The organism is Variovorax guangxiensis, assembly GCF_003952165.1.
Classification (GTDB): Bacteria; Pseudomonadota; Gammaproteobacteria; order Burkholderiales; family Burkholderiaceae_C; genus Variovorax; species Variovorax guangxiensis.
In genome coordinates, this window is record NZ_RXFT01000009.1 from 1 (window position 1) to 115,343 (window position 115,343).

94 protein-coding genes and 1 tRNA gene are annotated in these 115,343 nt (G+C 68.1%); 36 read left to right on the forward strand and 59 right to left on the reverse strand.

Translation table 11 applies throughout. From position 1 onward, the window contains the following. Positions 1-51: 51 nt before the first annotated feature. The 6 genes from EJP67_RS20435 to EJP67_RS20460 form a co-directional block, all read right to left on the reverse strand. Positions 52-771, reverse strand: coding sequence for an ABC transporter ATP-binding protein (locus EJP67_RS20435; protein WP_126023546.1), 720 nt, complete (start codon positions 769-771; stop codon positions 52-54). A 13-nt stretch (positions 772-784) separates the two neighbouring features. Next, on the reverse strand, positions 785-2,038 hold the full coding sequence (locus EJP67_RS20440; RefSeq protein WP_126023547.1) for an ABC transporter substrate-binding protein: 1,254 nt from the start codon (positions 2,036-2,038) through the stop codon (positions 785-787). Between the two features lie 50 nt (positions 2,039-2,088). Continuing rightward, complete coding sequence (locus tag EJP67_RS20445) at positions 2,089-3,552, reverse strand: aldehyde dehydrogenase family protein (protein WP_126023805.1); 1,464 nt, start codon at positions 3,550-3,552, stop codon at positions 2,089-2,091. A gap of 157 nt (positions 3,553-3,709) precedes the next feature. Next, positions 3,710-4,717 carry a hydroxyquinol 1,2-dioxygenase gene (locus EJP67_RS20450; RefSeq protein WP_126023548.1) on the reverse strand — a complete coding sequence of 336 codons (1,008 nt, stop codon included), beginning with the start codon at positions 4,715-4,717 and terminating at the stop codon, positions 3,710-3,712. Between the two features lie 139 nt (positions 4,718-4,856). After that, positions 4,857-5,381 carry a cupin domain-containing protein gene (locus EJP67_RS20455; RefSeq protein ID WP_126023549.1) on the reverse strand — a complete coding sequence of 175 codons (525 nt, stop codon included), beginning with the start codon at positions 5,379-5,381 and terminating at the stop codon, positions 4,857-4,859. Between the two features lie 254 nt (positions 5,382-5,635). Then, entirely contained in the window at positions 5,636-6,598 is a 963-nt protein-coding gene (locus tag EJP67_RS20460; protein WP_126023550.1) for a LysR family transcriptional regulator, read from the reverse strand. Positions 6,599-6,757: 159 nt separating this feature from the next. Between EJP67_RS20460 and EJP67_RS20465 the strand changes: the two genes are divergently transcribed. The 16 genes from EJP67_RS20465 to EJP67_RS20540 all read left to right on the forward strand — a co-directional run bounded on the left by EJP67_RS20465 (position 6,758) and on the right by EJP67_RS20540 (position 23,717). Continuing rightward, positions 6,758-7,852 carry a nuclear transport factor 2 family protein gene (locus EJP67_RS20465; protein ID WP_126023551.1) on the forward strand — a complete coding sequence of 365 codons (1,095 nt, stop codon included), beginning with the start codon at positions 6,758-6,760 and terminating at the stop codon, positions 7,850-7,852. Continuing rightward, a complete protein-coding gene (locus EJP67_RS20470) occupies positions 7,819-9,348 on the forward strand; it encodes a L,D-transpeptidase family protein (RefSeq protein ID WP_126023552.1) in 1,530 nt (509 codons plus the stop codon). Before EJP67_RS20465 ends, EJP67_RS20470 begins: the two co-directional genes overlap by 34 nt. Before the next feature lie 424 nt (positions 9,349-9,772). Continuing rightward, complete coding sequence (locus EJP67_RS20475) at positions 9,773-9,967, forward strand: Flp family type IVb pilin (protein WP_126023553.1); 195 nt, start codon at positions 9,773-9,775, stop codon at positions 9,965-9,967. Between the two features lie 41 nt (positions 9,968-10,008). Then, the gene (locus tag EJP67_RS20480) at positions 10,009-10,491 is read left to right on the forward strand and encodes an A24 family peptidase (RefSeq protein WP_240650728.1); all 483 of its coding nucleotides are present in this window, start codon (positions 10,009-10,011) and stop codon (positions 10,489-10,491) included. A gap of 81 nt (positions 10,492-10,572) precedes the next feature. After that, the gene (gene cpaB / locus EJP67_RS20485) at positions 10,573-11,571 is read left to right on the forward strand and encodes a Flp pilus assembly protein CpaB (protein WP_126023555.1); all 999 of its coding nucleotides are present in this window, start codon (positions 10,573-10,575) and stop codon (positions 11,569-11,571) included. Between the two features lie 41 nt (positions 11,572-11,612). Further along, positions 11,613-13,001 carry a type II and III secretion system protein family protein gene (locus EJP67_RS20490; RefSeq protein ID WP_126023556.1) on the forward strand — a complete coding sequence of 463 codons (1,389 nt, stop codon included), beginning with the start codon at positions 11,613-11,615 and terminating at the stop codon, positions 12,999-13,001. A 46-nt stretch (positions 13,002-13,047) separates the two neighbouring features. Beyond that, positions 13,048-14,331 carry a CpaE/TadZ family protein gene (locus EJP67_RS20495; RefSeq protein ID WP_126023557.1) on the forward strand — a complete coding sequence of 428 codons (1,284 nt, stop codon included), beginning with the start codon at positions 13,048-13,050 and terminating at the stop codon, positions 14,329-14,331. Positions 14,332-14,335: 4 nt separating this feature from the next. Further along, on the forward strand, positions 14,336-15,658 hold the full coding sequence (locus tag EJP67_RS20500; RefSeq protein WP_126023558.1) for a TadA family conjugal transfer-associated ATPase: 1,323 nt from the start codon (positions 14,336-14,338) through the stop codon (positions 15,656-15,658). Continuing rightward, complete coding sequence (locus tag EJP67_RS20505; protein WP_240650729.1) at positions 15,651-16,655, forward strand: type II secretion system F family protein; 1,005 nt, start codon at positions 15,651-15,653, stop codon at positions 16,653-16,655. Before EJP67_RS20500 ends, EJP67_RS20505 begins: the two co-directional genes overlap by 8 nt. After that, the gene (locus tag EJP67_RS20510; protein WP_126023560.1) at positions 16,652-17,623 is read left to right on the forward strand and encodes a type II secretion system F family protein; all 972 of its coding nucleotides are present in this window, start codon (positions 16,652-16,654) and stop codon (positions 17,621-17,623) included. The genes EJP67_RS20505 and EJP67_RS20510 overlap by 4 nt, the downstream gene beginning before the upstream one ends. Beyond that, positions 17,620-18,603 carry a tetratricopeptide repeat protein gene (locus tag EJP67_RS20515; RefSeq protein ID WP_126023561.1) on the forward strand — a complete coding sequence of 328 codons (984 nt, stop codon included), beginning with the start codon at positions 17,620-17,622 and terminating at the stop codon, positions 18,601-18,603. Before EJP67_RS20510 ends, EJP67_RS20515 begins: the two co-directional genes overlap by 4 nt. Then, a complete protein-coding gene (locus tag EJP67_RS20520; protein WP_126023562.1) occupies positions 18,600-19,064 on the forward strand; it encodes a DUF3613 domain-containing protein in 465 nt (154 codons plus the stop codon). The genes EJP67_RS20515 and EJP67_RS20520 overlap by 4 nt, the downstream gene beginning before the upstream one ends. Before the next feature lie 41 nt (positions 19,065-19,105). Next, positions 19,106-19,585, forward strand: a complete 480-nt coding sequence (locus tag EJP67_RS20525; protein WP_126023563.1) for a TadE/TadG family type IV pilus assembly protein — start codon at positions 19,106-19,108, stop codon at positions 19,583-19,585. 59 nt (positions 19,586-19,644) lie between these two features. Beyond that, the gene (locus EJP67_RS20530; protein WP_240650730.1) at positions 19,645-20,091 is read left to right on the forward strand and encodes a TadE/TadG family type IV pilus assembly protein; all 447 of its coding nucleotides are present in this window, start codon (positions 19,645-19,647) and stop codon (positions 20,089-20,091) included. A gap of 14 nt (positions 20,092-20,105) precedes the next feature. Then, positions 20,106-22,244: a TadG family pilus assembly protein gene (locus EJP67_RS20535; RefSeq protein WP_338067710.1), complete on the forward strand. Its 2,139-nt coding sequence runs from the start codon at positions 20,106-20,108 to the stop codon at positions 22,242-22,244. Positions 22,245-22,289: 45 nt separating this feature from the next. After that, positions 22,290-23,717 carry a sigma 54-interacting transcriptional regulator gene (locus EJP67_RS20540; RefSeq protein WP_126023566.1) on the forward strand — a complete coding sequence of 476 codons (1,428 nt, stop codon included), beginning with the start codon at positions 22,290-22,292 and terminating at the stop codon, positions 23,715-23,717. A gap of 140 nt (positions 23,718-23,857) precedes the next feature. Here the strand turns inward: EJP67_RS20540 and EJP67_RS20545 are convergent, their stop codons facing one another. From EJP67_RS20545 to EJP67_RS33830, 6 genes are all read right to left on the reverse strand, one after another. Beyond that, entirely contained in the window at positions 23,858-25,459 is a 1,602-nt protein-coding gene (locus tag EJP67_RS20545) for a TolC family protein (RefSeq protein WP_126023567.1), read from the reverse strand. Beyond that, entirely contained in the window at positions 25,456-26,772 is a 1,317-nt protein-coding gene (locus EJP67_RS20550) for an HlyD family type I secretion periplasmic adaptor subunit (RefSeq protein ID WP_126023568.1), read from the reverse strand. The genes EJP67_RS20545 and EJP67_RS20550 overlap by 4 nt, the downstream gene beginning before the upstream one ends. Positions 26,773-26,822: 50 nt before the next feature. Continuing rightward, positions 26,823-28,646 (reverse strand): peptidase domain-containing ABC transporter, encoded by a 1,824-nt coding sequence (locus EJP67_RS20555; RefSeq protein ID WP_126023569.1) that lies wholly within the window; start codon positions 28,644-28,646, stop codon positions 26,823-26,825. Positions 28,647-29,038: 392 nt separating this feature from the next. Next, positions 29,039-32,125: a glutamate ligase domain-containing protein gene (locus tag EJP67_RS20565; RefSeq protein ID WP_126023571.1), complete on the reverse strand. Its 3,087-nt coding sequence runs from the start codon at positions 32,123-32,125 to the stop codon at positions 29,039-29,041. A gap of 112 nt (positions 32,126-32,237) precedes the next feature. Then, the gene (gene pal, locus EJP67_RS20570; protein ID WP_126023572.1) at positions 32,238-32,741 is read right to left on the reverse strand and encodes a peptidoglycan-associated lipoprotein Pal; all 504 of its coding nucleotides are present in this window, start codon (positions 32,739-32,741) and stop codon (positions 32,238-32,240) included. A 104-nt stretch (positions 32,742-32,845) separates the two neighbouring features. Further along, positions 32,846-37,312 (reverse strand): hypothetical protein, encoded by a 4,467-nt coding sequence (locus EJP67_RS33830; RefSeq protein WP_240650731.1) that lies wholly within the window; start codon positions 37,310-37,312, stop codon positions 32,846-32,848. 304 nt (positions 37,313-37,616) lie between these two features. On the opposite strand from EJP67_RS33830, the gene EJP67_RS20585 reads away from it, so the two are divergent. Then, positions 37,617-38,051 (forward strand): DUF1841 family protein, encoded by a 435-nt coding sequence (locus EJP67_RS20585; protein WP_019656213.1) that lies wholly within the window; start codon positions 37,617-37,619, stop codon positions 38,049-38,051. On the opposite strand, the gene EJP67_RS20590 is transcribed toward EJP67_RS20585, so the two are convergent. Beyond that, complete coding sequence (locus EJP67_RS20590) at positions 38,048-39,040, reverse strand: LysR substrate-binding domain-containing protein (protein ID WP_126023573.1); 993 nt, start codon at positions 39,038-39,040, stop codon at positions 38,048-38,050. The genes EJP67_RS20585 and EJP67_RS20590 overlap by 4 nt on opposite strands. A gap of 124 nt (positions 39,041-39,164) precedes the next feature. Here EJP67_RS20590 and pcaH point away from each other — a divergent pair, with 124 nt between their 5' ends. Next, a complete protein-coding gene (gene pcaH, locus EJP67_RS20595; protein WP_126023806.1) occupies positions 39,165-39,878 on the forward strand; it encodes a protocatechuate 3,4-dioxygenase subunit beta in 714 nt (237 codons plus the stop codon). Between the two features lie 21 nt (positions 39,879-39,899). Further along, positions 39,900-40,502: a protocatechuate 3,4-dioxygenase subunit alpha gene (pcaG, locus tag EJP67_RS20600; protein ID WP_206169539.1), complete on the forward strand. Its 603-nt coding sequence runs from the start codon at positions 39,900-39,902 to the stop codon at positions 40,500-40,502. Positions 40,503-40,582: 80 nt separating this feature from the next. Here pcaG and EJP67_RS20605 read toward each other — a convergent pair whose 3' ends face one another. Further along, positions 40,583-41,275 carry a c-type cytochrome gene (locus EJP67_RS20605; protein WP_126023575.1) on the reverse strand — a complete coding sequence of 231 codons (693 nt, stop codon included), beginning with the start codon at positions 41,273-41,275 and terminating at the stop codon, positions 40,583-40,585. Between the two features lie 160 nt (positions 41,276-41,435). Between EJP67_RS20605 and EJP67_RS20610 the strand changes: the two genes are divergently transcribed. The 7 genes from EJP67_RS20610 (at position 41,436) to EJP67_RS20640 (ending at position 51,008) form a co-directional block, all read left to right on the forward strand. Continuing rightward, positions 41,436-42,290: an AAA family ATPase gene (locus EJP67_RS20610; protein WP_126023576.1), complete on the forward strand. Its 855-nt coding sequence runs from the start codon at positions 41,436-41,438 to the stop codon at positions 42,288-42,290. A 4-nt stretch (positions 42,291-42,294) separates the two neighbouring features. After that, positions 42,295-42,540, forward strand: coding sequence for a hypothetical protein (locus tag EJP67_RS20615; RefSeq protein WP_126023577.1), 246 nt, complete (start codon positions 42,295-42,297; stop codon positions 42,538-42,540). A 26-nt stretch (positions 42,541-42,566) separates the two neighbouring features. Continuing rightward, a complete protein-coding gene (locus EJP67_RS20620; protein WP_126023578.1) occupies positions 42,567-43,154 on the forward strand; it encodes a GNAT family N-acetyltransferase in 588 nt (195 codons plus the stop codon). 21 nt (positions 43,155-43,175) lie between these two features. Next, entirely contained in the window at positions 43,176-44,363 is a 1,188-nt protein-coding gene (locus EJP67_RS20625; protein ID WP_126023579.1) for a vWA domain-containing protein, read from the forward strand. A gap of 63 nt (positions 44,364-44,426) precedes the next feature. Further along, the gene (locus EJP67_RS20630) at positions 44,427-46,376 is read left to right on the forward strand and encodes an autotransporter assembly complex protein TamA (RefSeq protein ID WP_126023580.1); all 1,950 of its coding nucleotides are present in this window, start codon (positions 44,427-44,429) and stop codon (positions 46,374-46,376) included. Positions 46,377-46,390: 14 nt separating this feature from the next. Continuing rightward, the gene (locus EJP67_RS20635) at positions 46,391-50,458 is read left to right on the forward strand and encodes a translocation/assembly module TamB domain-containing protein (protein WP_126023581.1); all 4,068 of its coding nucleotides are present in this window, start codon (positions 46,391-46,393) and stop codon (positions 50,456-50,458) included. A 235-nt stretch (positions 50,459-50,693) separates the two neighbouring features. Continuing rightward, positions 50,694-51,008 carry a hypothetical protein gene (locus EJP67_RS20640; RefSeq protein ID WP_126023582.1) on the forward strand — a complete coding sequence of 105 codons (315 nt, stop codon included), beginning with the start codon at positions 50,694-50,696 and terminating at the stop codon, positions 51,006-51,008. Here EJP67_RS20640 and EJP67_RS20645 read toward each other — a convergent pair. The 7 genes from EJP67_RS20645 to oxlT all read right to left on the reverse strand — a co-directional run bounded on the left by EJP67_RS20645 (position 50,953) and on the right by oxlT (position 59,349). Continuing rightward, positions 50,953-51,201 (reverse strand): formate dehydrogenase subunit delta, encoded by a 249-nt coding sequence (locus EJP67_RS20645; protein ID WP_126023583.1) that lies wholly within the window; start codon positions 51,199-51,201, stop codon positions 50,953-50,955. The genes EJP67_RS20640 and EJP67_RS20645 overlap by 56 nt on opposite strands. 40 nt (positions 51,202-51,241) lie before the next feature. Further along, a complete protein-coding gene (gene fdhD / locus EJP67_RS20650) occupies positions 51,242-52,066 on the reverse strand; it encodes a formate dehydrogenase accessory sulfurtransferase FdhD (protein WP_165909673.1) in 825 nt (274 codons plus the stop codon). Between the two features lie 19 nt (positions 52,067-52,085). Further along, positions 52,086-54,956, reverse strand: coding sequence for a formate dehydrogenase subunit alpha (fdhF, locus tag EJP67_RS20655; RefSeq protein ID WP_126023585.1), 2,871 nt, complete (start codon positions 54,954-54,956; stop codon positions 52,086-52,088). Between the two features lie 180 nt (positions 54,957-55,136). Continuing rightward, positions 55,137-56,696: a formate dehydrogenase beta subunit gene (locus tag EJP67_RS20660; RefSeq protein WP_126023586.1), complete on the reverse strand. Its 1,560-nt coding sequence runs from the start codon at positions 56,694-56,696 to the stop codon at positions 55,137-55,139. Then, entirely contained in the window at positions 56,693-57,193 is a 501-nt protein-coding gene (locus EJP67_RS20665) for a formate dehydrogenase subunit gamma (protein WP_126023587.1), read from the reverse strand. Before EJP67_RS20665 ends, EJP67_RS20660 begins: the two co-directional genes overlap by 4 nt. Before the next feature lie 260 nt (positions 57,194-57,453). After that, positions 57,454-57,942, reverse strand: a complete 489-nt coding sequence (locus tag EJP67_RS20670) for a gamma carbonic anhydrase family protein (protein ID WP_126023588.1) — start codon at positions 57,940-57,942, stop codon at positions 57,454-57,456. A 126-nt stretch (positions 57,943-58,068) separates the two neighbouring features. Then, on the reverse strand, positions 58,069-59,349 hold the full coding sequence (oxlT, locus tag EJP67_RS20675; RefSeq protein ID WP_420824278.1) for an oxalate/formate MFS antiporter: 1,281 nt from the start codon (positions 59,347-59,349) through the stop codon (positions 58,069-58,071). Positions 59,350-60,038: 689 nt separating this feature from the next. Between oxlT and EJP67_RS33670 the strand changes: the two genes are divergently transcribed. Beyond that, positions 60,039-60,203 carry a hypothetical protein gene (locus EJP67_RS33670; protein ID WP_165909669.1) on the forward strand — a complete coding sequence of 55 codons (165 nt, stop codon included), beginning with the start codon at positions 60,039-60,041 and terminating at the stop codon, positions 60,201-60,203. A 49-nt stretch (positions 60,204-60,252) separates the two neighbouring features. On the opposite strand, the gene EJP67_RS20680 is transcribed toward EJP67_RS33670, so the two are convergent. The 11 genes from EJP67_RS20680 to oxc all read right to left on the reverse strand — a co-directional run bounded on the left by EJP67_RS20680 (position 60,253) and on the right by oxc (position 72,271). Then, positions 60,253-61,200, reverse strand: coding sequence for a LysR family transcriptional regulator (locus EJP67_RS20680; RefSeq protein ID WP_126023590.1), 948 nt, complete (start codon positions 61,198-61,200; stop codon positions 60,253-60,255). A gap of 26 nt (positions 61,201-61,226) precedes the next feature. Next, the gene (gene pyk, locus EJP67_RS20685; RefSeq protein ID WP_126023591.1) at positions 61,227-62,645 is read right to left on the reverse strand and encodes a pyruvate kinase; all 1,419 of its coding nucleotides are present in this window, start codon (positions 62,643-62,645) and stop codon (positions 61,227-61,229) included. Between the two features lie 4 nt (positions 62,646-62,649). Further along, the gene (locus EJP67_RS20690; protein ID WP_126023592.1) at positions 62,650-63,660 is read right to left on the reverse strand and encodes a 2-dehydropantoate 2-reductase; all 1,011 of its coding nucleotides are present in this window, start codon (positions 63,658-63,660) and stop codon (positions 62,650-62,652) included. A gap of 49 nt (positions 63,661-63,709) precedes the next feature. Next, entirely contained in the window at positions 63,710-64,489 is a 780-nt protein-coding gene (locus EJP67_RS20695) for a fumarylacetoacetate hydrolase family protein (RefSeq protein WP_126023593.1), read from the reverse strand. A 54-nt stretch (positions 64,490-64,543) separates the two neighbouring features. Then, positions 64,544-65,443, reverse strand: a complete 900-nt coding sequence (gene sucD / locus EJP67_RS20700; RefSeq protein ID WP_126023594.1) for a succinate--CoA ligase subunit alpha — start codon at positions 65,441-65,443, stop codon at positions 64,544-64,546. Between the two features lie 40 nt (positions 65,444-65,483). Then, entirely contained in the window at positions 65,484-66,662 is a 1,179-nt protein-coding gene (gene sucC, locus EJP67_RS20705) for an ADP-forming succinate--CoA ligase subunit beta (RefSeq protein WP_126023595.1), read from the reverse strand. Positions 66,663-66,694: 32 nt separating this feature from the next. Then, positions 66,695-67,012 carry an HAD family hydrolase gene (locus EJP67_RS20710; RefSeq protein WP_126023596.1) on the reverse strand — a complete coding sequence of 106 codons (318 nt, stop codon included), beginning with the start codon at positions 67,010-67,012 and terminating at the stop codon, positions 66,695-66,697. A gap of 275 nt (positions 67,013-67,287) precedes the next feature. Continuing rightward, complete coding sequence (frc, locus tag EJP67_RS20715; RefSeq protein ID WP_126023597.1) at positions 67,288-68,535, reverse strand: formyl-CoA transferase; 1,248 nt, start codon at positions 68,533-68,535, stop codon at positions 67,288-67,290. Next, a complete protein-coding gene (locus EJP67_RS20720; RefSeq protein WP_126023598.1) occupies positions 68,532-68,978 on the reverse strand; it encodes a PAS domain-containing protein in 447 nt (148 codons plus the stop codon). Before EJP67_RS20720 ends, frc (EJP67_RS20715) begins: the two co-directional genes overlap by 4 nt. Positions 68,979-69,136: 158 nt before the next feature. Then, on the reverse strand, positions 69,137-70,408 hold the full coding sequence (frc, locus tag EJP67_RS20725) for a formyl-CoA transferase (RefSeq protein WP_126023599.1): 1,272 nt from the start codon (positions 70,406-70,408) through the stop codon (positions 69,137-69,139). Positions 70,409-70,441: 33 nt separating this feature from the next. Next, the gene (gene oxc, locus EJP67_RS20730; protein WP_126023600.1) at positions 70,442-72,271 is read right to left on the reverse strand and encodes an oxalyl-CoA decarboxylase; all 1,830 of its coding nucleotides are present in this window, start codon (positions 72,269-72,271) and stop codon (positions 70,442-70,444) included. Between the two features lie 151 nt (positions 72,272-72,422). Here oxc and EJP67_RS20735 point away from each other — a divergent pair, with 151 nt between their 5' ends. Next, positions 72,423-73,031: a Crp/Fnr family transcriptional regulator gene (locus EJP67_RS20735; protein ID WP_126023601.1), complete on the forward strand. Its 609-nt coding sequence runs from the start codon at positions 72,423-72,425 to the stop codon at positions 73,029-73,031. A 129-nt stretch (positions 73,032-73,160) separates the two neighbouring features. Here the strand turns inward: EJP67_RS20735 and EJP67_RS20740 are convergent, their stop codons facing one another. From EJP67_RS20740 to EJP67_RS20755, 4 genes are all read right to left on the reverse strand, one after another. Then, positions 73,161-73,997 (reverse strand): cytidylate kinase family protein, encoded by an 837-nt coding sequence (locus EJP67_RS20740; protein WP_126023602.1) that lies wholly within the window; start codon positions 73,995-73,997, stop codon positions 73,161-73,163. Positions 73,998-74,013: 16 nt separating this feature from the next. After that, positions 74,014-75,546, reverse strand: coding sequence for a tripartite tricarboxylate transporter permease (locus tag EJP67_RS20745; RefSeq protein WP_126023603.1), 1,533 nt, complete (start codon positions 75,544-75,546; stop codon positions 74,014-74,016). A gap of 25 nt (positions 75,547-75,571) precedes the next feature. Continuing rightward, entirely contained in the window at positions 75,572-76,093 is a 522-nt protein-coding gene (locus EJP67_RS20750) for a tripartite tricarboxylate transporter TctB family protein (protein ID WP_126023604.1), read from the reverse strand. 108 nt (positions 76,094-76,201) lie between these two features. Continuing rightward, positions 76,202-77,233, reverse strand: a complete 1,032-nt coding sequence (locus EJP67_RS20755) for a Bug family tripartite tricarboxylate transporter substrate binding protein (protein WP_126023605.1) — start codon at positions 77,231-77,233, stop codon at positions 76,202-76,204. 253 nt (positions 77,234-77,486) lie between these two features. Between EJP67_RS20755 and EJP67_RS20760 the strand changes: the two genes are divergently transcribed. The 3 genes from EJP67_RS20760 to EJP67_RS20770 all read left to right on the forward strand — a co-directional run bounded on the left by EJP67_RS20760 (position 77,487) and on the right by EJP67_RS20770 (position 82,561). After that, positions 77,487-77,561: transfer RNA gene (locus EJP67_RS20760), tRNA-Arg, on the forward strand. 122 nt (positions 77,562-77,683) lie between these two features. Further along, positions 77,684-79,348, forward strand: a complete 1,665-nt coding sequence (locus EJP67_RS20765; protein ID WP_126023606.1) for a methyl-accepting chemotaxis protein — start codon at positions 77,684-77,686, stop codon at positions 79,346-79,348. Between the two features lie 234 nt (positions 79,349-79,582). Next, the gene (locus EJP67_RS20770; RefSeq protein WP_126023607.1) at positions 79,583-82,561 is read left to right on the forward strand and encodes a hypothetical protein; all 2,979 of its coding nucleotides are present in this window, start codon (positions 79,583-79,585) and stop codon (positions 82,559-82,561) included. Positions 82,562-82,777: 216 nt separating this feature from the next. On the opposite strand, the gene EJP67_RS20775 is transcribed toward EJP67_RS20770, so the two are convergent. The 11 genes from EJP67_RS20775 to EJP67_RS20825 all read right to left on the reverse strand — a co-directional run bounded on the left by EJP67_RS20775 (position 82,778) and on the right by EJP67_RS20825 (position 94,549). Beyond that, positions 82,778-83,101, reverse strand: a complete 324-nt coding sequence (locus EJP67_RS20775; protein ID WP_126023608.1) for a hypothetical protein — start codon at positions 83,099-83,101, stop codon at positions 82,778-82,780. Positions 83,102-83,190: 89 nt separating this feature from the next. Next, positions 83,191-83,892, reverse strand: coding sequence for an EthD domain-containing protein (locus EJP67_RS20780; protein WP_126023609.1), 702 nt, complete (start codon positions 83,890-83,892; stop codon positions 83,191-83,193). Continuing rightward, entirely contained in the window at positions 83,889-85,079 is a 1,191-nt protein-coding gene (locus EJP67_RS20785) for an NADH:flavin oxidoreductase/NADH oxidase (protein WP_126023610.1), read from the reverse strand. Before EJP67_RS20785 ends, EJP67_RS20780 begins: the two co-directional genes overlap by 4 nt. 12 nt (positions 85,080-85,091) lie before the next feature. Then, entirely contained in the window at positions 85,092-86,045 is a 954-nt protein-coding gene (locus tag EJP67_RS20790) for a DMT family transporter (protein WP_240650732.1), read from the reverse strand. Positions 86,046-86,212: 167 nt separating this feature from the next. After that, positions 86,213-87,163, reverse strand: a complete 951-nt coding sequence (locus EJP67_RS20795; protein WP_126023611.1) for an MBL fold metallo-hydrolase — start codon at positions 87,161-87,163, stop codon at positions 86,213-86,215. A 29-nt stretch (positions 87,164-87,192) separates the two neighbouring features. Further along, a complete protein-coding gene (locus EJP67_RS20800) occupies positions 87,193-87,903 on the reverse strand; it encodes an ABC transporter ATP-binding protein (RefSeq protein ID WP_126023612.1) in 711 nt (236 codons plus the stop codon). 20 nt (positions 87,904-87,923) lie between these two features. Continuing rightward, positions 87,924-89,714, reverse strand: coding sequence for a branched-chain amino acid ABC transporter ATP-binding protein/permease (locus EJP67_RS20805; protein WP_126023613.1), 1,791 nt, complete (start codon positions 89,712-89,714; stop codon positions 87,924-87,926). Continuing rightward, a complete protein-coding gene (locus tag EJP67_RS20810) occupies positions 89,711-90,634 on the reverse strand; it encodes a branched-chain amino acid ABC transporter permease (RefSeq protein WP_126023614.1) in 924 nt (307 codons plus the stop codon). The genes EJP67_RS20805 and EJP67_RS20810 overlap by 4 nt, the downstream gene beginning before the upstream one ends. A gap of 79 nt (positions 90,635-90,713) precedes the next feature. Continuing rightward, positions 90,714-91,922 carry an ABC transporter substrate-binding protein gene (locus tag EJP67_RS20815; RefSeq protein ID WP_126023615.1) on the reverse strand — a complete coding sequence of 403 codons (1,209 nt, stop codon included), beginning with the start codon at positions 91,920-91,922 and terminating at the stop codon, positions 90,714-90,716. Between the two features lie 52 nt (positions 91,923-91,974). Next, complete coding sequence (locus tag EJP67_RS20820) at positions 91,975-92,751, reverse strand: SDR family NAD(P)-dependent oxidoreductase (protein WP_126023616.1); 777 nt, start codon at positions 92,749-92,751, stop codon at positions 91,975-91,977. Positions 92,752-92,788: 37 nt separating this feature from the next. Then, positions 92,789-94,549, reverse strand: coding sequence for an FAD-dependent oxidoreductase (locus tag EJP67_RS20825; RefSeq protein WP_126023617.1), 1,761 nt, complete (start codon positions 94,547-94,549; stop codon positions 92,789-92,791). A 186-nt stretch (positions 94,550-94,735) separates the two neighbouring features. Between EJP67_RS20825 and EJP67_RS20830 the strand changes: the two genes are divergently transcribed. Continuing rightward, on the forward strand, positions 94,736-95,533 hold the full coding sequence (locus tag EJP67_RS20830; protein ID WP_126023618.1) for an IclR family transcriptional regulator: 798 nt from the start codon (positions 94,736-94,738) through the stop codon (positions 95,531-95,533). A 77-nt stretch (positions 95,534-95,610) separates the two neighbouring features. Here EJP67_RS20830 and EJP67_RS20835 read toward each other — a convergent pair whose 3' ends face one another. From EJP67_RS20835 to EJP67_RS20865, 6 genes are all read right to left on the reverse strand, one after another. Beyond that, on the reverse strand, positions 95,611-96,357 hold the full coding sequence (locus EJP67_RS20835; RefSeq protein WP_126023619.1) for a lysophospholipid acyltransferase family protein: 747 nt from the start codon (positions 96,355-96,357) through the stop codon (positions 95,611-95,613). Positions 96,358-96,374: 17 nt separating this feature from the next. Then, on the reverse strand, positions 96,375-97,661 hold the full coding sequence (locus tag EJP67_RS20840; RefSeq protein ID WP_126023620.1) for a dihydroorotase: 1,287 nt from the start codon (positions 97,659-97,661) through the stop codon (positions 96,375-96,377). A 139-nt stretch (positions 97,662-97,800) separates the two neighbouring features. Continuing rightward, positions 97,801-98,763 (reverse strand): aspartate carbamoyltransferase catalytic subunit, encoded by a 963-nt coding sequence (locus EJP67_RS20850; RefSeq protein ID WP_019656265.1) that lies wholly within the window; start codon positions 98,761-98,763, stop codon positions 97,801-97,803. After that, complete coding sequence (gene pyrR, locus EJP67_RS20855) at positions 98,764-99,264, reverse strand: bifunctional pyr operon transcriptional regulator/uracil phosphoribosyltransferase PyrR (protein WP_126023621.1); 501 nt, start codon at positions 99,262-99,264, stop codon at positions 98,764-98,766. 139 nt (positions 99,265-99,403) lie between these two features. Continuing rightward, a complete protein-coding gene (gene ruvX / locus EJP67_RS20860) occupies positions 99,404-99,862 on the reverse strand; it encodes a Holliday junction resolvase RuvX (RefSeq protein WP_375792102.1) in 459 nt (152 codons plus the stop codon). Next, complete coding sequence (locus tag EJP67_RS20865) at positions 99,859-100,458, reverse strand: YqgE/AlgH family protein (protein ID WP_126023622.1); 600 nt, start codon at positions 100,456-100,458, stop codon at positions 99,859-99,861. Before EJP67_RS20865 ends, ruvX begins: the two co-directional genes overlap by 4 nt. On the opposite strand from EJP67_RS20865, the gene EJP67_RS20870 reads away from it, so the two are divergent. Beyond that, a complete protein-coding gene (locus EJP67_RS20870) occupies positions 100,459-101,958 on the forward strand; it encodes a cryptochrome/photolyase family protein (RefSeq protein ID WP_126023623.1) in 1,500 nt (499 codons plus the stop codon). Between the two features lie 68 nt (positions 101,959-102,026). On the opposite strand, the gene EJP67_RS20875 is transcribed toward EJP67_RS20870, so the two are convergent. The 6 genes from EJP67_RS20875 to EJP67_RS20900 all read right to left on the reverse strand — a co-directional run bounded on the left by EJP67_RS20875 (position 102,027) and on the right by EJP67_RS20900 (position 112,380). Further along, positions 102,027-108,272 carry a hybrid sensor histidine kinase/response regulator gene (locus tag EJP67_RS20875; protein WP_126023624.1) on the reverse strand — a complete coding sequence of 2,082 codons (6,246 nt, stop codon included), beginning with the start codon at positions 108,270-108,272 and terminating at the stop codon, positions 102,027-102,029. Between the two features lie 184 nt (positions 108,273-108,456). After that, the gene (locus EJP67_RS20880) at positions 108,457-110,766 is read right to left on the reverse strand and encodes a methyl-accepting chemotaxis protein (RefSeq protein WP_126023625.1); all 2,310 of its coding nucleotides are present in this window, start codon (positions 110,764-110,766) and stop codon (positions 108,457-108,459) included. 42 nt (positions 110,767-110,808) lie between these two features. Continuing rightward, positions 110,809-111,342 (reverse strand): chemotaxis protein CheW, encoded by a 534-nt coding sequence (locus EJP67_RS20885; RefSeq protein WP_126023626.1) that lies wholly within the window; start codon positions 111,340-111,342, stop codon positions 110,809-110,811. 19 nt (positions 111,343-111,361) lie between these two features. Continuing rightward, positions 111,362-111,727: a response regulator gene (locus EJP67_RS20890; RefSeq protein ID WP_093304503.1), complete on the reverse strand. Its 366-nt coding sequence runs from the start codon at positions 111,725-111,727 to the stop codon at positions 111,362-111,364. Next, positions 111,727-112,125 carry a response regulator gene (locus EJP67_RS20895; RefSeq protein ID WP_093205631.1) on the reverse strand — a complete coding sequence of 133 codons (399 nt, stop codon included), beginning with the start codon at positions 112,123-112,125 and terminating at the stop codon, positions 111,727-111,729. The genes EJP67_RS20890 and EJP67_RS20895 overlap by 1 nt, the downstream gene beginning before the upstream one ends. Positions 112,126-112,209: 84 nt before the next feature. After that, complete coding sequence (locus tag EJP67_RS20900; protein WP_007838397.1) at positions 112,210-112,380, reverse strand: rubredoxin; 171 nt, start codon at positions 112,378-112,380, stop codon at positions 112,210-112,212. Positions 112,381-112,491: 111 nt separating this feature from the next. On the opposite strand from EJP67_RS20900, the gene thiD reads away from it, so the two are divergent. The 3 genes from thiD to EJP67_RS20915 all read left to right on the forward strand — a co-directional run bounded on the left by thiD (position 112,492) and on the right by EJP67_RS20915 (position 115,334). Continuing rightward, positions 112,492-113,454 carry a bifunctional hydroxymethylpyrimidine kinase/phosphomethylpyrimidine kinase gene (thiD, locus tag EJP67_RS20905; protein ID WP_126023627.1) on the forward strand — a complete coding sequence of 321 codons (963 nt, stop codon included), beginning with the start codon at positions 112,492-112,494 and terminating at the stop codon, positions 113,452-113,454. Positions 113,455-113,556: 102 nt separating this feature from the next. Next, on the forward strand, positions 113,557-114,843 hold the full coding sequence (hemL, locus tag EJP67_RS20910) for a glutamate-1-semialdehyde 2,1-aminomutase (RefSeq protein ID WP_126023628.1): 1,287 nt from the start codon (positions 113,557-113,559) through the stop codon (positions 114,841-114,843). A 5-nt stretch (positions 114,844-114,848) separates the two neighbouring features. After that, entirely contained in the window at positions 114,849-115,334 is a 486-nt protein-coding gene (locus EJP67_RS20915) for a hypothetical protein (RefSeq protein ID WP_126023629.1), read from the forward strand. The last annotated feature ends 9 nt before the right edge of the window (positions 115,335-115,343 follow it).

The following is a 115,343-nucleotide window of genomic DNA, read 5'->3' on the forward strand; positions in this document are numbered from 1 at the left end:
CCCTCTCCCGCATGCGGGAGAGGGAACAAGTCTGAAGACAGGCGATTGCGCTCATGCTTCCATCCCCATGTAGACCCGCCTCACCTCCGGATCGCCCATCACCGCTCGCGGCGCCCCCTCCGCCAGCTTCTGCCCGAAGTTGATGACGAACAACCGGTCCGCCAGCGACAGCAGCGCATGCACGACATGCTCGATCCAGATCATCGTCACGCCGCGCGCCTTGATGCGCTTGAGCTCGCCGACCAGCACCGCGGCCTCGGGCTCCGTGAGGCCGCCCGCGATCTCGTCGAGCAGCAGCAGCTTGGGCCGCGTCGCCAGCGCGCGCGCCAGCTCCAGCCGCTTGCGGTCGAGCAGGGTCAGGCCGCCCGCCGGCTTGTTCGCATGCGCCATCAGGCCCGTCTGCTCCAGCACCTCGTGCGCAGTGCCCCAGGCCTCGCGCTCCGTCTGCTGCCCGCCGAAGCAGGCGGCGGTCACGAGGTTCTCGAACACGCTCATGTTGCCGAAGGGCTGCGGCACCTGGTAGCTGCGGCCGATGCCGGCATGGCAGCGCTGGTGCGGCTTCAGCCGCGTCACGTCGCGGCCGGCATATTCCACGCGCCCGGCGTCGACGCGCACGTCGCCCGAGATCAGGTTGAACAGCGTGGTCTTGCCCGCGCCGTTGGGCCCGAGGATGCCCAGCGTCTCGCCCTCGGCCACCGCGAGCGTGATGTCGTCGGTGACCTTGAGCGCGCCGTAGGACTTGCTCACGGCATGCAGTGCCAGCAGCGTCATGGCGTTCCCGGGTTCACAGCGGCCGCAGCTTGCCGCCGGTGGGAATGTTCGTCGCCGCCTCGTTGTTCACGATGGTCAGCTCCACCTTGTACTTGCTGCCCTTGCCCCACTGGCCGAGCACCAGCGGCGTCTTGCTGACATTCTTGAACGGCCCCTGCCCGCCCCACTTCACCGGCCCGACCACCGAGTTGATCGCAGTCGATGCCACCGCGTCGCGCACGTCCGAAGCCTTCAGCGACTTCGCACGGCCCAGCGAATTCGCCGCCACCTCGAAGAGCGCATGCGCGAAGCCGATGGGCTGGGTCCACTGCTTCTTCGTGCCGGCCTCGTAAGCCTCGGCCAGCGCTTTCGCGCTCTGCTGCGTGAGGCTCGAGGTGAACGGGTGCGAAGGGCTCCACCACACCTCGGTCGAGAGGCCGTCGCCCAGGTCGCCCAGCGCCTCGATGGCGCCGGGGAACAGCAGCGCCTTGCCCAGCGTGATGACCTTGGGCTTGAAGCCCTGCTGCCGCGCCTGCGTGAGGAAGGTCTTGGCGTCGGGCGGAATCACCACGCCGGTGACGATCTCCACGCCCTCCTTCTTGAAGGCCGCGATCTGCGCGCTGAAGTCCTGCGTGCCGTTCTGGAAGCGGCCCGGGTCGGTGAGCGTGAAACCCATCTGCGAGAGCGGCTTGGGAAAGCCCAGCTCCTTGTCGCCCCAGGCGTTGCCGTCGCCGTCGTTCGGGAACAGGCCGCCCACCTTCTTGTTGGTGGCGAGCGTCTTCCAGCCGTTGGTGAAATTGGCGATGACGTCCTCCAGGCCCCAGAACATGTGGTACGTCCAGTTGAAGCCTTTCGCCGGGTCGCCCTTGCGGCCGAAGAACCACGGCTGCCACGGCACCACGCTGGAGATGCAGGGCACCTCGTTGAGTTCGCAGGCGTCGCTCACCGGATTGGCGGTCTCCGGCGTGCCGGCCGTGAGCACCAGCGCGACCTTGTCCTTCAGGATCAGGTCGTTCGCCACCTCGCCCGCGCGGTTGGGGTTCGACTGGCTGTCCTTCAGCACGATCTGCACCGCGTACTTCTTTCCGCCGACGCTGATGCCGTCCTTGAACGCCGCCTTCATCTGGTCGATGACCCACTTGTCGGCCTCGCCGAAGGGCGCGAGCGGCCCGGTCTGCGGCGACACGTAGCCGATCTTCAGCGTGTCGGCCGCGAACACCAGCGGTGCCGCGCCCGATGCCACCAGCGCGGCCGAGGCCTGCGTGAACTGTCTGCGGTTGAATGCCATGGTTGTCTCCGTTTCTTCTGTCGTTTTCTTCTTGCCGCCGCTTCAGGGGGTCAGCGCGCGAAGTGCGGCGGTATCTGCGCGTCGACGTTCACCCACACGCTCTTGACCTGCGTGTACTCGCGCATCGCGTCGAAGCCCATTTCGCGGCCGTAGCCGCTCTGGCCGACGCCGCCGAAGGGCGAGCCGGGGTTCACGCGCTTGTAGCTGTTGATCCAGACCATGCCGGCGTGCAGGTCGCGCGCCACCTTGTGGGCGCGCTGCAGGTCGCGGGTCCACAGGCCGCTGCCCAGGCCGTAGTCGGTGCCGTTGGCGATCTGCATCGCCTCCTCGTCCGACTTGAAAGTGAGCACGGTGACGAAGGGGCCGAAGACTTCTTCCTGCGCAACGCGGTCCTTGTACGACTTCGCTCGCATCACGGTGGGTTCCACGTAGCAGCCTTTGGCCAAGTCGCCTCCGGGCGACCTGCCGCCCGCCAGCAACTCACCGCCTTCGCCCAGCGCCACGTCGACATAGCTCAGCACGCGCTCGCGGTGCTGCGCGCTGGTGAGCGGGCCCATCTCGGTCGCGTCGTCCAGCGGGTTGCCCAGGCGGATCGACTTCGCGAGCGGAATGAACTGCGCGAGGAATTCGTCGGCGATCTTCTCGTGCAGCATCAGCCGCGAGCCCGCGATGCAGGCCTGCCCCTGGTTGTGGAAGATGGCCCATGCGCTGCCGTTGACCGCCGCCTGCAGGTTCGCGTCCTCGAAGACGATGTTCGGCCCCTTGCCGCCGAGCTCCAGCTGCACCTTCTTCAGGTTGCCGGCGCTGGCCTGCACGATGCGCCGGCCGGTGGCTGTGCTGCCCGTGAAGGCGATCTTGGCGATCTCCGGATGCTCGGCGATGTACTGGCCCGCCACGCTGCCCAGCCCCGGCAGCATGTTGACCACGCCGGGCGGCAGGCCGGCCTCGGCCATCAGCTCGGCGATGCGCAGCGAACTCAGCGGCGTGATCTCCGCCGGCTTCATCACGATGCAGTTGCCAGCCGCGAGCGCGGGCGCCATCTTCCAGCTGGTGAACATCAGCGGGAAGTTCCACGGCACCACCTGGCCGACGATGCCCACGGGCTCGCGCAGCGTGTAGTTGAGGAAGCCCTCTTCCACCGGGATGGTCTCGCCCTGGAACTTGTCGGCCATGCCACCGAAGTAACGGAAGCACGCCGCGGTGCGCGGCACGTCGAGGCGGCGCGAATCGCGGATCGGGTGGCCGGTGTCCAGCGATTCGAGGCGCGCGAGCTCCTCGGCATTGGCCTCGATGAGGTCGGCCAGCTTCAGCAGGATGCGGCCGCGATCGGCGGCGGCCATGCGGCTCCACTTCGGAAAGGCACGCTTCGCCGCGGCCACGGCCTTGTCGACGTCGGCCTTGCCGGCGAGCGCCACGTCGACGATGGGCGTGTTGTCGTGCGGGTTCAGCGTGGCGAGGGTCTCGCCGGACTCGGCGTCGACGAAGCGGCCGTCGATGAAGAGCTGGCGGCGGATGGGCGTGCGCAGGCCTGCCGAAGCGGCGATGTCATTGGGGTTCATGTCTTTGCATTCCTCCCTCTCCCCTTGTGGAGAGGGTCGGGGTGAGGGGGCGTTCAGGGCGCAGCGGCGACCCTCACCCCAGCCCTCTCCCGCTCGCGGGAGAGGGGGCCATTCAGAACTGGACCGGAATCTCGGGCGACTCGCCCTTCTGGATCTCGTAGACCAGGCTGGGCGAGCCGTTCTCCCACACCAGCAGCATCGAGCGCTTGGGACTGAAGCCCTGGTGGCGGCAGTAGGCGGGCATGGCGGCCATGTCGCCGGCCTTCATGATCACGCGGGCCATGGGCCTGCCGGTGTTCTTGTCGCCGCAGTCCCAGTGGATCTCGTCGGTCATCTGGAAGAACCACTCGACGCGGTCGTTGCCGTGGATGATCGGCAGGATGTGTTCCTCGGTGGTCGGGCACATGTAGCTGTGCTTCACCACCGAGGTGAAGCTCGGGTTCCAGGTGACCTGCGAGCGGCTCAGGAAGCCGAAGAGATTGAAGGCGTGCACCTCGTTCTCGAAGCCGGGCTCGGGGTGCAGTTCGGGCTGGCCCTGCGGCACGTCGGCAAAAGCGCGGTTGACCGGTGCGCCGCGCTCGTCGCTGCGCAGGTCGAGGTCGCCCTTCAGGCCCACGCAGCGCTTGGCCAGCTCGCGCGCCCTGGTGATCTTGGCGGTGTTGTTGCCGTTCTTGCGGCCGTAGGGCGAGCCGGTTTCCTGCGGCGCGGCGAAGGGGTCGAAGCTCTCGTTGGTCCAGTCGTCGAGCATGGCCTCGAAGGTGGCGCGGATCTGCGCGGTCGGGAAGTTCTCCAGCAGGTCGATGCCCGCTTCCTTCATGGTGCCGTTGAAGCTGCCGGCGTACAGGTCGACCGACTCGTAGTGGTTGACGGTGCCGAACACGTCGTCGAAGTTGACCCAGCCGTAGAAGAAGCCCCACGCCACGTCGCGCATCAGCGCGCGCAGGTAGCTGCCGGCGTCCATGGTGTGGCTCATGGGTCGGCCGTCGCGGGTCTTCCAGCCGATGTGCACGAAATACTCGTCGCGGCGGAAGCTGAAGCTGCCGAGCGAGAAGTCCTTGTAGCCGAGCGTGGCGTCGGGCTGCGACGCGATCACCTTGGCGAGTTCTGCGGGTGCGTTCATGGTGTTTTCCTTGTCTGGTCTGAACAGGTGGCCTGCATCCTTCGTGGAACACCGCGGAACCGGCTTTGCCGGGCCGCAGGTGTTGCCCCCGGTAGGGGGTTGGCGTAGCGACACGAAGTGCGCGAAGCCTGGGGGCGAGTCAATGTGCCTGGCAGATGTCGGCCCACTTCTCCACGGAGAGATCGCCCTTGCAGCTCTGCAGCACGATCACGCCCGGCTCGCCGGCATTGCGGAACTGGTAGGCGGTGTTCTTCGGCAGCAGCCCCTGGTGGCCGCGCGAGAGCTTCATCCAGCCCATCTTCTTTCCCCTGGGCTCGCCCTTCACTAGCACGGCGCCGTTCTTGTCCTTGTCGGCCACCGCCTGGCTCTCGTCGAGCTGCACCAGGTGCACCTCGACGTCGCCGTCCATCACCAGCGCGAACTCGTCGTGCGCGCAGGTGTACCAGGGCGAGGCGCCTTCGGCGCGCAGCGTCTCCAGCACGTAGATCTGGTTCTGGCCGAACACGACCTTCTCGTACGGCTTGCTGAGGCTCGCGATCTCGAAGCAGTTGGAAAAGGCGTAGTGGCGCACGTCGTCGTCGATGGGTTCGACGTGGCCCTTCTCGAAGTGCTTGAGGGATCCGAAGCGGGTCTTGTAGGTGGCGGTGGATTTGGCGGCTGTCATGGCTTGTCTCCTTGGGTGAGCGAACTCTAGGAGCCATGCGGCGGCACCGGTAGGGACCAGTTTGGAAGAGGATTATTCGGAGCTTCCGAATAATCGCTGGGGTTTACCCCGGTTCGGCCTGCTCACCAAGAGCGAGTCATAGGACTTGTTCGCGAGACGCCGCGGAACCGGCTCCGCCGGGCCGCAGGCGTCGCCCCCGGCGAGGGGGTTGGCGCAGCGACACGAAGTGCGCGGAGCCTGGGGGAGTACCTAGGTCATCCGCTGGTGCGGCTGAACTCGATGAGCTCCGACGGGATGAGGCCACGCTCGATCAACGTCGCATCCCACGGAGGAACGCGCGTGAACCGGGTGGCGATGTGCTCGATGAAAAGGCGCAGCTTCAGCGCATTGCGCGAGGTGCCGGCATACACCGCGCTCAGCGAGAACGACGACAGCTGGTGCTCGGCCAGCACCACGCTGAGTTCGCCGCGCGCGATGGCGTCACCCGCCACCAGCGTGGGCAGGCAGACGATGCCCGCATGCTCCAGCGCATATTCGCGCAGCAGGTGCACGCTGTTGGTCAGCAGTGCCGCCGCGAGGTAGATGGTGGTCTGCTCGCCGCCGTGGTGGAAGGTCCAGCGGTCGCGCGTGGGGTAGCCCGAATAGAGGCCCAGCTTGTGCCGGTGCAGTTCGCGCGGCGTGGCCGGCGTGCCGTGTGCCTTCAGGTACGCCGGCGTGGCGCACAGCACCCGCCGCACCGGAAAGAGCGGCCTGGCCACCAACTCCTGCGAGGCCGCGGGAAAGATCTGCAGCGCGCAGTCGACACCCGCCTTCACCGGGTCGGCCACGGCGTCGCTCACGATCAGTTCCAGGTGGATGTCGGGGTAGGTCGACTGGAACTCGCGCAGCAGCGAGGCGAAGCGTCCCAGCACCATGCCGGTTAGCGCATGCACGCGCAGCGTGCCAGAGGGCGTACCGCGCGCATCGCGCATCTGGTCGACGATGCTGTCGGCGCGGGCCACCAGCTCGGTGCAGTCGCGCAGGAAGGCCTGGCCCATGTCGCTGAGCCGCACCACGCGCGTGCTGCGATGGAAGAGCGGCGCGCCGAGGAACTCCTCGAGCTGCTTGACCCGCGTGGTGACGACCGAATTGGCCACCCGCAGCTGCCTTGCGGCTTCGGCGAAGCTCTGGGTCTGCGCGACACGAACGAAAGTTTCAATGCTTTGGAGGCGGTCCACGGCGGCACTGTACTGCGGGGCCGCCCGGCGCGGGGGCTTCGGGCGGCGTTGCGGGCAAGCCTAAAGGCCGCGAAAGCCCCGTCATCCCTGTATCGGGGGGTTACCCGCCCCACTTACAATCCCTGCCGCATCACCCACCCCTACGAGGTCTTGTCCGCAATGCCCAAGAGCCCCAGGCCACGCGCCCGTTTCAGCATCTCCCCCACCGTGCGCGCCCTGCTCCTGGCCGCGGCCACCTGTGGCGCCGCCCTTCCGGCGCTGGCCGCCATCGAGCACGAGGAAGTCGACAAGCTCATGCAGGCCGGCAAGCTCGACGAGGCCATGGCGAAGGCCGAGGCCTTCCTGAAGGACAAGCCGCGTGATCCGCAGATGCGCTTCCTCAAGGGCGTGATCCAGCTCGACACCGGCAAGCGCAACGAAGCCATCGCCGCCTTCACGCAACTCACGCTCGATGCGCCCGAACTGCCCGAGCCCTACAACAACCTCGCGGTGATCTACGCGAGCCAGAACCAGTTCGACAAGGCCCGCGCCGCGCTGGAAAGCGCGATCCGCACCAACCCCAGCTACGCCACCGCCCAGGAGAACCTCGGCGACGTGTACGCCCGGCTCGCGAGCCAGGCCTACAGCAAGGCGCTGCAGCTCGACCAGAACAACACGGCCGTGCAGCCCAAGCTGGCGGTGATCCGCACGCTCTTCACGCCGACGCCACCCGGCGCCAAGCCGACCGCGCTGATTGCCGCCGCGCCCGCGCCGGCCCCGGTTGCAAAGGCAGCGCCTGCGCCGGCTCCGGCACCTGTCGCTCCGCCGCCGCCCGCCAAGGTCGCGGCCGCTCCCGCACCGGTGGCCGCCGCACCCAAGGCACCGGAAGCTGCACCGGCTCCCGCGCCCGCCCCGGCACCGGCTGCCAGCGCGACCGCCAATGCCGAAGTCGAATCGGCCGTGCGCGCCTGGGCCTCGGCCTGGGCCAGCCAGGACATGGACCGCTACCTTGCGGCCTACGGCCCCGACTTCACGCCCGCCGGCGGCCAGAGCCGCAAGAACTGGGAAGAAGACCGCCGCGCGCGCATCGTCGGCAAGTCGAGCATCAGCGTGAACATCGAGAACCTCGCGATCAAGGTCGACGGCCAGAACGCGACGGCCAGGTTCCGCCAGATCTACCGCGCGGACAACCTCAACGTTTCGAGCCGCAAGACGCTGGAGATGCAGCGCTCGGGCAATCAATGGCACATTCGCAAGGAAAGCGTCGGCGGCTAGTGGCAGACATCGTCCGGCAGGGCCGGCTTCAGCATCCCCCTTTTCGTCTGCGCAGCGGGCAGCAACTGCTCGCGGCGCTTGCCGCCGTTTCCGCACTGATGTTCGCGGCGCCCGGTGCCGCGCTGGCTTCGAACGCCGCCGGCAAGACGGCCAAGACAAGCGGCAGCGTCCACAAGGAAAAAACCAGGGCGAAGGGCCCGGCTGCCAATGCACGGTCCACGGCGCGTGCCGGTGCGGCCGGACGCCCCTCTTCCGTCAAGGAAGCGAAGGAAGCCCGCAGCGCCAAAAGCAGGAAGGCCGGTACCGCCGTTGTTGCAGCGGCCGCGACTTCGGCGACCGCCGCCAGGGCCACGCGCAAGCCTGCGCCCGCAGGCACCATCCAGGAAGCCAGCAACGCCGAAGCCCGCCTGATCGCGGTCTACGAGATGTTCGGCCGCGGCCAGACCCGCCCCGCGCTGGCCAAGGCGCGCGACCTGGTGCGCGACTATCCGAACTTCCAGCTCGCGCAGCTCGTCTACGGCGACCTGCTCGCGGCGCAGCTGCCGCCGTCGAACTCGCTGCCCGACACCGCCAGCATCGCGAAGATGCGCGGCAACCCGGCCATGGCCGAACTGCACGAGGAATCGAAGCGCCGCCTGCAGGCCCTGCGCGACCGCCCGCCGGCCAACACCGTGCCCTCGCAGTTCCTGGCGCTGTCCACCCGCAGCCGCTACGCCATCGCCGTGGACGCATCGCGCTCGCGGCTGTACCTGTTCGAGAACTCGGACAAGGGCCTGAAGCTCACGGCCGACTACTACATCTCCGTCGGCAAGGCCGGCACCGACAAGGTCACCGAAGGCGATGCGCGCACGCCGCTGGGCGTGTACTACATCACCAGCAGCCTCGATCCGAAGTCGCTGAAGGACTTCTACGGCGCGGGTGCCCTGCCCATCAACTACCCCAACCCGTACGACGTGCGGCGCGGCAAGACCGGCGGCGGCATCTGGCTGCACGGCACGCCGCCGCAGCAGTTCGCCCGGGCGCCGCTGGCGAGCGACGGCTGCGTGGTCATGGCAAACCCCGACCTCAGGCAGCTATTGCGAAAAGTGCAAATCGGCGCCACCCCGGTAGTGACCGCACGCAGCCTGCAATGGATTTCGCAACCGCAGGCAGAAAAAGAATCCCAGTCAATTACAAGTGCTATCAACGGCTGGAAAGACGCCCGCGCCAGCGGAAATGAAGCGCAATTGAAGAAATTCTATTTGCCCGATTTCCAGCGCAGCAGCAAGAAATCCAATGAGGGAATTTCAGTCGTCGACGACGAAGTGAAATATGCGCAGGGCAAGCGCGTCCAGCTCAAGGACATGTCGTACCTCCACTGGAAGGACGGCGACGACACCATGGTCGTTACCTTCGGCGAGGTGTTCGAAGGCGAGAAGAGCGGACGTTCCCGTCGCCAGTACTGGTTACGCCAGGGTACCGACTGGAAGCTCTTCCACGAAGAAATCCTGGGCTGAAGCCCGGCCCGAAACCCTCCCGCCGAAGGGGCGACCCCCTCAAACTCGTGACTTTTTGCTCACGAGTTGGGCCTTTTTTGACCGTTACATTTGGGGCTTCGGACCCCATGCTACGTAACGCGTAACGGGTTTGTTCCCGTAACACCCCCGCTCCGAGCGTTCCCCGCGGCGTTACGCCACATCCCCCCTTCATGGGAGGCGCCATGTGGCCTACAGAGGGAAAAATTCGTTTCCTAATCGTTAACCAGCTGACCAGGCCACTCCTGGCTCGGGCTGGCAAGAGGCTGGCCGCTATCCTGCTTTACCCCTTTCGGCTAGCACACTCTGACGAAAGTCTTGCGGGTTTGCCTTGTTGATACACGGAGTTACGCTGTATAACATCCACCTCGCAAGCCTTTGTTAACACTTCCTGAAAGGGGAAATCATGCTTAGCTCTATTGCTCGTTTTTTGCGCGATGAAGAAGGCGCGACCGCAATTGAATATGGAATTATTGCGGGGCTTATTTCCGTTGCTATCGTCGCAGTTTTGGCTGGAGAAGACGGTCTGGGCAAGCGTCTGGCCAAAGTCTTCCAAGACATTACCGACAAGCTGACGTCCACCAAGTCGGGAACTACCTGACCATAGCCCAAAGACTTGAATAAGTGCCGGCATTAACCTGCTTGCTATGGCTGCTCTGTGTTGCCGTCTATGACTTCCGAAAGCGCCGTGTTCCCAACTGGCTGGTCCTGTCCGGAGTTGTCCTGGCTCTGGCAATCCTCGGCCTCGGGGCGCAGCCTTTCGGCATCGGCTGGACAGCAGCACTCGCAGGCGCCGCATCAGGCTTCGGTTTCCTCTTGCTCTTCTACGCAATGGGGCTCATGGGAGCAGGCGACGTGAAATTCGCTGGTGCTCTCGGACTTTGGGTCGGCATGTCCGCCTTGGTGCCGATCTGGATCATCGCCAGTCTGTTCGCAGGATTGCACGGAGCCCTCTGGCTCGCCCTGCAGCGCTGGCCCTTCTTCCCACGGCTTGCCCTGATCCTTTCGGGCCCGCCCTCCCCCTCCGCTGGCGGCAGATCGCCAAGCCGGGCTCGCTTCATCCCTTACGGGGCCTACCTCGCACTGGCCACGGTGGCCTGGATGTTCTGGGGACGACAGAGTTAGCAGCCATACGCCTCTGTCACCGCAGGCCATTCATTTCCCATTTTTCATGATCGCTTGCCCTCACCCTCCAGCCCGCCGCACATGATCAATTTCTCCAAAATCATCGCAGCCATCCTGGTACTCCTGGCCATCGCGCTGGGCGTCTATGCATGGATGCTGAGCCGGCAGGCGCCCGTGCCAGTGACGACAGCCGCCAACCCGGCGAACGTTCCCGCCAAGACCCAGCAGACGCTTACATACCCCGTCGTGGTGGCGTCCAAGCCCCTGCCTGCCGGCCTGGCCATTCCCGCGGATGCGCTGCGCGTGGAAAGGCTGACGATCAATCCCGTTGGCGCCTTCCAAGACGTGAACGTTGCGACGGGCCGAGTTCCGGTGCTCGACCTCGCCGAAGGCACGCCGCTGATGGAGAACCAGTTGGTCTCCGGTCTCGCGCTGCGCATCAACGAAGGCGAGCGTGCCGTGGCGGTCAAGGCCGACGAGGTCATGGGCGTAGGCAACAAGATCCAGCCCGGTGACTTCGTGGATGTTTTCATCACGCTCAAGTCGGACGGCAAGGACGTGGATCGCAGCCAGGCGCGACTGCTGCTCGCACGCAAGCGCGTGCTGGCTTTCGGCAGCGCCTCCGTCGACGGCCTGCAATCCAAGTCGCCGGACAAGGCAGCCGCACAGCAGGCCCAGCGCAACGAACAGGCCCGCACCGCCGTTCTCGCCGTGCCTGTCGACGAAGTGAACCGCCTGACCATCGGCGACGCCAGTGGCCGCCTGATGCTCGCCCTGCGCAACCCGACCGACATGTCGGAGCCCGATCCGAAGCTCTTCGCCGAGTTGCCCACCGCCCTGCAGCCGTCCGTTTCCAAGGCCGGCGAGCCGCGCCGCACACCTCTCGAAGGACTCGACCGCGCCCAGGCCGGCCTGACCGCCGCAGACCTCGTCACCGGCGGCAAGGGCCCGGGTGTCCGCCCGCAAGCCATCGAAGTGCGCGCCGCCACCAACGGTGCCCCGCGCGCGGCCGGTCCCGCGCGAAGCGGGCTTCAGGTCGAAGTCATTCGCGGCGAACGCAGCGAGACCGTGAGCTACTGAGCAGGCAGCCAGCCGGAATCCGCCATCCAGGAAAACAACACATGCACACCACGCCTCGCGAGCAGTCGACACGTGCCACTCGCAGCCTCATGAACACTTCCTCGCGGCTGCTGCGCCCGTCCCTGATTGCCCTGTGCGCGATGACACAAGCCGTCTGGTCCCCGGTAACGGTTGCCGCCGACGCGCAGCCGGCGCGCACACAACCGCAACGTCCCATCGTGCTGAGCGCGGGAACCCAGCAGGAGCTGGTGATCGACAAGGGCATCGACCGCATGGCCATCGGCGACGAGGCGGTGGCCGGCGTCACCATCACGCGCAAGACGCAGAGCTCGCCCGCGGCACGGCTGATCGTGACCGGCAAGGCCGCGGGCCGTACCTCGCTGATGGTCTGGGAAAAGGGCAGCGCGGCGGCAACCAGCTACGTCATCGAGGTGCGGCGACGCACGGCAACGTTGGCCGGATCGATGGACAGCATGACCGCCCACCAGCAAGCGCGCGACACCGCGTTGGCCAGCGCCGCCGACAAGGCCGATCTGATCGACCGCTCGGTCGTGAACGTGCGCAGCAGCACCGTTCAGGTCGAAGTGAAGGTCGTGGAGTTCAACCGGAGCGTACTCAAGCAGGCCGGCCTGAACATCTTCAGCACGCGTCCCAACTCGAGCGGGTTCAGCTTCGGCGTCTTCTCACCCTCATCGCTGGCGTCCGCGACCTTCGCCTCCAACGGACAGCTCAGCGGCGAATACAACAACCCGCTTTCGCAGGCCTTCAGTCTTCTCTTCAACTTCAGCAAGGCCGGCATCGGCCTGAACGTCGGCTTCCTCGAAGGCAACGGTATGGCGCGCGTTCTGGCCGAGCCCACGCTGGTGGCGCTGTCGGGACAGAGCGCGAGCTTCCTGGCCGGCGGCGAGCTGCCAATTCCGGTGCCGCAGGGCCTGGGCACCACCAGCATCGAATACAAGCCCTTCGGCATCGGCCTCACGCTCACGCCCACGGTGCTCTCGAACGAGCGCATCGTGCTGAAGGTGGCACCTGAAGCCAGCGACCTCGACTACACCAATTCCCTGAGCCTCAACGGCGTCGCCGTGCCCGCCATCACCACCCGCCGCGCCGATACCACGGTGGAGTTGGGCGACGGCGAGAGCTTCATCATCGGTGGCCTCGTAAGCCGCACCACCACCTCGAATGCGGACAAGGTCCCACTGCTGGGCGACCTGCCGATCCTCGGCACCTTCTTCAGCAAGAACAACTACAAGATGAACGAGAAGGAGTTGGTGATCCTGGTCACCCCGCACCTGGTCAAGCCCATCGCGCGCGGCACCGACCTCACGCCCTACCTGCCCGGCACCGCCGAGCAGCGCGACGGCGCGGTGTGGCGCTCGTACTTCCTGGGCGGCGCGATCGACACGCCCGTGCCCGGCTTCTCCCGCTGACCGACCCGACATCGATGACCCGGAACATGCATCGCAGGCTGGCACCATGAACGCACCACGCGACAGCATCCCAGAAACAGGCAGCGAGACCTATCTCTTCGCGTCGAGCAATGGCGGCCACATCACCTGGCTGACCGACGCGCTCGGCACCCTCGGCTCCGTGGTGGTCCTGCCGCCGGACACGAAGTCGATCGACGAACGCATCGCCCTGCTGGGGCCGGTGGCGGTCTTCATCGACTTCTCGCCCGACCAGGGCGCCACCGCGAGCCAGCTCCACCAGCGCCTGAAGCGCGACTGGCCCACTCTGCCGGTGCTGGCCACCGGCGTTTCGGCCGAGCCCGCCGCGATGCTCTCGGCGCTGCGCGCGGGCGTGGACGACTTCATCGACATGGCCGCGCCGCCTACCGACGCCGTGGTCACGCTGCGCACGCTGCTCGAGCGGCGCAGCACGCTTCAGGGCGGCACGCGCGGCAGCACGCTCGCACTGCTGGGCGCGCGCGCCGGCCTCGGCGTGACCACGCTGGCCACCAGCCTGTCTCTCGCGCTGAACGACCAGCTCACGCAGGCGCCGCAGCGCCCGCCGGGCCGCAGTTCGCGCCACGGCGTGGCCCTGCTCGACCTGGGCCTGCCCGCGCGCGACGGCCTGCTCTACCTCGACACGCAAAGCGGCTTCAGCTTCGTCGACGGCGTGCGCAACCTGCGCCGGCTCGACCAGACGCTGCTGCACACCGCGCTCGCGCACCACACCAGCGGGGTGGCCATCCTGCCGCTGCCCGCGAGCCTGGCGCAGGTGCGCGAGATCTCGCATGCCGACTCGGTCTCTCTGATCAAACGCCTGGCCGACTTCTTCGACTTCCAGATCGCCGACCTCGGCGGCTTCTCGACCATCGACTTCATGGCCCAGACCGTGCGCGAGGCGCAGCAGGCGTGGGTGGTGTGCGACCAGAGCATCGGCGGCATCGTTTCCACGGCCAACATGCTCAAGGAGCTGCGCGCGCGCGGCGTCGAAACCGAGCGCCTGTCGCTGGTGGTGAACAAGTTCGACAGCCACGTCGGCCTGTCGGCCAAGGACATCGCCGAGCGGCTCGAGCTGCCGCTGCGGCATGTGCTGCCCGCGCGCAGCGCCCAGCTGCTCGCTGCCGCCAGCCGCGGCGAGATGCTGGTGCGCACCGCGCGCAACGACCCCTATTCGCAGGCCGTGACGGGACTCGCCCGCAGCCTGCACCAGGAATACATGTCTGCCTCGGGCCAACCCCCGGCCAAGGATCCACGCTGGGTTGCGCTCATGTCGCAGGTCACCGGCCTCTGGAAGAGTTCACACGAAGGTTGAGCCCATGTCCACCGATATCGAATTCGCCGACGACGACCAGGCGTTCATCAACTCCCAGCAGTTCCAGGACATCAAGAGCTGGACGCACGACCACCTGCTCAGCCGCATCGAGGAACTGGGCGCGGAGTTCGGCCGCTGGTCGCGCGCATCGATCCAGCAGTTCGTCGAACTGGAGGTCGACAGCTTCGTGCGCCTGCGCCGCGTGCCGATCAACGACCGCGAGATGCAGCTCATCTCCGACGCGCTCACCAAGGAGCTCGCCGGCTTCGGGCCGCTGGAAGACCTGCTCAACGACCCGGCCGTGGAAGACATCCTGATCAACGGCTACCAGAACGTGTACGTGTCGCGCCACGGCGTGCTGGAACGCGAGACGGTGCGCTTCGCCGATTCCGAGCACGTGATGCGCATCGTGCGGCGCATCCTGGCGCCGCTGGGTCGCCGGCTCGACGAGTCGAACCCGATGGTCGACGCGCGCCTGCCCGACGGCGGGCGCATCAACGTCATCATCGAGCCGCTGGCCATCGACGGCCTGTCGGTGTCGATCCGCAAGTTCCGCAAGGAGCCGCTCACGCCAGCCGACCTGGTGAAGCTGGGCACCTTCGACGCGGGCATGGCGCAGCTGCTGGAGATCGCGGTGCGCGCGCGCTGCAACGTCCTCGTGAGCGGCGGCACCAGCTCGGGCAAGACATCGCTGCTCAACGCACTCGCCAGCTTCATTCCTGCGCGCGAACGCGTGATCACCATCGAGGACACGGCCGAACTTTCGCTGGGCACCAGCCACGTGGTGCGGCTCGAAAGCCGCCCCGGCGGCTTCGACGGCCAGGGCGTGGTGTCGATCCGCGACCTGCTGCGCAACAGCCTGCGCATGCGGCCCGACCGCATCATCGTGGGCGAGGTGCGCGGCGCCGAAGTCATCGAGATGATGCAGGCCATGAACACCGGCCACGAAGGCTCGATGGGCACCATCCACGCGAGCTCGCCGCGCGAATGCCTCTACCGCCTGGAGATGCTCGCGGGCTTCGCCGGCTACCAGGGCAGCGAGGTGAGCCTGCGCCGCCAGATCGCCAACGCCATCGACTTCATCGTGCAGATCGGACGGCTGTCGAACGGGCAGCGCCGCATCATCTCGCTGAGCGAGGTCACGGGCGTGAACGACAACGTGGTGGCAATGCAGGAGCTGTACCGCTACGAACCGATCGTCTCGCCCGACGGCGAGGAGCGCGACCGCTGGGTGTCGCTGGGCATCGCGCCGCATTCGCCCAAGATCACGCGCTTCCGCCAGTCGCTGCAGCGCGCGGCGCAGCATGGAGGAGACAACCGTGCGTGAAGGCCTGCTCGTCGCGTTCTGCATCGCGCTGCTGCTCGCGGCCGCGGGGCTGCTGCTGTGGCAGTGGGCGAAGAACCGGCAGGAGCGGCAGGCGACGGGGCGGCATCTGAGTCAGCAGATTCAGGCGTCAGCGGCGGCTTCGGCAGCCGATGCTTCGCCGATTCCAATGCCGCTGCGCGACATGCCGGGCGACGGCCTTGCCTCCAGCCTCACCACCGACCCATGGCTGGACACCGGCGCAGCCCCCGTCGCGCCGGAGCGCATCAGCCTTGTCGAACGAGTGATTCCCGGGTGGATGGTGGGCGTGGTCGAGCCACGCACCATCGCCTTCGCACTCGCGGCCATCGTCGGCATCGTCGTGCTCGTAGGCTTGCTGATCGGATGGCTCGCGGCACTGGGCGTGCTGTTCCTTCTGGTGCTGCTGACGAGCTTCGCACTGTGGCTGCAGCTGCAGAAGTTCCGCCGCAAGCTGATCCACCAGCTTCCCGGCTACATCGACGCCATGGTGCGGCTGATCACCATCGGCAACTCCACACAGGCGGCTTTCCAGCTCGCGATCGCCACCACGCAGGCGCCGTTGCGCGGCCACCTGGAACGCGCGGCGGCACTGGTGCGCGCGGGCGTCGATCTCGACCGCGCGCTGCACCAGACAGCGGACAACGTGCGCATCGAGGAGATGTACCTGCTCGCCTCCATCCTAGGCCTGGGCGTGCGATACGGCGGCCGCGCCGACCTGCTGTTGGAACGCGTGAGCAACTTCATGCGCGACCGCGAGCAGGCCGAGCAGGAACTGATCGCGCTGTCTTCGGAGACGCGTCTTTCGGCCTGGATCCTGGGCCTGCTGCCGGTGGCGGTTGGTGCCTTCCTGATCCTCACCAATCCGAGCTATTTCATGGGGATGTGGAACGACGGCACCGGCCGCATCCTGATCTTTTCCGCGGTGGGCCTGCAGCTGACGGGTGCAGCGCTACTCTACCGTCTGGCGAGGCTAGCATGACGGCGCTCACGTCCAGCCAACTGACCATCTACAGCATCGTTCTGCTGGCGCTGGGCCTGCTGGTGGGCGCCGCGGCGCTCATCGCGGCCGAGCTTCGCCGCACGCGCAGCGGGCAGGTCATCGGCCGGGCCATCAGGCAGGCGGCCGGAGCCGCCGATCCGGGCTCGAAGTCCGCCGTCGAACTCGCCGTGGATCAGGACGCCCCTCCCAAGCCCGAACTCGACCTGCCCTTCCACTGGCTGGACTCGAAGCTCGGCCGTGCGCTGGTGGCGGACGAAGACCGCAACCTCATCGACCAGTGCGGCCTTCCTTCGAAGCGGTCGCAGCTCATCTTCCTGGTCACGCGGATCTCGCTTGCCTTCGTGCTCCCGCTGCTAGCCTATGTCTTCTGGAGCGGCGGGCATGTGCGCAGCACCGTCACCATCGTCCTCGCCACCGCGACCGCCGTCGGCTTCATGGCGCCCAAGTGGGTGCTCGGCCGCATCGCCGCCGGCCGGCGCGAGCGCGCGGCGCAGGAGCTGCCCCTGTTCATCGACTTGCTGCGGCTGTTGCAAGGCGTGGGTCTGAGCCTGGACCAGAGCCTGCAGATCATGGCGACCGACTTCCGCCATGTGCTGCGGGTGCTCGGCTTCGAGCTGGCCATTGCCAACGCGCAGTACAGCCAGGGCCGCACGCGCGAGCATTCCCTGCATCGCCTCGCAACGCTGCACAGGAACGAGAACATGCGCGGCCTCGTCTCGCTGCTGGTGCAGGTCGACAGACACGGTGGCGCGGTGCAGGAGCCGCTACGCATCTACAGCGACCGGTTGCGCGAAAGCCGCCGCTCCGAGATGAAGGAACGCATCGGAAAGATCACCGTGAAGATGACCGGCGTCATGGTGACCACGCTGCTGCCGGCACTGGTCATCGTCACCGCGGGGCCGGGCTTCATCGCGATATTCCGTTCACTGGGAGCCATCAGCAAATGACACCCTTCGACCTTCCCGGGCGCGCGGGTCTCTCCGACCGTCTGCTGGCCTGCGCCGCCGCAGTGGTGGCCGCCGTCGCCATCACCGGATGCGGCGCGCTCAAGGACCAGTACGCCGCGGCTGCCGATGCGCAGCAACGCGCTTCCGCCGAAGCAGCCGCCGACACCAAGGCAGGTGCATCCGTCGACACCAAGGCCACCTATCTCAAGCTCGTCGAGCAGATGCAGAAAGAAGGCCTGTGGTTCGCCTCGCTGGCGCATATCGATGCGCTGGAGCAGCGCTGGGGCATATCGCCCGAGTCGACCCGCATGCGCGCCGATGCGCTGCGCCAGACCGGACAGGCCGCTGCGAGCGAACAGGCCTACAAACGCCTCCTCGGCACGCCGCTCGAAAGCGCCGGCTACCGCGGCCTCGGCCTCCTGGCCGGCACGCGCGGCAGCTTCGCCGAAGCCGTGCAGTTGCTGAAGCAGGCCCAGCGACTGACGCCCACCGACGCAGCCCTGCTCAGCGACCTGGGCTATGCCAGCCTGCGCGCCGGACTGATCGACGAAGCCCGGTTGCCGCTGATGCAGGCGCTGCAGCTGCGCCCCGACAGCACCCAGGCCCAGTCGAATCTCGCGCTATATCTCGAAGTCACGGGCCAAAGCGAGCAGGCGGACAGGCTGATGGAAGCCAATCGCATGTCCGTCGCGGCCCGAACGGCGGTGCGCGACGCCGCACAGCAACTGCGCGCCGGTAACACGGCGCCTCTCGCAGCAGCCCGTGCCACGCTGCCTCCAGCTGCCGCCGTACGCCCGCTTCCCGCTACCGCCGAGTCGCCGCGCGAAGACACGGCAATGCCGCAGCAGCAGCCGCTGATGCTGAAGGCCTCTCGTTGGTCCGGCAGCGGCGGCATCCGCACGGCCAGCCAGCTCAACCCCGCTGCCGCGGATGCCGCGGCTTCCATTTCGCCGACTCCGGCTTCACGAGGTACCCAATGAAAAGAGAACAAGAACAGGCACGCGCCGTCCCCACGCACAGTCTGGCCATCCTGTCCGCATTCGGTATCGCAGCCGCGCTGATGACCTTCGTGCCCACGGTAAAGGCACAGCAGCAAGCGCAGCCCGCACCTGCGAAGGCTCAGGAGCAGAAAGCCCCTGCTGCCGCCGGTGCCGCAGCCGCACCCGCGCCGATGCCCGCGCAGGCGCAGGGCCAGGAAGGAATGGACGAGGAGGACTACGTCATCTACGAGCCGCTGCAGGTGGGCGACGCAACGCATGATCTGTTCGCATGGCAGCGCGGCGGCGAGATTGCCTCCACAACGCCGCGGCCTATCGCCGGCAACGTTGCGAACCACAGCTACCAACGCTACCTGAAGAGCTTCGACTACCCGATTCCGGAGAGCATGGGCTCGATCGTCAAGCAGACGGCCGTTGGCGGCGGCAGCGGGCCGACGAAGTAGGCAGGCAAGGCGCCGACGCAAACGACACGACGGGCATCGCCATGGACACCCCCCTCCGACTTCGCAACCGCAACCGCGCGCACGCCCAGCGCGGCGCGTACGCGGTCGAGTTCGCCATGGTGTTCCTGATCTCCTTTTCCCTGCTGTACGGGGTCATCACCTACGGCATGCTGTTCGCGTTCCGCATGGGGCTGCAGAACGCCGCGGAAGACGGTGCCCGCGCGGCATTGCGCTACCAGCCCACGATCGCGAAGCGTGCGGATCAGGCCAAGGCGACTGCAACGTCCAGCAGCAGCTGGATGCCGAGCAAAGTGGCTCCAGACGTCGAAGCAACAGTGTGCGAGGTGCTGACGAACAACTGCGCAAACCCCGCATGCACTACTTGGGATACACGATGCCAGATGATCGTGACCGTCACGGCCAACAATCTGCAGCAATTGCTGCCACCCTTCCCCAGCTTTGCAATGCCTGACCAGATTGTCGGCAAGGCAAACATGCTCCTCGATGGGAGAGTTCCTTGACTACTGGTCGATATTCGAATAGCAAGAGGCGCCAGACTGCGGGTGGAATGCAGCGCGGCGTGGCCGCCATCGAGTTCGCGATGGTCTTTGTCATCCTGTTCAGCGTGCTGTATGCACTGGCGACCTTCGGAGCGGTGTTTTACATGCAGCAGTCGATCACGCGGGCATCGGAAGAAGGGGCGCGGACTGTGGGCCTGCTTACGCCAGCACCAACTGCAGGCGATCAGCGCGTCAAGGATGCTGTGTACGACTCACTGGCCAACTCGATAGTGGTTCCCGCGTCGGCCAACACCAGCATTGCAGCGCGACGCAGTTGGATCATCGCCAACGTTCCGGTGGACGTGGCCCGCAGCACTCCGAGCAGCCCGGGAGCCTACATCCGCTATGTAGTCACCGTAAGGTACCCCTATAGCGCAAACCAGCTACTGCCCACGATTCCACTGGTGGAGCAATGGATGCCCGATCAATTGCAAAGCCGGACAACCGCCGCGCTTCAAGCGTCTTGAAGGGCATCTTCGACATGAACGCTGCATTTCGGAAGCACCCTCGCCACAGGCGAATTCGTGGTTCGGTCCTCATCAACACGGCAATCGCGATGAGCTTGATCGTCATCACGCTGATCGGTACCGAGATCGGCTTCATGTACTTCATGAAGCGGGAATTTCAGAAGACGGCGGACCTTGCCGCGCTGGCGGGTGCACAGCAGATCCGCAGCGGCTGCACCGCAGCGAGTACCGCGGCGCAATCGAACGCAAACGGCACCTCGGCAAGCGATACGGCACGCAATATGCCTATTGGTTTCTCGCTGGCCGCAAGTGAAGTGCAATGCGGCTATTGGGACAGGGCCACCAGCTTCCAGTCTCCCGCGACCTCCGGCACTCCGAATGCAGTACGTGTGAGCTTTCAGAAGGAGACTGTGAAACTTCTGCCTTTCTTCGACGGCAATCGCATCATCAGCGTCAGTGCCGTGGCAGCACTAAGTGCTCCACTTGCTTCATTTTCCATCGGCACCAAGCTCGTCGAGATCAGCGGCGATTCACTGCTGGGACGGGCGCTCAAAGGCATCGGCCTCAATCTCTCCGGCTCGTTGGTTGGCTATGACGGTCTTGCCCAACTGAAAGTGACACCGACTGGCTTGTTAGAAAAACTGGGAATACCAGTCAATGCAGACATCACCGTAGGGGAGTTGAATGCACTTCTCAACGCAAAGACCGTCACGCTCGCCCAGTTATTGGACGCAACGGTACAAGCGGCAGGTGCTGGAAACGACTTGTTGGCGAGCAACATCCTGTTGCTAAACGCGATCCAGGCCAAGCTGGGTCTCTCAGGATTGACTGTTCCCCTGGGATCCCTGCTACAAATCACAGCACCCGATGGCCCGGCGGGCGCAGCATTGAATGTGGGAATCAATGCACTCGATATTCTTTCTACCGGCATCGGTATCGCCACGCAAAAACACGCCATCGCGATCAACGACTTGAGCGCAGCAAATCTCATCAAGTCCCGGGTTGCACTGATCGAGCCGCCCTCAATCGCGGTAGGCGGCGTCGGAGCGACTGCGTACACCGGGCAGCTGAGAACCTATGTCCAGATCGATACAGGCAATCTCCCCATCGTGGGCAGCCTTGTGCGGCTGAAATTGCCGATCATGATTGACGCAATCAACGGCAAGGGAACTCTCACGCAGATGTGCACGCCCGAGTTGAGAACACCAGCAGGCGTCGATCGTGCACGCATCGACGTGCAAGCATCGATTCTCAAGGTCTGCGTAGGTAAGCCGGGAGCTGATCCCGCGAAGGAAGATGAGATTTTCTCAACCAGCGCCAGCTGCGAAACCAATCTTCAGAACGAGCAGTTGCTGAACGTGGGGCTCCTTGGCATCAATTTGGTTTCGCTCAACACTCAACTCAAGATCGATGCGTTGCCACTTCCGCCGAACTCCGCCGTGACATTGGCACAGTCCGAGACCGGCACGCTGGGCAACGATCTGCTAATTGGAACGACCGTTTCGAATATCACCAATGCCTTGCTGGCATCACTCTTGGCAAATTCACTAAGCCAATCAGCGCCCCTGACCGATGCACAGCGCCAGGCCATGGCGACGGATCTTTGGGGAACACCTCCTTGCGGTGCGAACGACAGTGCTTGCCGGAAAGCACGACTGACAACGGTCAACAACAGGATCACAACAGCGGCCAACGGTCTCGGCGGTTTTCTCGGCAACTTGGGCACAGACACAGTGAGCATCTTGAACCAGCTGCTGACACTGGATGTCGCCGGTCTTATTTCTGGAATCCTCAATTTGGTGGGTGGCCTTCTCAACAATGTAGGAGACGTACTAAACGGCATCCTTGGTGGCCTCCTAGGCAATACATGCACAGGAGGAGGCCTACTCGGCGGCTATGGCTCGGATGCCGGATGCATCAGCAAGATCGCGGACAGCTTGAAGAATTCGTCCAGCAGCGGAAGCGGGTCGACACCGAATGCAGTTACCTCCCTAGTTGGCTTCTTGCTTCAACTGTTGCAGCCGATTCTTGACGCCCTAGGCACCCAAATACTCACTCCTCTACTGCAGAACGTCCTCGGACTTCACCTGGGTCAAGTAGACGTCAATCTCCGTACTCTGGATTGCAATGCCGCACCATCGCTCGTCTATTGAGTTGCCCCAATCTGCAGACCTAAGCGCCGACCAATTCAAGCGTTCATGACCTCCCCCGCCAATTTCGACGAACTCGACCTCTTTGTCTGGGAAGGCAAGGCAGACATCCTCGACCGCATCGCGCGGTGCATGGCGAGCTTCGACGTGGAGGTCATCCGGGCCGACGGCATGCCGACGCCGCATCCGGAGCAGGGGGCTGCGCTGCGGCCTTCGGTGGCGATCATCAGTGTGACGGTCATCGATGGCGGAGGGCTGGCGCATGCGACGGAGCTGCTGCAGGGCATGCCGGTGATCTGGGTGGCGGCCGGCTCGCGCGAGCGCGACTCGCGCACCTATCCGCCCGAGTACCTGCACGTGCTGCCCTACGACTTCACCTGCGCCGAGTTGCGCACGATGGTCGCGAAGCTGGTGCGCCAGCTGCGTGCGCGCGAGGTGGCGCCACAGGCGCCCGACGTGCTGGTGGCGCATTCCGATGCGATGAAGGCGCTGCTGGCCGAGGTGAACGCGTTCGCCGACTGCGACCACAGCGTGCTGGTGCGCGGCGAAACCGGCGTGGGCAAGGAGCGCATCGCGCAGCAGCTGCACCTGGGCCACCAGCGCTACGGCAAGGGCGCGTTCGTGGCGGTGAACTGCGGCGCGATTCCCGACGGTCTTTTCGAGTCGCTCTTCTTCGGCCATACCAAGGGTTCTTTCACGGGCGCGGTGCATGCGCATCGCGGCTACTTCGAGCAGGCCACGGGCGGCACGCTGTTCCTCGACGAGATCGGCGACCTGCCGCGCTACCAGCAGGTGAAGCTGCTGCGCGTGCTGGAAGACAACGCGGTCACGCGGCTGGGCGCGACGGCGCCGGTGCGGGTGGACTTCAGGCTCGTGGCGGCCACCAACCGCAACCTGCGCGAGATGGTGGCCAGCGGCGAGTTCCGCGCCGACCTGTTCTACCGGCTCGCGGTGATCGAGCTTCACGTGCCCAGCCTCGAGGAGCGCGGCGAGATCGACAAGATCGCGATCTTCAAGGCGCTGCTGAGCAACGTGCTCGGCGACGAACTCGAAGCGCTCGGCGAGACGCCGCACTGGCTCAGCGATGCTGTTGCCGAGACCTACTTCCCCGGCAACGTGCGGCAGCTGCGCAATCTCGCGGAGCGCGTGGGCGTGATCGCTCGGCAGCTGCACGGCTGGGACCAGAACCTGATCCAGCGCGCCATCGCGCTCACGCGTGGCACGCCGGCACCGGCTGCATCGGCCGGCAACGGCATGAACGGCAATGGCGGCGGCATCGGCGCGATCGACGGCAGCGCCGACCGCAAGGGCTGGAACAGCAGCGAGCGCAACCGCATCATCGCGGCGCTGGAGATAAACGACTGGAAGCGCCAGGACACCGCGCAACACCTGGGCATCAGCCGCAAGGTGCTGTGGGAAAAAATGCGCAAGTACCAGATCCTCGACGGCGAGCCGGGCATTCCGGAAGAACAATAGGCTCTCCCCCAGGCAAGGCTTGGCTCGCCCCCAGGCTGCGCGGCACTTCGTGTCCGCTTCGCCAACCCCCTTCCGGGGGCAACACCTGAGGCCCGGCAGAGCCGGTTCCTCGGTGTTCCCGAATTGGCTTCGCTTCGCCTTTATGGGATCGAGAGGCGTTGGGCTTTGCGCAGGGCCGGTGGGGCGCCGGCGGCGCCGGTGGCGCGTTCGGCCACTACCGGTTCGCTTGCGCAGGCGGTGTTGCTCGAGATGCACAGCTTCGCGAGCAGCCCGTCCTCGGTGAGCACCTGGCGGCTGGGGGCGCCGAAGAGGCGGTCGATCCAGTTGTTGGGGCCGTTGGGGTCGATGCGCAGTTCGCCGGTGGTGCGCGCCAGGCGCAGCTCGGAGATGCGCAGGTCGAAGACGCCGTCGACGTAGTCGAACAGCAGCGTGTAGTAGTCGAGCTGGGCGTCGAGCACCTTGGGCAGGGTCTCGCGGCCGAACTCCATCAGGCGGCGGCGGCCGCGGAAGGCCTGGCCGGCGGTGCTGACGGCTTCCATCAGCTGCTTCTCGCGCTCGCGGCCGGAGACGGTGCGCGACCACGATGCCGACGTGAGCTCGAACAGGTTGAGCTTCACGCCCTCGAGCTTGGCTTCCTGGTTGGCGACTTCGGCCAGCGCCGACTTCATGCGCAACTGGCGGTCGAAGCCGTTGCCGAAGTTCCAGTTGAGTTCGAAGGCGGCGCGCGTCGGGTCCTGCGGAGAAACGCCGCGCGGGTCGCGGCTCTTCACGAGCACGGCGTCGAGCGTGGGGTAGAGGCTCGCATCCTGCTGGTCGGCCAGCGCCCTCGCCCGCTCGATGCGGCCCAGCGCCTCGGCGATCTCGGTGCTGCGCGACTCGGCGCGGCGCAGCGCCTCTTCCTGCGAGCCGATGCGCCACTGCACCGGCGCCGCGAGCACCGGCAGCGATTCGGCGTTCGGCGAGAACTTGAAGTAGTTGCGGAACTTGGCCATCGCCTCGTCGCGCTGCGCCTCGAAGTCGGACTCGCGCGCGGCCACCAGCGCACGGCGCGAGGCCGCCATGTTCAGGTCGTTGTCGCCGCTCACGCCCAGCGCCACGCGGCGGGCCTCGGCCTTCGAGAGTTCGGCCACCACCTCGGTGGCCTTGTGCGCGATCTGCTTCTTGAGGTCGAAGCGCTGCACCTGCAGGTAGGCGGTGAGCGCGTCCAGCACCACCTTCTGCGAGGTGGTGACGACGGCCTCGTCGTCGGCCTGGTTGCCGGCTTCGGCGGCGCGCTGGGCGGCGCTCATGGCGCCGCCGTCGATCAGGCTCACGCGGGCTTCGGCTGTCAGCACCGTGTAGCTCTGCGTCTTGGCGTTGGCCGCGCCGCTGTTGTAGTTGCCCGATGAGGTGCCGACCTTGAACTTCGGGTAGCGCGCCTGCTTGGCGGCGTCCACGCCGTAGCTGCTGGTGTTGGCGGCCGCCTGCATGGTCTGCACTTCGGGGTAGTCCTGCGACAGCGCGATCAGCGCCTGCTTCACCTGCTGCGCGTAGCTGGCGGCGCCGAGCGAAGGCGGCGACAGCCTGCGCGCGACCGTGAGCCTGGCGGCGCTTTCCATCTCCTGCTGCTGCAGCAGGTGCTCCGGCAGCGGCTGTTGCCGCTCCTGCGCGTACGCAGGCGGCAGCGCGAAGCCCGCGCACAGCGCCGCGCAGACGGCGCCGGTGCCAACGCGGCGCAGATCGACCGGTTTGCGGTACTTCATGGTTCGCGGAAAGCTTCGCGGCGAAGCTTGAGCACAGGTCGCAGGATGTACCAGATGAACGGGTCGGTGCCCACGCGCAGGTCCACTTCGGACTCCATGCCGGCGGTGATGCGGTTCTCGACGCGGCCCACGTGCGACTGCGACATGCTGATGAGCAGCCGGTAGTAGGGCGCGCCGTTGGAGATGGCGGGGTCGCGGTCGGCGTCGGCCGCCACCAGCCTGACCTTGCCGTCGACCGCGCCGTAGCGCAGGTAGTCGTAGGCGGTGATCTTCACGCGCGCCTCCTGGCCCACTTCGATGAAGCCGCGGTCGTTGGGGTTGAGCCGCGCCTCGACCATGATCTCGTCCTCGTCGGGCACCACTTCGAGAATCGATTCGCCCGGCTTCACCACCCACCCCGGGCTGGAGTTGCGCAGCCCCTTCACGATGCCGTCGGAAGGCGCCTTCACCACGGTGCGCGAGCGCTGCGTGCGCGCACGCGCCAGGTCTTCGCTCAGGCTCGCGAACTGGCGCTCGACGGTGGCCAGTTCGTCCGACGCGCGGCGGCGGAAGCGCCCCTCGGCCTCCGCCATCTTGGCCTGCGCCTCGGTGATGGAGGCGTTGGCGGAAACCACGCCCTGGCGCGCCACCGCGAGTTCGCTGCGCACGCTCTCGGCCTGGCGGCGCTTCTCCAGCACTTCGACCTGGCCCACCAGCTTCTCGCTGAGCAGCTGTTCGGAAATTTCCAGCTCCTTCTGCATCAGCGCGAGCCGGTCGCTCAGGCCCTTGACCTTGGCCTCCTGCTCCAGCTTCTTGCTGCGCGCCTGCTCCAGGCCCGACACCGCGCCGGCCATCACGCCGCGCTGCTCGAGCGCGCGCGCCTGGTAGGCGCCGGTCTCGCCTTCGAACACGCCCTCGTCGATGTCGGTCGCGAAGGACTGCCGCGTGAGCGGCTGGCCGCGGCTCTCGGCCATGAGCCGCACGCGCGTGGCCTGCGTGGCGGCATAACGGGCAGTCAGCTCCTCGAGGTTGAGGCCGCTGCCGCCCAGGTCGATCTCGACCAGCGACTGGCCCTGCTTGACCTTCTCGCCCTCCTTCACCAGCACGTTGCTGACGATGCCGCCTTCCAGATGCTGGATGGATTTGACGCGGTCCGAGGGGATCACGCGGCCCGGCGCGACCACCACGGTCTCCATCGGAAAGCCGAGGCCGACCAGCGCGAGCACGGCGATGGCGCCGCCGATGATCCACTGTCGCCGCCTTCCCTGCGGCGAGGTCTGGGCCGCGCGCTTCTCGTTCTCGTCCTGAAGAATCTGCGGCAGGTCTGATTTCAAGTCGCGTCCCCGATCACTCTTCGTTCGTCACTCATCACATCGCCAGTCGATCACGCCATCGAGCGGGAAGCCGGGGAGGCTCCCGCCGCGCCGTCTTCCGCGTCGCCCAGCGCCACCAGCGGCTTCTTCACGCCGAACAGCTTCGGCACCATCACCGCCGCCGTGCCCTGTTCCACGTTGCCCATGCCGGTGACGTGGTAGACCACGTTGGCGGCCGAGACGATGCGCAGCGAGTGCGTGACCACCACCACGGTGCGCACCTTGGCCACCGCGAGCAGCGTGGCGAGCAGGTTGCGCTCGCTCTGGAAATCGAGGTCGTTGCTGGGCTCGTCGAGCACCAGCACCGAGGGCTTGCGCAGGAAGCTCATGGCCAGCGCGAGCTTGCGCCGCTCGCCCACCGAAACGCCGGTGCCGCCTTCGCCGATCATGGTGCGATAGCCGTCGGGCAGCCGCGAGATGAAGTCGTGCGCGCCCGAGAGCTTGCAGGCTGCGACGATCTGCTCGTCGCTCTGGCCCGGCGCGTTTCGGCGCATCACGTCGATCATCGATCCGCCGAACCAGTAGACCTCCTGCGAGAGATAGCTGATCCAGCGCGAGAGCTCCTCGCGGCCGAACTGCGAGAGGTCGTACTCGCCGATGCTCACGATGCCGCGCGTGGGCGTGTACAGGCCCGACAGCAGCTTCACCAGCGTGGACTTGCCCGCGCCGTTGCGCCCGACGATCACGTGCAGGCCGCCCGGGCCGATGTCGAGGTCGACGTTCTCCAGCACCGGCTGCTGCGCGGTCTCGGTGAAGCTGAAGCTCACGTCCTTCAGCGTGATGCGGCCCAGCGGCTGGGGCAGCGTCATGCCCGTGGGCGGCTTCTCGACCGGCTCGCGCAGCACGGTCTCCAGCCGCTTGGCGGCTTCCTTGGCGGTAGCCAGCGAGCGCCAGTTCGACACCAGCCCCGCCACCGGCTGCAGCGCCTTCAGGGCCAGCATGTTCGATGCGACGAGGCCGCCCACCGTCATCCACTGCTCCATCACGGAGACGGCGCCCACGGTCACGACCACGACGGAGAACACGGTGAGCAGCACGGTGGTGCCGTCGCGCGCGGTCTCGATCTGGCCGTTCTTGCTGAAGCTCTCGGCGAGCCAGGCGTTGTAGGTCTGGCGCCACATCTCGATGGTGGGGCCGTCGTTGGCCTGGGCCTTGAGCGTCTCGCGCGCGTTGCAGATCTCGGCGGTCACGCGTTCCAGGCCGCGCCCGCGCTGCACTTCCTCCACGCGGCCGGAACGCACCTCGTCGGCCCACCACCACGCCAGGAAGGACATGATGCCGAGGAACAGCACCACCACCGGCAGCACCGGCAGCGCGACGATGCCGATGACCACCAGCGCGAAGACGGCCATGGGCAGGTCGAAGATGGATTGCGCCAGCCCGCCGGTGATGGTGCCGCGCACCGAGGCCACGTCGCGGAAGTACAGGTGCCACACCGACGCCGGCCGCGCTTCCAGCGCGCGCAGCGGGCGGCCCAGCATCGAGTTCAGCAGCGCGCCCGAGACGCCGTGGTCGACGATGGCGCCCGCGTTGCGCAGCAGGCGCGAGCGGCGCGTGCGCAGCCAGAATTCGATGCACAGGAAGAACAGGATGCCGCTGACCAGCGCGGCGAGCGTGGAAGTGCCGCTGCGCGAGAGCACGCGGTCATAAACCTGCAGCAGGAAGATGGAAGGCAGCAGCCCGAACAGGCTGATGGGCAGCGAGCGCCATGCCGCGCTCTTCACCAGCGGGTAGGCCGCGCGGAACGCGGCGTTCAACGCACCCGCGTAGGGACTGGCGCCGGGCTCGTCCGGGGTCTCGGCAACCAGTTGGCTTGGCAGGAGGAACTTGATCATGGGAAAGAGCCGGTTCGTCGTGCAATGACGCCTGCGTCATTATCAACTGTTACCCGACTGTTACAAGGCAAATATTCACTCACCGTGTGCTTCAAACACACATCAGCACGGCAGCCTTTGCCCCCTCGCCACATCGGCCCTGATCCCATGAACCGGAACCGGTTGCGCGGCGCTTCCCGTTACCGCGCAACCGGCCGGCCTCCCTGCCCTTGCCTCCCCCGTTCGCCCTGACAAATCCTGCGCGAACACCAGCGCGATGTTGGCGCACAGCAGCATGCAAAGCACCCATGCGCACAGCAGTTGCAGCCAGCCCAGCCACCAGTGGCGCGCGACCGGCTGTCGCTTGACCGGAGCCTCGTATCCGAAGGCCGAGTGCAGAAGTGCGTTCAATCTCATGGCAGTGCTTTCAAAACCCGGGCGAGGCGCGAAAGGCCCACGCCCGCGGAACTCTTCGCCAGCACCCAGTCGCCGGGCTGAAGCAGCCCGCCGAGCGCTGTCGACAGATCGGATACATCGACGAACCAGTGCGAGCGGACCTTGGTGCGGATGCGCGCATGCAGCGCGCGCATCAGCGGGCCGCACAGCAGCACGCGGTCGGGCTGCGATGCGAGCAACTCGGCCTCGAGGTCGAGGTGGTGGCGTTGCGCGGCGGGGCCGAGCTCCTGCATGTCGCCGAGGATCGCCACGCGCCGCGCCGGCTCGCAGGGTGCCTGCGACAGCAGCTCCAGCGCCGCGCGCATCGAGCTCGGGTTGGCGTCGTAGGTCTCGTCGATCAGCTTGAAGCTGCCGCCGCCGATGTGGATGGTGTGCAGCGCGCCGCGTCCGCCCGGCGGCTCGAAATGCGCGAAGGGCTCGACCGCGGCGGCCAGCGGCAGGCGCATGGCCTGCAGCGCGGCGAGCGCTGCGATGGCGCTCGCGCCCATGTGCCGGCCCGGCGCGTTCAGCCGCAGCTGGAAGGGCTCGCCCGCCACCAGCGCCTGCACCTCGCCGTGGTCGAAGGCCAGCAGGCGCACGTCGGCGTCGCGGTGCTCGCCGCAGGTCACGATCTGCAGCTGCTGCGCCATCGCCGCTTCGGCGAAGGTGGCGAACTCGGGCATGTCGCGGTTGAGCACCACCGAATCGCCCGGCGCCATGGCCTGGAAGATCCGGCTGTCCATGCGCGCGGCGGCCTCGCTCGGGCCGCGGTGCTTCTGCGACGCGGCGGAAAGCCCCGTCACCACGACGAGCGAAGGCCGCACCAACTGGGCCGACGCCGGCATGTGCGAGGTGCCCATCTCCAGCACCCAGTAGGCCGCGTGCCTGGGCATGCAGGTCATGTTCCACGCGATGCCCGAAGGCAGGCTCACGTTGCCCTCGGGCTGGCCGACCTCGCCCCACACGGTGAGCGCGCCGGCCAGCATCGCGGCCACGGTACTGCTGCCCGCGCCGCTGCCGAGCACGCCGCACACGCGGCCGGTGAACTCGGCGCGCGCATGGTCGCCGAGCTCCAGCACCGCCTGCAGCACGTTCTGCACCTTGAGCACGGGCACGCGCTTGTCGAGGTGCGGCTTGGGGTCGGAGCACAGCACCGCGGCGGCCGGCTGCAGCACGCCCTTGAGCGTGACGGCGGCCAGCGGCGTCCTGGAAGGCCGCGTCTGGTGGTCGAACACCACGCGGCCCTTGCGCATGAAGGAGCGCTGCGCCACGCCCGCGGCGCGCCAGCCGTCCTCGGGCTTGACGACCCACTCGCCGCCGGTCACGCGCGCCATCTCGCTGGCGGTCCACACGGCGCCGTCGTCGCGTCCGCCGCCGGAGCCCGTGCCCGCCGCACCGGGCGCCGCGCGGCGCTCCACCAGGTAGCGGTGGTAGGCGGCGAAGCCCGAGAGGTACTGCTCCACGTCGTCGATGCGCACGCGAAACGAGTGATGGCGGATGAAGAACGAGCCCACCACCGCCGAGGGCCGGCGGAAGTACATCGCCATCTCGGGCCAGAAGAAGCCGTTGAGCAGGTAGTGCGCGCGGTAGTCGAGCGCGCGGTAGAACTTCTCGGTGTCGAGTTCGTCCAGAAGGTGCCGCATCGCGGGCATGCCTTCGAGCCGCTGGAGCATCTGCTGCGCGGCCAGCATGAGTTCGAGCAGCGTCGGGAAGGTGGTCTTCCGGTCGAGCACGAAGTCGAGATACCCCGCCACGTTCTGCAGGCCGAAGCGGAAATACTTCTCCTGCGGGCTCCAGTGCGTGAGTTCGCACACGCAGCAGCTGAGCCAGTGATCGTGCGCCTGCCAGTGCTGGCTGGCGATGAAATGGTCGAAGGCCTTCTCCACCACCGCCAGCCATTGCGGCTCGCGCGTGAGCGAGTAAAGGCGCATGAGCGCGAAGGCGGCCTCGCCGTCGTAGTAGATGATGCGCGAGGCCTGCTTGACCGTGAGGTCGGCCGCGTGCAGCACGTGGTTGAAGCGGCCGGTGGCCGCATCCTGCATCGAGGCGATGCCCAGCGCGAGCTTCTCCAGCAGCGGCAGCCAGCGGCGCGTGTCCATCAGCTCGCAGTACTTCACCAGCGCGAGCACGCAGGCCGCGTTGCCGCCGAGCTTGATCTCGCCGCCGGTGTCGACCAGGAAGGCCACCGCGCGCCCGTCGAGCAGCGTGTACTCGCGGATCAGCGAGATGGTGAGATGGTCCAGCGCCCGGTCGATGGCCGCGCGAAGCGTCTCGTCGCGCGTGAGCTCCCACGACTCGAGCATGGCGTAGACCGCGCTCGCGTGGCGCATCGCGTCGTAGGTGGGAATGCGGCGGTCGAAGCACGGGAAGTAGCCGTACACGAAGAGGCCGTCGCTCTGCACCTGGCGCGCCAGGTACGACGAGCCGCTGCGTACCAAATCCATCACCGACTGCGGATTGAGCGCCGGCAGCTGCCTGCGGCCCGCGTCGAGCCCCGTGCCCACGAGCTTGTGCACCACGCCGTCGGGCTGGCAGAACACGCCCACGGTCGCCAGCAGGTAGACGGGCTGGTCCGAGGACATGTCCAGCGGCGGCGAGCACTCGAAGCGCGCCTGCCCGTAGACCTCGAAGTTGCGCGCGTTCACCACCGAGTGCGCGATGGTCGAGTCGCCGCACAGCATGGCGTTGGCATTGAGCTCCTGCTCGGTGAAGGCGAGCGTGAAATCCTTGTCGAAGGCCAGGCCGAGGCGGAAGTAGTTGCGCTTGACGGCCGTGAGCTGCGTCTTGAACTGGGCCCAGTCCATAGGGCTCGCGCCCTCGACCCAGTCGATGCGCAGCCAGGGCGAGACGATGCCGCGCTCGCGCACCCAGCGCTCGACGTGGCCGGCGCCTTCGCGCCACGCGGTCTCGAAGTCGGCGGCCCGCGCGTGCACCACGTGCGCGCGCTGCGCGCCGTCGCTGACCGAGAAGAACAGCGTGAACGCCGGGTAAGGGGCAGGCAGCGCCGCGCACACCGACACAAGGCGTTCGTGGCAGGCGTGGAGCTGGTCTGGGAAGGACATCATTCGGCCCCGTTCGGATGCGGGAAACCGGCCACGCCCGTCATCTGCTTTCGCTCTGGTGACGTGTGCGTGGTCCGGGGACTGCCACCACCGAGGTCATCGCGGTGACCCGGCTTCAGCGATAGCTGAATTCGGCTCGGCGATTGAGCTGATAGCCCTCCTCGGTGGTCTCGAGCGATGCGGGTTTCTCCAGGCCCCAGCTGATGGCCTCGATGCGCTCGGCGGGCACGCCCAGCTGCGTGAGCGCGCGCTGCACCGCGTCGGCGCGGCGCTGGCCCAGAGCCAGGTTGTATTCGCGGCCGCCGCGCTGGTCGGTGTGGCCTTCGATCACGACCCTGCTCTGCGGCCGGTTGCGCATGAAGCTGGCGTGAGCTTCCACGACGTTCCGGTCGGCGGGCCTGATGTTGTATTTGTCGAAGTCGAAATAGACGATCTTCGGCACGCCGGCCGGTCCGTTCTGCACCGGTGGCGGCGGTGCCGGCTCCACCTTCGGCACCGCGGTCGCAGCCTTGTTCGAGTAGTAATAGGTCGCATCGTCACGGCCGGTCTTGGGGGCCGCGCAGCCCACGAGGACTGCGCCGAGCGCGACGATGGCCACTGTCTGGAAATTCTTCTTCATATCGGTCCTTTCGCGGGACAGGCCGGTGGCGGCCTGTCCCTGGTGCTGCGGCAAGCTCCCTCGCCCCTCTTCCTTCTTGTGTTCTTGCTTCCGGTGTCCGCCGATCAGCCCAGCAGGCCGTGGAGGATGTTCGTCACCGGCGAAACCGTGTGCTCCACCAGGCTGGTGATCGGCGTCACGACTTCCGTCACCAGCGGGGTGACGGCATGTTCGACGCCGCTCGTCACGTTGCTGACGGCATCCGTCACCGGGGCAGCCGCCGTCGTGGCGCCAGCCAGGATGTCGGTCACCGGCGCCGTCACGTCGTGCGCCGCGCTGGTCGCATTCGAGACGATCGGCGAGACGGCATCGGTCACGCCGCCAGCGACTTCGCTCACGGGCTGCAGGATGTTCGCCACCGGGCTGTCGCCACCGGTCAGGCCGCCGAGCAGGCTGCCCACCAGGCCGTCCTGGCCCAGGAGGCTGCCGACGAGGCCGTCGTTGCCGAGCACGCCATCCAGCAGGCCGCCCGTGTCGCCACCGGTCACGGTGCCGAGCAGGCCGCCAACCAGGCCGTCGCTGCCGAGCACGCCGTCGAGCAGGCCGCCAGCGTCGCCGCCGGTCACGGTGCCGAGCAGGCCACCGACAAGGCCGTCGCTGCCGAGCACGCCGTCCAGCAGACCGCCAGCGTCGCCGCCGGTCACGGTGCCGAGCAGGCCACCGACAAGGCCGTCGCTGCCGAGCACGCCGTCCAGCAGACCGCCAGCGTCGCCGCCGGTCACGGTGCCGAGCAGGCCACCGACCAGGCCGTCGCTGCCGAGTACGCCATCCAGCAAGCCGCCAGCGTCGCCGCCGGTTACGGTGCCGAGCAGGCCACCGACGAGGCCGTCGCTGCCGAGTACGCCATCCAGCAGGCCGCCAGCGTCGCCGCCGGTCACGGAACCGAGCAGGCCGCCGACCAAGCCGTCGCTGCCGAGTACGCCATCCAGCAGGCCGCCAGCGTCGCCGCCGGTCACGGTGCCGAGCAGGCCGCCGACCAGGCCGTCGCTGCCGAGCACGCCATCCAGCAGACCGCCAGCATCGCCGCCGGTCAGACCACCCAGCAGACCGCCGACAAGGCCGTCGTCACCGAGCACACCGTCGAGCAGGCCGCCGGCGTCGCCACCGGTCAGGCCACCCAGCAGGCCACCGACCACGCCGTTGTCGCCGAGGATGCCGTCGAGCAGACCGCCAGCATCGCCGCCGGTCAGGCCACCCAGCAGGCCGCCGACCACGCCGTTGTCGCCGAGAACGCCGTCGAGCAGACCACCAGCGTCGCCACCGGTCAGGCCACCCAGCAGACCACCGACCACGCCGTTGTCGCCGAGGACGCCGTCGAGCAGGCCGCCGGCGTCGCCACCGGTCAGACCACCCAGCAGGCCACCGACCACGCCGTTGTCGCCGAGAACGCCGTCGAGCAGACCACCAGCGTCGCCACCGGTCAGGCCACCCAGCAGGCCGCCGACCAAGCCGTCGTCGCCGAGGACGCCACCGAGCAGACCGTCGTCACCCAGCACGCCGCCGAGCAGGCCACCATCGCCACCGAGCACGCCGCCCAGCAGGCCGTCGTCACCCAGCACACCACCGAGCAGGCCGCCGTCGCCACCGAGCACACCGCCCAGCAGGCCGTCGTCACCCAGCACGCCGCCAAGCAGACCGCCGTCGCCGCCGAGCACACCGCCCAGCAGGCCGTCGCCGGACAGGACGTTGGCCACGCCGTCGGTCAGGTAGTCGACTTGCGCCGTGACGCCGTTCAGCAGCGCGGCCGTCGTGTTCGTGCCGAGCAGCTGGTCGGTCAGCGGGCTCAGCAGGCCGGAGGCACCGCTGGCCACCTGGCCGACGAGGCCGTCGACCGGGTCGAGCACGTTGGGATCGTTTTCCGAGAAGCTGGTGCCGAGCACCGGGCCCAGCAAGCCGTCGACCGTGTCGGTCAGGCCGTCGGCGACGCCTACCACCGGTCCGAGCACATTGGTCAGGCCGAGCCCGCCCAGCGCGCCTTGGCCCAGGCCGTCCACCAGGTTGCCGAGCACGCCGTCGGCCGGGTCGAGCAGCGCCGCGCCGGTACCGGGGGTGCCGCCACCGCCGATGCCGTCCAGCAGACCGCCGAGCAGGCCGCCGACGATGCCGTCTTCACCCAGCAGGCCACCGACCGGGCCCTCTTCGCCCAGCACGCCGCCGACCAGGCCGTCCGGCCCGAGCAGGCCGCCGGCGATGCCGCCGTCGCCGAGCACGCCGCCCAGCAGGCCATCGTCACCGAGCAGGCCGCCGACAAGACCGTCGTCGCCGAGCAGGCCGCCCACGAGGCCGTCGCCGCCCAGCAGGCCGCCGACCAGGCCGTCATCGCCCAGCACGCCGCCCAGGAGGCCATCGCCACCGAGCAGGCCACCGGCGAGTCCGTCGTCACCCAGCACGCCGCCGAGCAGGCCGTCATTGCCGAGCACGCCGCCCAGCAAGCCGTCGCCGCCCAGGACACCGCCGAGCAGGCCGTCGTTGCCGAGCACGCCGCCAACGAGGCCGTCGTCACCCAGCAGGCCGCCGACCAGGCCGTCGTCGCCGAGCACGCCATCGAGCGCACCGCCGAGCAGGCCGCCTTCGCCACCGAGCAGGCCGCCCAGCGGGCTGTCGGCGAGGATGCCGGAGATGGCGCCGTCCTGGCCGAGCAGGCTGTCGACCAGGCCGCCGTGGCCCAGCAGTTCGCCGGTGAGGCCGCCGCTGCCGAGCACGTTGGAAAGGGTGCCGTCGCCGCCCAGCAGGCCGCCGACCAGGCCGTCGTTGCCGAGCAAGCCACCCACCGCGCTGCCGTCGCCGAGCAGGCCGCCCAGCAGGCCGTCGTCACCCAGCAGGCCGCCGGTCAGGCTGCCCACGGCGCCGTCGCCGAGCAGGCCGCCCACGACGCCGTCGCTGCCCAGCACGTTGCCGAGCACGCCACCCAGGGCGCTGTCTTCACCGAGCAGGCCGCCGACGACGCCGTCCTGGCCGAGCAGGCCGCCGACCAGGCCGTCCTCGGCCAGCAGGCCGTTCACGAGGCTGCCCTCGCCCAGCACGTTGTCGAGCGTGCCGCCCAGCAGGCCGTCGTTGCCCACGAGCTGGTCGGTGAGGCCGCCGAGTCCGAGGGCATCGGTCAGGCCGCTGATGATGCCGTGGTCGCCGACGAGGTTGGTCAGGCCGTTGTCCAGCGCGTCGGTCAGGTAGTCGACCTGGCCCGCCACCGTGCCGAGGATGGCGCCGGTCGCGCCCTGGCCCAGCAGGTTGTCGAGCGTGGGGCTCAGCGAGTCGCCCAGCAGGTCGGTGACGCCGCTCACGGTGTTGTCGATCGGGTCGAACTGGTTGGGGTCGTTCGGCGTGAACTCGCTGCCCAGCAGCGGAGCCAGCACGTCGTCGAGCGTATCGGTCACGCCATCGACCGCGTTGGTGACCGGGGTGAGCGAGTCGCCCAGGCCGAGTGCGCCGCCAAGGCTGTCGGTGACGTGGTTGACGAGGCTGTCGCCGGGGTTGAGGAGGGCGTCTGCGTCTGCGTCTGCGTCGGCATCGGCATCGGCATCGGCATCGGCATCGGCGTCCGCATCAGCGTCGGCGTCCGCATCAGCGTCGGCGTCCGCATCGGCGTCGGCGTCGGCGTCCGCGTCGGCATCGGCGTCCGCATCGGCGTCGGCGTCGGCGTCGGCGTCGGCGTCCGCGTCGGCATCGGCGTCCGCATCGGCGTCGGCGTCCGCATCGGCGTCGGCATCCGCATCAGCGTCGGCATCAGCGTCAGCGTCAGCGTCTGCATCAGCGTCGGCATCGGCATCGGCATCGGCATCGGCATCGGCATCGGCGTCAGCATCGGCGTCGGCGTCGGCGTCGGCATCAGCGTCCGCATCGGCGTCACCGTCCGCATCCGCATCGGCATCGGCGTCCGCATCCGAGTCGGCGTCCGCGTCGGATTCGCCGGGGTTGTTCGGGTTGCCCGAGCCGACGAGCAGCGGAACGACGCTGTCGCTGCCGCCGCCACCGCCGCTCAGGGCAGCGCCCAGCGCCGCGGCGCCCAGGGCGCCGAGTGCGAATTCGCCCAGCCCGATGCCACTGCCGGCAGCGAGCTTCTTGGTGACGGCCAGTGCAGCGGCGTCGGCGTCGCTGTCGGGCGGGGTCACCTGCAGGTCGCCCGAGGCGACATCCACGTTCACCTGTTCGAGGCCGCCGGGCAGCTTGGTCGAGCCGATGGTGGCGTCGGTGCCGCCGGTGAACACACCTGCGAGCGGGGCCTTGTTGGTGGCCGATCCGGGGAAGAGGACATTGGCGTGGCCGTCCTGCGGGACGAGCACGCGGTCGCCGGCCATCAGTGTCTGATTGCCATCGACGGGAATGCTGACACCGTCGCGCATGACGGTGACGCCGGGCGTGGCGTTCGATAATGTGCCGATGCTGGCCGGGGCGGCAGCTGCGGCAGGAGCGGCCGGGCTCACCACGCCGGGAGTACCCAGCGGAGTGACGGTGGCCTGGGCGAGAACCACAGGGGCAGCGCCAGCGGCGGCAAGTCCCTCGGTCGAGTTGGTCGATGCTTGTTGAGCGGTCATTGGGCAGCCTCTGTGACAAAAGATGCCTACTCAGGGGCAACTAGCGTGCCGCTTTTGCGAGGCGCCATGCCGAAGCTGCCTCGAACACCGCAACTCGTTGATTCGTATGGAAAATTTTCTTTTTGCAGGGCCTCCGGCGGGGTGTGGAAACAGCTCGTAAGGAGGTCAATCGGCGATTCGTTACGTTACGAAGTAACGCCGCGTACCCGGAACGTCCGACACATCCGAGGCACCGCGAAGCCGCCGAAAAAGCAGTTCGCGCCGGCCCCTCCCTCTCATCTTTTCGCCACCTCTATATAGATATATGTTCAACCCCTCCCAGGAAGACGTGCGCCGCTTCTTCTGCGACGTCTACGCCAAGCACCGCCAGGGCCTGCCGATGGAAGCGCTCGAGACCATCGCCGCCGGCTGGATCGACCAGCACCCCGAGTACCACGAAGATCTGGCCGACGCCGACGCGGCGGTGGCGCGCGTGTACGACGGCTCGAACGGACGCGAGAACCCGTTCCTTCACCTGTCGATGCACCTGTCGATCAGCGAGCAGTGCTCCATCGACCAGCCGCGCGGCATCCGCCAGGCGGTCGAACTGCTGGCGGCTCGGCGCGGCTCGCTGCTGCATGCGCATCACGAGGCGATGGAGTGCCTCGGGCAGATGATGTGGGAGAGCCAGCGCGCCGGCCGGCCGCCGGATGGCGAGGGCTACGTGGCCTGCGTGCAGCGCCGGGCGACGAAGGACTAGCCGCCGCGCTTGCGCTTTGCCGTGGGAGGCACGGCCCCCTGCTGCTTCGCCGCCTCGCGCAGCAGCGCGGCCATGGCGGCTCGCAGGGCCGAGGGCTCGGCATCGCTGCGCTGCAGCAGTCCGACCGGCTCTTCCGTGCCGGCCGTCTCGATGCGCAGCCGCACGAGGCGCCCATCGTCCAGTTCGCCGCGCGCGGCGCCCAGCGGCGTGATCCACACCGCATCGGACACCGCCACCAGCGCGCGCGCCACCGCCACGTCGAGCGTCTGCAGCGTGTTGGCCGGCAGCACCAGCCCACGCGCTGAAAGAAAGCTCTCGGTGTTGTGGCGCGGGATCGTGCCCTCGCCGTACACCACCAGTGGATAGGCCAGCACCGCCTGCACCGACACCGCCTTGTGCGCCAGCGGATGGCCCGCGCGCACCGCGAACACCAGCGCCTCGGTGTGCAGCAGCTCGAAGCTCAGGCCGCCCATCAGGCGCGGATCGCTCATGCGGCCCACCACCAGGTCGAGCTCGCCGGCGCGCAGCTCGTCGAGCAGCGCGGCGTTGGCAGCGCTCTTCACCACGATCTGCACCGAGGGACGGCTGTCGCGCAGCCGCGCCAGCGCCTGCGGCAGCAGGGCCGGCGCCACGCTGGGCAGCGCGCCGATGCGCAGCCGCTCGATGCGCTCTCCCGCTGCCGGCGCCACGGCCTGCGCACTGGCGTCCAGCGCCTCCAGCACGCGCAGCGCGTGCGCGAGCAGCTGTTCGCCGGCAGCCGTGAGGCCCTGCACGCCGCGCCGCCCGGCGTTGCTGCGCTCGACCAGCCGCGTGCCGGCAATGGCCTCGAGCTCGGACAGCGTCTTCGACACCGCGGGCTGGCTCAGCGCCAGCCGCCCGGCGGCGCGCGCGAGATGGCGCTCCTGCGCCACCGTGACGAAGCAGCGCAGGTGCCGCAGTTGCACATTGCGCACGAAGTCCTGGCGAAGATCGGTGAGGGGGTCTTTCAAGTGGGGGCTTTCAATTCCTGCCGGTTATTGAAAACGTAGCAATCTTCAATTTACATCATCGGATGCCGCTCCTAAAGTTGCGGCTTCCGGATTCGTCCCACGACAGGAGACAACGTTGACCAAGATCCAGGGCCCCTCGCCCATCCTCACCCCGCGCGACTGGGATGCCCACCCCAGCTACATCTACCCCGGCTACAAGTCCACCGTGAAGCGCGGCCCGCAGAAGCCGCTGATTCCGCTGAAGGCCTCGCTCGGCGAACTGCAGCAGCCGGTGTACGGCCACGACAGCATCGGCGAGTTCGACCACGACCTCACGCGCAATGCGCGCAAGAACGGCGAGCCGCTGGGCGAACGCATGATCCTCACCGGCCAGGTGCTCGACGAGCGCCGCCGCCCGGTGGTCAACACGCTGGTCGAGCTGTGGCAGGCCAACGCCGCCGGCCGCTACGTGCACAAGGTCGACCAGCACGACGCGCCGCTGGACCCCAACTTCCTCGGCGCCGGCCGCTGCCTCACCGACAGTGAAGGCCGCTACCGCTTCCTCACCATCAAGCCCGGCGCCTACCCCTGGGGCAACCACCCCAACGCCTGGCGTCCGCAGCACATCCACCTGTCGCTGTTCGGCCAGAGCTTCGCGAGCCGCCTGGTCACGCAGATGTACTTCCCCGGCGACCCGCTGCACCAGTACGACCCGATGATCACCGGCACCCCCGAGCGCTACCGCAACCGCCTGATCGCCGACTTCAGCCTCGACATCACCGAGGACGGCTACGCACTGGGCTACCAGTTCGACATCGTGCTGCGCGGCGCCGACGAGACCCCTTTCGAGAACCGCTGAGCCAGGAGACACACCATGCTGATGACCGCACTGGAAGCCGACTTCGGCCAGACCCCCTCGCAGACCGTGGGCCCCTACTTCGCCTACGGCCTCACCGCCACGCAATACGGCTACGACTTCGACCAGCCCTTCGACGCCGTGCTCGCGCTCGACAGCGCCAAGGGCCAGCGCATCCGCCTCGAAGGCCGCGTGCTCGACGGCGACGGCAACCCGATCAACGACGCGATGGTCGAGATCAGCCAGCCCGACGGCGAAGGCCGCTATCCGCAGACGCCCGAAGAGGCGCGCGCCATGGGCTTTCGCGCCTTCGGCCGCGTCGGCACCGGCACGCACGAGGGCAACCGCTTCGTGTTCCACACCGTCAAGCCCGGCGCCGAGTCGCCCGGCGAGGCACCGCACATCAACGCGATCGTGCTGATGCGCGGCCTGCTGCTGCATGCCTTCACGCGCATCTACTTCAGCGACGAGGCCGAGGCCAACGCGAAGGACGCGGTGCTGCAGAGCGTGCCGGCCGACCGCCGCCACACGCTGATCGCCGAGCGCGTGGAGCAAGGCGGCGCCGTCACCTACCGCTTCGACATCCGCATGCAGGGTGCGGACGAGACGGCGTTCTTCGACGTCTGATCCACCTGATCTCTCAGGGAAATCCCGGACACAAAAAAGCCCGCTGACGCGGGCTTTTTTTCTGGAAGCGCTCGGCCTGCTTATTCGGCGCCGTGGTGGATGCGCGACTCGGGCACCGTCTTCAGCTCGCCCGGCAGCGAGCTGATGTAGCTGGCCAGCGTCTTGAGTTCGGCGTTGGTGAACTTCTTCTCCTCGACCTGCTGGCCCATCACAGCGTTCGAACGGCCCAGGTGCGAGTTGTTCTTCACGCGGTACGACTTGAGCGCGACGAAGAGGTAGTCGGCATGCTGGCCGGCCAGCTTGGGCACGGTGCCGTCGTTGGGCGTGTTGAAGTTGGCGCCGTGGCACTTGGTGCAGCTGTTGTCGGCGTTGCGGGTGATGAGGGCCTCCACGTTGGCCGGCGTGGGCTTGGCCAGCGTGGCGGGAGGTGCGCTGCCGTCCTTCAGGCCGAGCTGGCTGTAGTAGGCGGCGACGTCGGCGATGTCCTGGTCGGTGAGCGTGTCCGCGATGGCGCGCATGGTGGGATGCTTGCGGTCGCCGCCCTTGTACGCGGTGAGCGCTGCCGTGATGTACGTGGCGCTCTGGCCAGCGATCATCGGCACCTTGTGAATCTCCGGGAAGCTGGCCTGGTAGCCGATGATGCCGTGGCAGCCCACGCACATCTGTACCTTCTTTGCTCCGTCCTGGGCCTTGCCAGTGACTTGTTGGGCTTCAGCCGAGACCGTCACGGAAGCGACAGCAAGGGCAAACATCGTGGTCAACAACTTGTTCATTTTGCGCGCACAATCTCGTGGAGAGTACAGTTTTTCGGATCAACATTCGATTATATGCAGGGGTCCCCTGGAACCCTGTGCAGGCCAACCCTGAGGCTGCACGACGCACATCGGGTGTGTTCTTTTCTCCACCCCAGCCTTCGCTCCACCCATCGCACTCATGAAATTCCAGGGCTCAGACAACTACGTCGCCACTCAGGACCTGATGCTCGCCGTCAACGCGGCCATCACGCTCAAGCGCCCGCTGCTCGTCAAGGGCGAGCCCGGCACGGGCAAGACCATGCTGGCCGAGGAAGTGGCCCAATCGCTCGGACTGCCGCTTCTGCAGTGGCACATCAAGTCGACCACCAAGGCGCAGCAGGGCCTGTATGAATACGACGCCGTGAGCCGCCTGCGCGACTCGCAGCTCAAGGACCTCGACGGCGGCGAGCGCGTGAGCGACATCAACAACTACATCGTCAAGGGCGTGCTCTGGCAGGCCTTCACGGCCGACCAGCCGGTGGCGCTCCTGATCGACGAGATCGACAAGGCCGACATCGAATTCCCGAACGACCTGCTGCGCGAGATCGACCGCATGGAGTTCTACTGCTACGAGACGCGCGAACTCATCCGCGCCAAGCACCGGCCGGTGGTGTTCATCACCTCCAACAACGAGAAGGAACTGCCCGACGCCTTCCTGCGCCGCTGCTTCTTCCACTACATCAAGTTCCCCGACGCCGAGACGATGAAGCACATCGTCGCCGTGCACTTCCCCGGCCTCAAGCAGGAGCTGCTCGCGGCCGCGATGAAGACTTTCTACGACGTGCGCAACCTGCCCGGCCTGAAGAAGAAGCCCTCCACCTCCGAGCTGCTCGACTGGCTCAAGCTGCTGGTGGCCGAGGACATCCCTCTCGAAGCGCTGCAGAGCAAGGACGACAAGGTCGCGGTGCCGCCGCTGGTGGGCGCGCTGCTCAAGAACGAACAGGACGTGACGCTCTTCGAGAAGCTCGTCTTCATGCAGCGCAACAACCGCTGAACCCATGAGCGGCCAGAAACACTCAACCAGGCAGCTCATGAAGCTGGGCATCGCCCAGGCGGTGCTGTTCATGGTGGGCGCGATGCTCGGTCGGGGGCTCGGGCTGCTGCTGGGCCTCGACGCCTTCGGCAGCGGCGAATACAACAAGCGAGAGCTCATCGGCATCGCGCTGATCGGCCTGGGCGGAGGTGCCGGTGCACAGGCCGCGCGCGTCTGGTACGTGCACAAGTACGGCGATCCGCGCGGCTGAAGAATCACGAAGAGAAGGTGCTGAAGATGGCGTTCGTCGAACCTGTCACGCTGAAGGCGCGCGGCCTCGCGCTGGTGCCGCTCTCGCTCGCGCACGAAGAAGGCCTTCGCGCCGCTGCCGCCGACGGCGAGCTGTGGAAGCTGCGCGTGACCTCCGTGCCCGAGCCGGAGAACACCCGCGCCTACATCGAGACCGCGCTCAAGACCGCCGACCGCTTCGCCTTTGCGGTGACCGACGAGGCCACCGGCACCGTGCTCGGCTCCACCAGCTACCACGACATCCTGAGCGCGGTGAAGCGCGTGGAGATCGGCTACACGTGGTACGCCGCGCGCTGCCAGCGCACGCACGTCAACACCACCTGCAAGCTGCTGCTGCTCGCGCATGCCTTCGACGCACTGGGCTGCAACGTGGTGGGCTGGCGCACCGACAACTTCAACTTCGCCTCGCAGCGCGCCATCGAGCGCCTGGGCGCGAAGAAGGACGGCGTGATCCGCGGCCACGCGATGCGCCGCGACGGCACCATCCGCGACACCGTCATGTACAGCCTGCGCGCGGGCGAGTGGCCCGAGGTGAAGGCGCAGCTGTTGTACCTGCTCGACAAGCCGCGCGGCTGAAAGAAACACAAGGAGCACCCCATGCTCATCGACTTCTTCTACACCCTGCGCTCGGCCAAGCTGCCGGTGTCGGTCAAGGAATACCTCACGCTGCTGGAGGCCCTGCAGGCCGACGTGGTGGGCCCGAACTCCGACGGCGCCTACGGCATCGACGACTTCTACTACCTCTCGCGCACCGCGCTGGTGAAGGACGAGAAGCACTACGACAAGTTCGACCGCGCCTTCGCCGCCTACTTCAAGGGCGTGGAGATGCTGACCGACTTCACCAAGGAAGTGCCGCTCGACTGGCTGCGCAAGACGCTGGAGCGCGAGTTCACGGCGGAAGAGAAGGCCAAGATCGAGAAGATGGGCTGGGACGAGCTCATGGAAACGCTCAAGAAGCGCTTCGAGGAGCAGAAGGAGCGCCACGAGGGCGGCAGCAAGTGGATCGGCACCGGCGGCACCGCGCCCTTCGGCAACGGCGGCTACAACCCGCAAGGCATCCGCATCGGCGGGGCGGGCAAGAACCGCAGCGCCGTGAAGGTGTGGGACCAGCGCGCCTACAAGGACTACGACGACACGCAGGAACTGGGCACGCGCAACATCAAGGTCGCGCTGCGCCGGCTGCGCAAGTTCGCGCGCGAGGGCCATGACGAGGAACTGGACCTCGACGACACCATCCACTCCACCGCCGCCAACGCCGGTTTCCTCGACATCAAGATGCGGCCGGAGCGCCACAACAACGTCAAGGTGCTGCTGCTGATGGACGTGGGCGGCACGATGGACGAGCACATCCAGCGCGTGGAGGAGCTGTTCTCGGCCGTGAAGACCGAGTTCAAGCACCTGGAGTTCTTCTACTTCCACAACTGCGTGTACGACTTCATGTGGAAGAACAACAAGCGCCGCTTCTCCGAGAAGTTCGCCACCTGGGACATCCTGCGCAAGTACAACAAGGACTACAAGCTCATCTTCGTCGGCGACGCGACCATGAGCCCCTACGAGATCCTGCAGCCCGGCGGCAGCGTCGAATACAACAACGAGGAAGCCGGCGCCGAGTGGATCCAGCGCCTCACGCACGCCTTCCCGAAGTTCGCGTGGATCAACCCAGAGCCGCAGGGCGTGTGGCAGTACCGCCAGAGCATCGCGGTGATGCAGCAGCTGATGTCCAACCGCATGTACCCCCTCACCCTGCGCGGGCTCGAGGAGGCGATGCGCATGCTGTCCAAGTAGGACGATGCCGCCGATCCGGCGGGGCCTTCAGGAACCGGCCGGGCTTGCTGTCAGAATCCGCCCATGGTCAGGGCGGTTCCTGTTTCTTCGCCGGCGTGGTGGCCGGCTTTGTTTTTGTGCGGCGTCCTGCTCTTGCAAGGCTGCAGCCTGCTGCCGAAAAAGGAATCCGCCGAAGAAAACAAATCCGTGGCCGGCCTCGTGCGCAGCGGCGCGGCGGGTGCCGGCACCACCGGTGCCGACAAGGAAGAGAAGGAAGGCGGCGGCAGGAAGGCCGGTGACAAGCGCGACGCCTTCACCGTCGACGTGCGCGGCCCCGAAGCCGTGCGCGACTACCTCAAGCTGCATCTCGAAATACAGCGCTACCGCGAGCTCGACGACCTCGGCGCGACCGAGATCTCCCGCCTCATGGTGGCCGCCGAAGCCAATGCCCGCGAGCTGCTCGGCACGCTCGGCTACTTCACGCCCACGCTGACGCTCGAACTCAACGAGACGCCGCAGGGCGAAAAGGCTCCGCGCGAGATCGTCATCAACGTCTCGCCCGGCGAGCTCACCAAGGTGAGCAACGTGCAGATCAGCTATGCCGGCCCCATCGCCGACGACCCGGCCGCCGAGTCGCAGCGCGACACCATCCGCACCGCCTGGGCCCTGCGCGCCGGCCAGCCCTTCACCCAGCAGGCCTGGGACGACGCGAAGACCACCGCGCTGCGCAGCCTCACGGCGAAGCGCTTTCCCACGGGCAGCATCGCGATCAGCCGCGCCGAGGTGGATGCCGACCGCAGCGAGGCCCGCCTGAGCGTCACCTACCAGTCGGGCCCGGCCTACAAGTTCGGGCCGCTGGTGCTGCGCGGCATCCAGCGCTACGACCCCGACGGCGCGCGCCGCATCGCGCGCCTGCCCAGCGGCCAGGACTACGACCAGCAGAAGCTGCTCGACGCCCAGCAGCGCCTGGCCAGCAGCGGCTACTACGACTCGGTGTTCCTCACGCTCGACACCGACGGCGGCAACCCGCTGGCCGCGCCCGTCATCGCGCAGCTGCGCGAGGCGCCGCTGCAGAAGGTGGTGCTGGGCGTGGGCTTCACCACCGACAACGGCCCGCGCCTGTCGATCGACCACATCCACAACCAGGTGCCGCTGCTGGGCTGGCGCGCCGTCTCGCGGCTGTCGGTGGACAACGACATCAAGTCGCTGTCCACCGAGCTGAAGGCCATTCCCGACGACCGCGGCTGGCGCTGGTTCGCGGGCGCGGAGCTCAAGAGCGAGCAGTCGGGCAGCTACGTGGTCGACAGCGGCCGGCTGCGCGGCGGGCGCAGCAAGTCGGGCGACCACATCGACCGCAGCTATTTCCTGCAGTACGACTACGCGCAGAACCGCGGCACCAACGCGCCGCCCTCGGCCTCGGCCGTGACGGCCAACTGGGGCTGGACCGGGCGCTACTTCGACGACAACTCCGCCCCCTCGCGCGGCTACGGCCTCGCGCTGGAGGTGGCTGCCGGCTACACGCTCACCGGCGAGCAGGTGCCCTTCACGCGCACCTACGCGCGCTGGCTCGGCGTGCTGCCGCTGGGCTCGGCCGAGGACAAGGAGCTGCGCGCGCGCCGCAGCCGCCTGCAGCTGCGCGTGGAGGCCGGCGCGGTATCGGCGAAAGACAGCGCGCAGATCCCCTCCACGCTGATGTTCCTGACCGGCGGCGACACCACCGTGCGCGGCTACAGCTACAAGCAGATCGGCACCGTGCGCCCCGACGGCACCACCGTCGCCGGCCGCTACCTCGGCGTGGCCAGCGTGGAGTGGCAGCGCCCCTTCGTCTACAACAACAAGCTCACCGAATGGGAGAGCGTGGTGTTCGTCGATGCCGGCGCAGTGGCCGACAAGCCCGGCGAGCTCAAGCCCAAGGTGGGCGTGGGCGTGGGCGCGCGCTGGCGCAGCCCGGTCGGGCCGGTGCAGGCCGACCTGGCCTACGGCGTGGACTCGAAGAAGTTCCGCCTGCACTTCCGCCTCGGCTTCACCTTCTGACGCAGGCCACGCAGATGCAGACCGACGACCAGAAGCCTACGCCGCCCTTGCCTCCCCGCCGTTCGCGCGCGCGGCGCGCGGTGCGCGCCCTGGCCTGGACTGTCGCCGGCCTGTTGCTGGCCGTGATGCTGCTGGCCGCAGGCGCATGGTGGTGGCTGGGCTCGAATACCTCGCTCGCCTTCGCGCTCGCGCAGGCGGCGCAGCGGCTGCCGGCCGGCCAGACGCTGGAGAGCCGCGACGTGAGCGGCTCGCTGCGCACCGGCGGCCACATCGGCTGGCTCAGGTACCAGAGCGACAGCATCGCCGTGGAGGTGAACGACGCCACCATCGGCTGGCAGTTCGCGCCGCTGTTACAGCGCAAGGTGCAGCTCGGCGAGGTGCATGCGAAGCAGGTGCTGATCGAGAAGCGCGGTGCGCCCAGTGACAGGCCCACCGAGCCGCTCGAGCAGCTCGCGCTGCCTGTGGAGGTCGATCTGCCCTTCCGCATCGACGAGCTGCGCTGGGCCGGCCCGCCCGTGCTGCAGGCACTCAATCTGTCGGGCAGCTACAGCTACAAGGCCGCGGAACACGCGCTGGAGGTCAAGGGCGTGGACATCGCCAGCGGCCACTACAGCGCCCGCGTGAAGCTGCAGGGCCCCGCGCCGATGGCCATCGACGCCGCGCTCGACGGCCGCGTGAAGGCGCCGCTGGCCGAGGACCACGACATCGACGTGCTGGCCGCCGCCACCGTCAAGGGCACGCTCGCCGGCACCGGCGCGCGGCTGCAGGTGGCGGCCGAGCTTAAGCCGGCAAAGGAGAACGCCGACGCCCCCATGGAAGCCAGCCTGCACGCGCAGATCGCGCCCTGGCTGCCCCAGCCGGTGATCGACGCGAAGGCCGACCTGCGCAACGTCGACGCATCGAGCCTGTGGCCCGGTGCGCCCGAAACGCGGCTCACCGGCACCGTCGAACTGCAGCCCGATGCCGACACCGGCCCCGCCGCGTGGAAGGCCTCGGCCGACATCCGCAACGCCCTGCCCGGCCCGTGGGACAAGGAGAAGCTGCCGCTCGAACAGCTGCTGGCCAGGGTCGGCTTCGACGGCACCAGCTGGACAATTTCCGAAGCCACCGTGCGCGCGGGCGGCGGGCGCATCGATGCGGCCGGCAAGTGGAGCCCGGCGCCCTCGCCCTGGCAGGCGCAGGCCACCGTGCGGGGCGTGCGGCCCGCGGCGCTCCACAGCGAGCTTGCGGGCGCGCCGGTCAGCGGACAGATCAAGGCCGAGCAGAAGGACAGCACCATCGCCTTCGACGCCAGCCTGCGCGCCGAAGGCGGCGGCGCGGGCAGCAAGGCCCTGCCCGGCTTCGCGCTCGACCGCGCGCTGGCACAGGGCCAGTGGAAGGACCAGGTGCTCGACTTGCGCACGCTGCGCATCGATGCGCAGCGCGCCAGCGTCGATGGCCGCCTGCAGGTGCGCGTGGCCGAGCAGGCCGCCAGCGGCAAGCTGGCCCTCGCCCTGCCCGGCGGCAGCGCGCAGGTCGAAGGCCGCATCGCGCCCGATTCGGGCAGCGGCGAGATCAAGGCCGCCATCGACGACGCCGACACCGTGCAGCGCTGGGTGCAGGGCCTGCCGGGGATGTCGAAGATGTTCGCGAACGCGGGCGCCAAGGGCTCGGCGAAGCTCGATGCCAGCTGGCAGGGTGGCTGGCGCACCATCCAGCGCCGGCTGGAAAACCCCAACGCCCCCGCCCCGCGCGGCGTCGCCGAACCGAGCCTGAAGGCCGCACTCTCTGTGCCGCGCCTCGACCTCACACTGCCCTCCGAGCAGCCCGGCGCAACGAACACCGACATCCAGCTGCGCAACCTGCAGGCCGATCTGGCCGGCAGCCTCGCGCAGGCCACGCTCGCATTGAAGGGCGAGGCCGCCACCGGCACGCAGAAGTTCGACATCGACACCCGCGCCAGCGGCGGCATCGCCGGTGCCGGCCAGTGGCGCGCGGCGCTGGCCAGCCTGAAGCTGCAGGCGCAAGACAGCGCCCGCCCCGGCGCGCCATGGGTGCTGGAGCTGGGCCGCGAAGTCACCGCCACCATCCGGACCGCGAGCGGCAATGCGCCGCGCCTCGACGTGGAAGCCTCCGCCGCCTCGGCCACGCTGCGAGGCCCCGTACCGGGCACGGTGCGCATCGACTGGCAGCCGCTGCGCTTCAGCCAGAGCGGCGCGGCGCCCAACCGAGTGTTCCGCGTGCAGTCCAAGGGCCAGCTGCAGGGCCTGCCCATGGCCTGGGCCAGCGCGCTCGGCGCCAATACCGCGCTCGGCGAATACGGCATCAGCGGCGACCTGATGTTCAACGGCGACTGGGACATCGACGCGGGCGACACGCTGCACGCCAAGGCCCGCCTCGCGCGCCAGAGCGGCGACATCCGCGTGCAGGCCGGCGAGGCCGCGCTGGTCACGCGCATCACCAGCACCGGCACCGGCACCGCGAGCGAGCGCACGATGAATTCCGCCTCGGCCAGCGGCGACGCGCCCAGCACGCCGGCCGGCCTGCGCCAGGCCGAGCTGCGCCTGGATGCCGACGGCGACGCCGTGCGCGCCGTTCTCGCGTGGGACAGCGAACGCGCCGGCAAGATCGACGCGCAGCTCGACACCCGCGTGCAGCAGCGCGCCGGCGGCTGGCAGTGGGCGCCCGACGCGCCGCTGGGCGGCACCATCAAGGCCATGCTGCCGAACCTGGGCGTGTGGTCGATGCTTGCGCCGCCGGGCTGGCGCATCGCCGGCACGCTGGACGCCAACGCCACGCTCTCGGGCAACCGCGCCGCGCCGCGCTGGAACGGCACGCTGGGCGCCGACAAGCTCGCGCTGCGCGCGCCGGTCGAAGGGCTGGACCTGCGCGACGGCCGGCTGCGCGCCACGCTCACCGGCGAGCGCATCGAGATCACCGAATTCACGCTCAAGGGCGGCGCCGGCAGTTCGGCGCGCATCGGCGGCCAGAGCGGCAACCGCAGCACCGCCGCCAGCGAGGCCCGCACCGACGGCGGCACCCTTTCAGCCAGCGGCGAGCTCGCCTGGGGCCCGGCCAGTGGCTCGGCCTCCGGCATCCGCATGGCGCTGCAGGGCCAGCTGCGCGCACTGCGCGTGCTGGTGCGCACCGACCGGCAGGTCACGCTCTCGGGCGACCTGCAGGCGCGGCTGGACAACGGCCAGTTCACCGTGCGCGGCAAGCTCAGGACCGACCGCGCCGTCATCATCCTGCCCGACGAGACCGCGCCCAGCCTGGGCAGCGACGTCGTCGTGCGCTCCGCCGCCAAGGACCGCGAGGCCGCCGAGGCGGCGAAGCGCGAGGCCGCCCGCGCCGACGCACAGGCCGCGAAGCCGCAGACCGCCAAGCCGCCGGACATCACCGTCGAGTTCGACCTGGGCGACGACTTCGCGGTGCAGGGCCGCGGCATCACCACGCGCCTCGAAGGCAACCTCGAGATCCGCAGCACCCGGCTCGATGCGCCGCCGCGCATCACCGGCGAGGTGAAGACGGTGAAGGGCCAGTACCGCGCCTACGGCCAGCAGCTCGACGTGGAGACCGGCATCGCGCGCTTCAACGGCCCCTTCGACAACCCGGCGCTCGACATCCTCGCGATCCGCCCCAACCTCTCGCAGCGCGCGGGCGTGCAGATCACCGGCACCGCGCAGTCGCCGCGCGTGAAGCTGTATTCGGAGCCGGCGCTGTCCGATGCCGAGACGCTCTCATGGGTCGTGCTGGGCCGCGCCTCGGCCACCAGCGGCGGCGAATCGGCGCTGCTGCAGCAGGCCGCGCTGTCGCTGCTCGGCAAGATCGGCGGCGCCTCCACCGGCGGCAGCCTCGCGAGCCGCTTCGGCCTCGACGAACTCGGCTTCAAGGGCCCGGGCGACGGCGGCGACCTGCGCGAATCGGCAGTGACGCTTGGCAAGCGCCTGTCGAAGGACTTCTACATCACCTACGAGCGCAGCATCGGCGGCACCTTCGGCACCCTCTTCATCTTCTACGACCTGACGACGCGCCTCACCCTGCGCGGCCAGGCCGGACAGACGAGCGGCCTCGACCTCATCTACACGGTGAAGTACGACTGAAGCGGGAACGGGAGCGGACAGCCGAACGCAGAGGTCGCGAAGGTTGCGCGAAAGTCGCAAAAGGAAAACCAGAAAATGGTTTTCTGTCTCTTCTGCGGCCTCTGCGTAGCTTTTGTATTTCTTCTGCGTTCGGCTGTCCGATCCCTTCCCCCGGCCCGCTCCCGACTTCGGCCTTGACCCGCGTCTTGCGCGCGTGATAAGAACCGTGCCTCGCCTTCACCGAGGAGCGACCACGATGAAAAGAGTTGGAGACAAGGGCGAGAGCCTTCGGAACTTTCCAGATGGCTCTCGGACATCCGCCCCGCCGGGGCTCTCGCGCATCGCCCTCACGCGAGGCGCATTGCGCGGCACGATCGCGCTGATCGCGGGCCTCGCGCTCGTGGCGTCCGTTCCCTACTGGGGCGGCATGCACTTTCCCGTCACCAGCCTCGTGATCTACGTCGCGGGCATGGTGTTCATCGCGATGCCGCTGTGCCTCTACTACGAGTCCCTGCTCATGGCGCAGGCAGCAGCGTCGCCCGATGGCTGCGAAGTGCCGATGCCACGATAGGCATCAGCTGCGGCGTCTTGCCCGCATCGAAATCGCGCAGCAGCTGGATGCGCATGCTCGGTGCCCAGAACGACTTCAGGTGCGCGGCAATGGCCTGCGTGGCCGCGCCCGCGTCGCTGGGCGACTGCGCCTGGAAGAAGCTGCCGATCTGGTTGGCCATCTTCACGAGTTGCGCCGATTGATCGTGCTCCATTTGGTTTCCGGAAAGTTGTAGCGTTGAAAAAGGAAACGGCTCAGCGCAGCCGCTGAGGGTGGCTGTACACGCCCAGATCTTCCTGCCGCACGAAGCCCACCAGCGTGAGCCCCGCGCGCTGCGCCGTGGTCACCGCGAACGAGGTCGGTGCCGACACGGCGGCCAGCAGCGGCGCGCCGGCCATCGCGGCCTTCTGCACCATCTCGAAGCTCGCGCGGCTGGTGACGGCGATGAAACCGCCGGACGCATCGACGTCGTTGGCCGCGAGCGCACCCACCAGCTTGTCGAGCGCGTTGTGGCGGCCCACGTCCTCGCGCAACCACATCACCTCGCCGTCGGGCGAACACCACGCCGCCGCGTGCACCGCGCCGGTGGCTTCCTGCAAGGTCTGCTGCGAAGGCAGCTGCGACATCGCCCGGCCGATGGCCTCGCGCTTGAAGCGCACGGCGGCATCGTCGCGCAGCATGGGAATCTCGCGCGACACCTGCGTGAGGCTTTCGGTGCCGCACAGGCCGCAGCCGGTGCGCCCGGCCATCGAGCGGCGGCGCTGCCTGAGGCGCGCGAAGGCCGCACCCGACACCTGCATGCGCACCGTGAAGCCCAGCGCCGACTGCTCGGCCTCCACCGAATAGAGCTCATGCGCCGCTTCGAGGATGCCCTCGCTCAGCGAGAAGCCGAGCGCGAAGTCTTCCAGGTCGAGCGGCGTCGCGAGCATCACCGCGTGCGAGATGCCGTTGTATTCGAGCGCGACCGGCACTTCCTCGGCCACCCAGTCCTGCACGTCGAAGGGCCGGCCGCCGCGCACGCCGTGCACGGGCAGCAGCTGCGCGCCTTCGCAGAAGCGGACCGTGTCTGCGGCCTGCATGGTCATGCGCGATGCATCCTCACTTGGCCGGCACCGTCTCGTTGCTCTGGTGCGAGGCGGCGGCGAGCAGGTCGTGCTGCGTCCGGTTGAAGCGGCTGTACTCCTGCTGCCATGCCGAAGGCTGCATCACCGGCGCCACCTGCACCGCCGTGACCTTGTATTCAGGGCAGTTAGTGGCCCAGTCGGAGTTGTCGGTGGTGATCACGTTGGCGCCCGACTCGGGGAAGTGGAAGGTGGTGTAGACCACGCCCGGCTGCACGCGCTCCGACACCGTGGCGCGCAGCACCGTCTCGCCCGCGCGGCTCTGGATGCCGACCCAGTCGCCTTCCTTCACGCCGCGTTCCTCGGCGTCGTGCGGATGGATCTCCAGCCGGTCCTCGCTGTGCCACTGGTTGTTCTCGGTGCGCCGCGTCTGCGCGCCCACGTTGTACTGCGAGAGGATGCGCCCGGTGGTCAGCAGCAGCGGGAACCTGCGCGTGACCTTCTCGTCGGTCGCCACGTACTGCGTGACGATGAACTTGCCCTTGCCGCGCACGAAGCGGTCGATGTGCATGGTGGGCGTGCCGTCGGGCGCGTTCTCGTTGCAGGGCCACTGGATGCTGCCGAGCTCGTCGAGGCGCTTGTAGCTCACGCCGTGGAAGGTGGGCGTGAGCGCGGCGATCTCGTCCATGATCTCTTCCGGGCTCTGGTAGTCCATCGGATAACCCAGGGCCTGCGCGAGCTTCACCGTCACTTCCCAGTCGGCATAGCCCGCCTTCGGCGGCATCACCTTGCGCACGCGCGAGATCCGGCGCTCGGCGTTGGTGAAGGTGCCGTCCTTCTCCAGGAAGGAGGAGCCCGGCAGGAACACGTGCGCGTACTTGGCGGTCTCGTTGAGGAAGATGTCCTGCACCACCACGCATTCCATGGCCATCATCGCGGCGGCCACGTGCTGGGTGTTCGGGTCGGACTGCACGATGTCCTCGCCCTCGCAGTAGAGGCCCTTGAAGCTGCCGCCGATGGCGGCGTCGAACATGTTGGGAATGCGCAGGCCCGGCTCGGGGTCGATCGGCACGCCCCAGGCGGCCTCGAACGCGGAGCGCGTGGTGCTGTCCGACACATGGCGGTAGCCCGGCAGCTCGTGCGGGAAGGAGCCCATGTCGCAGGAGCCCTGCACGTTGTTCTGGCCGCGCAGCGGGTTCACGCCCACGCCTTCCCTGCCCACGTTGCCGGTGACCATCGCGAGGTTGGCGATGCCCATCACGGTCGTCGAGCCCTGGCTGTGCTCGGTCACGCCCAGGCCGTAGTAGATGGCGGCGTTGCCGCCGGTGGCGAAGAGCCGTGCGGCCGCGCGCATCTCGGCGGCAGGCACGCCGGTGACCGCCTCGGTGGCCTCGGGCGACTGCTCGGGGCGCTCGACGTACGACTTCCATTCCTTGAACGAGGCCGTGTCGCAGCGCTCGGCCACGAACTCGTCGGCCATCAGCCCTTCGGTCACGATGACGTGCGCCAGCGCGGTGACCACCGCCACGTTGGTGCCGGGGCGCAGCTGCAGGTGGTGCGCAGCCTGGATGTGCGGCGACTTCACGATGTCGATGCGGCGCGGGTCGACCACGATCAGCTTCGCGCCCTGGCGCAGCCGCTTCTTCATGCGCGAGGCGAACACCGGATGCCCGTCGGTCGGGTTGGCGCCGATCACCATGATCACGTCGGCCTTGTCGACCGAGGCAAAAGTCTGCGTGCCCGCCGACTCGCCCAGCGTCTGCTTCAGGCCGTAGCCCGTGGGCGAATGGCACACGCGCGCGCAGGTGTCGACGTTGTTGTTGCCGAAGGCGGCGCGCACCAGCTTCTGCACGAGGTAGGTCTCCTCGTTGGTGCAGCGCGAGGATGTGATGCCGCCGATGGAGTCGCGGCCGTACTTGGCCTGCAGGCGCTTGAACTCGCTGGCCGCATAGCCGAGCGCGGTCTCCCAGCTCACCTCCTGCCACGGGTCGCTGATGTTCTTGCGGATCATCGGCTTGAGCATGCGGTCCTGGTGCGTGGCATAGCCCCAGGCGAAGCGGCCCTTCACGCAGGAGTGGCCTTCGTTGGCCTTGCCGTCCTTCCACGGCACCATGCGCACGACCTCGTTGCCCTTCATCTCGGCCTTGAACGAGCAACCTACGCCGCAGTAGGCGCAGGTGGTGATCACGCTGTGCTCGGGCTGGCCTAGCCAGATCACCGACTTCTCCTGCAGCGTCGCAGTGGGGCAGGCCTCGACGCAGGCGCCGCAGCTCACGCACTCCGAATCCATGAAGGCCTCGTCCTGGCCCGGCGACACGCGCGACTCGAAGCCGCGGCCGCTGATGGTCAGCGCGAAGGTGCCCTGCGTTTCCTCGCAGGCGCGCACGCAGCGGTTGCACACGATGCACTTCGAGGGGTCGTAGCTGAAGTACGGGTTCGACTCGTCCTTCTCGCTCTTGAGGTGGTTGGCGCCGTCGAAGCCGTAGCGCACGTTGCGCAGGCCGGTCACGCCCGCCATATCCTGCAGCTCGCAGTTGCCGTTCGCCGAGCAGGTGAGGCAGTCCAGCGGATGGTCGGAGATGTAGAGCTCCATCACGCCCTTGCGCAGCTCCTGCAGCCTCGGCGTCTGCGTGCGCACCTTCATGCCGGCTTCGGCGGGCGTGGTGCACGAGGCCGGGAATCCCCGGCGGCCCTCGATCTCGACCAGGCACAACCGGCACGAGCCGAAGGGCTCCAGGCTGTCGGTGGCGCAGAGCTTTGGCACCTGGATGCCCGCATCCACCGCCGCGCGCATCAGCGAGGTGCCCGCGGGCACCGTGACTTCGTTGCCGTCGATCTCCAGCGTCACCTCGCGCTCCGATTCGCGCTTGGGGGTGCCGTAGTCGATGTCCTTGAGATGGTTCAACATGTTGGGGGCTTTCACTGAGGCCTGAGGCAAATGCGGGAGCGGACATCCGAACGCAGAAGTCGCGAAGATTTCGCAGAAGTCGCAAAGGGAAAACCAAAAATGGTGTTTGTCTCTTCTGCGATCTCTGCGTAGTTTTTGTATTCCTTCTGCGTTCGGCTGTCCGTATCCGGATGCGTCATGTCAGGCGGCCTTTCTGTCGGGAGCTTCGATGCCGAAGTCCTGCGGGAAATGGTCGAGCGCCGAGAGCACCGGGAACGGCGTCATGCCGCCCATGGCGCACAACGAGCCGTGGACCATCGTGTCGCACAGGTCGCGCAGCAGCATCACCTGCTGCGGGCGGTTCTGGTTGCCGCGGATCTTGTCGATGACCTCCACGCCGCGCGTCGAGCCGATGCGGCAGGGCGTGCACTTGCCGCAGGATTCGAGCGCACAGAACTCCATGGCGTAGCGCGCGAGCTTCGAGAGGTCGGCCGTGTCGTCGTGCACCACGATGCCGCCATGGCCCACGGTGCCGCCGACGGCTGCGTAGGCCTCGTAGTCCAGCGGCAGGTCCCACTTCGATTCGGGCAGGTAGGCGCCCAGCGGACCGCCGACCTGCACCGCCTTGATGGGCCGGCCCGAGGCCGAGCCGCCGCCGTAGTCGTACAGCAGCTCGCGCAACGTGACGCCGAAGGCCTTCTCGACCAGGCCGCCGTACTTGATGTTGCCCGCCAGCTGCATCGGCAGCGTGCCTCGCGAGCGGCCCACGCCGTAGTCGCGATAGAAGGCCGCGCCGCGCGCCAGGATCAGCGGCACGCTGGCCAGCGTGATGACGTTGTTGATGAGCGTCGGCTGCCCGAACAGCCCCTCGATGGCCGGCAGCGGCGGCTTGGCGCGCACGATGCCGCGCTTGCCTTCCAGGCTTTCGAGCAGCGCCGTCTCTTCGCCGCACACGTACGAGCCCGCGCCCTTGCGCACCGCGAGCGAGAAGCGCTTGCCCGAACGCAGGATGTTGTCGCCGAGGAAGCCCGCCGCCTCCGCGATGCGGATCGCCTCGTTCAGCGTGGCGATCGCATGCGGATACTCGGAGCGCACGTAGATGTAGCCCTGCGTCGCGCCGGTGGCGAGGCCCGCGATGGTCATGCCCTCGATCAGCATGAAGGGGTCGCCCTCCATCGTCATGCGGTCGGAGTACGTGCCCGAGTCGCCTTCGTCGGCATTGCAGACGATGTACTTCTGCGCGGCAGCCGTGCCCAGCACCGTCTTCCACTTGATGCCTGCGGGAAAGGCCGCGCCGCCGCGTCCGCGCAGGCCGGAGTCGAGCACCTGCTGCACGATGTCCTCGGGCGCGAGCGCCAGCGCGCGGCGCAGGCCGGCGAAGCCCTCGTAGGCCTGGTAGTCGGTGAGCGACACCGGGTCGGTGATGCCCATGCGCGAGAAGGTCAGGCGCTCCTGCTTCTTCAGGTAAGGGATCTCCTCGGTCGGGCCGAGCGCCAGCGGATGCCTGCCGCCGGTGATGAAGCCCGCGTCGAACAGCCCCGCCACGTCGTCGGGCGTCACCGGGCCGTAGGCGATGCGGCCGGCGGGCGTGTTCACCTCCACCAGCGGCTCGAGCCAGAACATGCCGCGCGAGCCGTTGCGCACGATCTCCAGCATCAGGCCGCGCGCCGCTGCCTCCTTCGCGATGCAGCGGGCCACGCGGTCTGCGCCGGCGGCGAGCGCGGCCGAGTCGCGCGGGACGTATACGGTGATGGTGCTCATGGGTTGACCTGCGCGACCAGCGCGTCGAACGTGCGGGGCGTCATGCGCGCATGCGGCTGGTCGTCCAGCGTCATCGCGGGCGAGGAGGCGCACAGGCCGAGGCAGAAGGCCGGCTCCAGCGTGAACGCGCCGTCCTTCGTGGTGCCGTGCGCGCTGCAGCCCAGACGAAGTTCCGCATGGGCCAGCAGCGCATCGGCGCCCATCGACTGGCAGGCCTCGGCGCGGCAGATCTGGATCACATGGCGGCCCGCGGGCGCGCTGCGGAAGTGGTGGTAGTAGGTGACGACGCCGTGCACCTCGGCGCGCGAGAGGTTCTGCGCCTCGGCGATCACCGGCACCGCGTGGGCGGGGATGTAGCCGAGCGCGTCCTGCACGTCGTGCAGTATCGGCAGCAGCGCGCCGGGTTCGTTCTCGTGCGCCTGCAGGATGCGCTGCACGGCGGCGAGTTCGCTCGCCTCGTGCCCCTGCTGCGCCTGCTGAACCTGTTCTTGTCTCATGGTCCGTCCGATCTGCTCCGCTGCGTGAAGCCTTCAAGGCCTTGCAGGCGGAGCTGTTTTCATCGTGGTTCGTCACGGGTTCGACGTCGCGAATTCGACGCGAATCCCGTGGTCGTCCGCTTGGGGATCAATGTCGATGAATCGGGCGTCGGGGGCCTTGACACAAGTCAATTTCCGCCGAAACAAGCACGGTGCCAATGCGCACAAACCCTGCGGGCGCGCAGGGTTTCGCAAGGACCGGGAGAACTGCCTGAAAGACCCTATCGGGCGGAGGCTTCGCGCGCCCTGCGCAGCTGCGCTTCGGCTTCTTCGTCGCCCACCTCGCCGGTGACCTTCGCGGGGCGGCCCGCGATGCGCGAACGGTCGGGAAAGACCTTGCCTTCGGTGAGCAGCGAACCGGGCTCGACGATGCATCCGCGGCCCACCACCGAGCCGTTGAGCGCGACGGTGTTCTCGCCGACGACGGCGCCGTCGCCCACGGTGCAACCGTGCAGCATCACGTGCGGGCCGACCATCACGTCGGCGCCGATGGTGAGCGGGAAACCGGGGTCGGCATGCAGCATCACGCCCGCCTCCACCTGGCTGCCGCGGCCGACGGTGATGGGCTCGTTGTCGCCGCGCAGCACCGAGTGCGCGCCGATGCTGCAGCCGGCCGCCAGCACGACCTGGCCGATCACGCTGGCGCTCTCGGCCACTCGGGCGCTGGCGTCGATGACCGGTTCATGCGCGTCAAGTCGGTAGATCGTCACTGCAAAGGCTCCTGTTCATCGGCAAAAGGCCCCGCCATCTTCATGGCGGGGCCGCGGGGGAAAGGCGGATGCCCGGATGGTACCGGCGCTGCCGCCTTCGGTGGTGTGCAGGTGTTCTATTCGGTGCTATTCGGTACGGCTGGCCTCGATGTGCCTGCGGCGCATCGGGCGCAGCACGAACCAGGCCATCAGCGCCGCGAGCGCATTGACCGCGCTGGCCGCGATGAAGACGGCCTGCCAGCTGCCTGTGGAGGCGGCCAGCACGCTCGACAGGGGCACCAGCAGCGAGGCCGTGCCCTTGGCGGTATAGAGCATGCCGGCGTTCGAGGCCGCGTACTTGGAGCCGAAGGTGTCGGCGCAGGTCGAGGGGAACAGGCTGTAGATCTCGCCCCATGCGAAGAACACGATGCCCGTGAGGATCACGAACAGCAGCGGGTTCTGGCCGTAGTGGTAGAGCATCAGGATGCCGACCGACTCGATCGCGAAGGCGATGAACATGGTCTGCTCGCGGCCGATCTTGTCCGACACCCATCCGAAGAAGGGCCGCGTGAGGCCGTTGAGCACGCGGTCGATGGCCAGTGCGAAGGTCAGCGCGGGCAGCACCAGGCCCATGATGTTGACCGGCACGTCGATGATCTTGAAGTCCTTGGCGATGGGCGCGAGCTGCGCGGTGGCCATCAGGCCGCCGGCCGCCACCATCACGAACATCGCGTACATCACCCAGAACACCGGGGAGCGCAGCACCTCGGAGGGCGCGTAGTCGCGGCGCGACTGCTGCACGGCGCGGTTGTTGGAAGCCTTGGCGTGGTCGGGCGCGCGGGTCAGGAGCCATGCGAGCAGGAACACAATGAGCCCCTGCCCGATTCCAAAATAGAGAAAGGCTGCCTCATAGCCGCTCGACTTGATCATCGCGGAGATCGGGATGATCGTGAGCGCAGAGCCCGCACCGAAGCCCGCGGCGGTCATGCCCGCTGCAAGGCCGCGCCGGTCGGGGAACCACTTGAGCGCATTGCCCACGCAGGTGCCGTAGACCGCGCCCGCGCCGATGCCGCCGATGGCCGCCGCCACGTACAGCAGCGCCAGCGAGTCGGCGAACGAGTTGAGCACCCAGCCCACGCCGCAGAGCACGCCGCCCACCAGCACCACGGGGCGTGGGCCGAAGCGGTCGACGAGGTAGCCCTCGATGGGCACCAGCCAGGTTTCGGTGAGAACGAAGATGGTGAAGGCGACCTGGATCGCGGCGCGGCTCCAGCCGTGCTTGTCGGCGATCGGATTGACGAAGAGCGTCCAGCCGTACTGCAGGTTGGCGATCATCGCCATGCAGACGATGCCTATGAGCAATTGGCCCCATCGGTACGCCTCGGATCGGGTCGCGTTGGCGCCATAGGTTTCGGACGGGGGGTACATCGCGGCGTTGGAACCTGCGATCGTGGAGGTGGGCCGAGTCATGGAGTTGTCCTTGGTGTTTTCGTTGAAATCCGACGGGCTGCCAGAGCAGAGCAATCAGTCGAGCGAACTGTGCGCATCGACGGGCGACGAGGCTTCGTTGACATCGATACACGGCATTGGAATCACCAGTTTTCTGCGCGTGAATGACTGTCGGACCGAGCGACTCAAAAACTCTTGACCTCAGTCAAGTTCACACGAATCGCGCCCTCGGCGAACCCCCGAGGTATCCCTAGCACGATGCACTGATTCCTCTCTGGAAATCGCACCGCGCGCGACGCGAACGAGAGGCCGCTGCGATGCGTGTCGAACGGCCTCTCGCGCATCGCATCAAGGAATAGAAATGGATGGAGGAATTTCGATGATTCGCGCGTGATGGTTGCGCGCCATTTTTCGATGGACGCATCGGCTCTTGCGATGTCCCTCGATGGCTTCGCGATGCGCGTCGCGCGCGGCCGATGCTCTTCCGATCGGCTCTGGCAGGGGGAACTTTCACCGCACGACGGGACCCTGTCCGACAGGGAAAAAATTGACCCAGGTCAAGAAACGCAAAAATCGCGTTTGCCCTCGTCTAGGGTAAACCCTAAAATTCAGGGTAATCCCTTCGGTCTTTCCGATTCAGTTTCAGATTCTTTTTTTGGAGCCATCAAATGAGCCACACGACCCTGAATTCCAACGCACTGCGTGCCCCCTCTTCTTCCTCGGCCGCCGGCAACGTCATGCGCGAGCTGTTCGCGGTGATGCCCATCGTGATCTTCTACAAGGCCGCTCGCGCCGCGCTGATGCAGCGCCGCTCGTCGTTCGTGCAACGCTGATCCACCGCACGCAGCAGCCAGGCAATCCCCCGCAAGGAGCGCGCGCGAGTCACTCGCCGCGCTCTTTTTCCTTGGGGCCTTCGAACGGGACGATCTGCGCGATCAGCGCGGGCCCGTCGCTCAGCAGGAACTCCTTGAAGGCCTGCGCCACCGGCGGCAGCCGCTTGCTGCGGCGATGCACCACGTACCAGTTGAGCATCAGCGGAAATCCCTGCACGTCGAGCACGCAGAGGCTGCCGGCGCGCAGCTCCTGGCTCACGGTGTGGGCAGACACGAAACTCACGCCCATGCCCGCGATCACCGCCTGCTTGATGGTCTCGGTGCTGCGTATCTCCATCGCGACGTTGATGCCGCTCAGGTCGCCGCCGAAGCCGTCCTCCATCGAGTGCCAGGTGTCGGACGCCTTCTCGCGTACCACGAAGGGCTCGCGCATCAGCCGCGCCCGCGGGATGTTTCTCTCTCGCGCCAGCGGATGACCGGGCGCCGCGACGATCACGTAAGGGTGCGGCGCAAAGGGCTGGTTGACGGTGTCCAGGTCGGTGGGTGGGCGCACCATGATCGCGAGATCCGTAAGGTTCTCCGCGATGTGGGTCAGCAGCTCCGCGCGGTTGTGGACCGTGAAGTTCAGCGTTACGCCCTGGTGGCGGCTCGCGAACTCGACCAGCAGGCGCGGAAAGAAGTAGTCGCCCGCGCTGATCACGCCCACGTTGAGCTTGCCGCCCGAGACGCCCTTGAACTGCATCATCGCGTGCTCGGCCGCCTCGAACTGCTGGATGATCGCGCGGCTGATCTGCAGCAGCTCGGTGCCCGCGGGCGTGAGGTAGATCTTCTTGCCGAACTGCTCGAAGAGCGCGTTGTCCGCATGCTCCTCGAGCTTGCGCACCTGCGTGGAGACGGCGGGCTGCGTGAGGTGCAGTTCCTCGGCCGCGCGCGAGAAGCTCAGCAGCCGCGCCACCGCCTCGAAGACCTTCATCTGGCGCAGGGTCGCGTGTTTCATCGCAGGGCCTTCGAAGCTGGGGGCGCTCAGCGCGGTATTCGGGCGACGTGCAGCAGGTTGGTGGTGCCCGACTGCCCGAAGGGCAGGCCCGCCACCACCACCACGTCGTCCCCCTCATTCGCGAAGCCCTCGGTGCGCGCCGTGCGGCATGCGCAGTCGATCATCTCCGCCACGTCGTGCACGTCGTCGACCAGCACCGCGTGCACGCCCCAGACCATCGCCATGCGCCGCGCTGCGGCCACGTCGGGCGTGAGGCTCAGGATGGGCACCGCCGGGCGCTCGCGCGCCGCGCGAAGGCTCGTGAAGCCCGACGACGTGTAGGTCACGGTGGCGGCCGGCGCGAGCAGCGAGGCCACCTGGCGCATCGAGGCGCACACCGCGTCGGCCGTGGTGGAAAGCGCCGCATCGTGCGTGGCGTCGATGCCCGTGCGGTACGACGGATCGGCCTCCACGCGCGCGATGATGCGGTCCATCATCGCGACCGCCTCCAGAGGGTACTTGCCAGAGGCCGACTCGGCCGAGAGCATCACCGCGTCGACGCCGTCGTACACGGCGGTCGCCACGTCCGACACCTCGGCGCGCGTGGGTACGGGCGAGACGATCATCGATTCGAGCATCTGCGTCGCCACCACCACGGGCTTGCCGCGCTTGCGGCACGAACGCACGATCAGCCGCTGAAGCTCCGGCACCTGCTCGGGCGGCAGCTCCACGCCGAGGTCGCCGCGCGCCACCATGATGCCGTCGCACAGCGCGACGATGGCATCCAGGTGCTCGATGGCGGCGGGCTTCTCCAGCTTGGCCATGATCCAGGCACGCGAGCCGATGATGGCGCGCGCCTCCTCGATGTCCTCGGGCCGCTGCACGAAGGAGAGCGCGACCCAGTCCACGCCCATCGAGAGGCCGAAGGCCAGGTCGTCGCGGTCCTTGGGCGTGAGCGGCGAGATCGGCAGCAGCACGCTGGGCACGTTGACGCCCTTGCGGTCGGAGATGTCCCCGCCGACCAGCACCGTGGTCTCGGCGAAGTCGGGGCCATGGCTGTCCACGCGCAGGCGCAGCTTGCCGTCGTCCAGCAGCAGCTCGGTGCCGTTGTGCAGCGCGGCGAAGATTTCGGGATGAGGCAGCGGCGCGCGGCGTGCATTGCCGCTGGCCTGGCTCATGTCGAGCCGGAAGCGCGCGCCCGCGTCGAGATGCGCCCGCCCGCCCTCGAAGGTGCCCAGGCGCAGCTTGGGCCCCTGCAGGTCGAGCAGGATGCCGATGGGCCGGCCGTGCTCCTTCTCGAGCCGGCGGATGGTCTCGATGCGGCGCGCATGGTCGTGCTGCGTGCCGTGGCTCAGGTTGAGCCGGAACACGTCCACGCCGCGCCCGAACAGCGCGCGGATGGCCTGCTCGTCGGTGGTGGCCGGGCCGAGGGTTGCGACGATCCGGGCGCTGCGCGTGCGTCTCATGGCGTCAAGCCATTTCGTGGAGTTTCACGCGGCCGCGCTGGTCTTCCATGGTGCGTGCGAGCAGCTTCACAAGGCTGTAGACGGTGTCGATGTGCGGCGTCGGCGTCTCGGTGAGCCGTGCCAGCTCGACCACGGCGCCGACCAGCGCGTCGATCTCGGGCGCGCGGCCCGCTTCCACGTCCTGCAGCATCGAGGTCTTGTGCTTGCCGACCTTCTCCGCGCCCGCGATGCGCTTCTCCAGCGTCACGCGGAATTCGATGCCGAGCTTGTGTGCGACGGCCTGGGCCTCGCGCATCATTGCCGCGGCGAGCTCGCGCGAAGGCGGGTACTGGCAGATGTCCACGAGCGTGGAATGCGCGAGGCTGCTGATCGGGTTGAAGGTGAGGTTGCCCCACAGCTTGAGCCAGATCTCGGCGCGGATGTTGTCGAGCACCGGCGCCTTGAAACCCGCGCCGGTGAAGCAGGCCGACACGCGCTCGACGCGCTCGCTGGCCGAGCCGTCGAGCTCGCCCACCGGAAAGCGGTCGCCCTCGATGTGCCTGACCACGCCGGGCGCGATGAGCTCCGAAGCCGGATACACCACGCAGCCGATCACCCGCTGCGCCGGGATCTTCGCCGCGAGCGTTCCCGATGGGTCGACGCTGCGCACCGGCGTGCCTTCGAGCGTGCCGCCATGCTTGTGGAAGTACCAGTACGGGATGCCGTTCTGCATGGTCACGACCACCGTGTCTGGCCCGAAGAGCTTCGGCACGTCGTTGGCCACGGCCTCGACCTGGTGGGCCTTCATCGCGAGCACCACGATGTCCTGCGGGCCCGTCTCGTCGTAGCGGTCGGTGGCCTTCACGTTGCGCGCCACCTGTTCCTCGCCTTCGGCCGAGACCAGCCTGATGCCGTTGCGGCCTATGGCTTCGAGGTTGGCGCCCCGCACGATGAACGTGACGTCCTCGCCGGCCAGCGCGAGTTTCGCGCCGACCAGCCCGCCGATGGCGCCTGCGCCGATGATTGCAATCTTCATGTCGTCGATCCCCAAGAGTTGAATTCCTTGCGCGACCCTTCGGCTGCGTTCAGCCGAAGCGGTTGCTGAGCTTTCCGATGCCGCCGATCTCGATTTCGACGAGGCTGCCGGGCTTCATGGAGCCGACGCCGATCGAGGTGCCGCAGAGGATCACGTCGCCGCGGTGCAGCGTCATGTCCTGCGAGATGAGGCTCACGAGCTGCTGCACCGAAAAGCGCATGTCGCTGATCGGGTAGTTCTGCCGCTGCTCGCCGTTGAGCGTGGTGGTCACGGTGAGCGTGGCGGGATCGAGGCCGGTGGCCACCACCGGGCCCATGGGGCAGAAGGTGTCGAAGCCCTTGGCGCGCACCCACTGCGCGAAAGACGCGTCGCGGTTGAGGATGTCGGCCACGGTGACGTCGTTGGCGCAGGTGTAACCGAACACGTGGTCGAGCGCGTCGGCTTCGGAGACGGCGGTGGCGGTCTTGCCGATGACGATGCCGAGCTCGCCCTCGAACACCACCTTGCCGTCGCACAGCGGCTTGCGGATGGGCGCGCCGGGCGCGAGGTACGAGTTGGGCGTCTTCAGCAGGTACAGCGGCTCGGCCGGCACCGGCAGGCTCAGCTTGGCGCCCAGCGCGTGGAAGTTGTTCCACAGCGCGATCACCTTGGTCGGCTCGGTGGGCGTGAGCAGCTGCAGCCCTGCGAGCGCGAACACGCGGCCCGTGGGCTCGGAGCTGCCGAACATGTCTCCCTGCCGCTCGTGCACCGCATCGCCCTCGAGCGTGCCGAAGCCGATGCCGCCCGCGTGCTCGAAGCGGACCCATTTCGTCATCTGCTGCTGTTCCATGTTGTTGTCGTCTTTCTGGATATTGAGGATTCGGGTCCGCCGCCGTTCGATCGGTCAGTCGAACGGCAGGTAGTCGGGCACCACGAGCGAGGCGAGCAGCTTTCCCATGTCCGCCGGATTGCGCGTGACGTGGATGCCGCACTCCTTCATTACCGCGAGCTTTTCCTGCGCGGTGCCGCGGCCTCCGGAGACGATGGCGCCCGCATGGCCCATGCGCTTGCCGGGCGGTGCGCTGGCGCCGGCGATGAAGCCGACCACGGGCTTGGTCATGTGGTCGCGTATCCAGCGCGCGCACTGCTCCTCGGCGTCGCCGCCGATCTCGCCGACCATGATCACGGCGTCGGTGCGCGGGTCGTCGTTGAACATCTTCAGCACGTCGATGTGCCGCAGCCCGCCGACCGGGTCGCCGCCGATGCCCACCACCGTCGACTGCCCGATGCCGAAGCTCGCCAGCTGGCTCGCGGCCTCGTAGGTCAGCGTGCCGGAGCGCGAGACGACGCCGATGCGCCCGCGCTGGTGGATGTGGCCGGGCATGATGCCGATCTTGATCTCGCCGGGCGTGATGAGCCCCGGGCAGTTGGGCCCCAGCAGCAGCGTCTTGCGGCCCTGCATGCGGTGGCGCGTGCGGATCATGTCGCGCACCGGGATGCCCTCGGTGATGCAGATGACGAGGTCGAGCTCGGCATCGACGGCCTCGTCGATGGCGGCGGCCGCGAAGGCCGGCGGCACGTAGATCACGGAGACGGTCGCGCCGGTCTCGGCCTTGGCTTCCTTCACCGTGCCGAAGATCGGGATGCCCGCCATCGACTGGCCGCCCTTCATCGGATTCACTCCCGCCACGAAGCAGTGCCTGCCGTTGCCGTATTCGAGGCAGGCCTGCGTGTGGAACTGGCCCGTCCTGCCGGTGATGCCCTGCGTGATGACGCGGGTGTGCTTGTCGATCAGGATGGACATGCGGCAATCTCCATCGGCTGTTGCTGGAAACAGGAGCGGTTCATCGCGGGCGCTCCCAGTTGCTGGCCGCGCCGATGGCGCGCTGCGCGGCCTCGGCCATGTCGTCGGCGTTGATGATCGACAGGCCCGACTGCGCGAGGATGGTCCGGCCCAGGTCCTCGTTGGTGCCTTTCATGCGCACGATCAGCGGCACCTTGAGGCCGGTCTCGCGCACCGCGTCGACCACGCCATGCGCGATCACGTCGCACTTCATGATCCCGCCGAAGATGTTGACCAGCACGGCCTTGAGCCTCGGGTTGCGCAACATCAGCCGCACGGCCTCGGCCACCTTGTCGGCCGTCGCGCCGCCGCCCACGTCGAGGAAGTTGGCGGGCTCGCCGCCGTAGAGCTTGATGGCGTCCATCGTCGCCATCGCGAGGCCCGCACCGTTGACCAGGCAGCCGATGTCGCCGTCGAGCGCGATGTACGAGAGCCCGGCGTCCGAGGCCTCGATCTCCAGCGGGTCTTCCTCCTCGAGGTCGCGCATCGCGACGATGTCGGGCTGGCGGAAGAGCGCGTTGTCGTCGAAGTCGAACTTGGCGTCGAGTGCGATCACGCGGCCGTCGCGGGTGAGCACCAGCGGGTTGATCTCGGCCAGCGAGGCGTCGCTGCCGTCGAAGGCCTGCCAGAGGTTCTGCATCAGCACGCGCGCCTGCACCACCGCGCGGTCGGCAATGCCGATGCGTCGCGCGATGCCGTCCGCCTCGGCCACGCCGAGGCCGGTGTCGGGGTTGATGAAGAGCCGGTGGATCTTCTCGGGCGTGCGCGCGGCCACTTCCTCGATGTCCATGCCGCCTTCGCTGGAGGCCATCAGCGCCACGCGCTGCGAGTTGCGGTCGACCACGAAGCCCAGGTAGAGCTCCTTGTCGATCTCCACGCTTTCTTCCACCAGCAACTGCTTCACCACGCGGCCTTCGGGGCCGGTCTGCGGCGTCTGCAGCGTCATGCCGAGCATCTGGCCGGCGTGGCGCCGCACCTCGTCCACCGACCAGGCCTGCTTCACGCCGCCGCCCTTGCCACGGCCGCCCGCGTGGATCTGCGCCTTGACCACCCAGGCGCGCCCACCGATGCGGCTGGCGGCTTCGGCGGCCTCGTCGGGCGAGCGGCAGACGAAGCCGCGAGGCGTTGCCACGCCGTATTGGCGCAGCACTTCCTTGCCCTGGTATTCGTGGATGCTCATGGCCGCAATTACCTGAAATCGTTAATTGAAATTCAGGCGCCCAGCTCGACGCCGTGGCTTTCGGCCCAATTGAAATAGCTCGACGAAGCCATTTCGCGCTTGCGGTGGATTTCCTTCTTCTGCTCGATGGCCACGGCGAGGAATTCCGCGTCGTAGGCCTTCAGCAAATGCGGCTGCTCGGTCTTCAGGTAATGGCCGATGCGCGTATTGGCGTCCTCGCCCAGGCCCATCAGGCGGTCATAGGTCTCGCCGTCCCAGTACCAGCGCAGCCCCAGCTCGAAGAAGGCGGCGTTGTAGGCATTGCGCTCGATCTCGTCGCGCCAGTATTGGATGGGTGACTGGTTTTCCATGATCTTCTCCTTGAATGAATGCCGGATCGATGAATAAGACGGGCAATTCCGGCGAGTTCAAAATGTAGAAGCGATGGACGATAAATAAAAATTAAATGAATTTATAAAAACCATTCATTGCAGGTTATGGATGGAAATTCCGAAATTCCAGCCAGATCGACAACCGGCAATTGATTCGAATCCGGGCGCGCAGGCGCCCTCCGCGCTGCCCGCGAACAGGCAGCGCGCCAGGAAAAAGGAAAACGGCAAGAGGCGGCGGCCCGCGCCGCCGGGCTTCAGATCACGCGTTCGGCCCGCAGGGTCGCCAGGGCGTCCGCGTCGTAACCGAGCTGCCTGAGCACTTCCTCGGTGTGTTCGCCGAGCAGCGGCGAGCGCGTCACCACCGTCGGGCTGTCGGACATCTTGATGGGGTTGCCCACCGTCAGGTACTTGCCGCGCACCGGGTGGTCGACCTCGACGATGGTGCCGGTCTCGCGCAGCGACTCGTCCGCGGCGATCTCCTTCATCGAGAGGATCGGCCCGCACGGAATGTCGTACTCGTTGAGGATGTCCATGGCCTCGAACTTGGTCTTGGTCATGGTCCACTGCTCGATGCGCGCGAAGATCGGCTTCAGGTGCAGCAATCGCGCCGCCGGCGTGGCGTAGGCCTCGTCGGTGATCCAGCCTTCCTCGCCGATGACCTTGCACACCGCCGGCCACACGGCCGCCTGCGTGATGAAGTAGATGTAGGCGTTGGGGTCGGTCTCCCAGCCCTTGCACTTGAGAATGGAGCCGGGCTGGCCGCCGCCCGATGCGTTGCCCGCGCGCGGCACCGCGTCGCCGAACTTGCCGTCGGGGTACTGCGGGTACTCGTGCATGGTGCCGGTGCGCTCCAGCCGCTGCTGGTCGCGCATCTTCACGCGGCACAGGTTGAGCACCGCGTCCTGCATCGGCGCGAGCACCTGCTGGCCGCGCCCGGTGCTGTTGCGCTGGAAGAGCGCCGCGAGGATGCCCAGCGCCAGGTGCAGCCCGGTGCCGCTGTCGCCGATCTGCGCGCCGGTCACGAGCGGCGGGCCGTCCTCGAAGCCGGTGGTGGAGGCCGCGCCGCCCGCGCACTGGGCCACGTTCTCGTAGACCTTGCAGTGCTCGTACTTGCCGGGGCCGAAGCCCTTGACCGAGGCGACGATCATGCGCGGGTTGAGCTTCTGGATGTGGGCCCATGTGATGCCCATGCGGTCGAGCGCGCCGGGCGCGAAGTTCTCGACCAGCACGTCGCAGGTCTTGATGAGGCTGTCGAGAACCTCCTTGCCCTTGGGGTTCTTGGTATCCAGCGTGATCGAGCGCTTGTTGTGGTTCAGCATCGTGAAGTAGAGGCTGTCCGCGCCGGGAATGTCGCGCAGCTGGCCGCGCGTGGCGTCGCCTTCGCCGGCGCGCTCGACCTTGATCACGTCGGCGCCGAACCAGGCCAGAAGCTGGGTGCAGGTGGGGCCCGACTGCACGTGGGTGAAGTCGAGGATGCGCACGCCCTCGAGTGCTTGGCTCATTGACTGTCTCCTTCTCTGATCATCGTGGCTTCGACTTCTACCAGACGGGCGCGGAGTTTGCGCTCCTCGGCGAAGCGGGCTGTCTCGTCGCGCACGATGGCGACGATGCCCGTGACTTGGTGATCGGCGGAGAACAGCATCGAAACCGTGAAGGCGATCGAAAGGGTGCGACCGTCCTTGTGCAGCGCGGGAACGCGCAGCAGGTCGGCGCCGTACTTGGTGACGCCGGTTTCCATGGTCTTGTGGTAGCCGTCCCAGTGCCGCTGGCGCTGCCTCTGCGGAATGATCAGGTCGAGTGACTGGCCGAGTGCCTCGGCCTCGCTGAAGCCGAAGATGCGTTCGGCGGCGCGGTTCCACAGCGTGATCGCGCCCTGCGCGTCGCACACCATGATCGCATCGCCGGCGCCTTCGACGAGCTGCTTGAAATCGACATTCGCTTGCATGTGAACCTCCGGCGCTTCGTTCAATCCAGGCCAGGCTCCCGCAGCAGCCTCCCCCAGTTCCAGGGACACCGCGGAACCGGCTCCGCCGGGCCGCAGGTGTCGCCCCCTGGAGGGGGTTGGCGCTGCCACACGAAGTGGACAAGCCTGGGGGTGGGCTTCTACACCGCCTTGGCGGCGTGCAGGCCGGCGATCTGATCCTGGCTGTAGCCGAGCTCCGCCAGCACCTCGTCGGTGTGCTCGCCCAGCAGGGGCGACGCGGTGACTTCGGGCTTGAGGTCAGAGAACTTGATCGGGCTGCCGATGGTCCAGTAAGTGCCGCGCTCCTTGTGCGGGACTTCGACGATCGAGCCGCTCTTGCGCAGCGACTCGTCGTGCAGCAGTTCCTTCATCGAGAGCACCGGGGCGCACGGAATGTCGTACTTGCGGAAGATGTCCACCGCCTCGAACTTGGTCTTGTCCTTGATGAAGTCCTCGATGGTGGCGAAGATCTGCTCGATGTGCGGCTGGCGGGCCTTGGCCGTCATGTAGTCGGGGTCGGTCTTCCACTCGGGCTTGCCCAGCGCCTCGCAGATCGGCTCCCAGGCGTGGCCCTGCACCGTGAAGTAGATGTACGCGTTGGGGTCGGTCTGCCAGCCCTTGCACTTCAGTATCCAGCCGGGCTGGCCGCCGCCGCCGGCGTTGCCGCCGCGCGGCACGACCTTGTCGGCGAACGCGCTCATCTCGTGCGGGTACTGCGGGTATTCCTCGAGGTAGCCCACGCTGTCCAGGCGCTGCTGGTCGCGCATCTTCACGCGGCACAGGTTGAGCACGGCGTCCTGCATCGAGCAGGCCACCTTCTGGCCCTTGCCGGTCTGCTGGCGGCCGATGATGGCCGTCAGGATGCCGATGGCCAGGTGCATGCCGGTGTTGGAGTCGCCCAGCGCCGCCGCCGAGATGGTCGGCACGGAATTGCCGCCCTTCCACCAGCCGGTGGTGGAGGCCGCGCCGCCGGCGCACTGCGCCACGTTCTCGTACACCTTCAGGTCCTCGTAGTGGTGGCCTTCGCTGAAGCCCTTGACCGAGGCGACGATCATCTTGGGGTTCAGCTCCTGGATGCGCTCCCAGGTGAAGCCCATGCGGTCGAGCGCGCCGGGGCCGAAGTTTTCCACCAGCACGTCGGATTCGCGGATCAGCTTCTCCAGCACGGCCTTGCCCTCGGGCTTCTTCGTGTCCAGCGTGATCGAGCGCTTGTTGCTGTTGAGCATGGTGAAGTAGAGCGCGTCGACGTCGGGGATGTCGCGCAGCTGCGAGCGCGTCACGTCGCCCGCGCCGGGACGCTCCACCTTGATCACGTCGGCGCCGAACCAGGCCAGCATCTGCGTGCATGCGGGACCGGCCTGCACGTGCGTGAAGTCGATGATCTTGATGCCGTTGAGGGGCTTGTTGCTCATTGGGATATCTCCTTGAATGAAACGGAACGCGGGTTACTTCTTCTTCGCCGTGGCGGGGTTCAGGCTCGTGATGCGGCCGCTCTCGGTGCCCGCCGTCTCGTCGATGACGGCGTTGATGAGGGTCGGGCGGCCCGAGGCGACGGCCTCGGCCAGGGCCTTCTGCAGCTCGTCGGCGGTGGTGGCGTTCACGCCCACGCCGCCGAAGGCTTCCATCAGCTTGTCGTAGCGGGCGTTCTTGACGAACACGGTGGGCGCCACGTCGCTCGTGCCGCTGGGGTTCACGTCGGTGCCGCGGTAGACGCCGTTGTTGTTGAAGACGATCACGCAGACCGGCAGGTTGTAGCGGCAGATGGTTTCCACCTCCATGCCGCTGAAGCCGAAGGCACTGTCGCCCTCGATGGCGATCACCGGCTTGCCCGTGACCACGGCCGCGGCCACGGAGAAGCCCATGCCGATGCCCATGATCCCCCAGGTGCCCACGTCCAGGCGCTTGCGCGGCTCGTACATGTCGACGATGCTGCGCGCGAAGTCCAGCGTGTTGGCGCCCTCGTTGACGACGATGGCGTCGGGCCGCGCCTTCACCTGGTCGCGGATCACGCTCAGCGCGCTGTGGAAGTTCATCGGCGAGGGCCGCGCGGCCAGCGTGGCGGCCATCTTCGACAGGTTCTTGTCCTTGCGCTCGGCGATCGCGCCGGTCCACTCGGCCGGCGGCCTGGCCCACTTCGCGTCGATGCCGGCCAGCAGCGCCGCCACGCAGGAGCCGATGTCGCCGATCACCGGCGCCTCGATGGCGACGTTGCTGTCGATCTCGGTCGGGGCGATGTCGATCTGGATGAATCGCTTGGCGCCCTTCTCCTGAGCCCAGGTCTTGCCCTTGCCGTGCGAGAGCAGCCAGTTCAGGCGCGCGCCGATCAGCACCACCACGTCGGCTTCCTGCAGCACGTAGGAGCGCGCGGCCGATGCCGACTGCGCGTGCGTGTCGGGCAGCAGGCCCTTGGCCATGGACATCGGCAGGTAGGGAATACCCGTCTTCTCGACCAGCGCGCGGATGTCGGCGTCGGCCTGCGCGTAGGCGGCGCCCTTGCCGAGCAGGATCAGCGGACGCTTGGCGCCCTTGAGCAGTTCGAGGGCGCGGTTCACCGCGTCGGCAGCGGGGATCTGGCGCGGCGCGGCGTCCACCACCTTGATGAGCGAGGCCTTGCCGGCGGCCGCTTCCATGGTCTGCGCGAAGAGCTTGGCCGGCAGGTCGAGGTAGACGCCGCCCGGACGGCCCGAGAGCGCGGCGCGGATGGCGCGCGCGATGCCCACGCCGATGTCCTGCGCGTGCAGCACGCGGAAGGCGGCCTTGCACAGCGGCTTGGCGATGGCCAGCTGGTCCATCTCCTCGTAGTCGCCCTGCTGCAGGTCGACGATCTCGCGCTCGCTGGAGCCGCTGATGAGGATCATCGGGAAGCAGTTGGTGGTGGCGTTGGCAAGCGCGGTCAGGCCGTTGAGGAAGCCGGGCGCCGACACGGTCAGGCAGATGCCGGGCTTCTGCGTGAGGAAGCCGGCGGCCGCCGCCGCGTTGCCGGCGTGCTGCTCGTGGCGGAAGGAGATCACGCGCAGCCCTTCGGCCTGGGCCATGCGCGTGAGGTCGGTGATCGGAATGCCGGGCAGGCCGAAGATGGTGTCGATGCCGTTGAGCTTGAGGGCATCGATGACGAGGTGGAAGCCGTCGATGGTCTCGCCCTCGGGCGCGTTGTCTTCCGTCACGCTCTTGAGCGCGCGCACCACCGCGTCGCCGTCGGCGTCACGGGTTTTCGCGGACTTGAGGGCTTCGCTCAGCGTGGTGGTCGCCTCTTTCTCTGTTCTGACTGAAGACATGTCTCTCCTTCTGCATGGGTGAATGGCCGAGGCCCGAGCCGCGACTATGATTCGGGCCAAACTTTCGGCCGTTGACCTCGGTCAACTTTCCCGAAAACGGCGCCGGCCCCGATGACCGGCGCCGGCAGCGAAATCGAGCAAGACGGTGACCATGACGACGTTGGAAAACCATCCGGAGAAGAACATCATTCGCGCCCAGCTGCGGCAGAACGTGCTTCTCAAGGACCTGAGCGAAGCCGACCGCGCGGAGCTCGAGGCACACCTGGTCATCGTGGACGGCAACAAGGGCGAGTTCCTGCTGCACCAGGGCGTGCGGGAGATGGAGCAGTACTTCATCCTCGACGGCATCCTCAAGCGGGTGGTGAGCAACCCGGAGGGCAAGGAAATGATCCTTCGCTTCGCCGACGAGAACGACATGGAGACGAGCTACGCCGCGCTGCGGCTGGGCACGCCCACGCCCTACGGCATCGTCTGCGTGACCAAGGCGCGGGTGGCGAGCCTGCCGCTGAAGGAGTGGATCGCCTTTCTGAACAGGCATCCCGAGACCAAGGAGCTGTTCGAGTTCCTCGTGATGCGCGGCATGAGCGAGATCATGGCGCACACGATCACGCTGCACCTGCTCGACGCCGCCGGGCGCGTGCACCGCTTCATGCGCAAGCACCCGGAACTGGAAGACCGGATTCCGAGCAAGGAACTGGCTTCTTATTTGAATCTGTCTGCGGAAACCCTTAGCCGGCTTCGCAAACGCGGGAAGATCTGAGCCCGTCTTGCTCCCTCCCCCTCTGGGGGAGGGCTGGGGTGGGGGCACGGGGCGCATCAAGGGCCGCCAGCGTATCTACCGCCGACTGCCCCCATCCCCACCTTCCCCCAGAGGGGGAAGGAGCAAAGCCTAAGTCTGCTTCGCCGAAGCAAAGCGCCGCGTGCTGGCCATCAGCCTCAGCTGGTTGTGCACGCCGCTCACGCCCGAGACCTCGGCCGCGACAGCCTCGGCCTGCGCCCGCTCGTCGGAATTCAGCACGATTCCGCGCAGCAGCAGTTCGCCATGATTCGCGGTGATCGTCACGTTGATGTCCCGCGTCGCCTCGTGCTCCTTCAGCGCCGCGCGCACGCGCGCCTCCAGCGCCATGTTGGCGAGCAGCGCGCGCGAGGCCGGTGTTTCGGCGAACTCGGGGCGGTTCACCATCAGCCGGATCTGCTCGACGCAGCTCTCGACAGAAAGGCGGTCGGTGTTGAGCACCAGGTCGTAGAGCACCGGGTCGCCCCAGGTCACGCCGAACTGCGCGTGCATGCGGGCGGCGTGCGCCTGGTCGCTGCGGCGGATCTCGGCTTCGGCGAACTCGGCGTCGTCGGTCTCGAGGTCGCCCATCAGCCATTCGACGCGCTTCTTCATCGAGCGCGTGATGCGCACGCACGCCACGTGCGGCACCGGCCGCAGCAGGCAGGTGGCGCCCCAGCCGCGCAGCACCACGTTGCCGCGGTCGGCCAGCGCGAAGAGTTCTTCGGCGGTGTAGAGCGCCACGCTGCGCCGGTCGGTGGTGAGGCGTTCCACCAGGCCTGCCTTGCCGCTGCGCAGCCGGCCGATGAGGCTGGTAGAGACCTGCATGCGGTCCGCGACGTGCTCGATGACCTCGTGGCGCATCACGGCGAGGCCCAGCGTTTCGGCGAGTTTCAGCGAAACATCCTTCGCGAGGGAGCCCATCTCCTGGGTCAGTGCGATCACTGGCATGTGCTGGCCTCCTTCGTCAATCCACCGGCCGTTCGACGGCGAACTCGTCGGCCTTCTTCGGCTTCCTGACGAACGCCAGCGCCTTGGAGATCAGCGGCCAGAACAGCAGCACCAGCGCCAGCGTGGTGATGGTGCCCACCAGCGGGTTGGAGAACATCACCATCACGTCGCCCTGCGACACCAGCATGGCCTGGCGGAAGGAGTCTTCCGCCTTGTCGCCGAGCACCAGCGCCAGCACCAGCGGCGCGAGCGGGAAGTCGAGCTTCTTGAAGAGATAGCCCAGCACGCCGAATCCCAGCATGAACCAGATGTCGAGCATCGCGTTGTGCACGGTGTAGGCGCCGATGGCGCAGATCACGATGATCACCGGCGCGATGATCGAGAACGGAATGCGCAGGATCGATGCGAAGAGCGGCACGGTGCTCAGCACCACGATCAGCCCGACGATGTTGCCGAGGTACATGCTGGCGATGAGGCCCCAGACGAAGTCCTTCTGCTCCACGAAGAGCAGCGGCCCGGGCTGCAGGCCCCAGATCAGCAGGCCGCCCAGCAGCACCGCGGCGGTGGGCGAGCCGGGAATGCCCAGCGCCAGCATCGGCAGCAGCGCGCTGGTGCCGGCCGCGTGCGCGGCGGTCTCGGGCGCGACCACGCCTTCCGTCTCGCCGGTGCCGAACTTGGCGCCCTTCTTCGACATCTTCTTGGCGAGGCCGTAGGCCATGAAGGAAGCCGGCGTGGCACCGCCGGGCGTGATGCCCATCCAGATGCCGATGAGCGAGCTGCGGATGGAGGTCATCCAGTACCTGGGCAGCTGCTTCCAGGTCTGCCACACCACCTTCGGATCGATCTTGGCGCTCTTGCCGGAGAACTTCAGGCCCTCCTCCATCGACAGCAGGATCTCGCCGATACCGAACAGGCCGATCACCGCGATCAGGAAGTCGAAGCCGCGCATCAGCTCGGGCTGGCCGAAGGTCAGGCGCAGCTGGCCGGTGACGGTGTCCATGCCCACGCTGGCGAGCGCGAAGCCCAGCGCCATCGACGCGAGGATCTTGAAGGGCGAGCCCTTGCCCATGCCGACGAAGCTGCAGAAGGTCAGCAGGTACACCGCGAAGAATTCGGGCGAGCCGAACTTGAGCGCGAACTTGGCGACCAGCGGCGCGAGGAAGGTGATCATCACCACCGCAAGGAACGCGCCCACGAAGGAGGACGTGAACGCGGTGGTGAGCGCCGCGCCCGCCTGCCCGTTCTGCGCCATCGGGTAGCCGTCGAAGGTGGTGGCCACCGACCATGGTTCGCCGGGGATGTTGAACAGGATCGAGGTGATGGCCCCGCCGAAGAGCGCTCCCCAGTAGATGCACGACAGCATGATGATGGCCGAGGTCGGCGACATCGTGAAGGTGAGCGGCAGCAGGATCGCCACGCCGTTGGCGCCGCCGAGCCCCGGCAGCACGCCGATCAGCACGCCGAGGATGATGCCGAGGAACATCAGGCCGATGTTCATCGGCGAGAGGATCACGTAGAAGCCCTGCATCAGGGCACTGATTTCTTCCATTTCGCTTGTGCTCCTTGGGTCGGGTTCAGTAGCCGAGGAATCGAAGCGGATCGAGCGCGCCCTTGAACAGCGGCACCTTGAACCAGACCTCGAACATGCAGAAGAAGAGCGCGTTCACGGCCAGCGCGGCGAACACGCTCTTGAACCACGCGTACTTGCCCAGCACCATCATGAAGAGCGCGATGTAGATCGCCGACGCCACGTAGATGCCGAGGAAGGAAATCGCCAGCACGTAGACCGTGGCCGGCACCAGCACCGACAGCACGCGCCTGAGCTGCACCGAGTCGACGAAGACCGCGGTGTTGCGGTTCTTGCCCAGCAGCGACTGGTAGAGGATGCCGGCGCCCGAGATCGTGATGATCACGCCGATGAAGAACGGGAAGTAGCCCGCGCCGGGGCCGTCGGTGGTCCAGCCGGCGCCGAGCTTGCGCGCCTCGAAGACCACCACCAGGCCGATGACCAGCAGCGCCACGGCCACCGCCGCTTCTACGAGGTGGGTGGAGATGCCCGTGCGCGCCGGGCCCCCGGATGATTCGTCGTGCTCCATGGAGCCCCCATCGTGGTTGTTTGAAAAAAGAAGGAATGCGGCGTGCGCCCGCGGCGCACGCGCCCGCTGCCGCGAGGCGCGGCAGTCGGCCGTCGGCGGTCTGCCCGCCTACTTGTTGCTCGCGAGGAAGCCCGCGTCGGACATCAGCGTGCGGTGCGTGGTCTCGGCCTCGGCGAGCCACTTCGCGAAGGCGTCGCCGGTCATGAAGGTCGGGTTGAAGGCGCCCTTCTCCATGTACTCCTTCCACTCCGGCGTGGCCGCCACCTTGGTCAGCAGGTCCTTGTAGAAGGCGAGCTGGTCGGGGGTGACGCCCGGCGGCATGAAGATGCCGCGCAGCATCGTGTACCTGGTGGGCACGCCCGCTTCCTTGCAGGTGGGGATGTCGTTCCACGACTGTGTGTCGGTGACCTTGGCCTTGAAGGGCATGCGCTCGTCGTCGAACACGCACAGCGCGCGCAGCTTGCCCGCGCGCCACTGCGCCACCGCCTCGATCGGGTTGTTCACCGTCGACTGCACGTGCCCGCCCACCAGCTGCACCGCCACCTCGCCGCCGCCCTTGAACGGCACGTAGATGAATTTGGTGCCGGTGGCCTTCTCGAGCGCGACCGTGATGATCTGGTCTTCCTGCTTCGAGCCGGTGCCGGCCATCTTGAACTTGTTCGGCCCCGCGGTCTTCACCGCCGCGACGTACTCGCCCGCGCTCTTGTAGGGCTCGGAGGCGTTGGTCCACAGCACGAACTGGTCGAGCGCCAGCATCGCGACCGGCGTCATGTCCTTCCAGTTGAAGGGCACGCCCGTGGCCATCGGCGTGGTGAACAGGTTCGACAGCGAGATGACGATCTTGTGCGGATCGCCCTTTGCCTCCTTCACCGCCAGGAAGCCCTCGGCGCCCGCGCCGCCGGACTTGTTGACGACGATCAGCGGCTCCTTCATCAGCTTGTACTTGATGACGATGCCCTGCAGCAGCCGTCCCATCTGGTCGGCGCCGCCGCCGGTGCCGGCGGGAATCACGAACTCCACCGGCTTGGTGGGTTCCCATGCGAAGGCAGGCGCGGCACCGGTCGCCAGCGCCATCGCGGCGGTTGTCGTGGCAAGAACGGCAGTCGCGCGGCTCAGAACATTCAAGGCGATCTTCTTCATCAGGTTGTCTCCTGTGTAGTGATTTCGCTCTTTTTTGTTCTTGAATCTGAGCAGAGATGCGAACGGGCACGATGGTGCGCGCCGGCGATTCGAGGCGGCTTGATCGCGGTCAACTTTTTGCAGATTTCGTATCGGGGTAAGCCCGCGCTGGCGATGCGCGAGGGGCCGGGCGCGGCCCCGGCCGGGACTGTCATCGCGAACCCTATAAAATCGCGGGCGCACCGCGGCTCGCCGCTTCGTGCATCCCCATCCGGTCTTCGTAGTTCAATGGATAGAACGGGGTCCTCCTAAGACTCAGATACAGGTTCGATTCCTGTCGAAGGCACCACCAGATCGCCAAGTCGTTGAATCGCAACGGCTTTTCAAGACCCCAGGCAGGCCCGGCGCAAGCCCCGCCCACACGCGGGTCCGGGTCAACGACCAGTCACACGCCCTCGGTCTAATCCGCGCGTGACATCAGACGCCCACCTTCTCCTCCCCTCCTCCGGCTCCCGCAACATCCTCGGTCGCCGCCTCCTGTTCACCTTCTCGGCCGTCTTGCTGCTGACCCTCGCGGGCTCCGGCATCGGCATCCGTTCGCTCGCCAAGGTCGACGAGGCCACGCGCGAAGCCATCCAGCAGCGCGGCGTGTCGGAGCGCATCGTGGCCGACGCCTACCGCCTGCAGGCGATCAATGCCGAGCGCTACAAGGCGATGGCGCTGAGCTCCGAACCCGAGGTCGGCGAGATTCTTGCGGCGGACATCCGCGCAACCGCCGCCAGTTACGACGAACTGATCAAACAGCTCGACCAGCGGTTGCACCACGAGGCCGACCGCGCATTGCTCGCGCAGGCCGACGCCGCCGCCAGGGACTTCGCGGGCGCCGTCAAGGAACTGATCGCCGCGCGCGACTCGGGCCTCACCGAGCGCATCCGCAACGTGTACGCGCAGCGCTTCCAGCCCAGTTCGGCCGCGCTGCTGGCCGCCGTTTCCAGGCTCGCGCAATCGCAGCGGCTGGCCATCGACGTGGCAGGCGAGCACGTCGCCGAGCTGAGCGCCTCGGCGCGCATTGCGCTGGTGCTGTTCAGCGTGGCCGCGCTGCTGCTGGGCGGTGTGCTGGCGCTGGGGCTGATGCGCAGCATCGGCAGGCCGATCAGGCTCGCGAGCGACACAGCCGGACGCGTGGCCACCCTCGACCTGCGCCAGGACATCGAGGGCCACTCCCGCGACGAGGCGGGCCAGATGCTGCAGGCGCTGGGCGCCATGCAGGGCGCGCTGCGCGAACTGGTGCAGCGCGTGCGCGAGTCGGTGCAGAACGTGCGCACGGCGGCCGCCGAGATCGCGCACGGCAACTCGGAACTCTCGGCACGCACCGAAGGCGCCGCGGCCAGCCTGCAGCAGACGGCGGCGGCGCTCGGGCAGGTCATGCACAACGCGCAGCAATCGAGCACGGCCGCCGGCGAGGCCGAACGCATGGCCGGGGCCGCCGCCACGGTCGCAGCGCAGGGCGGCGAGGCGGTGTCCCAGGTGGTGAGCACCATGCAGGACATCCGGCGCGAGTCGCACAGGGTGGCCGACATAACCGGCGTGATCGACGCCATCGCCTTCCAGACGAACATCCTGGCGCTCAATGCCGCGGTCGAGGCTGCGCGGGCCGGCGACGCGGGACGCGGCTTCGCGGTGGTCGCGTCCGAGGTGCGGCAGCTGGCCACGCGATCGGCCGCGGCTGTCCGCGAGATCAAGAGCCTGATCGAGAACTCGGTGCAGCGCATCGAGTCGGGCACCGCGCTCGCCGACGACGCTGGCCGCACGATGGGGCGCATCGTCGCTTCCATCGGCCAGGTCGCCGACACGGTCGGCGCCATCACGATGGCGACGCAGTCGCAGGTGCAGGACATCGCCCAGATCGACGCCGCCGTCGCCCGGCTGGACGAAATGACGCAGAAAAACGCGGCCATGGTCGAGGAATCGGCCGCCGTATCGGAAAGCCTGCGCGACCAGGCCCGCAACCTGGACACGCTCATCAGCCAGTTCGTGCTGCCCGGCGACGTACCGCGCGACGCACTGCCCTCGGCACCGCGCCGCGACTTCTCCCGCAACATCCCGGTGTCGCCGCGGCTGCGGCCCGCGGCCTGATCCGCGGCCGGGCAGCTGCTTGCGCCCCGGCCTTCGTTACGTACTGACAAGGTAACAGCGCTACGTAACAAGTGCCGAAGTGCGTCCGCCCGGCGCTTTCATCACGGCATGGCTCCGGCAAAAATCTCCATGTAAATCAACAGTTTGCGCGCACCTTGCCCAACGCCGGCGCCTGCGCAAAAAAGCGGCACACAAGTTGCCCCGTCAGCCACTCCCACTACCGAGGAGGCTGCCATGGCGGATGCCAACACAACGATTTCTTCGATCGCCGGAGGCGCCGACAGCAGTGCCGCCACGCCGGTGATCCTCGCGCAGGCGACGGTCCGGCCGGTCGCTCCCATGGGGGCGGCCACCGCCGCCTCGGCAACACCGGCTGCGGCGCCGGCCGGCATCGGGTCGCTGTCGAATGCGACGCCCGGCACGGTCGTCATGCGCGACGGCGTGGCGATTCCGGTGTCCGGCAACCAGACGCTGATGGCCGGCGACCGCGTGATCGTTCCGCAGGACGGCCATGCCAACGTTCTATTTCCCGGATCGGCCACCAACAAGGCACCCCTGGCCGGCGTGTTCACGGGCGGCACGGACGCCACCATCAGCTCGACCAAGCTCGCGAGCGGCCTGGAGCAGGTGAACGTGGACGTGGCCTCCGGCGACCTGGAAGTGACCGCGCCCGACAGCGACGCCGAAGCCGCCGCGCTCGCGGTGAGCAAGAAGACCGCTGCCGGCAGCGGCATCGGGCTGGGCGAATTCGCGCTCGGCGCGCTGGGCGCCGCCGGGCTCGCGGCGGCACTGGGCGGCGGCGGGGGCAGCGACGGCGCGGTCCCCTTCTTCGTTCCGGGCATCGGCGAAAGCGATGCGGATGCAGACGCGGACGCCGATGCCGACGCGGATGCGGACGGCGACTCGGATGCGGATGCCGATGCGGATGCCGACGCTGACGCCGACGCCGATTCGGACGCCGATGCCGATTCGGACGCGGACTCCGATGCAGACGCCGACTCGGATGCCGACGCCGATGCCGACGCGGACGCCGACCACCTGCTCGACCCAGGCGACGGCGCCGCCGACCATCTTGTCGGAGCCCTCGACAACCTGCTCGGCCTCGGCGGAGGCGGCGGTACGGCCGCCGCCGCGCGCAGTGCCGCGGTCACGAGCTCCGCGCCCACGCTCTCGTCGCTGATGCCCACGGTCGACGGCCTCACCGACCTCGTGGACGACGTGCTCTCGCCCATCGCGGGCAACGAATTCAGGCCCGACGATCCGAACGCCTTCGACCCGCTGGACGACACTGTAGACGGCATCACCGCCGACCTCGGCGGCGTGCTCACACCCGTGGTCGACGGCCTGCTGGGCGCCGGCCTCACCGGCGCGCTCATCGGCTCGCTGAACGGCCAGGTCGACTACCTGACCGACGCGCTCGGCAACATCCTCGACAACCTGCTCGGTGGCGACGGACTGCTCGGCGGCGTAACCACCGGCCTGGGCATCGACGGCCTCGTCGACCAGATCGTCGGCGACGAAGGCGTGGTCAGCCAGGTGCTCGACGGCCTGCTCGGCGAAGGCAGCCTCGTGGGCAGCGTGCTCGGCGAAGACGGATTGGTCGGGCAGCTGCTTGGCGACGGCGGCTTGCTCGGCGGGCTGCTGGGCGGCGTACTCGGCGGCGATGGCGGCCTGCTCGGCGGCGTGCTGGGCGACGACGGCCTTCTGGGCGACGACGGCCTTCTGGGCGGCGTGCTCGGCGGCGATGGCGGCCTCCTCGGTGGCGTGCTGGGTGACGACGGCCTGCTGGGCGGCGTGCTCGGTGGCGATGGCGGCCTGCTCGGCGGTGTGCTGGGTGACGACGGCCTGCTGGGCGGCGTGCTCGCTGGCGATGGCGGCCTGCTCGGCGGCGTGCTGGGTGACGACGGCCTTCTGGGCGGCGTACTCGGTGGCGATGGCGGCTTGCTCGGCGGCGTGCTGGGTGACGATGGCCTGCTGGGCGGCGTACTCGGTGGCGATGGCGGCTTGCTCGGCGGCGTGCTGGGTGACGACGGCCTTCTGGGTGGCCTGCTGAGCGGCGACGACGGCCTGCTCGGAGGCGTACTCGGCGGCGACGGCTCGCTCGCCGGCCTGCTCGGCAGCGAGGGCCTCACCGGCGGCTTGCTGGGCGGCGACGGGCTGGTCGACAGCCTGCTCGGTCCCGACGGCGTGGCCGGCGGACTGCTTGGCGCAACACCCCTCGGCGGCTTGCTCGGCGGCGAAGACGGCCTGCTCAGCGGCGTGCTGGGCGACAACGGCCTGATCGGCGGCCTCCTCGGTGGAGACGGCCTGCTGGGCGGGGTTCTTGGCGACGACGGCCTCCTCGGTGCCGATGGCCCGCTGAGCGGTCTGCTCGGTGGTGATGGTGGCCTGCTCGGCGGCGTGCTGGGCGACGACGGCCTGCTGGGCGGCGTACTCGGCGGCGACGGCGGACTCCTCGGCGGCGTGCTGGGTGATGACGGCCTGCTGGGCGGTGTGCTCGGTAGCGACGGCGGCCTCCTCGGCGGCGTGCTGGGCGACGACGGCCTGCTGGGCGGCGTACTCGGTGGCGATGGCGGCCTCCTCGGCGGCGTCACCAACGGCGATGCCGGCGGCCTGGTCGGTGGTCTCCTCGGTGAAGACGGCCTCGTCGGCGGCCTGCTCGGCGGCGTCACCAACGGCGATGCCGGTGGCCTGGTCGGTGGCCTCCTCGGTGAAGACGGCCTCGTCGGCGGCCTGCTCGGCGGAGTGACCGGCGGCGGCAACACCGGCGGCCTGCTGGGTGGCGTGCTCGGCGAAGACGGCATCGTGAACAACCTGCTCGGCGAAGACGGCATCGTGAACAACCTGCTCGGCGACGAAGGCCTGGTCGGCAGCGTGCTGGGCGCAGACGGCCTGGTCGGCCGCCTGCTCGGCTCGCTCGGCGGCGACGACGGCCCGGTGGCCAACGTGCTGCAGTCGGCGACCAGCGAAGCGGCTGCTCCGGCGGCACATGCGGCCTCCAGCGCGGCGGCGCCGGCGACCGACATCCTGGCCGGCACTTCCGGCACCGTGGCGCCGGTGGCCGAGACAGTGGCCCACGTGGCCGAAGGCGCGGCCGGTGCAGTGGCTTCCGGCGTGGGCGAAGTCGTCGCGCCGATCACCAGCCAGGTCGAGCAGACGGTGAGTCACGTGGTGAACCCGGTCACCAACATCCTGCACGGCCTGCTGGGCTGAGCGAGCCACCCGCTCGCCCGCTGCCGGCCCCGGGGTGCCGATGTAGGCAGGCGCTCACGCACTTGCCTTGCAATGTCCCGCATGGGCGGGCGCTGCGCAGAGTCAATGTGGAGGTTCCGTGGATCCCGGTTCCTCCTCACGACGCATCCGTGCGTCGTTAAGCGCTCCCTCGAGGGGCGCTTTTTTTTGGGGCGCGTGCGTGAACGCCGCTGCTCCTCAGCGGATCAGGCTCATCGGCGCGACCTGCGGCGTCACCTTCTGCTCGGTCGCCGTCAGCAGCTGGCCGTTCGATTCCTTCCAGCACATGAGGTTGGTGGTGCCCGAGCCCGCCGGTCCCGGCGCCTGTATCGATACCGCCTTCCATCCCTTGCAGGCGCCGCCGACGGTGGTGGGGCGGTCGAGAAACACGTAGTCGGTGCCGGCGTCGATGCGCATCACGCCCGCCACGCCGGGCGGAAGCGGCTTGCGCGTCTGGGCGGACGCCGCGCATGCGGCCGTGGCCATGGCGATGCCCAGGAAGAAGATGCGAGTGCGCCCCATGTGTGCCGCTCCGGTTTGACGATCGCCGATGTTATGGCCGGCGACGCCGTGCGGCGAGCGCATCCATGCCCGGCCCGCCCTCATTGGCCTCACACCACGCGGTGCTCTTCCACCACGAAGGCCGTGATCTCCGCAAGGAAGGTGAGCGCATGCGCCATCGTCACCTGCCCTTGCGGCGATGCGAAGGCCGCATCGAGCGTGCCGGGGTTCTCGAACCACAGCTCGACGATGCCGTCGATCGGCAGCTCCGCATAGCCGCAGGGCGTGCCCTTCACGAACTCGCGCGCGGTCACCACGTTCTGGCGGTAGCCGCTCACGCCGGGCATGCGGCGCACATGGTCGGCGTGCACCTTCCATTCGCGGCGGAAGTCTTCTTCCGACTGCTCGACGGGCCGGCGCAGCAGCGAGATGCGCTTGAGCAGCCCCTCGGGCTTCGGCGGTGGCGCTATCACCTCGGTCTGCGCGACGGTCACGATGTGCAGGCCGCCCAGAAAGCGTTCCTCGTCGGCGCGGATGGCGGCGGCGAGCTCGCCGCGGTTGAAGGCCGCTTCGGCCTGCTTCGCCTCGTCGAAGCCCAGCTGCGAGAAGCCGTCGAAGTCCCACGGCCCGCGCGCGAAGTCGATACCGCGCTGCAGCCGGTCGAGCACGAGGTTCTGCCGGTAGCCGCGCAGCGTGGGCAGCTGCGCCACCAGCGGGCCGTGCCTGTCGCGCCAGTGGCTGCGGAAGGCCTCGTCGGTCCATTCGGGTTTCTTGCGGATCAGGCCCATGCGCAGGGGCGTCGGTTCGGTCATCTGCTTGTCTCCTTATCGTTGATTTGCAAGGCGGCCTCGGCCTCGGCGCGCGCTCGCGCGAGGCCGGGCGCGCGCTTGGCCAGCCACACGCCGTGGCGCACCGGCCAGCGCCGGAAGCCGGGGTCCGCACCGAGCGCCGCGGCCGCGTGGTGCGCCCAGTAGGGGTCGAGCAAGGCCTCGCGGCCCAGGGCGACGAGATCGGCCTGCCCGGCGGCGAGCACGGCCTCGGCCTGATGCGCGTCGACGATCATCCCGACCGCCTGCGTGGGCACCTGCGCCTCCTGTCGGATGCGCGCGGAGAACGGCACCTGGAAGCCCAGTCCGCGCGGCACCGGCAGCGCGCGCGTCTCCTCGGTGAGGCCGCCCGAGGAACAGTCGATCACGTCGACGCCGCAGCGCTTGAGCTCGCGCGCGAGCACCACCGAGTCGTCCAGGTTCCAGCCATCGGGCGTGCCGTCGACCGCCGAGAGGCGGCAGAACAGCGGCTTCTCCGCCGGCCACGCGGCACGCACGCGCTGCGCGATCTCCAGCGCGAGCCACATGCGGTTGTCGCGGCTGCCGCCGAGGGCATCGTCGCGATGGTTGGCGTTGGGTGAAAGGAAGCTGGCGACGAGGTAGCCGTGCCCGAAGTGCAGCTCGACCACGTCGAAGCCCGCCTTGTCTGCGCGCACCGTGGCATCGACGAAGCGCTGCACCACCGCCGCGATGCCATCGGCATCGAGCGCGCGCGGTGCCGACCAGCCCGGCCCTGCCGCGAGTGCGCTCGGGCCCAGGCGCTCCCACGGCTCCTCGTCGGCGGCCATGCGCGCATCGCCGAGTGCGGCGCCCCCCTCCCACAGCGGCTCGCTGCCCGCCTTGCGGCCTGCATGCGCGAGTTGCACGCCGATGGCGCTGCCCTGCGCATGCACGAAATCGACCACTGCCTTCAGCGGCGCGATCTGGCTGTCGTTCCACAGGCCGAGGTCGGCGATGCCGATGCGACCGCGCGGATCGACCGCGGTGCTCTCGGTGAGGATCAGCCCGGCGCCGCCGAGCGCGAACTTGCCCAGGTGCACCATGTGCCACGGCGTGGCATGGCCGCGCTCGGCGGCGTGCTGGCACATCGGCGAGATCACGACGCGGTTGGCCAATGTGAGGCCGCGCAGTTGCAGGGGCTGGAACAGCAGGGGGAAAGAGTCGGTGGACATGGATGGAAGAAATCAGGGTGCAGGCTTGGGCACGGCGGCGGCTGCCGGCCGCGTGCCCAGCCACGTGCCGCTCATCACCGCGGCGAAGCCGAACAGGTGCCACCAGCTCAGCACCTCGCCCAGCAGCAGCGCCGCGACCGCGACGCCGAACACCGGCACCCAATAGAGAAAGACAGCGGTGCGCGCCACGCCGATGACGGAGATGGCGCGGTTCCAGATCAGGTTGCCGGCGGCGGTGGCGGCCACGCCCGAGAACAGCACCAGCGCCCACGGCCACGCACCCGGGAACAGCTGCGCCGCGCCCAGCGGCGAGGGCCCCAGCAGCGTGTGCAGCACCAGCATCGCGGTGCCCATCACGTAGATGCCCCAGCTCATCGACAGCGGATCGATCTGCCGCGCCAGGCGCTGCACGCCTACGCCGCCGACCGCGAAGCTCACCACCGACAGCGCCAGCAGCAAATCGCCCAACCCCGCGTGCGACAGGCTTGCTCCCGGATGGCTGAGCACGACCGCCGCCACGCCCGCGAAGCCCAGCGCCACGCCGACGAGCCGCCGCGCCGTCAGCGCCTCGCGGAACACCAGCGCCGCCATCAGCGCCGACACCAGCGGACTCAGCGCCATGATCAGCGCTCCGTTGGTGGCCGTCGAACGCTGCAGCCCCAGCGCGAACAGGATCTGGTTGGCATACACCATCAGGAAGCCGCAGCCGGCAAGTGCCGCAAGACGCCGCATGCCGAACACCGGCACCCCGCCGCGCCGCCACAGCAAGATCGCGCTCAGCGCCATGCAGGCCACCACCATGCGCAAGGCCGCCAGCGGCAGCGCCTCGAAGAAGCCCGTCAGCACCTTCACCGCCGACACGTTCACGCCCCACACGAGCATTCCCAGCAGCAGCCAGGCCTGCACGGCGGCGGGTGTGGCGCCAGCAGAGGCTGATGAAGACGACGACGGCGCAGGCTGGTTCATTTCAATCGTTCGTCAAAGACAACGCCACACCACGGCCCGCGCAGCGAGGCCCCCTCGCGGGCTCCCGCGGAACCGGCTCTGCCGGGCCGCAGGGTGCGCCCCCCGCGAGGGGGTGTCCGAGCCACACGAAGTGGGCGAAGCTGGGGAGGTCATCCCTCCAGCTCGTTCTACATCTCGATGTCGCGCTCCGCGGTCCAGATGCGCGGGTGGACGTGACCCGTCGCTTCGTCGTACGCACGCGTCACGTCGAACGGCATGCAGTGATCGAAGATCACCCAGTGGCCGTACGTGGGGCGCAGCGCCGCCACGGTTTCCTTGTAGATCGCGTTCAGCGTCTTGCCCTGCGCCACGCCGTTGTTGACGAGCGTGTACACGTCCGAGATGAAGGCGCGCGTGGAGGCGATGGCCTTGCGCACGTCGGCGGCGTTCTCCAGCGCGGCGCCGCGCCCGGGCACCAGCTTCTCGAAGCCGAAGCCCGCGAGGCGGTCGAGCGTGGCGGGCCAGTCGCGGAAGTAGCAGTCGCCGGCGTAGGCGGTGCTCTGGTATTCGACGAGGTCGCCCGCGAAGCAGATCTTCTGGTCTTCGAGGTAGGCGATGGTGTCGCCCTTGGTGTGGCCGCGGCCCACCTGCGCGATCTTCACTTCGAGCTTCTTGCCCAGCCACACGCTCATGGTGCCGTCGAAGGTCATGGTCGGCCAGGTCAGGCCCGGCGGCACCGACTCGACGTTGCGGAACAGGCGCGGGAAGCGGCCGATCTCGCTGGCCTTGTCCTGCTCGCCGCGCTCCACGATCAGGTCGTAGGTGTCGCGGCTGGCGATGATCTGCTCGGCGCCCTCCTTGAAGTAGGCCGAGGCGCCCAGAACGCGCACCGCGTGGTAGTGGCTCAGCAGCACGTATTTGATGGGCAGCGGCGTCACTTCGCGGATGCGGCGGATCACGTCCTGCGCCATCGCGGGCGTAGCCTGGGTGTCGACCACCATCACGGCCTCGTCGCCGATGAAGATGCCGGTGTTGGGGTCGCCCTCGGCGGTGTAGGCGTAGGCGTTCTCCGAGAGGCGGGTGAAGGAGACCTTCTTCTCCTCGAGGTCGGCGTGGCTGGCGAATTTCTTGGTGGTCATGGGAGTTCCTTTGAAATGAGCGATGCGAGTCAATGCGTGCCGAGGTACGCGGACTTCACCTTGGGGTTGTCGAGCAGCTCGCGGCCCGAGCCTTCGAGCGTGATGCAGCCGGTTTCGAGCACGTAGGCGCGGTCGGCCACGCCCAGCGCCTGCTTGGCCATCTGCTCCACCAGCAGGATGGTCAGGCCCGAGCTGCGCAGCTGGCGGATGGCGTCGAAGATGTCCTTGATGATGAGCGGCGCCAGGCCCAGCGAGGGCTCGTCCAGCAGCAGCAGGCGCGGCTCGCTCATGAGCGCTCGGGCAATGGCCAGCATCTGCTGCTCGCCGCCCGAGAGCGTGCCCGAGGGCTGGTGCTGGCGCTCCTTCAGGCGCGGGAAGCGCGCGAACTCGCGCTCGATGCCGCGCTCCACGAAAGCCTTGTCGCCGCGGCGCGAGTAGGCGCCGAGCATCAGGTTCTCGCGCACCGTCTGGTCGGGGAACACGCCGCGCCCCTCGGGCGACAGCGCCACGCCCAGGCCCACGCGCCTGTGCGAGGGCACATGCGTGCAGTCGTTGCCGTCGATCAGCACGCGACCCTCGGCCACGGGCTCCAGGCCGACGATGCTCTTGAGCAGCGTGCTCTTGCCGGCGCCGTTGGCGCCGATGATGGTGACGACCTCGCCCGCGCGCACTTCCAGGCTCACGCCCTTGACAGCCTCGATGGCGCCGTACGAGACCTTCACCGATTCGATTTTCAGCATGATGGTTTCGGTCTTTCTGCTCAAGCCGGCATGGCCGTGGCCAGTGCCTCTTCTTCTTCGTCGTCCACGCCCAGGTAGGCCTCGACCACGCGCGGGTTGGCCTGAACCTCGGCGGGCTTGCCCTCGGCGATCTTGATGCCGTAGTCGAGCACGATGACGTGGTCGGAGATGGACATCACCAGGTCCATGTGGTGCTCCACCATCAGGATCGACACGCCGCACTTGCCGATGCGCAGTAGCAGCTCGCCGAGCTCGGCGGTCTCCTGCGGGTTGAGGCCTGCGGCCGGTTCGTCGAGCAGCAGCAGCTGCGGCTCGGTGGCCAGCGCGCGCGCCAGCTCCACGCGGCGCTGCAGGCCATAGGGCAGGCTGCCGGCGGGCCAGTGCGCGAGGTGGCCGAGGCCGACCAGGTCGAGCAGCTGCAGCGCGCGCTCGCGCGTCGCCTTCTCCTGCCGGTTCGCGGTGGGCCACGCGACGAGCGACGACAGGAAGCCGTTGCTCATGCGGCTGTGGCGGCCGAGCATGACGTTGTCGAGCACCGAGAGGTCCGCGAACAGGCGCAGGTTCTGGAAGGTGCGGCCCATGCCCAGGCAGCAGATGGTGTGCGCCGGCTGGCCCACGATGTTGCGGCCCAGGAAGCGGATCGAGCCCGCGTCGGGTTCGATCACGCCGGTGAGCATGTTGATCATGGTGCTCTTGCCCGCGCCGTTCGGACCGATCAGCGCATGGATGTGGCCGCGCTGCAGGCGGAACGACACGTCCTGCGCCGGCTTCACGCCGCCGTACGACTTGGTCACGCCCTGCACCACCAGCAGCTCGCCTTCGCCGCCGGGGCCGATCTGGCCCGGAATGCCGCTGCCGCCAGCGCCCTCGCCGCGATGGCGCGACTTCATGAACCACTTGTTGAAAAGGCCCACCACGCCGCCCGGCATCACGTACAGCGCGAACAGCAGCAGGAAGCCGTAGAGGAAGTGCTGCGCCGAAGGCCAGCGCGCCAGCAGCGCGTCGGTCAGCGTGAGCAGCACCGCACCCACCAGCGGCCCGTACATCGAGCCCGCGCCGCCGAACAGCACCAGCAGCAGGATGAAGATCGACAGGTGGAAGGTGATGAAGTCGGAGTTGATGTACTGGTTCTGCTGGGCCACCAGCGCACCCGCGATGCCGCAGGTGACGGCCGCGACCACGAAGGCCATGACCTTGGCGCGGTACACGCGCACGCCCACGGAAGACGAAGCGATCTCGTCCGCCTGCAGCGACAGCAGCGCGCGGCCGAAGCGGCCGTTGAGCAGGTTGCGCAGCAGCAGGTGCAGCGCCGCGCACAGCACGATGCCCAGGATGACCCACTGCGTGGTGTCCAGCGGCGCCCCCTTCCAGGTGAGCGGGCGGATGCCGTAGATGCCCTGGGCGCCGCCGAACACGTCGGTCCATTCGCCCACGAGCTTCTCCACCACGATGCCGAAGGCCAGCGTGACCATGGCGAGGTACGGCCCCTTCACGCGCAGCGAGGGCAGCGCGATCAGCACGCCGCACAGGCCCGAGATGACAGCGGCCAGCGCGAGCGCGAGCCACGGGTCCATGTCGGTGCGCGATGTCAGCAGCGCCACGCCGTAGGCGCCGGCCGCGAACAGCCCGGCCTGGCCCAGCGATTTCTGCCCCGCGTAGCCCACCAGCACGTTCATGCCGGCGGCGCAGAGGTAGTAGACGCACATCATGAAGGCGATGCGCAGGTAGTAGTCGTTGCCCGACATCGAGACGATGCCGCAGAGCACCGCCGCGACCAGCAACACGGCGAGAGGATGGGCGAGGCGCTTCATACCTTCTCCACCGTCGAGCGGCCGAACAGACCCGTGGGGCGGAAGGCCAGCACCAGGATGACGAGCGCGAACACCGCCACCTCGCGCCACTGCGCCTGCCACAGGTTGACCATCGACTCGAGCACGCCGAGCAGGAAGCCGCCGATCACGCAACCGCGCGGGTTGCTCAGGCCGCCGATCATCGCGCCCGAAAATCCTTTCAGGCCCACGGTCAGCCCCATGAAGAGCGATGCCTGCGCGATGGGCGCGAGCAGGAAGCCCGAGAGCCCCGCCAGCGCCGAGCTCACGACGAAGGCGCCGATCATCATCGCGTTGGTGTTGATGCCCATCAGGCTGGCGACGTTGCCGTTCTGCGCGACGGCGCGCATGGCCTTGCCGATCATGGTGCGGTTCATCACGCGGTCGAAGCCGAACATCACGACCACCGCCACGCCCAGCGTGAGCAGCTCCTGCGGGCGCACGCCCACGCCGAACATGCGGATCACGGTGTCGCCCACGGGCGCGGGCACCACCACCGGCTTCGGGCCCCAGATGGCGAGCCCCACGCTCTGCAGGATCACACCGAAGCCCAGGGTGCTCATCACCCAGGCCATGCCGGGGCGGCCCGCGAAGGGTCGCACGCCCAGCACGTAGAGCAGCCAGCCCAGCAGGCCCATCACGCCGAGCGCGGCCAGCAGCGCGAACAGCTGCGCGCCCGCGCCGGGCACGGCGTCGCCGAAGGTGGTGGAGCTCAGCGGCTTGCCCAGTACCAGGAACAGGGCGCTCATGCCGATGAAGGCGCCGGCCGAGACGAACTCGCCGTGCGAGAAGTTCAGCGTCTTGGTGGTCGTGAACGTGATGCTGAATCCCAGCGCCACCAGCGCATAGGCACCGCCGACGGCGAGCCCGCTGATGAGCGCCTGCAGGAGCGCTTCAACCATGGTGTGTATCTCCGTTGCGAGACGGCGCTGGCTGCCGCGCGGGCACGCCGGTCGCTTCGCCTCTTCTTTTCTGTCTTGCTTACTGCTTGAAGTCGGCCGGCTTCAAGCCCTGGATCAGCGCGTCGGTGTAGGGCATCAGCTTGCCGTCCTTCCAGCGGATCCAGACCAGGTCCTTGGCGGTCAGCGCCTCGTGATTGGTCTTGCTGAAGGGCTTGTCGTAGGTCTTGAGCACGCCCTGCACCGGCGTCTTCAGGTCTTCGAGCGCCGCGCGCACCGCCGCGCCGTCGGCGCTGTTGGCCTGCTTCATGGCCTGCGCCAGCAGCTGCATCGAGTCGTAGCCGTGCAGCGCGAAGGAGAACGAACCCGGCGCCTTCAGCTTGGCACCGATGCGATCGAAGAGCTTCTGCTGCGCGGGCGTGCGGGTCTCGCTCACGGTGCGCATGAAGATCGGCTTCTCGGCGAGTTGCTTGCCGGCCGCGTCGTAGAAGGTGATGTTGTCGGCGGCCCAGGAGGTCAGCGTCAGCGGGAAGTAGTTGATCTTCTCCATGCTGCGCACCAGCTGTGCGATGGGCGTGCCCTGCGCCCACACCACCACGGTGTCGACGTTGGCGGCCTTCATCTTGCTCAGCTGCGAGGTCATGTCGGTGTCGCCGACGCCGAAGCGCTCGGTGGCGGCGATCTTGATGTCCTGCAGCTTGGCGATCTCTTCCATGTCCTTCAGGCCGCCCTGGCCGTAGCCGGTGGTCTCGGCCATCAGGCCCACCACCTTGGAGCCTGCGGTGTTCTTCTTCACGTAGGCCATGAGCGCGGCGACCTGCTCGCGGTCGACCATCGAGACGCGGAACATGTAGTTGTCGGCGCCGGGGCTCATCGGCTTGGTGATGTCGGTGCCCGAGCCCACGTTGCCCAGCACGGGAATCTTCTTCTGGTTGGCGATGTGCTTCCACGCCATCGCGTTGCCCGAGTTGGTGGGGCCGAAGACAGCAACCACCTTCTCGTTGTCGATCAGGTCGCTCATGTTCTGGATCGACTTCGGCGGCGCCGAGACGTCGTCGCGCGTCACCAGCGCCAGTTTCTTGCCGAGCACGCCGCCTGCGGCATTGATGTCGGCGATGGCCGCCTCCATGCCCAGCACCGCGGCCTGGCCGCTCTGGGCCGAGGGCGACGCGGAGAGGTCGCCGTTGTAGCCGACCTTGATGTCCTGCGCCATGGCACCGGTAGCGCCGGCCGTGAAGGCGGCGAACGCGGCCGCGGCGAGCAGCGTCTTGTACAGACGGATGGTTTTCATTTTTTGTCTCCTGAGGTTGACGGACTGGGAAGCGGAAAAAACAAAAGGGGGCTCAGACGGCGAGGAAGCCGCCGTCCACCGGCAGCACGATGCCGGTCACGTAGCGCGACATGTCGCTGGCCAGGAAGATCACCGGGCCCACTAGGTCTTCGGTCTGGCCGACGCGGCCCATGGGGATGCGCGTCATGAACGATTCGAGACGCTGCGGGTTCTCGCGGGTGGCCGCGGTCATGGGCGTCTCTATCACGCCGGGGGCCAGCGCGTTGACGCGCACGCCGGCGGGCGCGAGTTCCTGCGCGAGCGACTGCGTGAGCATCTTGATCGCGCCCTTCGACGGCGAGTAGCCCAGGCTCGCGCCCTGCCCCGCGTAGGCGGCGATGGAGGCGATGTTGATGATCGAGCCCTTCGTCTGCTTGAGCACCGGGATGAAGGCCAGCGTGGTGTTGAAGGTGCCGTGCACGTTCACGTCGATGGTCTTCTTCCAGTTGGCCGCGGCGTTCGGGCTGCTGGTGTTCTCGCGGATGATGATGCCGGCGTTGTTGACCAGCAGGTCGACGTTGCCGATCTCCTTGCCCACGCGCTCGGCCAATGCCTGGCAGGCTTCGGGCGCGGTCACGTCGAGCACGAAGGACCAGGCCTCGCCGCCCGCGTCGCGCACCAGCTGCGCGGTCTCGCGCACGGTGGCGTCGTTCATGTCGGTGACGACCACGCGCGCACCGGCCTGCGCCAGGCCCAGCGCGAGCGCGCGGCCGTTGCCCTGGCCCGCGCCGGTAATGAAGGCCAGGCGGCCTTCGAGCAGGCGGGGTGCGACGGTGGATGGAAAGGCCATCGGTGTCTCCTTATATATATGTGTGGATGTATGACGCTCAGGCGGTGCGGCTGACCGGCACGGCCTCGCGCTGCTCCACCTTCAGCTGCGCCGTGGCCTTGGCTTCGGCCTGCGCGACCTGCAGGCCCGCGACATAGCCGAAGGTCAGCGCCGGGCCGAGCGTGATGCCGGCGCCGGGGTAATTGCCGCCCATGACGCTGGCGGCGTCGTTGCCCACCGCGTAGAGGCCCTTGATCGGCTGGCGGTTGGCGTCGAGCACGCGGGTCTTCTCGTCGGTGACGAGGCCGGCGAAGGTGCCGATGTCGCCGATCACCAGCTTGATGGCGTAGTAGGGGCCGTTCTCCAGCGGCGCGACGCAGGGGTTGGGCGTGATGTTGGCGTCGCCCTGGTAGCGGTTGTAGGCCTTGCTGCCCTTGCCGAAGGCGGGGTCGTCGCCGGTGCGCGCGCCCTTGTTGAACTCCTGCACGGTGGCTTCGAGCGTGGCGGGCGCGATGCCGAGTTCCTTGGCCAGCTCGCCGACGGTGGCGCCACGCTTGAGGTAGCCGCTCTTCAGGTGCCGCCCGATGGGCAGCGGCGCGGGCGCGACGCAGCCCAGGCCGTAGTCGCGCAGCGCCTTGTGGTCGCACAGCAGCCAGGCCGTGACCTCGGGCTCGCCCTCGCAGGCCTTGACCATCGCCTGCACGAAGTCGTGGTACGAGTTGCCTTCGTTGGTGAAGCGGCGGCCCTTGGTGGTGACAGCGATCACGCCGGGCTTGGCGCGGTCGATGAAGTGCGGCATCACGCCCTTGCTGCCGTCGGGACGCGTGGTGACCGACGCGGGCACCCACGCCGCGGCATGCGGGATGGTGCCGTCGACACGGCCGCCCACGGCCTCGGCCAGACGCAGGCCGTCGCCGGTGTTGGTGGAAGGCGATGGCGAGTAGTGCTCGCGGCCGGTGGGCGCATGCGGAAAGAGCTGCTTGCGGCGTTCCACGTCGTAGGGGAAGCCGCCGCAGGCCAGCACCACGCCGCGCTTCGCGACCACGCGCACGTTCTGGCCCTCGTGCTGCACCACCGCGCCGGAGACGCCGTCGTACTCGACCACCAGCTTCTTCACCGGCGACGAGAGCCACACGGGAATGTTCTTGTCCATCGCGGCCTTGGCGAGGCGGCCGGCCAGCGCATTGCCGTTGGTCAGCGTCATGCCGCGGCCGTGGCGAAGCACGTCGAGGAAGTGGCGGCTCAGGCGCTTGGTCACGTACCAGAACGAGGTCGGCGACTTGAAGGCCCGCATGAAGTGTTTGATCTCGGGGCCCGAGCCCAACATCATCCCGAACACGGTGAGTTCGGGCAGCGGCGGCGCCAGCTGCTTGATGCGCTTGCCGAGCTCGCGGCCGTCGAACGGGCGCGTGACCATCGAGCGGCCGCCCTGCTGGCCGCCCGGCGCCTCGGCGTGGTAGTCGGGGAAGACGGCCGGCATGTCGAACTGCACGCAGGTGTTGCGCGTGAAGAAGTCGATGGCCTTGGGCCCCATCTCCAGAAAGGCGCCGACGCGCGCGGCGTCGAAGTGCGTGGTGGCCTCGTGCTTCATGTATTCGAGCGCGGCGCCTTCGGGCTCGTGGATGCCCTGCTCCGTGGCCAGGCGCGTGCCCGGAATCCACAGCCAGCCGCCCGAACGCGCGGTGGTGCCGCCGAAGCGCGGCTCCTTCTCGACCACCAGCACCTTCAAGCCCTGCGAAGCCGCCGTGACCGCGGTGGCCATGCCCGATGCGCCGCTGCCGACGACGAGCACGTCGCATTCGAAAGTGTTCTGTTCCATGTCTCTGCCTGTTCGCGTGTTTGTGTAAGACCTAAGTTGCGGCGCAGTTTAGGCAGCGACGTTGATATGGTCAAGTCTCTTCGTTACTATCAGATGTTCAATCATCATCGATTGAACACGACAATATCAGTAGAAACCCTGATGGCTATACTCGCCCCCACTCTCACTCCCCACGCCGGGCGCCCCATGGAAAAGCCAAGACGTGGCATTCAGTCCGTCGAAATCGGAACGCAACTGCTGGTGGCGCTCGGGCGCCACGTCGCGCCCATGGCGCTGCGCGACCTGGGCAAGGCCGCGGGCGTTCCCGTCGGCAAGGCGCACCCCTATCTCGTCAGCTTTTTGAAGGTCGGCTTCGTGGTGCAGGACAGCGCGGGCCGCTACGAGCTGGGCCCGCTGGCGCTGCAGCTGGGGCTGGCCAAGCTGCAGCGGCTCGACCCGATCAAGGAGGCGTCGCCACTCATCGAGCAGCTCGCCTCGGAGACCGAGCAGAGCATCGCGGTGGCGGTCTGGGGCAACTTCGGGCCGACGGTGGTGCGGCTGGAGGAGCCGATCCATCCGCTGCACGTGAACCTGCGCACCGGCACCGTCATGTCGCTGGCCTACACCGCGACGGGCCGGCTCTTCGCGGCCTACCTGCCGCCCAAGGTGGTCGAGAAGATGATGCTGGAGGACTTGGCGCGCACCCGCCCCGCGGACGGCCGCGGCGCCACCGCCGAGCTGTCGCGCGCCGAGATCGAGGCCCTGCTGGTCGAGACGCGCCTGCACGGCATGTCACGCACGCTGGGCCAGCCGATCCCGGGCATCGACGCCTTCTGCGCGCCGGTGTTCGACTCCACCAACAACCTGGTGCTGGGCATCACCGCCATGGGTCCCGAGGCTACCTTCGACCGCGAATGGGACGGCCGCGTGGCCGTGCCGCTGAGGGCCTGCGCGCTGGAGATCTCGCGCCGGCTGGGCTTCGTGCCTACGGGCGAGCAGGCCTGATCGCGGGCCTTCACCGGCTTCCCGGCAAAAGAAAAAGGCGCTTCGACGAAGCGCCTTTTTCTTTTGGTTCCGGCCGGTCAGTGCGTCTCGCGGCGCAGCTGCTGCACGTCTTCATGCAGCGAGTGCGCCCATTCGCGCCGGTCGCGGCCGTGCGGGTCCTGCGGCTCGCCGAAGCGCACTATGGCCAGCAGCGGCGGCGCGCGCAGCGTGTTCCACAGCGAGACGACGAGGTTGTCGTCGTCGATATAGCGCGGCGCCTGGCTGGTCTCGCCGGTGGCGGCGTCGGCGAAGCGCAGCGCGGCGGGCAGCACCGGCGCGCCCGAGGAGATCGACGCCTGCAGCAGGTTCGCGTGGAAGGGCAGCAGGCCCCGGCCGTCGCTGGTCGTGCCTTCAGGGAACACGCCGATCAGGTCGCCGTTGCGCAGCGCGTCGGTCATGTGGTGCACCACGCGCAGCGCGTCGCGGCGGCGTTCGCGCTCGATGTAGAGCGTGCCCGAGCCGTTGGACAGCGTGCCGATCAGCGGCCAGCCCTTCACGTCCGACTTCGACACGAAGCGCACGTGCCGCGCGGCATGGATGGTCGTGATGTCCAGCCACGAAAGGTGATTGCAGATCAGCAGCACCGGCCCCGTGGGCGGCGGCGTGCCCTGCACCACCAGCGTGATGCCCATGAGCTCCAGCATGCGCCGCGACCACGCCTGCACGCGCGCGTTGCGCTCGGCCTGCGTGAGCTTCGGGAAGGTGAAGCGGATCGTCCACCAGCCCGAGGCCGCGTGCGCCACCGCGCGCGCCAGGCGCCAGCAGGCTTTCAGCGAATGAAGCATCGGCGCCCGGGCCCCTCTCAACCGTGGACGATGCGGCCGGCCACCAGCGTGTGGCGCGCGCGGCCCTGCAGCGGGTAGCCGGCAAAGGGCGTGTGCTTGCCCTGGCTCCTGAGCGCGCCGGGCTCCACCTGCCATTCGAGCGCGGGATCGGCGATGCACAGGTCGGCCACGCCGCCTTGCTGCAGGCGGCCGATGCCGGCGCCCGCGTCGGTGGCGCCCAGCAGGCGCGCGGGCGCAGCGGTGACGACCTCGATGGCGCGCGCGATGCCCGCGCCGCTGCGCTCGCCCCAGCGCAGCGCCAGCGGCAGCAGCAGCTCGAGCCCGGTGGCGCCCGCCTCGCTCTCGGCGAAGGGCAACGTCTTGGCGTCGGCCTCCACCGGCGTGTGGTCGGACACCAGCGCGTCGATGGTGCCGTCGGCCAGCGCGGCCGAGAGCGCGTCGCGGTCGCCCTGCTGGCGCAGCGGCGGGTTCAGGCGGGCGCGGCTGTCGAAGTAGCCGATGTCGGTGTCGGCCAGGTGCAGCGAGTTGATGCTGACGTCGCAGGTGATCGGCAGCCCCTGCGCCTTGGCCTGGCGCACCAGTTCCACGCCGCGGGCGCTGGAGATGCGGCACAGGTGCACGCGTGCGCCGGTTGCTTTCATCAGCTCGACGATGGTGAAGATGGCGATGGTCTCGGCCGACACAGGCACGCCCGCCAGGCCCAGCCGCGTGGCCAGCGGGCCGCTGGCGGCGACGCCCTTGCCGAGGTCGCGGTCCTGCGGGCGCAGCCACACGGTGTAGCCGAAGGTGCTGGCGTAGGAGAGCGCGCGCTGCAGCACCTGCGTGTCGCCCAGCGACACGTCGGCCTGGCCGAAGCCGATGCAGCCGGCCTCGGTGAGCTCGGCCATCTCGGTCAGCACGCCGCCGGCCAGGCCGCGCGTGAGCGCCCCCAGCGGGAACAGGCGCGCGGCCTGCAGCTTCTCGGCGCGGAACTTGAGCATCTCGACCAGGCCGGGCTCGTCGAGCACCGGGTCGGTGTCGGGCGGGCACACGAGGCTGGTCACGCCGCCCGCGATGGCCGCGGCCATTTCGCTTTCGAGCATGCCTTCATGCTCATAGCCGGGCTCGCGCAGCCGCGCGGCGAGGTCGACGAGGCCCGGCGCGACGATGCAGCCCGTGGCGTCGATGGTGCGTTCGGCCTTGAAGCCTGCCGGAATGCTGCCGCCGATGCCGGCGATCTTTCCGTCGGCGATGGCGATGTCGGCCTGCTTGTCGATGCCCGACGCGGGGTCGACGACGCGGCCGTTGGCGATGTGGATGTTCATGCGTCTGTACTTCCAGTGACAGTCATGGCCTTTTCGGGAAACACCGTGGAACCGGCTTCGCCGGGCCACTGGTGTTGCCCCCGGCAGGGGGTTGGCGAAGCGACACGAAGTGCGCGAAGACTGGGGGCGAGCAACATTTCTATGCTTCGTTACCTGCGACGATGCTCATTACCGCCATCCGGACCGCGATACCGAAAGTGACCTGCGGAAGGATCACGCTCTGCTTGCCGTCGACCACGGCGGAGTCGATCTCCACGCCGCGGTTGATGGGGCCCGGGTGCATCACGATGGCGTCGGGCTTGGCCAGCTGCAGCTTTTCCTGCGTGAGGCCGAAGGTCTTGAAGAACTCCTGCGACGAGGGCAGCAGCGCGCCGCTCATGCGTTCGTTCTGCAGGCGCAGCATGATGACCACGTCGCAGTCCTTGATGCCCTCTTCGAGCGTGTGGCACACGCGCACGCCCATGCCGGCCATGTCGCCGGGCACCAGCGTCTTGGGGCCGACCACGCGCACTTCGGCGCAGCCCAGCGTGGTGAGCGCGTGGATGTCGGAGCGCGCCACGCGCGAATGCAGCACGTCGCCGACGATGGCGACCGTGAGGTTCGAGAAGTCTTTCTTGTAGTGACGGATCGTGTACATGTCGAGCAGCCCCTGCGTCGGGTGCGCGTGGCGGCCGTCGCCGGCATTCACCACGTGCACGTGCGGCGCGACGTGCTGCGCGATCAGGTAGGGCGCGCCCGACTCGCTGTGGCGCACCACGAACAGGTCGGCGGCCATGGCGCTCAGGTTGGCGATGGTGTCCAGCAGCGACTCGCCCTTGGTGGCCGAGGAGCGCGCGATGTCGAGGTTGATGACGTCGGCGGAGAGGCGCTTGGCCGCGATCTCGAAGGTGGTGCGCGTGCGGGTGCTGTTCTCGAAGAACAGGTTGAACACGCTCTTGCCGCGCAAGAGCGGCACCTTCTTCACCTCGCGGTCGCTCACGCTCGTGAAGTTGGCGGCCGTGTCGAGGATGTGCGTGACGATGTCCTTGGGCAGGCCCTCGATCGACAGCAGGTGGATCAGCTCGCCGTTCTTGTTGAGCTGGGGATTTCGCTTGTAGAGCATTTACTTGTTCTCCTCCACCTTGAGGCTGAAGGCACCGTCGTTGGCGCGTGCGAGGGCGAGCAGTTGCGTGTCGGGCAGCGCCAGCGTCGTGGCGGCGAAGTCGGCGGCCACGGGCAGCTCGCGGCCGCCGCGATCCACCAGCACCGCGAGGCGCACGCTGGCCGGACGGCCGAAGTCGAACAGCTCGTTGAGCACCGCGCGGATGGTGCGGCCGGTGTAGAGCACGTCGTCGAGCAGCAGCACGTCGGCGCCGTTCACGTCGAAGGGCAGCGCGGTCTGCACGCTGGCCGAGAGGCCGCGGCGCGAGAAGTCGTCGCGATGCATCGCCGACGAAATGATGCCGGGCGCGCCGGGCAGGCCCAGGTCCTTCTGCAGCCGCTCGACCAGCCAGGCGCCGCCGGAGGTGATGCCGACCAGCTTCGTTTCGGGGCGCATCAGCGGCTTCACGCCGGCCAGCAGGTCGAGATACAACGCCTCGGCGTCAGGAACGACAGAACTCACGATGATTGCTCCACGGCAAGGCAAGGGAGACGGAAAGTTCGGGGAACACCGTGGAACCGGCTTTGCCGGGCCACCGGTGTCGCCCCCGGCGAGGGGGTTGGCGAAGCGACACGAAGTGCGCGAAGCCTGGGGGAGAGCCTCATTCCTGGAGACTCCTCAGAAATTGCTCCAGGATGATGCAGGCCGATGCCGCGTCGGCATCGCGGGCGCCTGACGACAGGGCCTCGGTGGTGCTGTAGCGCTCGTCGACCTCGAACACCTGGAGATTGAAACGGCCGCGCAGTTGGCGCGCGAACTTCTGCGCGCGGCGGGTGTTCTCGTGCGCGGCGCCGTCGGGGTGCCAGGGCACGCCGATCACCAGCGCGTCGGGCTGCCATTCCTTGATGCGCGCCTCGACCTGCGCGAAGCGCGCGTCGCCCTCGGCCTTGATGGTCGGCTGGGGCGTGGCGGTGCGCAGCAGCCGGTTGCCGCTGGCCACGCCCGTGCGCTTCAGGCCGAAATCGAAGGCCAGGAAGCTCTGGAAATGGGCGGGAACGGGAACAGGAACGGAAGAAGAAGCAGTGGGAGCGGGGGCGTCCGGCATGGCGGCTGCGCTCATGCGTGTCCGGCGTCGGGAGAGAGCTTCCAGGCCTCCAGGCCCAGCAGCATCAGCGCCTTGTCGTAGCGCTGCTCGATCGGGGTGTCGAAGATCACGGCCGGGTCGGCGCCCACGGTGAGCCAGCTGTTCTCGGCCAGCTCGGATTCGAGCTGCCCTTCGCCCCAGGCCGCATAGCCCAGGGAAACCAGCACCTTGCGCGGGCCCGCGCCGGTGGCCAGGGCCTCCAGCACATCCTTGGAAGTGGTCATCTCGAGCCCGCCGGGGATGGTCATGGTCGAGGCGTAGACGGATTCCTCGGGCTTCTCGGCCTGGGCGAAGACCGGCTCGTGCAGCACGAAGCCGCGCTCGGTCTGCACCGGGCCGCCCTGGAATACGGGGGCGTCGCCCAGCTCCGGGCGGGCCAGGTGCAGCTCGATCTTCTCGAACAGCACCTTGAGGTTGATGTCGCTGGGCTTGTTGATCACCAGGCCGAGCGCGCCGCGCTCGCTGTGTTCGCAGAGGTAAACGACGCTGCGGTTGAAAGTTTTGTCTTCCATCCCGGGCATCGCTATCAAAAAGTGATGCGTGAGGTTCATCGGGGCAGAATCGGCGGCCATATGCCTCCGATTTTACTGGCCGTCGACAAGACCTATCCCAAAGGGCTCATGTGGTTCCGCCGCGACCTCCGTGTGGACGACAACGCCGCCCTCTACCGGGCGCTGCGGGCCTGCCGTCAGGTGCTGTGCGTCTTCGTGTTCGACAAGGCGATCCTGGACGCCCTTCCCACGGCCGACCGCCGGGTCGAATTCATCCGCGAATCGCTGGTGGAGCTCGAGGCCGAATTGCGCGCGCTGGGCGGCGGGCTGATCGTGCGGCACGCGGTGGCGGCGCAGGAGATCCCGGCACTGGCCCGCGAGCTGGAGGTGCAGGCGGTCTTCGCCAACCGCGACGACGAGCCCGACGCGCTGGAGCGCGACGCCAAGGTCTTCGGCGCGCTGGCCAATGCCGGCGTGACCTTCCACACCTACAAGGACTCGACCGTCTTCGACCGCGACGAGGTCATGACCAAGACCGGCCAGCCCTACACGGTGTTCACGCCCTACAAGCGGGCCTGGCTGGCGAAGCTCGATTCCTTCTTCCTGAAGCCGTACCCGGTGCGCAGCCACGCCGACGCGCTGGCGCCCTCGCCGCAGGCCTACGGCGAGCCGGTGCCCGCGCTGCGCGAGATCGGCTTCGAGAAGACCAACCTGTCGACGCTGGAGATTCCCACCGGCACCCGAGGCGCCGGCCAGCTCTTCGAGGACTTCTTCGAGCGCATCGACCGCTACGACGAGGCGCGCAACTTCCCCGCCGTGCGCGGGCCCAGCTACATGGGCGTGCACCTGCGCTTCGGCACGGTGTCGATCCGGCAGCTGGCGAGCCTGTCGCACCAGCTCTCGCTGCAGGGCAACACGGGCGCAGCGACCTGGCTGAGCGAGCTGATCTGGCGGGAGTTCTATTTCCAGATCCTCGCGCACTTCCCGCACGTGCACAAAGGCGGCGAGTCGAAGAGCTTCCGCCCCGAGTACGACAAGATCCAGTGGCACCACGGCAAGCACGCCGACCAGCTCTTCGACGCCTGGTGCAACGGCCGCACCGGCTACCCGCTGGTGGACGCGGCCATGCTGCAGATCAACCAGAGCGGCTACATGCACAACCGCCTGCGCATGGTGGCGGCGAGCTTCCTGTGCAAGGACCTGGGGCTGGACTGGCGCCGCGGCGAGGCCTACTTCGCGCTGCACCTCAACGACTTCGAGCTGGCCTCGAACAACGGCGGCTGGCAGTGGGCCAGCTCCAGCGGCTGCGACGCCCAGCCCTACTTCCGCATCTTCAACCCGGTCACGCAGAGCGAGCGCTTCGACCCCGAGGGCAAGTTCATCCGCCGCTACCTGCCGCAGCTGGCGGGGCTGTCGAACACGGCGATCCATGCGCCGTGGCTGGCCTCGCCGGTGGAGCTGGAGGCCGCCGGCATCAAGCTCGGCGAGACCTACCCGAAGCCGGTGGTCGACCACGCCGAGGCGCGCGAGAAGACGCTGCAGCGCTACGGGGTGGCGCGGGCGAAGGCGCTGCAGAAGTAGAAGTAGAAAGAACCGGAAAAAGAAAAGGGCCTTCGAGAAGGCCCTTTTCTTTGATGGAGCGCGGCGCGTCAGGCGGCAGCCGCCAGCGCCGGCTCGCTCGTGTACGCCCGCACCAGGCGCAGCAGCTCCTCTTCCGAGTACGGCTTGCCGAGGTAGTGGTTCACGCCCAGCGTGCGCGCGTAGTCGCGGTGCTTCTCGGCGATGCGCGAGGTGATCATGATGATCGGCAGCTCGGCCAGGGCCGCGTCGGCGCGGATGTTGCGGGCCAGGTCGAAGCCGTCCATGCGCGGCATCTCGATGTCCGACAGCACCACCGCCGGGCGTTCCTGCTGAAGCCGTTCGAGCGCCTGCAGGCCGTCGGCCGCGAGGGACACGCGATAGCCTTCGCGCTGCAGCAGGCGCTGCGTGACGCGGCGCACGGTGATGGAGTCGTCCACCACCAGCACCAGCGGGATCTGCGGCACCACCGGCGCCAGCGCCTGCGACGGCTCCTGCGGTGCGCCGTGCTCGACCGCAGCGGTCGCGGCCTGCGCCGCCGAGGTTGCCGCGATCGCGGCTGCGGCCTGGCGCTCGCGCGCCTGCTCGCCATGCACCGCGGCCAGCGCCACCGGGTTGTAGATCAGCGCCACCGCGCCCGAGGCCAGCACCGAGATACCGGCCAGGCCAGGCAGCCGCGCCAGCTGCGGGCCGAGGTTCTTCACCACGACTTCCTGGTTGCCCAGCACTTCGTCCACGTGCAGGGCGACGCGCTGCGCCGCGCTTCGCACGACCACGATGGTGTTGTTCTTGGCCAGGCCGTGCTCGCTGCGGGTGGACGCCTGCAGCAGCGCGCCGGTCCAGTAGAACGGCACATGCTCGCTGCCGAAGGGATGGCTGTTGTTCAGGTAGGCGGCCTCGAGGTCGGCCGAGCCCACGCGCTGCACCAGTTCCACCAGGTTCGACGGCACGCCGATGGACACCTCGCCCGCGCGCAGCATCACCACGTGCGTCACGGCGGTGGTCAGCGGCAGCACCAGCTTGAAGGTGGTGCCCTGGCCCTGGGTGCTGTGCGTCTCGATGCGGCCGCCGAGCGCCGCGATCTGCGCGCGCACCACGTCCATGCCGATGCCGCGGCCGGCGAGTTCGGAAACCTGCCCCGCCGTCGAGAAACCGGGCTTGAAGATCAGCTCGGTGGCCTCTTCGGCCGTGAGTTCCTGGTCGGCACCCAGCAGGCCCAGCGTGCGGGCACGCTCGGCGATGCGCTTGTGGTCGAGGCCGGCGCCGTCGTCGCGGAAGCTCACCGACACGTCGTTGCCTTCGTGGTGCAGGTCGATGACGATCAGGCCGCTGGCGTCCTTGCCGGCCTTCTCGCGCACGGCCGAATCCTCGATGCCGTGGGCCACGCAGTTGCGCAGCAGGTGCTCGAAGGCGGGCGTCATCCGGTCGAGCACGCCGCGGTCCATTTCGATGGAACCGCCGACGATGTCCAGGCGCACCTGCTTGCCGGTGTCCTTCGAGGCCTGGCGCACCACGCGGTAGAGGCGGTCGGAGATGCCTTCGAACTCCACCATTCGCGTGCGCAGCAGGCCGCGCTGCAGTTCGCGCGTCTGGCGCGCCTGCACGCTGAGGTCGTCTTCCGTCGCCTGCACCGTCTTCTGCAGGGTGCGCTGCACGGTGGCCACGTCGTTCACCGACTCGGCCATCATGCGCGTGAGCTCCTGCACGCGGGTGAATCGGTCGAACTCCAGCGGGTCGAAGCTCTGCTGCGAGTCCTTGGCCTGCGCGAGGCGCGACTGCATCTGGCTTTCGGCCTGCACTTCGATGTCGCGCAGCTGCTGGCGCAGGCGGTCCAGGTTGCCCGTGAGGTCGGACAGCGAGCCGCGCAGCTGGCCGAGTTCGGCCTCCAGGCGCGAACGCGTGATGATGACCTCGCCGGTCTGCGCGACCAGGCGGTCGAGCAGCTGGGTGCGGATGCGCACCGCCTGGCCGGTCGCGGCACGCAGCGGTGCCACCAGGGCGGCCGGCGCGGGGCGCGGCTGCAGCGTGGCGGGGGCGTCGGCCGCTGCCGCTTCGGGAGCCGCAGCGGCTTCGGCGGCGGGCTGGTCGTCCAGGCTCGCCACGGAGGCGGCGGTCTCGTCGTTCGCCGGCACGCCGGCTTCGGGCGCCTGGGATGCGACGGTGACGGGCGCCGCCGAGGTGGCCGCGGCCACGATCTGGGCCAGCTCGACCTGCGTGGCGTCGTCGGCCGCGCGCAGCGCGTCGAAGGTGGCCTGCAGGGTGTCGAGACGCATCAGCAGCTTCTCGATGTCGGCCCGCTCGGCGCCCTGGGAACCCAGGACCTCGATCTCGGACTCCATGCGGTGCGCGCGCTCGCCCAGGCGCATGGCGCCGGCCAGCCGCGCGCTGCCCTTGAGCGTGTGCAGCGTGCGCAGCACCGAGGCACGCGGCGCGCTGTCGTCGGGGTGGTGCGCCCACTGGCGCAGCGCTTCGCCGAGCTGGGGCAGCAGTTCGGCCGCCTCTTCCTCGAAGATGGGGAACAGGTCGACGTCGACCGCGTCGGCCAGGTCGATGGCGTCTTCGGAATCGTCCAGCGCCACGTCGGCGACCGGCTCGCTGACCACCACCTGCGGCAGCGGACGGGCTTCGGCGCGCATGGCCACCTCGGTGGGCATCGGCGAGTTGGCGATGTCGCGCAGCGCCTGCAGCGTGCCTTCCGCCGGATCGCGCAGCAGGCCGACGGCGAACTGGTGCAGCAGGCGGCGCAGTTCGTCGGCCGCGGCCACCAGCACCGTGCCCTGCTCGCGCGTGCCGCTGCCCTGCATCTGCAGGTGCTGCAGCGCGGCCTCGAACAGGCGGGCCATGCCCGACAGGCTGTGGAAGCCGACGGTGGCCGAGCTGCCGGCCAGCGAATGGGCCAGCGCGATGGTCGAGTCGGGCATGCGCTCATGCGACTCGAGCGCCCACTCGCCGACATCGGTGGCGAGCTGGCGGGACCATTCGTCGGCCTCGTTGAGGTAGACGTTGTAGAGCTGGATGCCGATGCGCAGCGGGCCGATGACCTTGACCTGGTCGTCGGCGCTTTCCTGCGGCACTGCAGGAGCGGCGGCTTCGATGGCTTCGACGGGCTGAGCCGCCTCGACGCTCGTCACGGGTTCCGGCGCCGGGGCCTCGACCGCATCGGCGACGAGGATCTGCGCCTCGGCGGGAGCGGCCGGTGCCTCGAAGATGGGCACGAGGGCTTCCTCGGCCGCAGCCACCGGGGCAGGCTGGGGTTCGGCTTCGGGCTCGACCGCCAGTTGCGGCTCGGGCACGGCGACCGGCTCTTCCACCGGCAGCGGAGCTTCCACCGCCTCGACCGCTTCGGGAACGGAAACGGAAACGGGCTCCGGCTCGACGACGGGTTCCGCAGCCTGCACGGGCAGCGGCTCGGGCTCCCATTGCAGATCTGGCAGGCCGGCGGTGGTGGGCACGGTGGCGGCGATGGGTTCGGCCGCGGGAGCCGGCGGAGTCGCCAGTTCGGCGGGTTCCTGCTTGAGTTCGACGGTCGCGGGCGTCCTGGCGGGCGGCGCGAGGAAGTCGAACATCTCGCCGCTGGGCAGGACCAGCGGCGCGGGTTCTTCGGCCTGCGGCTTGGCATCGAAGTCGATGAAGTCGGTCGACGTGAAATCGTCGTCGGCCTCGGGCGTGCCGGCCTTCGCGGGCTCCGGCACCTGCCAGTCCAGGGTCTGGAGCGGCGGGATCTCGGGGGCCGCGGCCGGTGCAGGCGCCTGCACGGGCGCCGGAGCCTGCGTGGTGAACGACAGGTCCGGCAGGTCGGGCAGGCGCAGGGGCGGCAGTTCCGCCGCGACCGGTGCAGGCGCCACTGGCGCGGGAACTTCGAGCGGCGCGGGCGCGGACATCGGCGCCTCGGCGGCGATGTGGCGCGCGGCGACCGCCAGGGCCTCCGCGTCGGCCACGCGCACCGGCGGGGGCACGGGCTCGCCGGCCAGCAATGCATTGGCCACGCGGCTGAACGGCGCGGACTTCCAGCCCTGCGCGGAGCCCGCGGCGATGGCTTCGACCCATTGGCCGAAGTCCTTCATCGTGCGTTCGGTGCCTTCCAGCAGCGCCGGCGTGGCGGGGCGCTGGTCGGCCAGCCAGGTGTTGAGCACCTGTTCGAGCGACCATGCGGCATCGCCGAACTCGGTGAGGCCGACCATGCGCGAGCTTCCCTTGAGCGTGTGGAAGGCACGCCGCAGGATCGTGAGCTCCTCGGAGTCGTCCGGGTAGCTGCCGAGTTCCTCGATGGCGGCCAGGCCGTTCTGCACGACCTCGCGCGCCTCTTCGAGGAAGATGTTCTGCAGGTCGTCTTCTTCGAGCTCGGTGACTTCGGTGTCGGGCAGCTCGGCCGGGCCGGTGATCTTGTGGGTCCAGCTGTCGGCCTTCTTGCTGAATTCCTCGATCGGCGAAGGCTTGGCCTTGGGCGCGGCGAGCGCCGCGAGCTTGGAGGCGATCTGCGCGTCGACTTCCTCGATGCTGAGCACGGCCTCGGCGGCGGGCGCCTGGCCCGCGGCGGCGCCCTCGCCGCTCTCGGCCTCGGCAGCCTGGCGGCCCATCAGCGGCTTGAGCTCGCCCGCCTCGGCGTCGAACACGAACAGGCGCTTGGCCAGCGCGGGCTGGTAGCCCAGCATGTCAATCAGGAAGCCCAGCGCGCCGAGGTTGTTGCCCAGCGCATCGAAGCCGGCCATTTCCTCGGCCGGCGAGGTGCTGACGAGCATCGCCTCGACGTCCTCGCGCATGCGCTGGACGGTGAGCGCGGCCTGGTCGAGGCCGAGCACGGAGAACACGCCGCGCATCTGCATGAGCTGCGTCGGCACGGTGCGCAGCAGGCCCTTCTCGGCCGGGCGGCGGAAATACTGGTCGAGCGACTTCTCGAGTTCGCTCAGGTGGCTGCGCAGCTCGTCGACCACGGTGCCCATGGTCTGGCGGTCGCTCACGCGGCGGTAGAGGTCCTCCATCCACGGCTCGAGCGGCTCGGAGTGGCCGCCGGCGCGCACGCGCTCGATGCGGCCCGCGAGCTGCAGCGTGCGGGCGGTGAGCTGTGGATCGCTCGGGTCGAGGTCTTCGAGCGCGGCTTCGAGGTAGAGCACCGAGGTGGCGACTTCCATCGCGAGTTCGGTACCCGGCGCCTGGCCGGAACGCACGGAGGCCTCGACCGCGTGGGTCAGGGCCTGCACCATCGGCAGGCTCGGCGGATGCAGCTTCTGCAGCGATTCGCCCAGCTGCGCGAAGGTGTCCGCCACCTGGCGGGTGCGGGTGATGTCGCCGCCCGAGAGCGCCGACCACATTTCCTTGGCGGTCTCGATACGCTTGCGCGCTTGCTGCAGCACGAGCGGATCGAAGCGGCCGAACTGCTCGACGTTGTAGTCGACGCGCTGTTCGCCCGAGATGCCCCAGGCGGTGCGCACGGTGCGCAGCGTGGCGGCATCGTCGCCCGCGGCGGGCACGGCCTGCGCGCAGAAGAAGAGCAGGTCCTGGCCCAGCCGGTCGGACACGAGGCTGTCGCCGCGCGCGAGCGTGGCGTATTGCAGCAGCACACGGGAGGCGGCGCGCTTGACGTAGGCGTCGGGCTGGATCAGCCCCGCTGCCAGGGCCTCGAAAAAGCCCGCGGCCAGGGTCCAGAAGCTGGAGACGCGAGGCAGCAGCGCGCCGCGGCCGAGGCCCAGGCACAGCGCATGCAGCCGGCGCGCGGCCTGCGTGTCGCCGCTCTTGACGAGCTGCAGCACCTCGCGGTCGAGGCGCGAGCGCACGGCCGGGTCGTAGGCGACGGCAGCCTGCGTGACCGCGGGCTTGATCTCGACCCAGCGCCAGGCGGTGCTCCACAGGTCGGCCGGGTGCACGCGCTCGTTGCCGACCAGTTCGAGGACGTCGCGGTACTGCGGAAACAGCGCGACCGACGACACCGGCTTGCCGGCCAGCAGCGCGCCGAGGAAGTCGGTGACGGCGAAGCCTGCACGCTCGATCTTGAGCACCGCGGCTTCGGTGCAGCGCTGCGGCTCGGCGATGAAGCCCTGCACCGCGAACTCGATGGCGCCGAGCACCAGCGCGGGCGAGGAATGCCCCACCATCTGGAGCGCGCCGACGGCCTGGTGCAACTGCTGGCGGGCCATCTGCAGCGGACCGGCCTCGGGCTCGGACGCGGCGGCATCCACTTCGCGAACGAAGCGCCGCAACGACTTGCCTACACCGTCAAGGGATTTCTGGATTTCTCCCAGCACCCAGGCCAGCGGCCCGAGGTCTTCGGTGACCGGCGTGTTGCCGGCGTGAGGGGCCGTGGCAGGGGTTTGAATCGACACGTTGGGTGCTCGCCGTTCTTTGACTGTCAGTTTTTCAATGGGCGCGATGCGCCCCGAATGCACAAGGCCGTCGCGGCCACTTCACGAAACACCGCGGAACCGGCTTTGCCGGGCCGCCGGTATTGCCCCCGGAAGAGGGCTGCCGCAGCGACACGAAGTGCGCGAAGGCTGGAGGAGAGCGTCATCACGCAATCTTGAAACGGGCAACCGATCGGCGCAGTTCTTCGGCCATCTGCGAGAGTTCGCGCACCTGCTGTGCCGTGGTACGCGTGCCCTCGCCGGTCTGTTCCGTCACCGCGAAGATGTGCTGGATGTTCGCGGCCACCACGTTGGCCGAATCGGCTTCGCGGGAGGCGGATTGCGAAATCTGCTCGATGAGGTCGGCGAGTCGGCGCGACACGCGGTCGATCTCGGACAGCGCGGTACCCGCGTTGTCGGACAGCTTGGCCCCTTCGACCACACCCTGCGTGGAACGCTCCATGGCGCCCACCGCGTCCTGCGTGTCGGTCTGAATCGCCTTCACCAGCGCCGAGATCTGGCGCGTGGCGTCCGCGGAGCGTTCGGCCAGCCGCTGAACTTCTTCCGCCACCACCGAGAAGCCTCGGCCGGCTTCACCGGCGGACGCTGCCTGAATGGCGGCGTTCAGTGCCAGCACGTTCGTCTGTTCGGTAATGTCCGAGATCAGCTCCGTGATTTCACCGATCTCCTGCGAGGATTCGCCCAGGCGCTTGATCCGCTTGGAGGTTTCCTGGATCTGGTCGCGGATGGAGTTCATACCGCCGATGGCGTTCTGCACGGCCTGCAGACCCGACGACGCAGCCTGCAGCGACTGGCGCGCCACGGTGGCGGACTCTTGCGCCTGGGTGGACACGCCGTTGATTCGCTCGGCCATGGTCAGCACCGACTGGCCGGTTTCGCGAATCTCGCGCAGCTGTTCGGTCGATGCCGCCAGCAGTTCGGTGGAGGTGTTTTCCACCTGCGACGTCGTCTGCGCCACGCGGGTTGCCGTGTTCTGCACGTTGCCCACCAGCAGTCGCAGTTCTTCCACCGTGTAGTTCACCGAGTCGGCGATGGCGCCGGTGATGTCCTCGGTCACGGTCGCTTCCTGCGTCAGGTCGCCTTCGGCCACTGTCTGCAGTTCGTTCATCAGCCGAAGAATGGCGGCCTGGTTGGCGTTGTTCACGCGGCTGGCTTCGTCGGAAGCCTGTTCGGCGGCCAGACGCTCGCGTTCGGCGACGGCGGCGCGTTCGCGGCCTTCGCGCACCTGCACGAAACCGATGGCGCCGGCGAGTGCCAGGGCGGCCAGCGACAGCACGAACAGCAGCACGATGGTGCCGGCGCCAAGGCCGGTGCGGGCGGAGAGCTTTTCCTGCAGGTCGCCCAGCGACTTGCGCAGCGGCTCGCTGTCGGTCAGGATCGATGCCTGCGCTTCGCGCGCGGCCACCAGGCCCTGCAGGTTGCCCAGAATGGCCGATGCCTGCGTGCGCATCTGTTCATAGGTCTTCAGGATGGCTTCGAGCTGCTGGCGCGTCTGCGGGTCCTTCGAGCCGGGGAAGCGCTGCTGCGCATTGCCGTCGAGCAGGCCGCGGGTGGTTTCCTGGAAGGTGTTCAGGTCCTTGCCCAGCAGGAACACGGCGTCCGGGTTCACACCCTCGACCGTGAAGAACTCGTTGGTCGACTTGCCGATGCGCTGCGTCAGCATCACGAGCTGGCCGGCGGCCGAGATCTCGGGCAGCGTGGCGTTCTGCTGCATCTTCAGCGAGGCGACGGTTTCCGTCATCTCGAGCAGCGTGGACGACTGCTGGTTGATGTCGCGCAGAGCGGCACCCACCTGCGTCAGGATCTGGCGCTGGGCCAGCACGACCTTGGCGCTGGCGTCGGCACGGGTGACGAGGGGATTGATCTTGTTCATCTCCTCGTCGTACTGGTTGCCCACGCGCTCCAGGCGCAGCGAGTCGTCGCCGTTGGTCAGGCCCTGCACGCGGCGCGTGAGGTCGTCTGCGGCGTCCTTCACTTCGACGAAGGCCGAGGCGCTGCCCACGAGGGCCTGCGAGATCGACTTGGCGAGACGCTGCGACTGCATCAGCGACTGGCCGGTGGCCGCCACCTGCTGCGCGAGGCGTTCGGCGCGAAGAATTGCGGAGCCTGCGACCAGCAGCAGCAGCAGCACCACGACCGCCAGCATGATGGCCAGGATACGCTGCTGCTTCGCGGGGTTGGAGCCCGCGCGGCCGCCGGTGGCGTCGGGCGCGACTTCGGCAGGCGCGGCGCCGGGCTCGTTGGCTGCGTCGCCGCCGCCGGGCAGGTCGACGTCGCCGAAGCTGGTGTCGGGGGCCGCGGAGCCCTTCCTGGCGAGGCGCACGGTTTTCTCGTCCGGAACCTGGACGGTATCGACATCGTCGAGCGATATCGAACCGGAGCCATCGACGCGGGCCTTGTCGTTCCCGTTGTTCACGGGCAGTAATTTCTTGAACTTGTCGGCGATCGAGCTCACGGTCGGTCCTTCAGGTGGTTTCCGGTACGGCGTGCGGCGGCACTACGCACCAATGCTCAAAAACTGGGGTTGCTGCGAAAGCGCCTGCAGGTTGACTTCCTGCCAGCGCTCCCCCGCTGCATCGGTAAACAGATGCCCGTGCCAGGCAGGTGCTTCTGCGCCAGGAGGCTCGGATGCCGTGAAGGCCTCCGCCCCCCGCAACCCCGCCAGTCGATCGACCAGCAAAGCGCAGTTGACTTCGAGCAGCTCGTTGAAAGCAACGAGCCGCGACTGGATGCGCGCCGCCTCGGTGGCGGCCAGCGCGACAGGAACGCCGGTGGCGAACGCCGCAAGCTGCACGACGCCGTAGAGGCCGCCGCGCAGGTTGGCAACGCCGAGGAACCACGGCTGCGTGTAGGGCACGGGCTGCGGCGGCGTCCAGGGAAAGATCTCGCCGGCGTGTCCCAGCGGAAAGAGGTATTTGCCCTCGCCGGCCTCGACCGCCAGCCAGGTGGCGGCCACCCCCGTCGTGCGAGCGGCCTGCAGGCGGCTCGCCAGCCGGGACTGGAAGGCTCTCAGAGCATCGCGATTCGCCATGGACTCGGCAGGCTTTCGCTCAGTTCAGGGCGCTGATCTTGGACATCAGGTCGGCGGCGTTGACCGGCTTCACGATGTAGTCGCGCGCGCCCTGGCGCATGCCCCAGACGCGGTCCGTCTCCTGGTTCTTGCTGGTGCACAGGATGATCGGGATCGCGGCGTATTTCGGGTCGCGGGCGATGGCGCGCGTGAGCTGGAAGCCGTTCTGGCCGGGCATGACCACGTCCATGAGGATCAGGTCGGGGTGCTCTTCCTCGAGGCGGCGCATGGCGTCGTCGGCGTTTTCAGCCGTCTTGACGGCGAAGCCGTTCTTCTGGAGGAGGTCGGACAGGAACACCAGTTCCGTCTTGGAGTCGTCGACGACGAGGATTTTTCGAATGGGCATTACTGCACTTCCTGTTGAACGGTGCCAAACTGCTGCACGGCCTGCAGCAGCTGGTCTTTGGTGAAAGGCTTGGTCAGGTAGTCCTGGGAACCGACCATGCGGCCGCGTGCCTTGTCGAATACACCGTCTTTCGACGACAGCATGACGACCGGGACGTTGGAAAAGTGGGCGTTGCGCTTGATGATGGCGCAGGTCTGGTAGCCGTCCAGGCGCGGCATCAGGATGTCGCAGAAAATCAGATGCGGCTTGTGGTCGTTAACCTTGGAGAGCGCGTCGAAGCCGTCTTCGGCGAGAAGAACCTCGTGCCCACCCTGCTTCAGAAAAATCTCGGCACTGCGCCGGATGGTGTTGCTGTCGTCGATGACAAGCACCTTGTAACCAGATCCATTCGGGCCCATTGCAAACGCTCCTGCTCATGAGACTTGGAAGCCCGCCGCGCCGAACATCGACGCAGACCGCGTAGCTCTATCTATGCCATGCTTTCAGATTTCAACCATTTCGAAGTCTTCCTTGCGCGCGCCGCACTCAGGACAGGTCCAGTTCATCGGAACATCGGCCCAGGCCGTGCCTGCCGCGATGCCATCTTCCGGTACACCAACCGCTTCGTCATAGATCCACCCACAAATCAGGCACATCCAAGTTTTCGTGTTCATCGGAGCTTAAAGTCCTTGTTCATTAAATGCAACGAGTGTATCTATGCGTATCTCTCTGGCAGACTGTAAACGTCGCGCCTATGCCACCATCCAGAGGATTCCGCACGGCGTATGACCATCTACTTACTTCCAGCAGACGACGCCCGCAAACCGGGCGATCTTAACGACCCCTCGCAGGATGCCGGCGAGCCGGCCGAGCACGACCTGAATCCCCCCTGCGTGCTGGTGTTCAATGCCAGCGATCCCAGCGGTGCGGGCGGGCTGGGCGCCGACGCCCTGGCCATGGGGTCGGTAGGCGCACACATCCTGCCCGTCGTCACGGGCGCCTACGCCCGGGACACAGCCGAGATTTTCGATCACTTCCCCTTCGACGAGGAGGCCATCGCCGAGCAGGCGCGCGCCATCCTGGAGGACGTGGAGGTACAGCTGATCAAGGTCGGCTTCGCCGGCACCACCGAGGCGCTGAGCACCATCGCGGAAACCGCCGCCGACTATCCGGAGGTGCCCGTGGTGGCCTACATGCCCAATCTTTCCTGGTGGGACGAGAACCTGATCGAGCCCTATCTGGACGCTTTTCGCGAGCTCGTCCTGCCCCAGACGACAGTGTTGGTTGGAAACCACAGTACCCTGTGGCGCTGGCTGCTTCCGGACTGGAACGGCGACCGTCCGCCCGGCGCGCGCGACATCGCCAAGGCCGCCGGCGAGTTCGGCGTGCCCTACACGCTGGTCACCGGCCTGATGCTGCCCGACCAGTTCATAGACAACGTGCTGGCCTCGCCGCAGTCGGTGCTCGCCAGCGAGAAGTACGAGCGGCTCGAGGCCGTCTTCGCGGGCGCGGGCGACACCCTGTCGGCCGCGCTGGCCGCCCTGCTCGCCAGCGGCACCGACCTCGTGGCCGCGACCACGGAAGCGCTGGCCTACATGGACCGCTGCCTCGACGCGGGCTTCCGGCCGGGCATGGGCCACGTGCTGCCCGACCGCCTCTTCTGGGCCGAGCCCGAGCCGGAGGAAGGCGACGACGATCCCGACGCCCCGCCGGACTTCGCCCTGCCCCCGCACGACACCCGGCACTGAAAATGTTGCTCGCCCCCAAGGCTGCGCGCACTCCGTGTCGCTTCGCCCCTACCGGGGCGGCCGTGCGCGGCGGCCCCCACTGAAAACCTCTGCTGAGTCCCGATGCCAAGTACCGATCGCAACGACATTCTTTTCGAGCGCGCCCGCGCCGTGATTCCCGGCGGCGTGAACTCGCCCGTGCGCGCCTTCAAGGCCGTGGGCGGCACGCCCCGCTTCGTCCAGCGCGCCCAGGGCGCCTATTTCTGGGACGCCAACGACAAGCGCTACATCGACTACATCGGCTCCTGGGGCCCGATGATCCTGGGCCACGGCCACCCCGCCGTGGTCGAGGCCGTGCAGAAGGCCGTGCTCGAAGGCTTCTCCTACGGCGCGCCGACCGAGCGCGAGGTCGAACTGGCCGAGGCCATCCTCGCGCTGGTGCCGTCGATGGAGATGGTGCGGCTGGTCAGTTCCGGCACCGAGGCCGCCATGAGCGCCCTGCGCCTGGCGCGCGGCGCCACCGGCCGCAAGAGCATCGTCAAGTTCGAGGGCTGCTACCACGGCCATGCCGATGCGCTGCTCGTGAAGGCCGGCTCCGGCCTCGCCACCTTCGGCAATCCCACCTCCGCCGGCGTGCCGCCCGAGGTGGTGCAGCACACCATCGTGCTCGAATACAACAACCTGCAGCAGTTGGAAGAAGCCTTCGCGCTGCACGGCAAGGACATTGCCTGCCTGATGATCGAGGCGATCGCCGGCAACATGAACTTCGTGCGCGCCACGCCCGAGTTCGCCCGCCGCTGCCGCGAGCTCTGCACGCAGCACGGCGCCCTGCTGGTCTTCGACGAGGTGATGACGGGCTTCCGCGTGGGCCTGCACGGCGCGCAGGGGGTGCTGGGCATCAAGCCCGACCTCACGGTGCTCGGCAAGGTCATCGGCGGCGGCATGCCGCTCGCGGCCTTCGGCGGCCCGCGCGCGATCATGGAACAGCTCGCGCCGCTGGGGCCGGTCTACCAGGCCGGCACGCTGTCGGGCAACCCGGTGGCCACGGCCTGCGGGCTCGCCACGCTGAAGGAAATCGCGAAACCCGGTTTCTACGAAGCGCTCGGCAAGAAGACGCGCTCGCTGGTCGAAGGGCTCAAGGCCGCCGCCGCAGTCGAAGGCCAGCCCTTCAGCGCCGACAGCGAAGGCGGCATGTTCGGCTTCTTCCTGATGAAGGACCTGCCGCAGAACTATGCCACCGTGATGACAACCGACAACGCGAAGTTCAATGCGTTGTTTCACGGTCTGCTGGATCGCGGCGTGTATATTGCGCCCGCGCTTTACGAAGCAGGTTTCGTGAGCGCAGCACACAGCGACGACGACATCGCCGCCACCATCGAAGCCGCACGACAAATCTTCAGGACACCCTAGCCATCATGAACTTCCTGCGCACGCTGCCGGCCTTGAGCATCGCTCTTCTCATTCCCGGCTTCGCAGCGGCGCAGGACTCGTCCTTCGATCCGAAGAACATCTGGATCAACCCCGGCTTCTATTCGGCCCACTTCGACAGCGGCAAGGGCCTGGAGAACGTCAACCAGGGGCTGGGCTTCGAGTACCCTCTGAACGACACCTTCCGCGTCACGGCGGGCACCTTCCGCAACAGCGACCGCAGGCAGTCGAACTACGTCGGGCTGTATGCGCTGCCCTTCGAGTTCTACGGCGTGAAGTTCGGTGCGGTGGTGGGCGGCTTCGACGGCTACCCCAACTACCGCAACGGCAACTGGTTCCCCGCCATCCTTCCGGTGGCGGCCATCGAAGGCAAGAACTGGGGCCTGAACATCGCCTACGTGCCGACGATCAAGAACCGGCTGTACGGCGCCGTCACCTTTCAGCTGAAGTACCGCTTCGGCAACCACGAGTAGCGGCAACTG

Coding starts and splice junctions, on each gene's coding strand:
- EJP67_RS20435 (WP_126023546.1), bottom strand. CDS start 771: ATGACGCTGCTGGCACTGCATGCCGTGAGCAAGTCCTACGGCGCGCTC.
- EJP67_RS20440 (WP_126023547.1), bottom strand. CDS start 2,038: ATGGCATTCAACCGCAGACAGTTCACGCAGGCCTCGGCCGCGCTGGTG.
- EJP67_RS20450 (WP_126023548.1), bottom strand. CDS start 4,717: ATGAACGCACCCGCAGAACTCGCCAAGGTGATCGCGTCGCAGCCCGAC.
- EJP67_RS20455 (WP_126023549.1), bottom strand. CDS start 5,381: ATGACAGCCGCCAAATCCACCGCCACCTACAAGACCCGCTTCGGATCC.
- EJP67_RS20465 (WP_126023551.1), top strand. CDS start 6,758: ATGCCCAAGAGCCCCAGGCCACGCGCCCGTTTCAGCATCTCCCCCACC.
- EJP67_RS20470 (WP_126023552.1), top strand. CDS start 7,819: ATGGCACATTCGCAAGGAAAGCGTCGGCGGCTAGTGGCAGACATCGTC.
- EJP67_RS20475 (WP_126023553.1), top strand. CDS start 9,773: ATGCTTAGCTCTATTGCTCGTTTTTTGCGCGATGAAGAAGGCGCGACC.
- cpaB (WP_126023555.1), top strand. CDS start 10,573: ATGATCAATTTCTCCAAAATCATCGCAGCCATCCTGGTACTCCTGGCC.
- EJP67_RS20490 (WP_126023556.1), top strand. CDS start 11,613: ATGCACACCACGCCTCGCGAGCAGTCGACACGTGCCACTCGCAGCCTC.
- EJP67_RS20495 (WP_126023557.1), top strand. CDS start 13,048: ATGAACGCACCACGCGACAGCATCCCAGAAACAGGCAGCGAGACCTAT.
- EJP67_RS20500 (WP_126023558.1), top strand. CDS start 14,336: ATGTCCACCGATATCGAATTCGCCGACGACGACCAGGCGTTCATCAAC.
- EJP67_RS20510 (WP_126023560.1), top strand. CDS start 16,652: ATGACGGCGCTCACGTCCAGCCAACTGACCATCTACAGCATCGTTCTG.
- EJP67_RS20515 (WP_126023561.1), top strand. CDS start 17,620: ATGACACCCTTCGACCTTCCCGGGCGCGCGGGTCTCTCCGACCGTCTG.
- EJP67_RS20520 (WP_126023562.1), top strand. CDS start 18,600: ATGAAAAGAGAACAAGAACAGGCACGCGCCGTCCCCACGCACAGTCTG.
- EJP67_RS20525 (WP_126023563.1), top strand. CDS start 19,106: ATGGACACCCCCCTCCGACTTCGCAACCGCAACCGCGCGCACGCCCAG.
- EJP67_RS20535 (WP_338067710.1), top strand. CDS start 20,106: ATGAACGCTGCATTTCGGAAGCACCCTCGCCACAGGCGAATTCGTGGT.
- EJP67_RS20540 (WP_126023566.1), top strand. CDS start 22,290: ATGACCTCCCCCGCCAATTTCGACGAACTCGACCTCTTTGTCTGGGAA.
- EJP67_RS20545 (WP_126023567.1), bottom strand. CDS start 25,459: ATGAAGTACCGCAAACCGGTCGATCTGCGCCGCGTTGGCACCGGCGCC.
- EJP67_RS20555 (WP_126023569.1), bottom strand. CDS start 28,646: ATGATCAAGTTCCTCCTGCCAAGCCAACTGGTTGCCGAGACCCCGGAC.
- EJP67_RS20565 (WP_126023571.1), bottom strand. CDS start 32,125: ATGATGTCCTTCCCAGACCAGCTCCACGCCTGCCACGAACGCCTTGTG.
- pal (WP_126023572.1), bottom strand. CDS start 32,741: ATGAAGAAGAATTTCCAGACAGTGGCCATCGTCGCGCTCGGCGCAGTC.
- EJP67_RS33830 (WP_240650731.1), bottom strand. CDS start 37,312: ATGACCGCTCAACAAGCATCGACCAACTCGACCGAGGGACTTGCCGCC.
- EJP67_RS20585 (WP_019656213.1), top strand. CDS start 37,617: ATGTTCAACCCCTCCCAGGAAGACGTGCGCCGCTTCTTCTGCGACGTC.
- pcaG (WP_206169539.1), top strand. CDS start 39,900: ATGACCGCACTGGAAGCCGACTTCGGCCAGACCCCCTCGCAGACCGTG.
- EJP67_RS20605 (WP_126023575.1), bottom strand. CDS start 41,275: ATGAACAAGTTGTTGACCACGATGTTTGCCCTTGCTGTCGCTTCCGTG.
- EJP67_RS20610 (WP_126023576.1), top strand. CDS start 41,436: ATGAAATTCCAGGGCTCAGACAACTACGTCGCCACTCAGGACCTGATG.
- EJP67_RS20615 (WP_126023577.1), top strand. CDS start 42,295: ATGAGCGGCCAGAAACACTCAACCAGGCAGCTCATGAAGCTGGGCATC.
- EJP67_RS20620 (WP_126023578.1), top strand. CDS start 42,567: ATGGCGTTCGTCGAACCTGTCACGCTGAAGGCGCGCGGCCTCGCGCTG.
- EJP67_RS20625 (WP_126023579.1), top strand. CDS start 43,176: ATGCTCATCGACTTCTTCTACACCCTGCGCTCGGCCAAGCTGCCGGTG.
- EJP67_RS20630 (WP_126023580.1), top strand. CDS start 44,427: ATGGTCAGGGCGGTTCCTGTTTCTTCGCCGGCGTGGTGGCCGGCTTTG.
- EJP67_RS20635 (WP_126023581.1), top strand. CDS start 46,391: ATGCAGACCGACGACCAGAAGCCTACGCCGCCCTTGCCTCCCCGCCGT.
- EJP67_RS20640 (WP_126023582.1), top strand. CDS start 50,694: ATGAAAAGAGTTGGAGACAAGGGCGAGAGCCTTCGGAACTTTCCAGAT.
- EJP67_RS20645 (WP_126023583.1), bottom strand. CDS start 51,201: ATGGAGCACGATCAATCGGCGCAACTCGTGAAGATGGCCAACCAGATC.
- fdhD (WP_165909673.1), bottom strand. CDS start 52,066: ATGCAGGCCGCAGACACGGTCCGCTTCTGCGAAGGCGCGCAGCTGCTG.
- fdhF (WP_126023585.1), bottom strand. CDS start 54,956: ATGTTGAACCATCTCAAGGACATCGACTACGGCACCCCCAAGCGCGAA.
- EJP67_RS20660 (WP_126023586.1), bottom strand. CDS start 56,696: ATGAGCACCATCACCGTATACGTCCCGCGCGACTCGGCCGCGCTCGCC.
- EJP67_RS20665 (WP_126023587.1), bottom strand. CDS start 57,193: ATGAGACAAGAACAGGTTCAGCAGGCGCAGCAGGGGCACGAGGCGAGC.
- oxlT (WP_420824278.1), bottom strand. CDS start 59,349: ATGTACCCCCCGTCCGAAACCTATGGCGCCAACGCGACCCGATCCGAG.
- EJP67_RS33670 (WP_165909669.1), top strand. CDS start 60,039: ATGAGCCACACGACCCTGAATTCCAACGCACTGCGTGCCCCCTCTTCT.
- EJP67_RS20680 (WP_126023590.1), bottom strand. CDS start 61,200: ATGAAACACGCGACCCTGCGCCAGATGAAGGTCTTCGAGGCGGTGGCG.
- pyk (WP_126023591.1), bottom strand. CDS start 62,645: ATGAGACGCACGCGCAGCGCCCGGATCGTCGCAACCCTCGGCCCGGCC.
- EJP67_RS20690 (WP_126023592.1), bottom strand. CDS start 63,660: ATGAAGATTGCAATCATCGGCGCAGGCGCCATCGGCGGGCTGGTCGGC.
- EJP67_RS20695 (WP_126023593.1), bottom strand. CDS start 64,489: ATGGAACAGCAGCAGATGACGAAATGGGTCCGCTTCGAGCACGCGGGC.
- sucD (WP_126023594.1), bottom strand. CDS start 65,443: ATGTCCATCCTGATCGACAAGCACACCCGCGTCATCACGCAGGGCATC.
- sucC (WP_126023595.1), bottom strand. CDS start 66,662: ATGAGCATCCACGAATACCAGGGCAAGGAAGTGCTGCGCCAATACGGC.
- EJP67_RS20710 (WP_126023596.1), bottom strand. CDS start 67,012: ATGGAAAACCAGTCACCCATCCAATACTGGCGCGACGAGATCGAGCGC.
- frc (WP_126023597.1), bottom strand. CDS start 68,535: ATGAGCCAAGCACTCGAGGGCGTGCGCATCCTCGACTTCACCCACGTG.
- EJP67_RS20720 (WP_126023598.1), bottom strand. CDS start 68,978: ATGCAAGCGAATGTCGATTTCAAGCAGCTCGTCGAAGGCGCCGGCGAT.
- frc (WP_126023599.1), bottom strand. CDS start 70,408: ATGAGCAACAAGCCCCTCAACGGCATCAAGATCATCGACTTCACGCAC.
- oxc (WP_126023600.1), bottom strand. CDS start 72,271: ATGTCTTCAGTCAGAACAGAGAAAGAGGCGACCACCACGCTGAGCGAA.
- EJP67_RS20735 (WP_126023601.1), top strand. CDS start 72,423: ATGACGACGTTGGAAAACCATCCGGAGAAGAACATCATTCGCGCCCAG.
- EJP67_RS20740 (WP_126023602.1), bottom strand. CDS start 73,997: ATGCCAGTGATCGCACTGACCCAGGAGATGGGCTCCCTCGCGAAGGAT.
- EJP67_RS20745 (WP_126023603.1), bottom strand. CDS start 75,546: ATGGAAGAAATCAGTGCCCTGATGCAGGGCTTCTACGTGATCCTCTCG.
- EJP67_RS20750 (WP_126023604.1), bottom strand. CDS start 76,093: ATGGAGCACGACGAATCATCCGGGGGCCCGGCGCGCACGGGCATCTCC.
- EJP67_RS20755 (WP_126023605.1), bottom strand. CDS start 77,233: ATGAAGAAGATCGCCTTGAATGTTCTGAGCCGCGCGACTGCCGTTCTT.
- EJP67_RS20770 (WP_126023607.1), top strand. CDS start 79,583: ATGGCGGATGCCAACACAACGATTTCTTCGATCGCCGGAGGCGCCGAC.
- EJP67_RS20775 (WP_126023608.1), bottom strand. CDS start 83,101: ATGGGGCGCACTCGCATCTTCTTCCTGGGCATCGCCATGGCCACGGCC.
- EJP67_RS20780 (WP_126023609.1), bottom strand. CDS start 83,892: ATGACCGAACCGACGCCCCTGCGCATGGGCCTGATCCGCAAGAAACCC.
- EJP67_RS20785 (WP_126023610.1), bottom strand. CDS start 85,079: ATGTCCACCGACTCTTTCCCCCTGCTGTTCCAGCCCCTGCAACTGCGC.
- EJP67_RS20790 (WP_240650732.1), bottom strand. CDS start 86,045: ATGAACCAGCCTGCGCCGTCGTCGTCTTCATCAGCCTCTGCTGGCGCC.
- EJP67_RS20795 (WP_126023611.1), bottom strand. CDS start 87,163: ATGACCACCAAGAAATTCGCCAGCCACGCCGACCTCGAGGAGAAGAAG.
- EJP67_RS20800 (WP_126023612.1), bottom strand. CDS start 87,903: ATGCTGAAAATCGAATCGGTGAAGGTCTCGTACGGCGCCATCGAGGCT.
- EJP67_RS20805 (WP_126023613.1), bottom strand. CDS start 89,714: ATGAAGCGCCTCGCCCATCCTCTCGCCGTGTTGCTGGTCGCGGCGGTG.
- EJP67_RS20810 (WP_126023614.1), bottom strand. CDS start 90,634: ATGGTTGAAGCGCTCCTGCAGGCGCTCATCAGCGGGCTCGCCGTCGGC.
- EJP67_RS20815 (WP_126023615.1), bottom strand. CDS start 91,922: ATGAAAACCATCCGTCTGTACAAGACGCTGCTCGCCGCGGCCGCGTTC.
- EJP67_RS20820 (WP_126023616.1), bottom strand. CDS start 92,751: ATGGCCTTTCCATCCACCGTCGCACCCCGCCTGCTCGAAGGCCGCCTG.
- EJP67_RS20825 (WP_126023617.1), bottom strand. CDS start 94,549: ATGGAACAGAACACTTTCGAATGCGACGTGCTCGTCGTCGGCAGCGGC.
- EJP67_RS20830 (WP_126023618.1), top strand. CDS start 94,736: ATGGAAAAGCCAAGACGTGGCATTCAGTCCGTCGAAATCGGAACGCAA.
- EJP67_RS20835 (WP_126023619.1), bottom strand. CDS start 96,357: ATGCTTCATTCGCTGAAAGCCTGCTGGCGCCTGGCGCGCGCGGTGGCG.
- EJP67_RS20840 (WP_126023620.1), bottom strand. CDS start 97,661: ATGAACATCCACATCGCCAACGGCCGCGTCGTCGACCCCGCGTCGGGC.
- EJP67_RS20850 (WP_019656265.1), bottom strand. CDS start 98,763: ATGCTCTACAAGCGAAATCCCCAGCTCAACAAGAACGGCGAGCTGATC.
- ruvX (WP_375792102.1), bottom strand. CDS start 99,862: ATGAGCGCAGCCGCCATGCCGGACGCCCCCGCTCCCACTGCTTCTTCT.
- EJP67_RS20865 (WP_126023622.1), bottom strand. CDS start 100,458: ATGGCCGCCGATTCTGCCCCGATGAACCTCACGCATCACTTTTTGATA.
- EJP67_RS20870 (WP_126023623.1), top strand. CDS start 100,459: ATGCCTCCGATTTTACTGGCCGTCGACAAGACCTATCCCAAAGGGCTC.
- EJP67_RS20885 (WP_126023626.1), bottom strand. CDS start 111,342: ATGGCGAATCGCGATGCTCTGAGAGCCTTCCAGTCCCGGCTGGCGAGC.
- EJP67_RS20890 (WP_093304503.1), bottom strand. CDS start 111,727: ATGCCCATTCGAAAAATCCTCGTCGTCGACGACTCCAAGACGGAACTG.
- EJP67_RS20895 (WP_093205631.1), bottom strand. CDS start 112,125: ATGGGCCCGAATGGATCTGGTTACAAGGTGCTTGTCATCGACGACAGC.
- EJP67_RS20900 (WP_007838397.1), bottom strand. CDS start 112,380: ATGAACACGAAAACTTGGATGTGCCTGATTTGTGGGTGGATCTATGAC.
- thiD (WP_126023627.1), top strand. CDS start 112,492: ATGACCATCTACTTACTTCCAGCAGACGACGCCCGCAAACCGGGCGAT.
- hemL (WP_126023628.1), top strand. CDS start 113,557: ATGCCAAGTACCGATCGCAACGACATTCTTTTCGAGCGCGCCCGCGCC.
- EJP67_RS20915 (WP_126023629.1), top strand. CDS start 114,849: ATGAACTTCCTGCGCACGCTGCCGGCCTTGAGCATCGCTCTTCTCATT.